A 115,343-nucleotide genomic window follows, 5' to 3' on the forward strand; every position below is an offset into this window, starting at 1 on the left:
CGCCACGCCCTCGTTCTCCACGCCCCAGCCACCGTCGCGGGTCCAGAAGGCCAGATTGGGCGCGGTGATCGTGCCACCATCGAGCAGCACGGGGAAGCCAAGCACGCCGACCAATCCACCCCAGGTGCGCTTGCCGATCAGCGGCCCCATTTGGTTTTTGCGGAACATCCACGGCAGCAGGTCGCCGCCCGAGCCGGCCGTTTCGTCGATCAGCATCGCGCGCGGTCCCTGGATCGAAGCCGATGGGGTCTTCATGTCCGCGCCGTAGCGCATGGTCCACCAGGCGATTTCCTTCTTCTGCAAAATCTCCAGGTAGTAGTCGGCCACGCTGCCACCGCCATTGAAGCGTTCATCGATGATGACGGCGTCCTTGTCGGCCTGCGGGAAGAAGTAGCGCTTGAAATAGGTATGCCCCAAAGCCGCGGTGTTCGGCACGTACACATAGGCCACCTTGCCGCCGGTGGCCGCGTTGACCTTGCGGATATTTCCCTCGATCCAGTCGCGGTTGCGCAGCGCGTCCTCGGTCGGCACCGGCACCACGGTGATGGTGCGCGACTTGCTGCCGTCCGCATTCGGGCCGACGGTGATGTCGATCGCCTTGTTGGCGGTGTTTTCGAAGGCGCTGTACAGATTGGTCGGCGCCACCAACTGACGGCCATCGACCGCCAGCAGATATTCGCCGGCCTTGACGTTCAAGCCAGGTTCCGTGAGCGGTGCGCGCAGCGCCGGATTCCAGTTCAAGCCGCCGTAGACTTTCTTGAAGCGGTAACGGCCATCGCTGATCTCGTAGTCCGCGCCCAGCAATCCGCCCGGCACCGCTTTGCTGTCGGTGAAGAAGTCACCGCCACCGCCGCGATGATGGCCCACACCCAGCTCGCTGCACAGCCACTGGATCAGGCGGTTCAGATCGGCGCGCGACGACAGCTCCGGCAGGAATTGTGCGTACTTCTCGCGCATCTTGTTCCAGTTCGCGCCGTGCATGCCCGGATCGTAGAAGAAGTCGCGGTTGATGCGCCACGCTTCGTTGAAGATCTGCGCCCACTCGGCGCGCGGTTCGGCGCGCACTTCGATCGCCTCGACCTTGATCTTTCCTTCGCCCGGCGTCAGCGTCTTGGCGCTGGCGCTGCCCATGGCCCAGGCTTCCTTGAGGCGGTAGACGATCTTCTTGCCATCGGAAGACACCTCGAATTCATCCGCCTCGGCCAGCAGCGTTTCGGCCTTGCGGTCCTTCAGGTCGAAGCGCTGGATGGCTTTCTTGCCGTCGTTCTCGCGCAGGAAGAATATCTGGCCGTCCTGCCCCGCCTCCAGATCCGATAGCGACGCCGCCGGTATCGGCAAATCGACGATGCGCGTTTCGATGCCGTCGAAATCGATCGCCATCGGCGCGACCGGCGCCACGGCGACTTTCGGATCGTCGCGCCCCGTCTTCGGATCGATCTTCGGCGTCTCCGGCTTGGCCGGTTCCTTTTTCTCCGACACCGGTGGCGTGGGAGGAGCGGCCAGGGCTGCCTTTTCCTCGTCGCTTTCCTTGATCAGCGGGGACGGCAGGTCGCGCCGCAACACCGCCATCCAGACGGTGCGCGTGACGCGGTTGTCCTCGTTCTGCTGCGAGAACCAGTTGTTGCTCGGCCCCGCGTTGGTGGAGGCGAAGAAGTAAAGGTACTTGCCGCTCTTGTCGAACACCGGATTGACCACGTCCGACAGACCGTCCGTCACCGGCCACGATTTTTCCTGCTCCAGCGAATAGATGTAGGCGCTACGCGTGTAGGTCATCGAATTGAGCGCGTACGCGATCCAGCGCGAGTCCGGCGCCCATGCCGCCCGCAAGGTCTTGTTCACGCCATACAGCGGCTCGGACGCGATCTTGCTGACCGCCCCGGAGGCGACATCCATCACATACAAGGTCCAGGAATTGTCGGTGTAGGCGATCTTCTTGCTGTCGGGTGACCACACCGGATTGTCGTAGAAGCCGGAACCGGTCAGCTTGAACTTGCGCGGTTCGCCCTTGCCGTCCTGCGCGCGGATATGCAGCGCGTACTCGCCCGATTCGTCGGAGAAGTAGGCGACCGAGCGGCCGTCCGGCGACCAGGCCGGCGAGCGCTCGTTGGCGGCGGTGGTCTGCGTCAGGTTGCGCACATCGCCCTTGTCGGCGGGGATGGTGACGATCTCGCCACGGAATTCATACGCCACCCGCGCGCCCGACGGCGACACCGAAAAATTGCGGATGTATTTGGCGCCGCTGACCCAGCGCGGGCGCGACATCCCCAGGTCGCTACTGACGCCGATGGCCAGCTTGCGCGCCTGGCCGGTGCCGAGATCCAGCGCGTGCAGATAGCCGGCCTGCTCGTAGACGATGCCGTTGCCCGAGGCGGAAGCGTTCAGCACCGGGAAGTCGGCATGCTTCGTGAGCGCGCGCACGGCCTTGGACTTGACGTCGTAGGCATACAGATTGAATTCGCCGTCGCGGTCCGAGCGGAAGTAGACGGTGTCGCCGATCCACATCGGATCGACATCGTTCGAGTGCGTGGCCGGCTGCGGTATCTTGACCGCCGTTTTATCGCCCCGGTTGAACAGCCACAGGATCGAGTTGGTACCGCCCCGATAGTGCTTCCACTGCAGGAAGGCCGGCGAGAACGGGTTGTAGACAATGCTCTTGCCATCGGGTGACCAGGCGGCGCGCGCGGCGTTCGGCACTTCCAGCTGCGTCTCCACGCCGCCGGTCACCGGCACCGTGAACAGTTTGCGATAGCGGTTGTTGAACGCCGCGCGCGGCGATGTGAACATCACCGATTTTCCATCGGGCGCGAAGCCCTGCACCACGTCGGCGCCCGGATGATACGTCAGCCGCTTCGGCACCCCGCCCTCGATCGGCAGCAGGTAGACGTCGGTGTTGCCGTCGACCTGCGCGCTGTAGGCGATCAATTTACCGTCCGGCGAAAACTGCGGGTTCGATTTTTCACCCGGGTCGGACGTCAGGCGGCGCGGCGCTCCGCCATCGGGATTCGCCAGCCACACATCGCCGGCATAGATAAAGGCCAGATGGGTGGCCGACAACGCCGGTTCGGTGAGCATGCGGGTATCGCTGGTGCTAGGCAGTGCCTGCGCGGTTTGGCCAATTGTAATGACCGCACCGGCGACAGCAATCGATAACAGGCGCTTCATGTGCATCAAGGTCTCCTTATTTCAACGCGGGGATCACCTGCGGTTGATATGGTTTGATAGGGCTGTCCTTCAACTTTTTATCCAGCAGTTCCAACGCCACTTCCAGCTGCCTGTCCTGCCCCATGAAGGTGGCGTGCGGCAGGTTGTCCACTTCCACGTCGGGCGTCACGCCCACGCCTTCGATCAGCCAATGGCCGTCGGCGGTATTGAACTGGCCGTTCTCGGCCACGCGCGCCATGCCGTTGTCACTCAAGCGGTTGCTGTCGCTCAGCCAGACGCCGGCGCCGGCGGTGCGCTTGCCGACCAGCGTCGCCAGTCCAAGCGCCTTGACGCCCGCCGCGAAGGTCTCGCCGTCCGAATAAGTCAGTTCATCGACCAGCACCACCAGATGCCCACGGAAGGTGTTCTGCATGTTGGGCGCCGGCTGCGCCCCCGGCGCCGCCCAGAAGGCCCAGGCCTTGCGCAGCAGCTTTTCGATGATCCAGCTGTCGATATTGCCGCCGTTGTTGCGGCGCACGTCAATGATCAAGCCTTCGCGGTTGACGTTGGCGTAGAAGTCGCGCGCGAACGAGGCGATGTCCCGCGGTCCCATGGCGCGCAGGTGCAGATAACCGATGCGTCCTTTCGACGCCGTCTCCACCTGGCGCGCGCGGCTCTGCTCCCAATCGCTGTAGCGCAAGCCGGCCTGCTTGGTCATATTCACCGGCATCACGATCACCGGACCGGCGCCGCCGGCCTTGCGTTTGATCTGCAGCAGCACCTGCCGGTCGGCCTGGTTCAGCAGCAGGTCGGCGATGTCGCGCGCCTCCAGCACCGATTTGCCGTTGACGGCGGTGATGATGTCGCCCTCCTTCACGTTGACGTCGGCCTGCGCCAGCGGTCCGCGCTCGGACGGCAGTTCCGGCTCGCTGCGGTAGATGTGGTCGACGCGGTAGCCTTCGGCGGTGCGCGCCAGCAGCGCGCCCAGGCCGGACGGCACGCCCTCCGGAGAGGAGCGGCGGATATCGCCTGGCGCGATCTGCGAATGCAGCGAACCGACTTCGCTGATCATCATGCCCAGGATGTCGTTAAGCTCCGCGCGGTCGGTCACGCGCTCGACCAGCGGCGTATATTTGTCGCGCACGGCCGTCCAGTTCACGCCGCGCATCTTGGCGTCGTACAGGAAGTCGCGGTGCATGCGCCAGGCATCGTTGAACATCTGCTTCCACTCCAGGCGCGGATTGGAGGTGAAGCTCCAGTCGTCGACCTTGACCTTGGCCTTGGAGGTGTCGGTCGGCGCCTTGGCGGCCGCTTCGACGATGATCATGTCGCCCGGGCCTCCGCTGAAGGTGCGGTAGTAGATGTGCTTTTTGTCCGCGGCCAGGTCGAATTCGCGCACGCCGGCGGCGAAGGTTTCCGGTTGCGGGCCGTTGGAGGCGATCGCCAGCGTTTTCAGGTTCGCCTTGCCGTCGCCGGACTCCACGTCCAGGAAGTACAGGCGCTTGTCGTCCATGTTCAGGCCACGGTAGTTACCTGGCGCTAGCGGCACTTCGTACAAACGGTCCTGCAGGCCGACAAAGACGATATCCGGCAGCGACTTGTCCGATTTTTTGACCGGCGGCGCGGTCTTGGCGACGGCTTTTTCGACCGCTTTCTCAGCCGCCTTCTCGGCGGCCTGCTCCACCGCCTTGTCGGCGGTGCCCTCGGCCACCTTCTCGCCCGGCTTGCCCAGTTCATCGTCCGGTTTGAACGGGAAGCGGTTGCCCGGCTGGAGCGCCAGCGCGTAGACGCCGGTGCGCTTGTCGAACACCGGTCCCATATTGCGGTCGCCCCACGGCGAACCGTTCGCCAGCTGGAAGTTGCGGGCCGAGAGGAAGTACAGCCATTTTCCGTCCGGCGAAAACACCGGCGAGCGCGAGGTGTAACGGTCGCTGGTGACGAAGGCCAGCTGCTTCGACGCCAGGTTGTACAAGCCGATTTGCTCGCGCTGCTCGGTGGTCGCGGAGCGCACCAGGGCCAGGTTCTTGCTGTCGCCCGACCACAGGATTTCGTCGTGCTTGTCAACGCCGGCCTTGCCCGCGTCGTCGATGACGATATTCGATTTGGTGGCCAGGTCCAGCAGCCAGAAACGGCCCTTCTTGTCCGTGTGGCCAAGCCAGCGGCCGTCCGGCGATGGATACAGCTGCCAGCGGTGGCTGATGCCGTCTCGCGTCAGTTGCTCGCCCGGGCCGGAACCGTCGGCGGCGAACTTCCAGATTTCGTTTTCGCCGCTGGTGTCGACAATCGCGTAGACCCACTTGTCGTCGGGGCTGAACACCGCCTCGCGCGCCCGAGCGCCTTCCGGCACCGCGATCTCGACGCGGCGCTGCGCACCGGTGCCGGCAAGGCTGACGCGCCCGCGCGCCGTCAGCACCAGCCGCTCGGACTTGGCCGACAGCTGCACATTGGTCAATTGATCCAGCGGTGAGCGGATCTGGCGCGCGCGCTGCTGATCGAAGTCCGACACCAGCCCTATCGACAGCTGGCGGTCTGCCGACGCGGCCAGATCGAACACGCGCAGGTCGGCGCCCAGTTGATAGACGACGCGGCCGTCGCCGAGCGCCGCGTTGCGCACATCCCAGTCGGTGTGTTTGGTGAGCTGGCGCGGGTCGCTGCCGTCGGGCGCCATCGACCACAGATTGTCGGAACCGCCACGGTCGCTGATGAAAACCACGCGTCCCTGCCACCACATCGGACGCTTGTTGTTGCCGCCATCGCCGGCCAGCAGCGGCCTGGCTTCGGCCCCCGCGCCAGCGTTCAAATCGTAGCGCCACAGCTGCGCGTGGGCGCCGCCGCGATAGTTCTTGACGTTGTCGTTGGTCAGGGACAGGCCGTAGCGCGTGAAGTACAGCGTCTTGCCGGCGTCGTCGAGCACCGCGTCGTTGGCGTCGGCGACGGCGAACACGCGGCGCTGCAAGGTCGATGGCTGCACGGCGGCGGCGATGCGGTGCGCCGACGGTCCCTTCGAATCCTGGGTGCTGACCAGCACCTCGCCCTGCGCCGTCCAGCCCAGCACCGTCACGGCGCCGTTCTCGAACGTCAGCCGCTTCGGCAAACCGCCGGCGACCGGCATCACGTAGGCTTCCTGCGCGCCCTCGTACGAGGCGGAGAAGGCGATCCATTTGCCGTCGTACGAGATGGCGGCATTGGTCTCGGCGGCGGGGTGCGTGGTCAGGCGCTGGGCCTGGCCGCCCTGGGCGCCGGTGCGCCACAAATCGCCTTCGGCGGTGAAGACGACGGCGTCGCCACGGATGGCGGGGAAACGGTAGTAGGATTCTGCGGCGGAGGCCGCCTGGCCGGCCAACAGGCCGGCTGACATCAGGATCAAAGCGAGAGGGTGAAAGCGTGGGCGTACACGGAAGCGGCGGCGGAGCGGTGACATGGACAGGCTTTGCAAGTTGTCGATAGGAACGACGATTCTGTCATACCTTGACCGCTTGACGCAAAGAAAAACTGCCCCGCCGCCGCCGCACTGTTACTCCGTTTTCAAGCTGACATTGTCCAGCATGAAAGAGCTGTCCTGATTGCCATCCGAGCTCGACGCGAAGCGCAACCGCACGGTCTGGCCACGAAACGCGCTCAGGTCGAAACTGTGCGTGACGAAGCCGGGCGCGGCGTCCAGATTGCTGAACGCCTTGACCAGCGCCAGCGGCTGGTTGAACAGGCCGCGCACCTCGACCCGGAAGTGGTCCTGCGCTTTGGCCGCGTTGCTGGTGGTGCTCACGCTCAGCGCGAACGACAGCTTGGCGGTTGCCGTATTCGCCGGGATCGTCAGCGCCTGGTAAATCGCCGCGCCCGACGATGATTCAAAGGTGCCGAACCACGCCATGTACTTGCCCGCATGGGCCGGATACTGGTTCCAGCTGTTGATCTTGTTCAGATGGCCAGCCCAGTCCAGTTCGCCGTCTTCGAAGCCGCCGTTGGCGATGCGCTCGTACAAGGTGCCGGGCGGATTGATGGTCAGGACCGCCGTCTGGCTGGTGGCCGTGGTCGGCAGGTTGGCGCTGTCGGTCACGCGCACGGTAATTTTGGCGCCGGCGTCGGCCGCCGTCGCGATGAAGCTGTAGCCAGGCCCCGTGACGTTGCGCACCCGCGCGCCGTTCTTGTACCAGGCGTAGAAGTACGGCGCCGTGCCGGCCTCCGCGTAGGCCGTGAAGTTGGCCGGCCGGCCCACCGTCACGCCGGTGCTGACCGGTTGGGTCAGCAAGGCCACCGGCGACTTGTAGCCAAGCTCGTCGATGTCGTAGCCGACGTTGATGGCGGCGTAGGCGCGCTGCACGGCGACCGCCTCGGCGCTGTGGTCGCCGTACAGCTGGCGCGCCACGTCAAGCACATGCTGGCGCGCGGCCGCGTAATTGGTGGCGGCGGCGAATTTGGTGGTGTTGGCGGTGAACCAGATGCGGTAGGCCTTGTCGTTGCCGATGCCGGTCATGGCCCTGGGTGTGCGCTTGAGGTAGGCGCTGTGGCCGTCCGCGCCGGCCTTGACATCCGAGCCCTGCGACAGGAAGTAGAACATGCGGTTATTGGCGCCGCTGCTGTAGTGCGGATCGAGCTTGCCGATGTCGAAACTCCAGGCGTCGCGGCTCTTGCCGTCCCTGGACGGCTTTTGCAGATAGCGCAGCGGCTGGCCCTGGAACCAGGCCTCCTTGGCCATCATCCAATCGTTGCCCGCCGGGACAGTCTTGCCGACGCCGCCGTTGCGCGCGTAGGCCTCGGCCATTTCGCCGTTGATGTCCGCGCCCGATTCGTTGAGGCCGCCCGCCTCGCCGTACATCGGCAGCTTGGAGGTGCGGGCCGTGACGCCGTGGCCCATTTCGTGGCCGAGCACATCGACCACGCCCAGGTTTTTGTAGTCGACGCCGTTGCTGTCGCCGACGCGGATGCAGCGGCAGCCGTCGTCGTAATAGGCGTTGGTGTGGGCTTGGCCATAGTGCACGGTGGCATAGGTGGCGGTATTGTTGCCATCGAGGCTGTGCCAGTTCATCACGTTTTTCATCGTGTCGTACGTGCTCATCAGCCCGAACATGGCGTTGACGGCGGCGGTCTGGCCGTTGGCGCCGGTGGTGCTGGCGCCGCCGACGTATTGCAGGCCGTCGCCCCACTGGTTGTCGGCGTCGGTGTAGAGCGGTCCGGTCGTAATGTAGTCGTTGTCGGCGTTGGTGATCGCCAGCCCGCCGAACTTGCCGCCGACGCCACGGCTGGTGTCCTTCATCTGGTACAGGGCGCCGCTCTTTGTCGTGTTGAGCTTGACGATGCCGTTGTACTGGCTGTGGCCGGTGCCGGCGACGTCGGTGCGGGCGTTGTGGCGATCGATCAGATGGCCGTCCTCGGCACTGATGATGTGGTCCCAGAACTGCATATCGTTGCGGATCAGCATGCGCGTCCTGACGACATAGGCCAGGCGGTAATCGGCGACCACGTCATCGACGTCGAGCGCGTTCAGTTGCGCCAGCTGCTTGCCCTCGCCGGTGCGGGTACGGGTTCTTGCCATCAATGGATAGACGACCAGCTCGGCGGTGGTGTCCTCCAGCGGCCGGGCGCCGCGCTCGATACCGGCAAGCACCAGATTGATCGCGTCCTGCGCGCTCAACGGCGGACGCTCCGGCAGCGCATCGGCGCCCTCTTCGGCGGCTGCCGCCAACGCGGTGCGCCGGTCGCTCAGCGTTTCACCGATGACGGCGCCGTCGTCGGCCACCGTCACCACGGATTCCGATTGCCAGATGCGCACGCCGCGATAGGTATGGTGCAGGCGGGCGACGCGCGTGCCGGCCACGCCGGGGTGGATGTTGTCGAGCGCCAGCGCAAACGGCGCCGGCTGGCCATGGGCGGCCGTCAGTTGCTCGATCAGCGACGGCGCCGCGTCGCGGGCGGCGGCCATCAGCGGGCCGGCCATGGCGGTATCGGCAGCCGGGGCGGCGGTGGCGGCGCCCAGCGACAGCGCGGCGGAAAGCAAGGTCAGGTATCGCATGTCATGCCCCCTTGCCGGCATCGCGGCGGCGGCGCACCAGCGCCAGCATGGCCAGCCCGGCGCCGAACATCGCATAGGTCTCCGGTTCGGGCACTGCCGCAACTGCGACCTCGGCCACGCCGACCTTGGCCGCGCCAACGCTAAAGAACGCCGCGTTGTAGTTGGCATAGCCGTTTTCCAGCTCGCCGACGACGAAACGCGCGCGGATGCCGGTGAAGGTGATCGCGGTGTCGGCCGGAAGGTAAGGTCCGCCGAACAAGGCGCCGAGGTGGGCCGTGCCGCCGCTCTGGTTGAAGCCGTGCAGCGTCGCAAGCGATGCGCCGGCCACGCCCGACAACGACATCTGCAGGCCTCCGACCGAGAAGTTGCTGGTGTTGAGCGGATCGCTGGCGTCCTGGTAGAGGCCGAGGTTGAACAGCTGGTAGCCGTTGGCGCTGGCCATGCTCACCGCCTGGCCGGGCAGGAAGGAATAGTCGAGTTCCACGGTGTCGCCCTGGTGGATCGTCAGCGGCGCGAATTCGTCGCTGGAATAACGCAGTTGCGTGGGGGTGGCGGTGTCGGCCAGGCCGAGATCGAAGGTGTGTTGGATGAAGACGGTGCCGGCCAAAGCGGGCAGACACAAAAAACCGGCAGCGAGTGCCGGCAGGAGAAACTTGAACATGACGATCCCTGGTTTTGATGTTTTATTGATAATATGAAGTATTTAAAGTATCAGTTAAAAGCGGGAAAGTGTCAAATTGTATTTTCATTTTTATATCAATCGAGTGATTGGCAGCGGACGAAAAAAAACCCGCCGGCGCGGAGCGGGCGGGTTTTTCTATGCTGCGGTCTGGCGGACTTAGTCCACTTCCACAGTCTCCGGCGGCGTGGTCGGCGCGGCGTCTGGCGGTTCCGGGAACTCCAGCTTGACGACATCCTTCTCGTCCAGATCGACGGTCACGCGCCCACCGGTCACCAGACGGCCGAACAACAGCTCGTCGGCCAGCGCCTTGCGGATCATGTCCTGGATCAGGCGCGACATCGGCCGCGCGCCCATCAACGGATCGAAACCCTTCTTCGCGAGGAACTTGCGCAGTTTCTCGGTGAAGATGGCCTCGACCTTCTTCTCGTGCAGCTGCTCTTCCAGCTGCATCAGGAACTTGTCGACCACGCGCAGGATGATTTCCTCGTCCAGCGCGCGGAAGCTGATGGTCGCGTCGATACGGTTGCGGAACTCCGGCGTGAACATGCGCTTGATGTCGGCCATCTCGTCGCCTGCCTGCTTGGAATTCGTAAAGCCGATCGACGACTTCTGCAAGCTCTCGGCGCCCGCGTTGGTGGTCATGATGATGATCACGTTGCGGAAGTCGGCCTTGCGTCCGTTGTTGTCGGTCAAGGTGCCATGGTCCATCACCTGCAGCAGGATGTTGAAAATGTCCGGATGGGCTTTTTCAATCTCGTCCAGCAGCAGCACCGCGTGCGGCTTCTTGGTGATGGCTTCGGTCAGCAAACCGCCCTGGTCGAAACCGACGTAACCCGGCGGCGCGCCGATCAGGCGCGACACGGCGTGACGCTCCATGTACTCGGACATGTCGAAACGAATCAGCTCGATGCCCAGGATGAAGGCCAGCTGTTTCGCCACCTCGGTCTTGCCGACGCCGGTAGGACCGGAGAACAGGAAGGAGCCGATCGGTTTGTCGGTCTTGCCCAGACCGGCACGCGCCATCTTGATCGCCGACGCCAGCGCTTCGATCGCAGGATCCTGGCCGAACACCACGTTGCGCAAATCGCGGTCGATGGTCTGCAGCTTGCTGCGGTCGTCCTGGTTGACGGTCTGCGGCGGGATACGGGCGATCTTGGCGATGATGTCCTCGATCTCGGTCTTGCCGATGGTTTTCTTTTGCTTCGACTTCGGCAGGATGCGCTGCGCAGCACCGGCCTCGTCGATGACGTCGATCGCCTTGTCGGGCAGATGGCGGTCGTTGATGAAGCGCGCGGCCAGTTCGGCGGCGGTCGACAGCGCCGACGACGAATACTTGACGCCATGGTGCTCTTCGAAGCGCGACTTCAGGCCGCGCAGGATCTGCACGGTCTGCTCGACGGTCGGCTCGTTGACGTCCACTTTCTGGAAGCGGCGGGAGAGCGCGTGGTCCTTCTCGAACACGCCACGGAATTCCGTGTAGGTGGTCGCGCCGATGCACTTGAGCTGGCCGTTGGCCAGCGCAGGCTTCAGCAGGTTCGACGCGTCCAAGGTGCCGCCCGAGGCGGAACCGGCGCCGATGATCGTATGGATCTCGTCGATGAACAAGATGCCGTTCGGGTTGTCCTTCAATTGTTTGAGGACGGCCTTGAGGCGCTGTTCGAAGTCACCGCGATACTTGGTGCCGGCCAGCAGCGCGCCCATGTCGAGCGAATACACGACGGCATTTTGCAGGATCTCCGGCACATCGCTCTGCGTGATGCGGTAGGCCAGGCCTTCGGCGATGGCGGTCTTGCCGACGCCGGCCTCACCGACCAGCAGCGGATTGTTCTTGCGGCGACGGCACAGGATCTGGATCACGCGGTCGACCTCGTCCTCGCGGCCGATCAGCGGATCGATCTTTCCTTCGGCGGCGGACTTGTTCAGATTCTGCGTGAACTGGTCCAGCGGGCTTTCCTTGGTCTGGCCTTCGCCGCCCGGAGCGCCCTCTTCCACGCCTTCGGATGCCTTGGCGGCATCGGTCTGCTGGTCCTTGCGCACGCCGTGCGAAATGAAGTTGACCACGTCCAGACGGGTCACGCCCTGCTGGTGCAGGTAGTAGACCGCGTGCGAGTCCTTCTCGCCGAAGATCGCCACCAGCACGTTCGCGCCGGTCACTTCCTTCTTGCCATTGGACGCCGACTGCACGTGCATGATGGCGCGCTGGATGACGCGTTGGAAACCGAGCGTCGGCTGGGTATCGACCTCACCGGTGCCAGGCACGGTCGGCGTGTTATCGCCGATGAAATTGGTCAGGGTTTTGCGCAGATCTTCAATGTTGACGGCGCATGCGCGCAACACTTCGGCAGCCGAAGGGTTGTCCAGCAAGGCCAGCAGCAAGTGCTCCACCGTGATGAATTCGTGCCGGGCCTGTCGCGCTTCGACAAACGCCATGTGCAAACTTACTTCTAATTCCTGCGCAATCATACTTCCTCCATCACGCACTGCAGGGGATGACCTGCCTTGCGCGCATGCGTTAAAACGAACTCCACTTTGGTACAGGCTATATCTTTAGAGAACACGCCGCACACTCCTTTGCCGTAGCGATGAACACTGAGCATTATTTGCGTGGCTGTTTCACGGTCTTTGTTGAAATACTCCTGGATGATAGCGACTACAAATTCCATCGGTGTGTAGTCATCGTTGAGCAACGCCACCTGGTACAAAGGTGGCGGCTTCAGCGCTTGCCGCTCCAAAAGGGTTTCGGTGTCATGCTTGGTTGCCATACGCTTATATTCTAATGCTTTCGGGGTTGATGCAATGTGCATTTCACTATACACATCCAATTGTTTTCCATCTTACGCGTTTTCTTAACATGGCGCAGATGGCGACCCATTTGTTAAAATCAAGAGTTGCTTTTTCGCTAAGCAGATCAAAAGTAGCAAAATGCATACAAATCTGCTTGACTTTAAAAATTGGTCCGCTAACAATGCGTTATCGGCTTCGTGCAGAAATGTACATGTTGATAAGAAGTGAGGCGTGAGGAGGGGGCAAGAAGCTTCTTGCTTTTATGGCTCGTGTGATCCGTTTTAATTTTGAAAGTTCTTTTTATGGCAACAGGTACAGTTAAGTGGTTCAATGATTCCAAAGGTTTTGGCTTCATCACTCCAGATGACGGCGGCGAGGATTTGTTCGCTCACTTCTCCGCAATCAACATGAACGGTTTCAAGACCCTCAAAGAAGGTCAAAAAGTTCAATTCGAAGTCACGCAAGGCCCTAAAGGCAAGCAAGCTTCCAACATCCAAGCTGCCTAAGTTACACGGCACCAGATGTGAAAAACCCCGTCTGCGGGGTTTTTTTTCGTCCACCGGTCGGCTCGGGCCCTGGATAGCCAAACGAAAGTGTTGTAGAAGTCCGACGTTCCCCTCTCCCCTATGACTCGTCTAATAACGCTGGCGATGGCCGCCCTGGTGGTGCTGTCGATCCCGATGCCGGGCTTTGGTGCGCTGACTGAAATACAACGCACTCTGCAGCAAGAACAGCTCACCGGCGCCGTCTGGGTCACCGTCACGCCGGACGACGGCGCGGTCACCGGCGCTGCCGGCCTGGCCAACGCCGGCAGCGGCGCCGCGATGCGCGCCGACCACCGCGTGCAGGTCGGCTCGGTCGCCAAAGTGGCGGTGGCGGCCGGCGTGCTGCGCCTGATCACCGAGGGCAAGCTCTCGCTCGACACGCCGGTCGCCACCTTGCTGCCGGCATTGTCGTTCACCAACCGATGGGAGGCCACCGACCCGATCCGCGTGCGGCATTTGCTCGCGCACACGGCGGGGCTGGAAAACTTCCGGCTGTGGCACGTCTTCAGCCTGACGGCGCGGGCCGATACGCCGCTCGGCGCCGCCTTCGCCAACGGGCCGTCCGGGCAGTCCGATCCCGCGCTGCTGACCGTGCAAGCGCGGCCGGGCAGCCGCTTCGCCTATTCCAACATTGGCTACGCGCTGCTCGGCATGGTCATCGAAGCGGTCAGCGGCCAGCGCTACGACCGCTACCTGGATGCGCACCTGCTGCAACCGTTGGGCATGCGGGACAGCACCTTCGGCTTCGTCACGCAAACCGGACCGGAGGCGGACCCGCGTCTGGCGATGGGCCACTTCGAGCGCGGCGTCACGCATCCGGCCGAACGCAACTATCTGCCCTCCGCCGACCGGCTCACCACCACCGCCGCCGACATGGCGCGCTTCGCCGCCTTCCTGATGGGCGACGGCGGCATAGACGGCCGTCCCTTCATCGATCCGAGGTTGATGGCGCAGCTGGGCACGCCGAGCGGCACCGAAGCCGTGCGGGCGGGCCTGACGACAGGCCATGGCCACGCGCTGGCCGGGCGAGACCGCCACGGCCAACTGGGCTACTGCCATCCCGGCGCCACGGTCGGCTTCAACGCCATGCTGTGCGTGTACCCGGCGCAGCGCAAGGCGTTCTTCGTTGCCATGAATACGGACAGCGAAACGGCGGACTACGACCGCTTCAACAAATTGCTGATCGAGAAGCTGCACCTCCAGCCCGCCGCGCCTGTGGTCAAAACCGGCACACCAGCGGCCGACATCGCGGACTGGCTGGGGATTTATGTGCCGGCGATGCACAGGATCAGCAACCTGGCATGGACCGACATCGTGCTCAACTTCATGCGGGTGAGCCGGGAGGATGGCGTCGTGCGGTTGGAACCGTTCCAGGGCAAGCCGGCGCTGCTGACGCCGACCGGCGGCCACTTGTTCACGCAGTCCGGCCGCCTGGACAATACGCACGTGATGCTGATCGGCGACGACGGCCAGCGCATCGTCAGCGACGGCATGCGCAATTACGCCAAAGCCGACATGGTGCTGTTGACAGGCCTGTGGCTGAGCCTGGGGATTGGGCTGCTGGGGCTGGCCTACATTGTGACTATCGGTTGCTGGCGGCTGCTGCGCAAGCGGCTGCGGACGCGCGATCCGTTGTCCGCGCCGTTGATGGGCGTATTCGCGCTGGCGCTGCCGGCGCCGCTTTTTTATACGCAATCGTTCATGCGGATGGGGGAATTGACGCTGGCCAGCGGCATGCTGGCGGTGGTGACGGCGACGCTGCCGCTGACATTGGTGGCGGGCCTGGCGATGCAGTGGCGCGATGGGCGGCGCCATGTAGGCGATACGCTGGCGCTGATCGCAAGCCTGCAGTGCATGCTGGTGCTGGCGGCATGGGGCATGCTGCCCTTCATGCTGTGGAAGTAGCTCTCGGCCACAGCATTCAACCCACATCTAAACCACGTAGGGCGGATTAGCGAAGCGTAATCCGCCATGCATGAGCCGCCGACGGAGCACGGCGTCTCCGTGGCAACTCACACGGCGCAGACTTAGTCCTGCATCTGCTCGATCATCACCTCGCCGAAGCCGGAGCACGATACCTGCGTCGCGCCTTCCATCAGGCGGGCGAAGTCGTACGTGACCTTCTTCGAGTCGATGGCTTTTTCCATCGACTTGATGATCAGATCGGCCGCTTCGGTCCAGCCCATGTGACGCAGCATCATCTCCGCCGACAGAATGAGCGAACCCGGATTCACATAATCCTTGCCGGCATACTTAGGCGCCGTGCCGTGCGTCGCCTCGAACATCGCCACCGAATCCGACAGGTTGGCGCCCGGCGCGATGCCGATGCCGCCCACCTGGGCCGCCAGCGCGTCGGAAATATAGTCGCCGTTCAGGTTCAACGTGGCGATGACGCTGTACTCCGCCGGACGCAGCAAGATCTGCTGCAGGAAGGCGTCGGCGATCGAATCCTTGATCGTGATGTCGCGGCCGGTCTTCGGATTCTTGACCTTGCACCATGGGCCGCCGTCGATCAGCTCCGCGCCGAATTCCTTCAGCGCCAGCTCGTAGGCCCAGTCACGGAAGCCACCCTCGGTGTACTTCATGATGTTGCCCTTGTGGACGATGGTCACCGACGGCTTGTCGTTGTCGATGGCGTACTGGATCGCCTTGCGCACCAGGCGCTGCGTGCCTTCGATCGACACCGGCTTGATGCCCAGGCCCGAGGTTTCCGGGAAGCGGATCTTGGTCACGCCCATTTCCTTGACCAGGAAGTCCAGCAATTTCTTGGCGCCTTCCGAACCCTGCTGGTATTCGATGCCGGCGTAGATGTCTTCCGAGTTCTCGCGGAAGATGACCATATTGGTTTTTTCAGGCTCTTTGACCGGCGACGGCACGCCGGTGAAGTAGCGCACCGGACGCAGGCAGACGTACAGGTCCAGCTGCTGGCGCAGCGCCACGTTGAGCGAACGAATGCCGCCGCCGACCGGCGTCGTCAGCGGACCCTTGATCGAGACCACGTAATCCTTCACCGCGGCCAAGGTCTCCTCCGGCAGCCACACGTCGGGGCCGTACACGGTGGTCGACTTTTCGCCGGCGAAAATTTCCATCCAGTTGATCTTGCGCTTGCCGCCGTAGGATTTGGCCACCGCCGCGTCCACCACCTTGAGCATGACCGGGGTGATATCCAAGCCGGTGCCGTCGCCTTCGATGTAGGGAACGATCGGGTTATCTGGTACATTCAGGGAAAAATCGGCGTTGACGGTGATTTTTTGGCCGTCGGCAGGTACTTTGATATGTTGGTACATCATGTTCTCCGAAATGGACGCTCGGCAAGCGGCATACAATACTGCTACCGGGGCAAGGATTCTTTGTTTTATTGCCAAGTTAGTACAAATACCTAGGTCTTCTATAAGACATAAGACAGGCGTTTTGCATTATGCACCAGTATTTTAGTGGGCGCTACGATTTTACGACACCGGCCTTGAAGCCTACACCAAATCCATCATCACACAAGCATGCCCCTCATTCTATTTAACAAACCTTTCCAAGTGCTGTGCCAGTTTTCGCCGCAGGACGACAAGGCCACGCTGGCCGACTATTTGAAGATCCCCAACATCTACCCGGCCGGCCGCCTCGACGCCGACAGCGAAGGCTTGATGCTGCTCACCGACGACGGCAAGCTGCAGCACCAGATCGCCCATCCGGATCACAAGGAAGCCAAGGTATACCTGGTGCAGGTCGAAGGCGTGGCCGACGCCGACAGCCTGGCCAAATTGCAGGCGCCAATCGATTTGGGCGATTTCGTCACCAAGCCATGCAAGGCGGTGCGGATCGCCGAGCCGGAGTGGCTGTGGCCGCGCAATCCGCCGATCCGCGAACGCGCGGGTCAGCCGACCAGCTGGCTGGCGATTACTCTGCAGGAGGGGAAGAACCGCCAGGTCAGGCGCATGACGGCGGCGGTCGGCTTGCCGACCTTGCGGCTGGTGCGCAGCGCCATCGGCGCGATCTCGCTGGCGAGCCATCCGCTGATGCCGGGCGAATCGATGCCGGTGCAGCCCTCCGAGCTGGTGAAGGCTGGGTGAACCGAACGGCGGGAAATGATGCAAAAGTGCTATGATGGGAAGGCGGAAGGTTGTGCCTTCCACAAACATAGTCAATAGGTAATTAAATGAACAACCACTCCCCCCTGGCGACAGGGCAAAACCAGGGCAATCTGCCCTGGCTGGACGGCTTGCGCGGGCTCGCGTCCATCTGGGTTCTGCTTTCCCACATCCAAATTCTTACCGGCCTGCGCGACATCCCGATCCTGTCATGGGGCGAACTCGCCGTCGATCTGTTCATGCTGCTATCCGGTTTTTTGATGGCGCATAACTATATCGCCCGCAAGCAAACCGAACCCTGGGAATCGACGCGTACCATCGGACAATTCTGGGTGCGCCGCTTCTTCCGCATCGCGCCGCTGTACTACGTCGTACTGGTGGTGGCGCTGGTGGCCGGTCCGCAGATGGGCCATTTCCGCGAGGCGATCGCGCAGGTGTGGCCGTCGACGGCCACCGCGCCGGAACGCTATCTGGACCAAAGCCTGACCAACATCGTCATGCACGTGAGTTTCCTGTTCGGGTTCTCGCCGACCTATGCGTTCCGCACCGCCTTGCCGGACTGGTCGATCGGACTGGAAATGCAGTTCTACCTGTTCTTCCCGTTCATCATGATCCTGATGGCGCGCCTGTCGCCGATCGTCGCCAGCGGCCTGCTGATCGGCATTTGCCTCGCCATCCGCCTGTTCTTCCGCGATTACTTCCACTCCTTCCCGATGCCGGCCTTCCTCGCCATCAAGTTCTACGTGTTCCTGATCGGCATGTGGATCGCCCAGGCGCGCGCCGAACGCACCATGCATATGGGCTTGCTGGCCGGGGTCGGCCTGGCGCTGATGTGGCTCTACCTCGAACGCAACCAGGTTGCCGTGGCCCGCTTGGTCCTGGTCGTCGGCATGTTCTACCTGATGAATAACGGCACCCTCCCCGGCAGCAAGGCACTGGCCGGCGCCACCATCGGCCTGCGCAGGCTGCTGTCCAATCGCGTCGCGATGTTCCTCGGCGAGACATCGTACAGCGTCTACCTTGTACATTTGCTGATCGTGCTGCCGGTGGGCGGCCTGCTGGCGCGCCAGGCGGCTTATGTGGCACTGCCAAGCGTGGTGCGCTTCGGCATCGTCATCGCGATCGCCCTGCCGATCAGCTATACGATCGGATGGCTGCTGTTCAATTCGGTGGAAAAGAAGGGCATACAAATGGGGAAACAAGTACTGCTGCGGTTCAAGCCGAAGCTGGCCGCCTGAGTCTTCAGCGCTTCCCCCGCATCCGCCGGCAGGGCCCGGCGGATGTCATAGCATCCCCACCTGCCACCAACCCAGCCAACTTCCCGCGCCACAAGCGAAAAAACCCGCGCCGACCGAAGTCAGCGCGGGTTCTTGCTTGTACTCCCGCTGAGGGGAATTAAGCGGACAGTGCCTTCAGGGCAGCTGCCAGACGGCTCTTATGACGAGCTGCCTTGTTTTTGTGGATGATCTTCTTGTCGGCGATGCTGTCGATTTTCGACACGGACGATTGGAAGATTGCGGTCGCAGCAGCTTTGTCGCCGCCCTGGATTGCCTTGCGAACTGCTTTGATAGCGGTGCGCAGGGTCGAACGCTGGGACGAGTTGTGTGCGTTTTGCTTGACTGCTTGACGAGCACGTTTGCGCGCTTGTGCGGTATTTGCCATGGAATTTCCTAAATCAGGGTAAAGGTGCGTTTGCAAACATTATTGTTTGTCAAACAGGTGCGTTCAGTAGCGTCTGCCGAACCATGTGAGTCAAACTACTGCCTGCCAAACATTAGTGTCTGCGTAACAGAATTCTGTACAGCCTGCGATTATAGCGATCTTTTTCGACGGGAGCAACTATAATCATGCCCCATGAACTTGCTAAAAACTCTAGCCGCCCTCAGCAGCATGACCATGCTGTCCCGTATCACCGGATTGTTGCGTGAAATCCTCATCGCCCGGGCCTTCGGCGCCGGCGGCATGACCGATGCGTACAACGTCGCCTTCCGCATCCCCAACCTGTTGCGCCGGCTGTTCGCCGAGGGCGCGTTCTCGCAAGCGTTCGTGCCCATTTTATCCGAGTACAAGAACAAGCAGACCGAGCAAGCCACCCGGAACCTGGCGGACCACGTCGGCACCACGCTGGTCTGGTCCACCGTCGTCATCAGCGGGCTGGGCATCATCGGCGCCCCACTGCTGTTGATGCTGGTCGCCGGCGGCCTGCAGCCGGACGATTTCGACGCCGCCGTGTGGATGACGCGCCTGATGTTCCCCTACATCGCCTTCATGTCGTTCGTGGCGCTGGCCGGCGGCATATTAAATACCTGGAGCCAGTTCAAGATCCCCGCCTTCACGCCGGTGCTGCTCAACATCGCGTCCATCCTGGCGTCGCTGTTCCTGCAGCAGCATCTGGAGCGGCCCATCTACGCGATGGCGATCGCGGTCTTCGTCGGCGGCCTGCTGCAGGTCGCGATCCAGGTCCCGGCGCTGCTGAAGATCCGCATGCTGCCGCGCATCTCGCTCAATCCGCTGTCGGGACTGCGCGACGAGGGCGTGCGCCGCGTGCTCAAGAAAATGGGGCCGGCGGTGTTCGCCGTCGCCGCCGCGCAAATCAGCCTGCTGATCAATACCGCCATCGCCTCCAATCTGGCCGAGGGCAGCATTTCCTTCCTGACCTACGCCGACCGCCTGATGGAGTTCCCGACCGCCATGCTGGGCGTGGCCCTGGGCACCATTTTGCTGCCCAGCCTGTCCAAAGCGAACGTCGGCGGCGACACGGAGGAATACTCATCGCTGCTCGATTGGGGCTTGCGGCTGACCTTTTTGCTGGCGATGCCGGCCGCCGTGGGCTTGGCCACCTTGGCTGTGCCGCTGATTTCCACCCTGTTCCAAAACGGCGCCTTCACGGCGGCGGCGGCGCATGCGTCGGCCGAGCCGCTGATCGCCTACAGCGTCGGCCTGCTCGGCATCATCCTGGTCAAGATTTTGGCGCCCGCCTTCTTCGCGCGGCAGGACATCCGCACGCCGGTACGTATCGCGGTCGGCGTGCTGGTCGCCACCCAGCTGATGAACATGATTTTTGTCCCGCAGCTGGCGGTGGCGGGTCTGGCGCTGTCGATCAGCCTGGGCGCCTGCCTGAACGCGGGCTTGCTGTTTAGCGGCCTGCGCCGGCGCGGCATCTACACGCCCAAGCCGGGCTGGCTGCTGTTCTTCACCAAGTTGGTGATCGCCTGCGCGCTGATGGGCGCGACGGCGTGGTATAGCGCGGCGCAGGTCGATTGGACAGGAATGGCGCATCAGACGCTGTTGCGCATTGGGGCGCTGGTCGCCGTCATCGGGGTGTCCGCGCTGGTGTATTTCGGCGCGCTGATGGTGATGGGGTTCCGGTTCCGGGATTTCAAACGCACGGCGCGTTAGTCGGAGCTGCGGACGGAGCATGCATGGCGGATTACGCTTCGCTAATCCGCCCTACGTGTCATGACGGTTTATTTTGGTCCTGCGGCTCCGGCTGCGTGGGCTGGGGCTGCGGCTCGGGTTCTGGCTCAGGTTCCGGGGCTGGTTTTTCCTCTTGCGGCGGTGGCGCAGGTTCGGGCTCGGGTTGAGGTGTTTGCGCCGGGGGAGCAGGTGGCGCCGGCGGTATCGGGGTAACCGGGCTACCCGGCAAAGGCGTGCCGGGTTTTACTTCCACCGCGCCGGGTTGCCGGCCCTGTCCCGGTACCGGTAAGGTGCCGCCGGTCGCCGCGAAGCGCCACTCCGAGATCTTCTGCTTGCCGGCCAGCCCCTGGAAGCGCTGCGGGAAATTGCCTATCTTGACCGGCTTCGCGTCCGACAAACTGTACACCGCCAGCACGCCGACCTTGTCGCCCAGGTAGGTGATGCCCCATTCCGCCCTGCCCGTCATCGGGTCGACGAACACTTTGCGCAAATGGCGCCGCACGGTCGGAAAACGCGGATCCTTGAGCAGCTCCTTCAACGACGGCGGCTGCGGCGGAAAGCCGGCCGGGGTGGCGTTGGCATAGCTTTGCAGCGCGTCGCTGAAGGCGGCGCCGATATCGAGCAACTCCTGCTCCGCCCTGCTCCGCTGCAGCACCGATCCAAGTTTCAGCGCCGATGCCGACACCAGCCCGATGATCGCCACCAGGATGATCAGGCTCAGATAGGTGAAGCCGCCGTTGCGGCGCTTGCGCGGCCGCCGCATCACCAGTCGGCGTAAGGCTTGCCGCGACGGTCGTTGCCGGGGGCGCCGCTCTTGATGTTATAAACGCCGCCCTTGGCGCCGTCTTCCGGCGGGATGATGACCCACGTCGTTTCGCTGTCGGTGACCGGATCGACCGGCAGCGCGCGCAGGTATTTTTTCTCGACCAGCTGCTCCAGCGAGTCCGGATAGCGGCCGGTGTCGCCGTAGTACTGGTCGATCACGTTGCGCACATTGCGCAGGTTATCGGCCAACACCACCTCCTTCGATTTGTCGATGCTGGGGAAGTAGCGCGGCACCGCGAGCGTCAGCATCAAGGCGACGATGCCCAGCACGACCAGCAACTCGATCAGCGTAAAACCTTTGGTCTTCATGGTCACCATTTATTATACGGAACGCCATTCAGGCCGCTCTTCTCGCTCGTGCTGAAAACATCGTAGACATCCTCGCCCTCCCTCGGCTGGTCGGCTTCGCTGGCGTAACTGCGCTTGCCCCACGATTGCGACTCGCTCACCGAGGTGTCGGGATTGAACGGATCGCGCGGCACGCGGCGCAGAAAGTAGATCTTCGCCTGCTTCGGGTTTTGCAGGTCCGGCACGCCTTCGACCAGCACCTCCAGCGTCTTCGGATAGCCGGTCGAGGCCAGCGACTTGGTGATGCGTCCCTGGTCGTAGGCCAGCTTGTAGGCGTCGATGCCCTGGCGGATCTGATGCAGCGCCTCGCGCAGATCCTGCTCCTGGCGGCGCTGCACCACCACCTGCGCTGTCGGTATCACCAATACGCTGAGCAGGCCGAGGATGGTCAATGTCACCAGCAACTCGATCAGCGTAAAACCGCGCGCGCGCATCATGCCCACCCTGGCGTCACTGCTGCGGCGACGGCGAAATCTCGACCGCCGGCTGCACCGGTTGCGGCTGCACCCCTTGCGTCGCCGGCAGCGGCGCCGGCTGGCCGGTCGATAGCGGCATGGCTTGCACCGGCGGCGGCAGGATGGCCTGCGTGCTCGCGCCCTGTGCTTCGGCCGGCGCCGGTGCCGGCACGCTGGCGGGATTGTTCGGCGCCTGGGGCGCCGCTGGCGCCGACAATGCGCCCGGAGGCGCCGGCAACTGCACCGGAGTGCGCACGGTCAGGTCCGGACGGCGGCGGAAGCTCGCTTCCGTCCCGGCGGAGAATTCGGAGGCGCTGGCCTCCGGACGCTGCACATTGCGAATCAGGCGCGGCGTGATCGACAGCACGATCTCGGTCTTCTGGTTGTCGTCACGCTTGCTGCCGAACAGACGTCCGACGATCGGCAAATCGCCGGCGCCGGGCAGCTTGCTGGCGGTGCCGCGCTCCTCGTTGTTGATCAGGCCCGCCAGCACCTGGTTCTCGCCATCCTTCAGTTGCAGCATGGTGCTGGCCTGGCGTGTGCCGAGCTGGTACGCGGTGCCGCCGTTGCGGGTGGTGATGGTGTTGGTCAGGTTGCTTACCTCCAGCTGCACGCGGATCGCCACCTCGTTGTTCAGATAGATGGTCGGTTCGACGTTGAGCGTCAGGCCGACATCGACATAGGTGACATTATCGCTGGCGAAGCCGCCGATGCCCGACGATACCGTCGCCGTGATCACCGGCAGCTTGTCGCCGATGACGATCTTGGCCTTCTCCTTGTTGCGCACGCGGATGCGCGGATTGGCCAGCAGGTTGGAATCAGTGTCGGTCTTGTTGGCGTTGATGGCGGCGGAAATGCCGGTGACGCCGATGGTGTCCGAGTTCAAACCGCGCAAATCGCGGATGGTGAGGCCGGCGCCGCCGGCGGTCGACAGCGGCGTCAATCCCACGCTGGTCGGCCACTCGACGCCCAGATTCATCAGGGTGCCGCGCTTGACCTCCAGGATCTCCACCTCCAGCATCACCTCCGCCTCCGGCGCGTCCTGCACCGCGATCAGGCGTTCGGCCAGGCGGATCGCCTCCGGGTTGTCGCGCACGATCAGCAGATTAAGTTTTTCATCGACCACCACGTCGCGCGACTTGAGGATGGTCTTGAGGGTGTTGGCCACCAGCTTCGCCTCGGCGTTGGCCAGGAAGAAGGTCTTTACCGTCATTTCCTGGTATTCCTTCAGCTTCGCCGCCACGTTCGGATAGATCAGGATCGTGTTGGCGTCCATGACCTGCTGCTCCAGCTGATTGGTCAGCAGCAGGAAGTAGATCGCCGATTCGACGGTGCTGTTCTTCAGCATGACGGTGGTGCGCTGGTCGGTCTTGACGTCCTTGTCGAACACGAAGTTCAGCCCGGAGCGGCGCGCGATCACCTCGAACACCTGCTTGAGCGGGGCGTCGCGGAACTCGATCGTGATCGGCTGCTTGTACGACTTCGACAGGCCCGACTCCACCACCGGCTGCGCGCTTTTCTCGGTCACCTCGCGCAGCAGCAGCCGCGCCTTCTCGTTCGACGGCGTCTCGGTCAGCAGCGCGTTCAGGCGCAGCTTGGCCAGGTCGTATTCCTTCTTGTTCACGTGCTCGATGGCGGCGGCCAGCAGTTTGTCCTGGCGACCGTCGCGCTCTATCGCGCGCAGGCCGCTGCGGGCGCGTTCGTTCATCTGGTCCAGGCCCAGAACGCGGCGGAAGCCCTGCTCCGCCAGATCGGGACGGCCTTCCGACAGCTGTCGCTCGGACTGCTCGAGCAGGCGCTGCGCGGCGCGGTCGCGCGCCATCAGGTAGGCGCTGCGATACTCGGCGTTGCCCGGTTCGGCCCTGACGGCCTCCTGGTACTTGAGCAGGCCTGCTTCCACCTGGTCCTTGGCGACCAGCTGGTTGGCTTCGCGGAAGGCCATTTGCCCGGCGCAGCCGCTCACGCCGACGGCGATCGCCAGCATGGCGGGCAGCGCGGCGCGGCGGCGCCATGTATTCAGATGACTAGCCATCAGTCGAATGCTCCAATATTAATCTGTTGTACCTGATTCAAAGGCAGATAGGTCACGGTCATCAGCGGCGGCGCGATGCGGTCGACGCGGTAGGCGCCCTCGATCACGGTTTTGTTGCGCACCACATAGGTCTTGTCTCCGCGCGCCAGGTAAACTTCCCACTGGCCGTCGGCGACGGCTTTGCCGAAGTAATTGAAAGGAACCGGGGGCGCCGTCGGCGGTGGTGGCGGCGCGTTCGATTGCGACTGCGGCGGCGGCGGCGGCGGCGGCGGATTCCAGTTCTGACCCAGGAACACTCCCTCGCCGGCGCCGAAGCTGGCGTCGGCCGAGCCGCCCACCAGCGTGGCGCGCGGCACCAGCCGCAGGATCATCGCGTCCGCCGCCGCCTTACCGTCCTTGTCGGAGCGATCGACGGGCGCCGCGGCCACCGCGCCCGGCGCCTTGGCGGGGCGCGCGACCGGCTCGGCGATGTCCGACGACGGCGTGTTGTCGCCGAAGATCACCAGCGCGGCGGCGCCGGCCAGCGCCACCCCCATCGCGATGTGATAAGGCTTCATGGCTCGCCGTCCTTGAGGTACAAGGTGAAGCGCAGGCGCGCCTCCACCGTCGCATCGGCGATGGTGTCGCGGCGGAAGCCGATTTCGTCGAGCGAGGCAAACGGCATCTCGCGCAAACCCTGCATGGCGAACTGCCAGATGGCCTGGTACGGTCCCTTGACCGGCAGGATGATCTGGTAGGTGCTGACGCGGCTGGCCTTGTCGTAGGCCGACTTGTACTCGCCCTGGCTCAGTACCAGATTGGATTTCGCGGCCAGGTCGAACAACACCTTGACCTGCTGTTCCGCGTAGCGCTTCTCACCCAGCACCTGATAGAAGTCGGCCAGGTTCTGGTTGGCCGATGGCGGCGGCGGCGCGGTCACCAGCGAGGACGGCGCCGGCAACGGCCGCGCCATCACCCGCGCCTGCGCCGCGCGCTGCGGCAACAGCCACGCCCACGCCGCCACGCCGGCCACGCACAAGGCGATGGCCACGCAGGCCGGCGCGCCGAGGCGCAGCAACATCAGGCGCGCGCGCAGCGCCAGCGCCCGCGCGTTCACGGCGTTCATGGTGCTCACCGGGTTATCCATGTGGCCTCCAACTGGAAGCGCAAGGGCCGCAACGGGTCCTGGTCGTTGATCTCGTGGCGCGTCAGCACCACGCCACTGAAGGTTTCCTGCTGTTTGAGTTCCGCCACGTAGTCCACCATATCGTCGCTGGTCTTGGTCTCGGCGGTGATCTTGAGCACCTGCTTGCGCGGGTCCGGCTCCATCGCCACCAGCGCCACGTTGCGCGGCGTGGCGGCGGCCACGGCGTCCTGCAGTTCGCGCCATGGCAGGTTTAATTGCATGATGGCGCCGTTGACGAAGGCCGCCTGCCCTTCCGGTATCACCACCCGCGCCACCTCCACCGGCCGCGCCGACATGGCGGCCGCGCGTTGCTGGATATGGCGCAGCTGCTGTTCACGCTCGCGCTTTTGCTCGACCAGCTTCCAGCCGCCCAAGGCCGCGCCCGCGCACAGCAGCAGTCCGGCGGCGCCCAGCGCCAGCAGCGCCGGATGCGTGTGGAACAGGGTGCGGCGCAGGCTGCGCGGCGCGAAGTCGATGTGCATCGCGTTTTTGGTCATGCCAGGCTCCCGCCGCGCGCCAGCAGCGCCGCCATCGACAGCCCGGCGCCGCCGGCCTGCTGCGCCTGATCGAGCGCCTCGCACGGAATCTGCGCGGCAGTGCCGGTGGAGCGCGTCCACGCGGCGGCGCTGGCCGCGCTGGCCGATGCTGCGCCGCACAGCTGCAGCAGTTCCGGCGGCGGCATATCGAGCAGCAGCGCTTCGCGCTTCAAGGTCTGCGTCAGCCATGCCGGATCGGCGCCGGGCGGCACCGGCAGCGCGCGGATCGCCCGCATCGCTTGCCCGCCTTTGCCCTTCCCGGCACTGGCGTCGATCGCCGCCAGCGTCAGCAGATTGTCGTGCAGCAGGCCAAACCAGGCGCCCTGCTTCATGCCGCGCCGCCAACGGTTCCAGGCGCTGACAAAATGCGGTTCGACGCCGACGATGGACAGTTTGAATTCCCGCGCCACCAGCTCCAGCACGGCCAGCAGCGCGCGCGGCATGGCGGCGGCGAAGAACGGCTCGGTCGCGTTCCAGTCGGCCGATATCTTCCAGGCCGACGGCGCCTCGCCGTACAGCGACTGGAAGCGCAGGCCGGCCGCCGCCTCCATGTCGTCCAGGCGGGTGGCGCCGGGCGGCGGTGTGACGCGCCATATGCGCGTCAATTCGTCGGCCAGCACGATGCTGGCGAGCCAGCCGCCCACATCCTGTTCGCCCAGCAGCGCGCGCAAGGCGTTGGCGATGGCGTCGAACGGATGCGCGGCCGACGGCGCGAACGCGTGTTCCGCCAGCACGGTGAAGGGCTCTCCGCGCCAGCGGCTCACGCGCACCAGGCTGACCGCGTGGCCTGCCACGCCGATGCGCAGCGATTGTCCGATGGCTCTACGCATGCAAGGTCACCCGTTTGATTTCGGCCAAAGTGGTGCCGCCACGCTTGACCAGTTCCAGCGCGGCCTGGCGCAGGCTGCGCGTGCCGTTGTCGTAGGCCGCCTGTTTGATCTGGCGGATCGGCCGCTTGTCGACGATCAGCTCGCGGATCTCGTCGTTCAAGGTCAGTATCTCGGCGATCGAGCGGCGCCCCTTGTAACCGGTGCCACGGCAGTCGCCGCAGCCCGGCCCCTGCATGAAGCGGTAATCATGGACATCGACGCGGCGCAGGCCGACGCTGGCCAGTTCATGGTCGTCCGGCGTGTATTCCACCGCGCAGTGCGGACAGTTGATGCGCACCAGGCGCTGCGCCCAGATGCCGTTCAACGCCGACACGAAGGCGTACGGATCGATGCCCATGTGGGTAAAGCGGCCGAACACGTCGAACACGTTATTGGCGTGCACGGTGGTGAGCACCAGGTGGCCCGTCAGCGCCGACTGCACGGCGATTTCCGCCGTCTCGCGGTCGCGGATCTCGCCCACCATGATCTTGTCCGGATCGTGGCGCAGGATCGAGCGCAGGCCCTTGGCGAAGGTCAGGCCCTTCTTTTCGTTGACGGGAATTTGCAGGATGCCTGGCAGCTGGTATTCGACCGGGTCCTCGATGGTGATGATCTTTTCGCGGCCGTTGTGGATCTCGGTCAGCGCCGCGTACAAGGTGGTGGTCTTGCCCGAGCCGGTCGGCCCGGTCACCAGCAGCATGCCGTAGGCCTCCTGCGCCAGCACCCGCAGGGTCGCCAGCGACGGCGCGTCGAAGCCCAGCGCCTCCAAGGTCAGCGAGCCGTAGGCCTCGATCATGGCGCGCTTGTCGAGGATACGGATGACGGCGTCCTCGCCGTGGATGCTCGGCATGATGGACACGCGCAGGTCGATCTCGCGGCCGTTGGCCTCGACCCGGAAGCTGCCGTCCTGCGGCACGCGGCGCTCGGCGATATCGAGTTCGGCCAGCACCTTCAGGCGCGAGATGATTTGTTCGGCCACCTCGATGCCGTTGACGGCAGTGGCGTGATCGAGCACGCCGTCGACCCGGTACTTGACGGCCAGGCCGCCGGAGGTGCTCTCCAGGTGGATGTCGGAGGCGCCGGCCTTCAAGGCGTCGTACAAGGTGGAGTTGACCAGGCGGACCGCCGGACTGGCCGCCTCCGACACCGACGCGAACGACAGCACGGCGGCGGTCTTGCCGTCGCGCCGGCCCTCGCTGGCGCCGGGCAGCAGCGAGTCGGTGGCGCGCGCCGATTCCTCCTGCTTGGACAAATAGGCCTGGATGTCGGCCTGCAGCGCCAGGCGCACCGGCAGCGGCGCGTGCGGCGTGGCGCGCGCCTGCGTGCCGAGCCAGGTTTGCAGATCGAGGTCGAACGGATCGGCGATGACGCCGACCACCACGCCGTCGAAGCCGCGCAGCAGCACGCAGTGGCGCGCCATCGCCTGCGACAGCGGCAGCAGGTCGAAGGCCGGCACGAAGGCCAGCATGTCGACCGTCTCGAGCACCGTCATGCCGAACGGCTGCGCCAGCGCTTGCACCACCAGGCGCGGCTCCATGCCGCTGAGCGCTTCGAGCTCCTCGACCAAGGTGCGTTTCGACTGCTGGCGCAGATGGCGGGCGCGCGCCACCAGCGCCGTGTCCAGCGCCGGCAAGGCGGAAGCGGCGACGCCGGCATCAACGGGATTGGCCTGGGCCGTCATGACATGTCTCCGGCCAGATCAAAGATCGGCATGTAAAGCAGCACCACGATGGCGCCGACGATCAGGCCGATGGCGGCCATCAGCAGCGGTTCGAAGGTGCGGGTGAAACGGTCGATCCAGCGGGTGATCTCGCCGTCGTAGAAGGCCGCCGACTGCGTCAGCATCGGCCCCATGTCGCCGGTCCGCTCGCCCACGCGCAGCATGCGCAGCGAGATCGGCGTGGTCAGCTGGTTGGCCTCGAAGGCGGTCGACAGCGGCAAGCCGGCCTCGATGGCCGCGCGCGCCGCCTGCAGGTTCTGGCGGATGCCGGCCGAGACCATGCCCTGCACCGTCTCGATGGCGTGCACGATGGTGATGCCGCCCTCGCTGAGCATGCCCAAGGTCAGGTACAGCCGCGACAATTCATAGATGCGCACGCGCTCGCCGATGCCCGGCAGCCGGCTCAGCAAGCGGACGATGCCGCCGCTGCCCATCAGGTGGCGCACCGTCAGCACCAGCGCCGCCAGCGCCGCCGCGATGCCGCCCAACATCAGCGTGGTGTGCTGGCTGGCGAACTGGCCCCAGTTGAGCATCTGCTGCGACAGCCACGGCAGGTCGCGCCCGGCGCCCTGGTAGACCTCGGCGAAGCGCGGCACCACGTAGCCGATCAAAAACAGGCTGACGCCGCCGCCGACCAGCAGCAGGATGCAAGGGTAGATGGCGGCCGACACCAGCTTGCCGCGCACCAGGTCGATGCGCTGCTGGTAATCGATGAAGCGCGACAGCGAGCGCGGCAGGTCGGAGGTGCCCTCGGCCGCCTTGACGATGCCGATGTAGAGCGGCGGGAACAGTTCCGGCTGCTCGGCCAGCACGGCCGAGAAGCGCTGGCCCTCGCGCAGGCCGGCCAGCAGCCGCTCGAGCACGCCGCGCGTGGCCGGATTGGCCTCTTTTTCCAACAGCGCCTCGAGCCCCTCGACGATGCCCAACCCGGCCGTCAGCAGCGCCAGCAACTCCTGGCTGAACAATACCAGCGAGAGCGCCGGCCGCCTGCCGGCGCGGCCCTTGCCGGTCAGGCCGCCGCGCGCCGGCGCGATGGCGCTGACGAACAGGCCGCGCGCCTCGACCTGGCGGCGCGCGTCGGCCTCATCGCGGCCATCGATGAGCAGATGGGCGATGACCATATCGGCCGACAAGGTGCGGACATCGAACTGCATGACGAATGCGGCTTTCGTTGACGGTGGGGAGAGGTCGGCGGTGGGCGCGGCGCGTGGGGTGGACCCGAACGCTTACTGCGCGCCGATGTCGGCGTCCTCGCCGGCGCCGCCGGGCTGGCCGTCGCGTCCCAGCGAGATGATCTCGAACTCGGCCTTGGCGCCGGGCGCCTTGTATTGGTAAGGGTGGCCCCACGGATCGGGCGGCACGCCCTTTTTCAGGTACGGGCCGTTCCATTTGGCGCCCGCCGTGGCCGGCGCCACCACCAGCGCGCCCAGCCCCTCCTCGGTGGTCGGGTAGCGGCCGACGTCGAGGCGGTAGGTGTCGAGCGATTTCTCGAACGCGTCGATCTGCGCCTTGGCGATGGTCACCTCGGACTTGCCCAGCTGGGCGAAATATTTGGGGCCGACATAGGCCGCCAACAGACCGATGATGACGATCACCACCAGCAGTTCCAACAACGTGAAGCCGCCGGCCTTGCGGGCCGCCGTCCAACCGCGATTCTTCGCCACTTCCATCCGACCAACTCCTTAATTAACCCGAGATGTTCCGCTGCTTGCCGGAGCTGCGCGGCGGTGCCCGCCGCAGGGGCAAGACTACCATGCGGTTTGCCAGCTAGACAATCTTTTCTTCAGCCCGCCAGCCCCGCGCGCGCGGCCGGCCGCGCCAACAGCCGCGCGCGCCACAATGTTGTAAATAAATCACAGCGGGCGGGTGCCTTGCAAACCGCATGCCTGCATGCTCCGCCGGGGTTTTCGGCGATCGAACCGCCGTCGCACGAAACAATATTATTAATTCTCCCACATCTTTATTGTTACGCTTGCTAAGCTATTTGCCATCCCTGTCGTGCGGCGGCCGTCTCCGCGCCGGCCGGGGAGCCCATCGCCATCGTGGCCTCACTTACCAAAGGTTGATTCATGAATCGTAGCTCGCTCCTCCCCGCCGCGCCACACGCGGCACCGCGCACCCGGCCGACACAATTGGCCCGCGCCGTCTTGCTCGCCGGCCTGACCCTGGCCGCCCTGTCCCCGGCCCGCGCCGACACCACGCTCACCTTCGGCAACCAGGCCTCTGGCGAGCTGACCGTGCAACGGGCGTTCACCATCGACGGTTTGCAGATCGCCGGCTACAGCTTCGACCCGGACGCCCAACCGAGCGACGTGGTCGGCGCCATCGTCGACGGCACCGATTCGGTGGCCGCCTGCGGCGCCCTGCAATGCCCGGCCAGCGACGGCAGCTACCTGACCGGCCTCAACGACGGCATCATCGAGATCACCAGCACCACGCCGGGCCAACTGCTGAGCCTCAATTCCTTCGACGCCAGCTTCCTCGGCTCGAGCAGCTTCAGCTATCCGGCCACGGCCGGCCTGCTGGTGGTGCGCGGCTTCATCGCCGGCGGCGGCTTCGACCAGATCACCTACGCGCTGGGCGGCCCCGGCGCCAGCGGCTTCCAGTTCGGCGTGTACAACACCGCCGCCGACTTCGGCATGTCCAAGTACCTGGGCTTCGACTTCTTCGGCGCCGTGTGCGACGACAGCGGCAGCTGCTACGCCGGCACCACCGGCCGCGGCCAGTTCGCCATCGACAACATCAGTTTCGGCACCAGCGCGGTCACCCCCGTGCCCGAACCGCAGACCTGGCTGATGCTCGGCGCCGGCCTGCTGGCCGTCGGCACCGCCGCCCGCCGCCGCGCCGCCGCCCGCAGCACCAGCGCCGCCTGAGTCCCCACTCCATTCCGAAAGAACCATCGATGAAACTACGTCCCATTTCCGCCGCCATCGCGCTGCTGCTGACGGCGCTTGTGGCGCCGGCCCACGCCGACGACACGCGCCGTCCCTACATCGTGCAACTGGCCGACCAGCCGGTGTCGTCCTACACCGGCGGCATCGCCGGCCTGGCCGCCACCAAGCCGGTCGCCGGCTCCAAGCTCAACCTCACCACGGCCGCCGCCCAGGCCTACAGCGCCTACCTGGCGCAAAAGCAGCAAAGCGTCAAGGCGCTGGTGGCCAACGCGCCGCTGGTGTATGACTACAAAGTCGTGCTCAACGGCTTCTCGGCCATGCTGACCGACGACGAGGTGCGCGCGCTGCAAGCGAACGGCAACGTCGCCGCCGTCACCGCCGACGTCGCGCGCGAGCCGCTGACCAACTACACCCCCGCCTTCCTCGGCCTGGACGGCGCGGCCGGCCTGTGGAGCCAGCTCGGCGGCAAGGCCAACGCCGGCGAGGACATCGTCATCGGCATCATCGACACCGGCATCTGGCCGGAAAACCCGTCCTACGCCGACCGTGTCGACGCCAACGGCAAGCCGACCTTCGCCAACAGCGGCACCCTGGTCTACGACGCGCCGGCCAACTGGCAGGGCGGCTGCCAGGACGGCGAAGGCTTCACCGTGGCCGCCTGCAACAACAAGCTGATCGGCGCGCGCTACTTCAAGGACGGCTTCGACAGCACCGGCCGGGAACTGCACTGGACCGAGTTCGTCTCGCCGCGCGACTCGCTCGGCGGGGCCACCGGCCACGGCGGCCACGGCACCCACACCTCGACCACGGCCGGCGGCAACAACGGCGTGGCCGCCAACCTGGGCGGCGCGGGCGTCGGCGACGTCTCGGGCATGGCCCCGCGCGCGCGCATCGCCTCCTACAAGGTATGCTGGACCTTCGTCGCCCCGACCGAGGCCACGGGCAGCAAGAACAGCTGCTGGGGCCAGGACTCGGTGGCGGCGATCGAACGGGCCGTGATCGACGGCGTGAACGTGCTCAACTTCTCGATCGGCGGCGGCGAGACGCTGGCCGATCCGGTCGACCAGGCCTTCCTGCACGCGGTCAACGCCGGCGTGTTCGTCGCCGCCTCGGCCGGCAACAGCGGCCCGGGCAACCAGGTCGCCCACATCAGCCCGTGGCTGGCCACCGTCGCCGCCTCGAGCCACGACCGGGTGTTCGGCGCCACCGCCACCTTGGGCAACGGCGCCCAGTACAAGGGTTACTCGCTCAACGCCACCGCGCTGCCGTCCTCGCCGCTGGTGCGCGGCGAGGATGCGCGCGTGGCCGGCGTGGCCGTCACCGCCGGCCGCCTGTGCTACAGCACCGGCTGGAACGGCGGCGCGCCGGCGCTCGACCCGGCCAAGGTGGCCGGCAAGGTCGTCACCTGCGACCGCGGCACCAACGACCGCCTCGACAAGAGCCTGGCCGTCAAGGAAGCCGGCGGCGTGGGCATGATCCTGGTCGACAACGGCGGCGGCCTGGTGGCCGATCCGCACGTGGTGCCGACGGTGCACATCAGCGCCGCCGACGGCGCGCTGGTCAAGACCTACGCCACCACCGCCGGCGCCACCGCCGCGATCAGCCGCTTCACCATCGGCGCCAGCACCACGCCGGCGCCGGTGATCACCGGCTTCTCCTCGCGCGGACCGAACCGCTACGACGCCAACGTGCTCAAGCCGGACCTGACGGCGCCGGGCGCGAACGTGCTGGCCGGCGTCACGCCGGACCTGACAGCGGCCCAACGCGCCAACCTGGTCAGCGGCACCCTGTCGCCGGTGCCGCTGGCCTGGGCGCTGTACGACGGCACCTCGATGTCGTCGCCGCACGTGGCCGGCATCGCCGCGCTGCTCAAGCAACTGCACCCGACCTGGTCGCCGGCCGCCATCAAGTCGGCCATGATGACCACCGCCACCCCGACCTTCACCGACAACCTGCCGAGCCCGCAAACCGGCACCTTGCCGTGGGCCCAGGGCGCCGGCCACGTCAACCCGGTCGGCAGCGTGCGCCGTCCGGCCGACGGCAAAGCCTACAACCCGGGCGGCGCCGCCGATCCGGGCCTGGTGTTCGACCTCGGCGCGCTCGACTACAAAAAATACCAGTGCGGCGCGGGCATCAGCGCGCAATGCGCGTCGGGCAACATCGCCGGCTACAACCTGAACCTGCCGTCGATCACCGTCGGCAACACGCTCGGCTCGACCGACGTGCTGCGCACGGTGACCAACGTTGGCGCCGGCACGGCGCCCTACACCGCCAGCGCCACCTTGCCGGGCTACAGCGTGACGGTCTCGCCGGCCTCGCTGACCCTGGCGCCGAACGCCAGCGCCAGCTTCACGGTCAAGCTGACCCGCACCACGGCGCCGGCCAACGTCTGGCAGTTCGGCGAGCTGGTGCTCACCGACGGCAGCCACATCGTGCGCATGCCGGTCAGCGCCCGCGAAGGCAAGCAGGTCGTGGCGAAGGATCTGGCCAAGAGCACGCGCACCACCAGCACCACCTTGCTGAGCGTGAACACCGGCTTCACCGGACGCCTCGGCGTGGCCGCCGGCGGCCTCAAGGAAATCAGCCGCACCGCGCAAACGGTGCGCGCCTTCGTCGGCGCGCCGCCGGCGGACCTGGAGGCTTCGGCCGCCGCCTGCCGCGCCAACGTGGTCGGCACCGTCGTCACGCCGCTGAGCGTGCCGGCGGACGCGGTGGTGCTGTCGGTCGAACTGTTCGACCGCGACACCTCCTCGGGTAACGGCAACGACGATCTGGACCTGGTATTGCTGGCGCCGGACGGCAGCATCGCCGCCTCCAGCCTGAACGGCGGCTCCAACGAGTCGGTCATGCTCAACAGCCCGGCCGCCGGCGCCTACCGCGCCTGCGTGGTCGGCTACGCGCCGGCCGACAAGGTGGCCACCGACTACACGCTGTCGTCGGCGGTGGTCGGTCGCGCCGATGTCGGCGGCAACCTGCGCCTGACCACGCCGGGCAAGGTGTACGCCGGCAGCGCCGCCACCGTCACGGCCAGCTGGAGCGGCCTGGCGACGGGCAAGCGCTACCTGGGTGGGGCGCAGTTCCTCAACCCGGCCGGCGCGGTGGCCGCCACCACGGCCTTGCTGGTCGAGACCAACGATCCGCTGCCGCTGGTGCTGTCGGGCCCGCGTCCGAAGTCGGCCATCACGAAGTAAGCGTTCGTCGCTGGTAGCCGGCCGCGGCGAACGCCGCGGCCGATCAGGCGCCGCCCCTTCACGGGGGCGGCGCCTTGTCGTTTGCGCGGCGATTTTTGGGGGTGGATACGCTACCGTAAAACTGGCCGGCGGCCTGCACCTTCTTTGTGCATCCTCAACAATGTTGCGAATTGTTCACACGCAAGCACAACCCCGGTTCAGCGCCGCCTCCAGCGGAAACCGAATTTATCGCTGCGAAAAAGCTAGTTACCCGAATTTTCATTTATAAACTTTTTGCCAATTTATTGTCGGGGTTGCTACTATTATTGACATCTCCCGCGCAGACGGGAGCACACGCTTGTCCCGGCGCGTCAAGGGGCATCAACGCCATCGTTCACTTCACTCACAAAAGGGTAGATACATGAAACGCAGCTCGTTCCCCACCGATGCGCCACGCGCCGCGTCGAGCCTCCGACTGACACAATTGGTCCGTGCAACCATCCTCGCCGGCCTGACCATGGCCGTCCTGCCGTCGGCCCATGCCGACGTCACCATCGACTTCAACGGTCTGGCGCCGATCGGCCTGACCCACAAGGACGCCATCGTCAGCCAGGGCTTCAACATCGGCGCCTACTCCAACGACCCCGACGCGCAGACCGGCGACGCGGTCGGCGCCATCATCGACGGCACCGACTCGGTGGACTCGTGCGGTTTCCTGCAGTGCCCGGCCAGCGACAGCACCTACGCGACCTTCATCAACGACGGCTACCTCGAACTGACCAGCACCACCCCGGGCGCGGCCTTCGGCCTGAAATCGTTCGACGCGTCCTTCCTCGGCTCGAACGCCTACGACTACCCGGCAACGCCGGGCTTCCTGCGCGTGCAGGGCTTCCGCGCCGACAACAGCACGGTGTACGAAGACTACTCGTTCTACGCCCCCGGCAGCGAAGGCTTCGAGTTCGGCAGCTACAACTCGTCGTCGCTGTTCAACAACGGCAACTTCACCAGCTTGTACTTCTTCGCCTTCGTGTGCGACGCCAACGGCAACTGCTCGGCGTTCAGCACCGGCCTGGGCCAATTCGCCATCGACAACATCACCATCGCCTCGTCGGTGGCCGCGCCCGTTCCCGAGCCGTCGACGTGGCTGATGATGGGCGCCGGCCTGCTCGGCGTGGTCGGCGCCGCGCGCCGCCGCAAGCAAGCCCAAGCACACGTCCAAGCCGTTTGAGCCATCCATCGAGGAATAACACAATGAAACTACGCCCTGTTTCCGCAGCGGTCCTGCTGCTGTTGTCCGGCCTGAGCCTGGCCGCGCACGCCGACGACACGCGCCGTCCATACATCGTGCAACTGGCCGACAAGCCGCTGTCGTCCTACACCGGCGGCGTCGCCGGCATCGCCGCCACCAAGCCGGCCGCCGGCGCGCGGCTCGACCTCAACACCAGCGCCGCCCAGGCCTACAGCGGCTACCTGATCCAGAAGCAGCAGTCGGTCAAGGCGGCCGTGGCCGCCGCGCCGATGCTGTACGACTACAAGGTGGTGCTCAACGGCTTCTCGGCCATGCTCACCGACGACGAGGTGCGCGCGCTCAAGGCCAACACGGCCGTGGCCAACATCACCGCCGACACCCCGCGCCAGATGCTGACCAACTACACGCCCACCTTCCTCGGCCTGGACGGCCCGAACGGCCTGTGGAGCCAGCTCGGCGGCAAGGAGGGCGCCGGCGAAGGCGTCGTCGTCGGCATCATCGACGGCGGCATCTGGCCCGAGAGCCTGTCCTATGCCGACCGGATCGACGCCAACGGCAAACCGACCTGGGACAACAGCGGCACGCTGGCCTATACGCCGCTGGCCGGCTGGCAGGGCGGCTGCGACACCGGCGAAGGCTTCACCGTGGCCTACTGCAACAACAAGCTGATCGGCGCGCGCTACTTCATCGACGGCTTCAAGGCCACCGGGCGCCAGCTGCACTGGACCGAGTTCGTCTCGCCGCGCGATTCGATCGGCGGCACCGTCGGCCATGGCGGCCACGGCACCCACACCTCGACCACGGCGGCCGGCAATAACGGCGTGACGGCCACCCTGGGCGACAACATCGCCATGGGCCAGACCTCGGGCATCGCCCCGCGCGCGCGCATCGCCTCCTATAAGATTTGCTGGAGCTACAACGACGCGAGCGACCCGACCGGCGGCAAGAACAGCTGCTGGGGCTCGGACGCGGTGGCCGCCGTCGAACAAGCCGTCACCGACGGCGTCGACGTGCTCAACTACTCGATCAGCGGCGGCACCGTCATCAACGACGCGGTCGAACAAGCGTTCCTGCACGCGACCAACGCCGGCGTGTTCGTGGCCGCCTCGGCCGGCAACGACGGCCCCGCCAACGAGGTCAACCACGTGAGCCCGTGGCTGGCCACGATCGCCGCCGCCGTCAACAACCGCGTGTTCCAGGGCACCGTCACCCTGGGCAACAGCGCCAGCTACAAGGGCGTCTCGCTCAACAACAAGGCCCTGCCCAACACCCCGCTGATCCGCTCCGAGGACGCGGTGCTGGCCGGCGCCAGCGCCGCCGAGGCGCGCCTGTGCTACAGCGTCGGCGGCAACGGCGGCCCCACGCTCGACCCGGCCAAGGTGGCCGGCAAGGTCGTCACCTGCGTGCGCGGCACCAACGCCCGCGTCGACAAGAGCCTGGCCGTCAAGCAGGCCGGCGGCGTCGGCATGATCATGGTCGACAACGGTTCCGGCCTGGTGGCCGAGATCCATTCGGTGCCGACGGTGCACGTAACCAAGGCCGACGGCGACGCCATCAAGGCGTACGCGGCGGCGCAGAATCCGGTCGCCGCGCTGAGCGTGTTCAGCAACGTGATCGTGCCGAACGCGCCGGTCTCGGCCGGCTTCTCCTCGCGCGGCCCGAACCGCTACGACGGCAACGTGCTCAAGCCGGACGTCACCGCCCCCGGCGTCGACATCCTGGCCGGCGTCACGCCCGCGCTGACCGCCGCCCAGCGCACCAACGTCATCAACGGCACCCTGACGCCGCCGCCGGCCTGGGCGCTGTACCAGGGCACGTCGATGTCGTCGCCGCACGTGGCCGGCGTGGCCGCGCTGCTCAAGCAGCTGCACCCGGCCTGGTCGCCGGCGGCGATCAAGTCGGCGCTGATGACCAGCGCCACGCCGACCTTCGCCGACGCCCTGACCGGGCTGCAGCAAGGCGTGCTGCCGTGGGCCCAGGGCGCCGGCCACATCAATCCGTACGGCACCGTGCCGCATCCGGCCGACGGCCGCGCCTACAACGCCAAGGGCGCCAGCGACCCGGGCCTGGTGTACGACCTGGGCGCGCGCGACTACAAGCGCTACCAGTGCGGCGCCGGCTTTAGCAGCGAGTGCACCGAGGGCTCGATCACCGGCTACAACCTGAACCTGCCGTCGATCACCGTCAACAACGCGCTCGGCACGGTCGAGGTCACCCGCACCGTCACCAACGTCGGCACCAGCGCCGCCACCTATAGCGGCAGCGCCAGCCTGCCCGGCTTCGACGCCGTCCTGGCGCCGACCACGCTGACCCTGGCGCCCAACGCCAGCGCCAGCTACACGGTCAAGCTGACCCGCACCAACGCCGCGTTCAACGAATGGCAATACGGTAACGTCACCTGGACCGACGCCAACCACGTGGTGCGCGTGCCGTTGACGGCGCGCAGCGGCCGGGCCGTCTCGTCGCCGGCATTGACGACCAGCACGCGCCCTTCGAGCACGGTGCTGTTGAGCGTGCTGACCGGCTTCAACGGCCGCATGGGCACGGCCGTCGGCGGCCTCAAGGAAGTCACCCGGGGCGCCACGCAAACCGTGCCGGCCATCCTGGAGCCGCTCGACACGGCCGCCGACGTGGCCGCCGCGTGCGTGGCCAACACGGTCGGCGTGCGCGCCATTCCGGTGACCATCCCGGCCAACACGGTGGCCGCCGCGTTCGAACTGTTCGACCGCGACACCTCGTCCAATGGCGGTGACGACCTCGACTTGGTGGTGCTCAATCCGGACGGCAGCGTGGCCGGCGGCAGCCTGCGCGGCGGCTCGACCGAATGGGTGCGCCTGAACAGCCCGGCGCCGGGCAACTACCGCGTCTGCGTGGTCGGCTACGCGCCGGCCGACGGCGTCTCGACCGACTTCAACCTGTCGTCGGCCGTGGTCACCCGCAGCGACACCGCCGGCGCGCTGAAGGCGGCCGCGCCGAGCCGGGTCTACGCCGGCAACGTGGCCACCGTCACGGCCAGCTGGACCGGCCTGCCGACCGGCAAGCGCTACTACGGCGGGGTGCAATACCTCGACCTGAACGGCGCCGTCGCCTCGTCGACCACCCTGCTGGTGGAGACCAACAATCCGGTGCCGCAGGCGGAGGGCGCGGCCAAGGTCAGCCGCAGGATCAGCGCGCGCTGATCCTGACGTAAGCCATCGACGCCGCACCCCGACGGGTGCGGCGTTTTTCGTTTACCGAGGGGAGAATCAAGGGAGAAAGCCGGGCCGTGTCCGAATGTCAGACTGACCCCGGCGGAATCAGGTGCGCTGGTAGACGTCCTCGAAGCGGACGATGTCGTCCTCGCCCAGGTAGCTGCCGGACTGCACCTCGATCAGGTGCAGCGGCAATTTGCCAGGGTTTTCCAGACGGTGGTTCATGCCGATCGGAATATAGGTCGACTGGTTTTCCGACAGCAAGGTGACGCTGTCGCCGCACGTCACGCGTGCCGTGCCGCTGACCACGATCCAGTGTTCGGCGCGATGGTGGTGCATCTGCAGCGACAGCTTGCCGCCCGGATTGACCGTGATGCGCTTGACCTGGAAACGCTCGCCGATGTCGATGCCCTCGTAGCAACCCCACGGACGGTACACCTTGGTGTGGTGCAAATGCTCGGTGCGCTCGGTCGTCTTCAAATGCTCGACCACCTGCTTGACCCGCTGCACCTGGTCCTTGTGCGCCACCAGCACCGCGTCGGCGGTCTCGACCACCACCAGGTCGCTGACGCCGACCAGCGCCACGATGCGGCTCTCGGCGCGCACCAGCGAATTGTTCACGCCGTCCAGATAAACGTCGCCGCGCGTGGCGTTGCCGGCCGCGTCATGCGGCAGCACGTCGCGCAAGGCCGACCACGAACCGACGTCGCTCCAGCCGATGTCGGCCGGCACCACCACCGCGTGCTGCGTGCGCTCCATGACGGCGTAGTCGATCGAATCGGACGGGCTGGCCGCAAAGGCGGCTTCGTCCAGGCGGCAGAAGTCCATGTCGCGGTAGGCTTTTTGCACCGCCGTCGCGGCGGCGGCGGCGATGGCCGGCGCGAATTCGGCCAGCTCGCTCAAATAACGCTCGGCGCGGAACAGGAACATGCCGCTGTTCCAATAATAGGCGCCGTCGTCGAGGAAGGACTGGGCCTTGGCCTGGTCCGGCTTTTCGACGAAGCGGTCGACTTTATACGCCGCGCCGACGGCCGCGCCGCGGTGGATATAGCCGTAACCGGTTTCCGGCGCGGTCGGCACCACGCCGAAGGTGGCCAGCGCGCCCTCGCCCGCCAACTGGGCGGCGCTGGCGATGGCGGCGTGGAAGGCGGCGCGGTCGGTGATCACGTGGTCGGCCGGCAGCACCAGCATCAGCGCCTCCGGATCGATGGCGCGCAGGTACTCGGCGGCGGCGGCCACCGCCGGCGCCGTGTTGCGCCCGGCCGATTCGAGCATGATGCCCAGCGGCGTGACGCCGATCTCGCGCAACTGCTCGGCCACCATGAAGCGGTGCTCGTTACCGCAGACGATCAGCGGCGCCTGCAACTCGGCCCCGCCCTTGAGGCGCAGCACGGTTTCCTGCAGCATCGTGCGGTCCGATACCAAGGGCAACAATTGCTTTGGCAACACGGCGCGCGACAGCGGCCACAAACGGGTGCCGGCGCCGCCGGACAGGATCACTGGGTAGAGTTTCATACGACTTCTTCCTTTTATTGGGTAATTGGGCGGGCTGGCACCCTGGCGGCCCATCCGGCATGATATCGCACCGCACAAAAAACGTGCAAGCGACGCCGGGCTGTTGCCATTTTTTATTGCCCGACAAACCATAAAAGTGTTCAGTGCGCCAACCGTAACGTACTGAAATATTCTAAAATGCGTGTTTGGCGTGCGCGCCGCGCGCCCTTCCGGGCCACGGCGACCGACGACACAACTTTATTGCAACGCACAAAAGCAATCCGGCGGTCGCCGTCTCCGCGCGCTCCCGCCCTCACTGAAGGAACCCTATGACGTTTTTGCTGGCAACGCTGTTATCCCTGATGCTGGCCGTGGTGCTGATCCCGGTGCTGCTGCTGCTGCTGCAAACGCTGCTGGCGGCCGCGCCGCTGGGCGCGCCACCGGCCGCCGCCGGCCGCCGCCCGCGCGTGGCGATCCTGGTCCCCGCCCATAACGAGGAAGCCGGCGTTGGTGCAACAATTGCCAGCCTGCAACCCCAACTGGTGGAAGGCGACCGCATCCTGGTGGTGGCCGACAATTGCAGCGACGACACCGCCGGCGCCGTGCGCCGTGCCGGCGCCGAGGCGCGCGAGCGCTTCGACACCGAACGCCGCGGCAAGGGCTACGCGCTCGACTTCGGCGTGCGCTGCCTGGAGGCCGACGCCCCCGAGGTGGTCATCATCGTCGACGCCGACTGCATCGCCGCGCCCGGCGCCATCGACCGCCTGGCGCGCGAGGCGCTCGCCAGCGGCCGCCCGGTGCAGGCGCTGTATCTGATGGAGATGCCCGCCGGCGGCGGCCTGATGAAGAAAATCGGCCAGTTCGCCTGGGTCGTCAAGAACCTGGTGCGCCCGCTCGGCTACCACCGCCTCGGCCTGCCGTGCCAGTTGATGGGCACCGGCATGGCCTTCACCTGGCCGATGATCAGCCAGGCGGCGCTGGCCAGCGGCCACATCGTCGAAGACATGAAACTGGGCATGGACCTGGCGCTGGCCGGCAAGGCTCCGCTGTTCAGCCCGCACGCGCTGGTCACCAGCAGCTTCGCCGCCAGCGCCGAGGGCGCCGACAGCCAGCGCACCCGCTGGGAGCACGGGCACATGAGCATGATCGCCTCCGAGGCGCTGCCGCTGCTGTTGCGCGGCCTGCTGCGCGGACGCATCATGGTGGTGGCCTTGGCGCTGGACATGTGCGTGCCGCCGCTGGCGCTGCTGGCGCTGATCGCCATGGCGCTCAGCGCGGTGGCGCTGGTGTTCAGCCTGTTCACCGGCGCCGGCCTGCCGCTGCTGCTGGCCTTGCTGACGATGGCCGGCTTCGGCGCGGCCGTGCTGCTGGCCTGGGCGCGCCACGGACGGGGCATCCTCAGCGCCGGCGATCTGCTGATGGCGGTGTTTTACATCTTCAAGAAGATTCCGCTGTATTGCCGCTTTTTTATTAACCGTCAGGTCGAATGGGTGAGGTCTAAACGTGATAGCGAATGAAACAATGGTGGCCGCGCCGGCCCCGCGTACCGACTTCCAGCGCGACGTCTATTGTGTGCTGGGCCTGCCGTTCGACGCCCTGACCTTGGAGCAGGCGCGCGACCAGCTGCTGGCCGACGCCCGCGCCGGACGGCGTAACTTCTTCTCGACGCCCAATCTGAACTTCCTCGTCACCAGCCTGCGCGACACCGCCTTCCGCGACTCGGTGCTGCGCTCGGACCTGTCGTTCGCCGACGGCATGCCGATCATCTGGATGGCGCGCGCGCTGGACATCCCGCTGCGCCACCGCGTGGCCGGCTCGACCGTGTTCGAGTTGCTGCGGGCGCAGCGCGAACAACCGCTGAAGGTGTATTTCTTCGGCGGTCCGGACGGCGTGGCGCGCCGCGCCGGCGACGTGCTCAACGCGGACGGCGGCGCGCTGCGCTGCGTCGGCGCCCACGCGCCCGGCTTCGGCAGCATCGAGGACATGAGTTCGCCCGCGCTGATGGCGCAGATCAACGCCACCGAGCCGGATTTCGTGCTGGTGGCGCTGGGCGCCAAGCGCGGCCAGGCCTGGATCGAACGCAACCTCGGCGCGCTCGACGCGCCGCTGATCAGCCACCTGGGCGCGGTGATCAACTTCGTCGCCGGCACCATCGTGCAGGCGCCGTCGCGGGTCAGCGGACTGGGACTGGAATGGTTGTGGCGCATCAAGGAAGAGCCGGCGCTGTGGCGGCGCTACTGGCAGGACGGTCTCGCCCTGCTGGGATTGCTGGTCAAGCGGGTGCTGCCGGGTGTGCTGGCCGCGCGCCGGGCACGGGCCGCGCGCGACCGCCAGCCGGCGCCGTCGGTCGATGTGCGCACCGAGAACGGCGTGCGCCGTTTGACCCTGGGCGGGGCCTGGCATGCGGGCAATCTGGCGCCGCTGCGGCTGGCGCTGACGGCGGCCACGGCCACGCGCGCGGATATCGTCCTGGATTTGACGGCCGTTAGCGCGCTCGACAGCGCGACCGTGGCGCTGTTGATGCTGCTGTATGGCCACCAGTCGAAGATCGGCCGGGGGTATGAACCGGTCGGGGCCAACAAGGCCTTGCAGCGCGCGCTGACCTTGCATTGCGCGGAGTATTTGTTGACGCCGTTGCCGGTGACGGCGGCTGTGGCACGGGCCTGAATCCAAACCACACAAACACGTAGGGCGGATTAGCGAAGCGTAATCGGCCATGCATGCGTCGCGTTGACGCATGCATGGCCGATTACGGCGTTCCGCCTAATCCGCCCTACGTGTCACCGCTGGAACGCAAACGCCGCAGGCCATCGAGGCCTGCGGCGCATCCCACCTTACACCTTGCGGCGGCGCGCCATCCCGCCCAGCAACGCCAAGCCGGCGCCCATCATCAACCACGTCTGCGCTTCCGGCACGGCGCTCACCGCGCTGACGCTGGTGCCGATCGTGTTGTTGAGCATGGTCGGCACCACGGTGCCGGCCGGCGTCCAGTTCAGCAACACCAGCGAGCCGCTCGGATCGTTCGTGCCCAGCAGCGCGTCCTGCGCCTGGTTGTACAAGGCCACCGAGAAAGCCGAGCCGAAACCGGCGCCCGGGTCGGCCGCGCCACTGAAGGTGATATTGAAACCGATCTTGCCGCCGAAGTCGACCTCGTGGAACAGGCCGTTCAAGCCGCCCGCGTCGTTGTTACCAAAGGTGTAGCCGCCGGCCAGCGAACCGCTGGCGTTGCCGGTCAGCTGCGCCGTGCTCGAATCGCCGAAGCCGGTGAAACCACTCAACGACACCTGCGCCCACGGGCTCGACGGATCGCCCGGATTGAATTGCATGTCGATCCAGCCAGAGGGCGAGAACGACGACGTGTCGAGTTCGACGTGGAAGGTCGAGGCGGCCGACGCCAGGCTGGCGCAGGCGCCCAGGGCCAGGGCCAACAGCGCGCGGCGCAGGGATGCTACGGGGAATTTGACGATCATGTTATGTTTTCCTTAGAAATTGCCGCTGTAAATTTTGGCCGTGTAGCTGATGCCGGCCGCGCCGGTCTTGGTAAAACTCAGCGGGACGGTGATGGTGGCGCCTGGCGCCAGCGAGCCGACGTTGGCGGTGATGTACGGCGCGCCATTGTGGCTGCCGCTGGCGTTGAGCACGGTCACGCCGGCCGCCAGGCCGCCCAGCTCGATCTGCAGCGGACCGCTGATCGGGCTGGTACCCGTGTTGGTGACGGCGTAGTTGCCGCTCCAGCGGCCGGTCAGGCGCGTGAACACCAGGCCCGAGCCGACGCCGCGCACGCCGGCGGTGACGTCGAGCGCCGGCGCCGGCAGGTTCAGGCTGACGACCACCGGGTCGTGGTCGGAGGCGCGGTACGGCGCTGCCGTGTACTTGTCCTGCGGCTTGCCGTCGAGGTTGTAGTCGACGACGGTCGGCTCGTCGGCATTGTTGTGCCACTCGGCCGCGTCGACCACCGAGGCGTTGAGCGCGGCGCTGGCCAGCGCGTGGTCCAGGTAGCCTGCTTCGCCGTTGAAGACGTAGGAATACGGCATCGCGCCGGCGCCGCGGATGTAGCGCTCGAGCTGGTTGACATAGCCCTTGTTGATGATGGCCTGCACCGGATCCTCGTGGCCGTAGGCGTTGAAGTCGCCGATCAGCAGCACCTTGGCGTCGCCGGCGGCGGCCACCACCTGCGGCACGAACACGTCCACCAGGCGCTGGGCCTGCTGCACGCGGGTCGCGTTCCAGCAGCTCTGGCCGTCGCCCTTGTCGCCGTCGACGTTCGACGGCGCCGGGCAGCTGCCCTTGGACTTCAGGTGGTTGACCACCAGCGAGAACTTGCCGCCGTTGGCCGCCTTGAAGGTTTGCGCCATCGGCGGACGGTTGTTGATGGCATCGGCGTCCGACAGCGCGTTGCCCACAAGGGTCAGGGTGGCCGGCTTGTAGATCATCGCCACGCGGATGGCGTCGGTGCCGGTGGCCGGCGGTTGCGGCACGACCGCGTAGGTCTTCAGGCCGGTGCCCGGCGAGATCGCCTCGTTGAGCGCGTCGACCAGTTTGGCGACCGAGTAATCGCCGCTGTTCTGGATCTCCATCAGGCCGTAGACGTCGGCGTCGAGCGCCTTGAGCTCGCCGACGATCTTGACGCTTTGACGGTTGAACTCGGCGATATTGTCGGCGCCACGGCAGTTCGAGCGCGCCGGCGCGCCGCCGCCGATCACGCAACCCTGGCCGGTGGCGCCGGTGATGTCGGCGCCGTTGGTGAAGGTGGTGAAGTAGTTCAGCACGTTGGCGCTGGCGACCTTGACGTTGCCGGCGGCCAGCACGGGCGCGGCCGGACGCGGATTGTCCTGCGAGAACACCGGCGCGACCGTCGGCTGCAGCTTGAAGCCCGCCCCGCCGCCGCCCTTGGCGCCGAAGTCGATCACGCCGGTCAGGTTGTCGACCGTGTCGCCGGCGCGCAGCGAGCCGTCCGCGCCCAGGTAGGGGATCACGCTCGGCGTGGTGAAGATGCCGTCGTCGAGGATGATCTGGTTGCGCGCGTTGGCGGCCGCCAGCGCGATCGCCTCCGGCGTGCCGGCGCGGTATTTATTGGTCGCCGTCTCCAGCCGGCCGGCGGCCAGCGTCACTTCGCCGCGGTCGCCCAGGTATTGCAGCTGGTTGACCGTCAGCGGCGACGTGAAGCGCACCAGCATGCCTTCGAGCTGGCCCAGGTTCGGGTGCGGCAAGGCGATATTGGTCGGCGTGACGGCGATGCCGCCGGCCAGCTTGACGATGGCGGTGACGGCGGTCAGTTCGGTGTAGACGCGGCCGCCTGCCACCGGCGCGTAGTCGGTGACGGTGCCACTGATGCGCACGCGGTCGCCGATCTGCACGGTGCCGGTGTTGGCGGCGGTGGTGAAGACGAACAGGCCGTCGGAGGTCGACGGATCGCCGTCGCCGTTCTCGTCCTGGATGAAGAAGCTGGTGCCGACCTTGGCGGTGACGACGCCCTCGGTGGTCTGGACGGTGCCGGCGTACGGGCTGGTGTCGCCGCTGCCCTGGATTTGCGGAATCGTGTGGGTCAGGGTGGCCGGCGCGGCGACCGTGACGTTGATATTGCAGATGGCCTGCTGGGCCTGGTCGTTGCCGAAGGTGACGACCACCGGATAGCTGCCGGCCTGCACGCTGGCAGCCACATTCAGGCTGGCGCTGGCGGTGCCGCCGGCGGTGCCGGCCGCCAGGAAGTTGACCAGGCTGATGCCGGGCACGGCGCCGGCCGTGATGGCGGCGCTGTTGACGATGCCGTCGGCGTCGGTGGCGCTCAGCTCGGCGCTGCCGTCGATGCCGAAGGCCGGCGCCAGATTGGCCGGGCAGCTGGCGACGATGGGCGGCGCCTGCGGCACGCCGCACGGACGCAAGGCGGTGGCGCTGTTGCGCGGGGTCGGCGCGCCGGTGGCGAAGTCGCTGGCGTTGTTGTCGGTGTCGGTGCAGCCGCCGGCGGCGCGCAGCGCAGCGGTGGTGTTGCTCAGGCCGGGGCCGTTGGCGCCCTCGAAGAAGCCGGCGTTATAGCCAAGCAGGTCCATCAGCGAGGCGCTAGCCGGCGCGGCGCCGCTCAGCGCGGTGCTGTTGTTGACCAGCGCGACCTTGCCGGCGCTGCCGCCCATCGCCAGCGAACCCAGGGTATCCGGGGTCGGCAGGCTCTCGGAGCCGCCGCTGCCGGCCGATTGCTGCAGCAGGAAATACTGGCCCGGCTGCAGGGTGACATTGCCGGTTACCTTGCTGACCGCCCAGCTGCTGCCGCCGGCGCTGGCGTACTGCACGCTCCAGCCGGTGATGTCGACCGCCGCATCGCCACGGTTGAACAATTCAATGAAATCGTTTTTGAACGTAGCGCCGGAATTGCCCCCGCCCCCATAGACCTGGCTGATGACGACCGGCGAGGCGGCCAGCGCGGGCGCCGACAAGACCGCCGACAGGGCGGCGGCGATCAGGGTGCGGCGGCCCGGGGTGGCCATGGCGCGGGGGACGGACGGAATGCGGAGAGTTTTCATGAACGATCCAGTGGAATTGTTATTAAATATAGCAATTTACATATTATGACACTGTCATGACGGCGTCATGACAAGATGTGATCGAGATGCGTCATCCGTTGCCGGATCGTCAGTCAGGCCAGCGCGAGTCAACCGCAAGGTCGATGGCGGGGTCAGCGCGGGGTCAACGTGAATACGGCGCCGCCAACGGATCGCCGATGAACACGCCCTGCGCCGGCCAGGCCACACTTTTCCAATAGGCCTCGATGGCGCTATCGCCGCTCAGGTAGCGCTTGAGCAGCACCGTCGGATGGGGGAATTTCTGCACGTGGTTGCACGGTTCGGAGACGGTGCCGTAGCTGGCCGTGGCGCCGGCCTCGAGCCAGCGCAGGCTGCTCATCTGGCCCTCCCCCAGCAGGTCGCCGCCGGTCGACGTCAAATGGTCGGCCAGCGCGCCCGGCAGGAAACGCAGCGTGTCCAGTTTGTCGACTTTGACCATGCCGGTCTGGTAGAACATGATGTCCTGCGCATCCTCGAGGGCGTCGGCGTTGAGCCGCTTGATCGTCAGATCGTGCGAGGCCACCTTGCCGGCCGGCGGGAACAGTCGCGCGCGCACGCTGCGCAGGCTGTCGGAAGTGGTCAGGTAATAGGCGCTGGCGGCCGGGAAACGGAAATAGCGGGTCCCGCCACGGGCGATGAGCTCCTTGGCCAGCGGTACCGAGCCGGTCGGCATCAGCATGCTGATCTTCATTGCCGCCATGGCCGGCGAGACCTGGTCGGCGGCGAACCAGCCGCTGGGCTTGCCCGGACCGCAAGGGGCCGAACACTGGGCGGCGTCGTAGCCTAGGGTCAGCGCCGAGGTGATGGAATTGCAGCCGACCGCGTACGGCGCGGTCCACACCATGAGCACGGCGCGGATGTCGGGGCCGAGCCGCTCGAGGATTTGCTGGCGCAGCGGGGCGAATTGCTCCGGCGTGAGCTGGCGCGGCGACTTGGGGATGCGCACGTGGACGATATTTTTTTCGGGAATGCCGCGGGCGTCGCGGTAGAGCGCGCCGATGGCGACGCTGTTGGGTTCGTCGTCATTGACGACCAGCGCCAGTTGGGACGGCGCCAGCGCGGCGGCGGCCGGCCCGGCCAGGGTCAGGCCCAAGGCGTTGATGGCGGCCCCGAGGGCGGTTTTCTGCTTTGTGTACCAGGGCGTGGCGCGCACCTTCCCTCCTCCGCTTGCGCCGGTCGGTGTGACCGGACTTGCATCATTATAGAGGCGGAAAGGTGGCCGTAAAAATAAAAAAAGCCCCGGGGCGTAGCCGGGGCTTTTTGATGCCGCGCGCGCCGTTGGGCGCGGCCGCGGCGTACGCGTGCTTAATTAAGCAGCGTTTTTAGCTTTGCGACGACGAGCCATGAAGCCCAGCAGGCCCAGGCCGCCCAGCATCATTGCGTAGGTTTCGGCTTCTGGAACGGCGGTCACGGTCACGTCACCGCTGTAGGTAGCGCCGGTCATGGCGGTACCGAACAGGTTCAGGGTGAACGACGACGCTGGGCTCGAGCTGAAGAAAGCGTAACGGCCTTTGCCAGCCGAGGTCAGTTCGCCAGGAACGCCGTTCAGGTTCGACTGTGCCGACCAGCTCAGGTTCTGACCGCTGATGCTGACGTCAATCATGTAGTAACCAGCAGCCAGGCCGGTGAAGGTGATGATGTCGCTGCCACCCGACAGGATGCCGTCGCCTGCAACGGACTTGCCGTTGAAGTGGTTCATGTCGCTGGTCGGCGGGGTCACGTAGATCTGTACGGACTGGTCTGCTGCCATGGCGTTGAACGAAGCGGCGGCCAGCAGAGCGGCGAAGATGTGTTTCAGTTTCATCAGAAAATCCTTAAGGAGGTTATAGGCCGCCGGAGCCGGCCACTTGTTTGTTCACTAGTAACTAGACAACATCATAGCATAAAGAAAGCAATTAAGTTGCTCTTTTTTTATTTTACATATTCTTATTGAAAGCCTTTTTCATAGCGTGAAATAAATGTTGCGACGCGGTATTTTTACTTACCGCAATGCGGAAACTCCATCGCTCAGTCAGCCTTGCCAAAGAAGCTTATCAGCAATAAGTTCTTCAAAAACAAAGACTTGGACGTTGCTTGCAAATTGGCGAACAATTGCCACCGGGTAATTCAAAAAACACAACAGCATGTTATCGGTTGACGAACATTGTGGGCTAACAGCCACGCGGCGACACAATTTTGTTGGGTAAACCGCAATATGGATGCGCCGGCAAAGCAGCAGGGATGGAACCGGCCGGACGAAAAAAAACCCGCGTCGGACGACGCGGGTGGTGCGGGTTCCGTGGGACCCCGGCGGCGCGCTGCGGGATCAGACGCGCTGGTAGACATCCTCGAAGCGGACGATGTCGTCCTCGCCCAGGTAGCTGCCGGACTGCACCTCAATCAGCTCCAGCGGCAGTTTGCCCGGGTTTTCCAGACGGTGGTTCATGCCGATCGGAATATAGGTCGACTGGTTTTCCGACAGCAAGGTGACGCTGTCGCCGCACGTCACGCGTGCCGTGCCGCTGACCACGATCCAGTGTTCGGCGCGATGGTGGTGCATCTGCAGCGACAGCTTGCCGCCCGGATTGACCGTGATGCGCTTGACCTGGAAACGCTCGCCGATGTCGATGCCCTCGTAGCAACCCCACGGACGGTACACCTTGGTGTGGTGCAAATGCTCGGTGCGCTCGGTCGTCTTCAAATGCTCGACCACCTGCTTGACCCGCTGCACCTGGTCCTTGTGCGCCACCAGCACCGCGTCGGCGGTCTCGACCACCACCAGGTCGCTGACGCCGACCAGCGCCACGATGCGGCTCTCGGCACGCACCAGCGAATTGTTCACGCCGTCCAGATAAACGTCGCCGCGCGTGGCGTTGCCGGCCGCGTCATGCGGCAGCACGTCGCGCAAGGCCGACCACGAACCGACGTCGCTCCAGCCGATGTCGGCCGGCACCACCACCGCGTGCTGCGTGCGCTCCATGACGGCGTAGTCGATCGAATCGGACGGGCTGGCCGCAAAGGCGGCTTCGTCCAGGCGGCAGAAGTCCATGTCGCGGTAGGCTTTTTGCACCGCCGTCGCGGCGGCGGCGGCGATGGCCGGCGCGAATTCGGCCAGCTCGCTCAAATAACGCTCGGCGCGGAACAGGAACATGCCGCTGTTCCAATAATAGGCCCCGTCGTCGAGGAAGGACTGGGCCTTGGCCTGGTCCGGCTTTTCGACGAAGCGGTCGACTTTATACGCGGCGCCGACGGCCGCGCCGCGATGGATGTAGCCGTAGCCGGTCTCCGGCGCGGTCGGCACCACGCCGAAGGTGGCCAGCGCGCCCTCGCCCGCCAACTGGGCGGCGCTGGCGATGGCGGCGTGGAAGGCGGCGCGGTCGGTGATCACGTGGTCGGCCGGCAGCACCAGCATCAGCGCCTCCGGATCGATGGCGCGCAGGTACTCGGCGGCGGCGGCCACCGCCGGCGCCGTGTTGCGCCCGGCCGATTCGAGCATGATGCCCAGCGGCGTGACGCCGATCTCGCGCAACTGCTCGGCCACCATGAAGCGGTGCTCGTTACCGCAGACGATCAGCGGCGCCTGCAACTCGGCCCCGCCCTTGAGGCGCAGCACGGTTTCCTGCAACATCGTGCGGTCCGATACCAAGGGCAACAATTGCTTTGGCAACACGGCGCGCGACAGCGGCCACAAACGGGTGCCGGCGCCGCCGGACAGGATTACTGGGTAAATTTTCATGCAACATCCTCTTGTTTTTCGGCATCGGCCGGGTTGCGCCGCTTGTTGCGGCGGTCGCGGGCGTTGGTCCACTCGCCGTCGCCGTATTCGGACACGTGCCGCATCTCGCCGGCGCGGTCGACACTGTAATCCTTGAAGACGATCATTTCATCAAGCTTTACGTTATGTAACACCCGGGTATATTCGAACAGCACGCTGCGCACGATGTTGGCGCCGGCGCAGATATGGCTGCCATGGCCGATCCAGGTCGGGCCGATGATGGTGCTGCCCGCTTCGATCTTGCAACCGGAGCCGATGTAGACGGGTCCCTCGATGGTGGTGCCTTCCCAGTCGATGCTGGTGTTGAGGCCGACCCAGATGCCGTCGGCCAGCTGGATGCCCGGCACGTCCATGTGGGCGACCTCGCCCATCATCACGCTCTGCGACACTTCCCAGTAGTCCTTGACGCTGCCGATGTCGATCCAGCTGAAGGTGCGGTTCTGCGAGAAGAACGGCACACCTTTTTCCACCAGCAGCGGGAACAGCTGGGAACCGATGTCGAACACCTCGCCGGCCGGGATCAGGTCGAGGATCTCCGGTTCGAAGATATAGATGCCGGTGCTGACGAAGTTCGACAGGGCCTCCTCCTGCTTCGGCTTTTCCTGGAACTGCTTGATGCGCCCTTCCTTGTCGCTGACCACCACGCCGTAGCTCTCGACCTTGTCCCACGGCACTTCGCGGCAGATCACGCTGGCCTTGGCGCCCTTGCGGCGGTGTTCGAACAGCGCCGACTTCAAGTCCAGGTTGATGACGGCGTCGCCGCACAGCACGATGGTGGTGTCGTCGAAGAAGCCGCCGAACTCCTGGATCTTCTTCATGCCGCCAGCCGAGCCCAGCGCCTCCGGGACGACCTCTCCCTTGTCATTGGTGTACCCTTCGAACGAGTAGCCGATCTGCACGCCGTACTGGTCGCCTTCGCCGAAGTACTCTTCGATCTTCTCGTGCAGATAGCTGACATTGACCATGATTTCGTTGACGCCGTATTTGGCCAGGTGTTCGATCAGGTAAGCCATGACCGGTTTGCCGAGCACCGGTATCATCGGTTTCGGTAAATCGAAGGTCAGCGGGCGCACCCGGGTCCCCTTGCCTGCAGCCAAGATCATCGCCTTCATATATGGTCCTCTATAAAATAGGTAAAAAAAATGCCCGCCGGCGGGGGCCGGGGCGCCAACAATGTGGCGCCGCGCGGCCCGCACGCGGGGTTGGCCCGGGCGGCAGGAAGGATCATGACATAGCAACAACATTTTTACCAGTGAAAAATGCTGCATGTGCACATAAATCGTCCGGCCGGCCCGTCTCTTGCGTTTCGCTACCGAAATATAGCAGACCGGCGGCCGCGCGCCCGCTCCGCTGGCGGACCGTGCGCGGCGCCGGGTTTGCGCTGGCGCAAACCCGGCGCGCTTAATACCTAAAGCATATCAAGGAGCAATCTTGGGATATTCATTTAATTCTCTTTTAATACTAACCATATTTAATCCTTGATCAGTGACTTTAATAATCGGCAACGACCAGGAATTATTATATTGATTATATTAACTTTAAAAAATAGCCGGTGTAATTTGCGCAAGAAACGCCATGACAGCCGCAGCGGCCATGCGTCGGACGCCCAAGCATTGAACAGAATGAAATAAAAAATGACAATCATTGCGCCACGCGCCGCGGAGTATTTGCGCGGATACGTCAGATTCAACCGTCAAACCCAAAAGAATTCCATACGGCAAGAAATCTGTGTATAATATTTTTCAGGGATGCGGTTAATGCCCTCCACATTCATCCAATCAGGAGTTAATCATGTTCTTCGGGAAATCAACTGGCTCGTCCGGCCAACATCTTGTCAAACTGGTCGGCTGGTCGATGCTCAGCGCCAGCGCCCTCAGCTTCAACGCGGGCGCCCAGACCACCACGGCCCCGGTGGCCGGCGGTTTCGAGAGCTACCAAAAGCCATTCGCGGCCACCTCGCTGTGGAACTCGCGCCCGGTCAATCCGGTGCTCGGCACGTATGAGATTCCGAAGTCGAGCTACTACCCGACCGTGCAGGGCGGCGCCTGGTCGACCGGGCTGTTCCTGGCCAAGACCACCGACGGCCCGATGACCGTGACCGGCCTGAACGGCGCGGCCGGCGTCAACGACCCGGACACCCTGCTGTCGCGCCCGGTGACCCTGCCGCGCTGGCCTGCCGGCACGCTGCCAGCCACCGGCAGCGACGGCCACGCCGACATCTATGATCCGGTCACCGGCATCATCCACTCGTTCTGGCAGCTCAAGAACGTCAACGGCAAATGGCAGGCCGCGCTGTACGCCTGGTCGCCGTCCAAAGGCACCGGCTGGGGCGACCCGGCGCACTTCTACCACGGCTCGCGCGCCACCGGCGTGCCCGCCACCGCCGGCCTGATCCGCGCGCACGAAATCAAGGACGGCCAGGCCACCTACAAGCACGCGCTGGCCATGTCGCTGACCTATAACGCGCTGTCGGCCAAGACGCCGTATATTTACCCGGCCACCTCGGCCGACCGCGACGCGGTCCAGACCAATACGGGCCAGATCCCGCAGGGCGCGTTGATGATGCTGCCGGCGAGCTACGACACCTCGAAGATCACCAATCTGGATCTGCGCAAAGTGGCCGAGACGCTCAAGAGCTACGGCGCTTATGTGGTCGACCGCAACATCGGCACCCCGTTCGCGATCTATGTCGAAAACGGCGCGGCCTTCAACCTGCACGGCACCGGCTGGAACAACGCCGTGGCGGCCGAATTGGACCGTATCCGCGCCAACCTGCGCCAGGTGGTGTCGGCGCCGAACTGGGTGGACGGCAACGGCAAGGCCGTCAGCGGCAGCGTCCCGGCCAGCATCAACGCGCTGTCGATGCGCGGTCCATGGACCCGCAGCTGGGGCACCACCACGCCGACCTTCGATTCCTGGGCCCAAGCCCTGGTGTTCCCGACCTCGACCACGAGGACCATCGTGAGCAACGGCAACTCTAGCGGCCTGAGCAAGGTTACCTGGGGCAAGCCAGCGGCCGGCAGCACGCAGAAATTCAGCGTCATCGCCACCGGCGGCGCCCGCCTCAAGATCCAGGTCTATTCCGGCAGCACGATGAAGTTCCAGTCGGGCGACCTGGCCAACGGCGAATCGGCACGCTTCGTCTGGCCGGACAACGCCTGGATCATCCTGTCGGCCATGGGCGGCGTCGGCGGCCCGTCGACGGTCCGCGCCGACCTGGTTGCCGTCCCGGCCGAAGCCACGACGGTCGCCATCAAGAAATAAGGCGCTCCGCCTGCCGCCCGCGCACGCGGGCCCGGCGCATGCCCGACGCTTCCCGCGTCGGCCATGCGCCTTTTCTTTTGCGGTGCACCAAAAAAACGGCCGCCCCGGCGACAATGGATTAAAATACATCTTTTTAATCGCGGCGCCCAGGCGGCGCCCGCCTGGCAAGGAAAGCACCGACCCCATGAGCTATGACCCGGACTGGGCGGCAGACCTGCAACGCTACGCGATGCGGCGGCCGTTCTTAAAAGAACAATCGATCTGGGCCGTCTGGCTGTACCGGCGCGGCCGCCGGCTCGACCGCCGCCCCGCCGGCGCGCTGCGCAAGCTGTCGCTGGCGCTGTACTGGCTGATGTTCCGCGTCATCGAGACGGCCACCGGCGTGAGCCTGCCCAAGAGCGCGCGCATCGGCCCCGGCCTGCGGATCTGGCACTTCGGCAACATCTTCCTGCACGCCGACACCGTCATCGGCGCCAATTGCACCCTGCGCCAGGGCGTGACGATCGGCAACCGCCACCCGGACGGGCCGGTGCCCGTCATCGGCGACAACGTCGAGTTCGGCGCGTACGCGCAGGTGCTCGGCGGCGTGCGCATCGGCGACAACGCCCGCATCGGCGCGATGGCGGTGGTGCTGTGCGACGTGCCCGACGGCTGCACCGCCGTCGGTGCCCCGGCCCGCGTGATCGCCACCCCGGCGTCATCGCCGGCAGCGGCGGCGACGGCCGCGCGCGACGCCGCGTGAGCGCCCCCCTCTTTTCCCGTTTCACTGATAAAAAGGAAGTAACGATGAAAGTTCTGGTCACCGGCGGCGCCGGCTATATAGGCTCCCACACCTGCGTCGAGTTGCTCGCCGCCGGCCACGAGGTCGTCATCGTCGACGACCTGTCCAACAGCGAGGCCGGCGTGGTCGAACGCGTCGCCAAGCTGGGCGGGCGCCCTGTCGATTTCGTCGAGGCCGACATCCGCGACCGCGCCGCCATGGCGGCCGTGTTCGGCGCCCACCGTTTCGACGCCGTCATCCACTTCGCCGGCCTGAAGGCGGTCGGCGAATCGGTGGCCCAGCCGCTGCGCTACTACGACGTCAACGTCTACGGCAGCATCGTGCTGCTGCAGACGATGGCCGAGTTCGGCGTCAAGCGCCTCCTGTTCAGTTCCTCGGCCACCGTCTACGGCGACCCGGACACGGTGCCGATCACCGAGGACTCGCCGCTGCGCACCACCAATCCGTACGGCGGCTCCAAGCTGATGATCGAAAACATCCTGCGCGACCACGCCCACGCCGCGCCCGACTGGGGCATCGCGCTGCTGCGCTACTTCAATCCGGTGGGCGCCCATGAAAGCGGCCTGATCGGCGAAAACCCGCGCGGCATCCCCAACAACCTGCTGCCGTTCATCGCCCAGGTGGCCGAGGGCCGGCGCGAGCGCCTGGCCGTGTTCGGCGACGACTATCCGACCCCCGACGGCACCGGCATGCGCGACTACATCCACGTGGTCGACCTGGCGCTGGGCCACGTGCGCGCGCTGGAGAAACTGGCGGCCGCGCCGGGCGTGCTGACCTACAACCTCGGCACCGGCGCCGCCAGCAGCGTGCTCGACATGGTGCGCGCGTTCGAAAAAGCCTGCGGCAAGCCGATTCCGTACACCATCAACGCGCGCCGTCCGGGCGACATCGCCGTGTGCTACGCGGCCACCGAACTGGCCGAGCGCGAACTGGGCTGGAAGGCCGAGCGCAACGTCGACCAGATGTGCGCCGACGCCTGGCGCTGGCAGAGCAATTTCCTGAGCTGACCTCCGGGCGCCCGGCGCCCATGCCTAACGACAACGGCGGCCCGAGGGCCGCCGTTTTGTCGTTCTAAGCCGGCGAAACCGGCGGCCGCTCAGGCGCCGTTGGCGCGCTGGATCAGCGCGGCCAGCTTGGCCGCCTCGGTGTCGATCGAGTGGCGCGCCAGCGCCCGCACGTGGGCGCGCTCGCCCATGGCGGCGATCTCTTCGAGCGGCGTGGCCAGCGCCCGTTCCAGCGCGGCGGCCAGGTGGTCGACGTCGCCGGCCGGGATCAGCCAGCCGTCGACGCCGTCGCGCACCAGCTCCGGAATGCCGGCCACATAGGTCGTCAGCACCGGACGGCGCAAGGCCATCGCTTCCATCACCACCACCGGCAAGCCTTCGGCAAAGCTGGGCAGGGCCAGCGCGCGCGCGGCCAGGATCTCCTCGCGCACCTGCTCGCTGCTGATCCAGCCGGTGATGCGCACGGCCGCCTGCAATTGATGACGCGCGATCAGGGTTTCGATCTCGGCGCGCATCTCGCCGTCGCCGGCCAGCACCAGTTCGACGACAATGCCGCGCGCGGCCAGCTGGGCCACCGCGCGCACCAGCAGCAACTGCCCCTTTTGCTCGCACAGGCGGCCGACGCACACCAGCCGCGGCGCGGCCGGCGGCGGCACGGCCGGGCCGGCGTGGAACACCGGCTCCAGGCCGCAGTGGACGATCTCGACCTTGGGCCAGTCGGTGAACGGAATCCAGCGGAACAGCTGGCTGCGGCCGAAGCTGCTGATGGCCACGACAAAGGCCGAGCGGGCGATTTTTTCCTTGATGTGCAGGAACTCGGGCTTGTCGAACTCCTCCGGGCCGTGCACGGTGAAACTGTAGGCCGGCCCGCCCAGCGCGCGCGCCAGCATGGCCACCTCGGCCGGATTGGTGCCGAAGTGCGCGTGCAGGTGGCGCGCGCCCGAGGCGCGCAGCCAGCCGAGCATGCGGCAGGCCACGGCCAGGTAGATCAGGTGCAGCGGCAGCGGGCGGTCGGCGCGGCGCGCCATGCGCAGCGCCAGCCCCAGCGCGCCGAAGAAGCGGCCCGGGCTTTTAAACATCACGCCCAGCGTGGCCAGCGCCACGCCGGCGACGCCGTCGCGCAGCAGGTAGCTGGTCTTGTCGCGCTCGCGCAGGTCCTCGGCGTCGACCAGCGGATCGGCCCAGCCGCGCAGCGCGATGCGCTGCACCTCGAAACCCTGGCGCTCCAGCGCGAGGATCTCGCGGCGGATGAAGCTGTGGCTGACCTTGGGATACTGATTGATGAGATACGCTATTTTCATGTAGATGGGCTAGTGTGCGCGGCGAAGCGCTTTAGGGCTGGGAAAGAGTGACGTCGTCGGCCTTGGCGGCGGCCTTGGCGCGCCCGGCGCCGAGGCGCGCGGCCCAGCGGCGGCCGGCCGTCATGAACCATTGCTCGTAATAGCGTGTCGACAACCACGCCAGCGCGAACAGCACCAGCAGCAGCAGCGGGCGCTTGGCGTACTTGACCACGACCTCGCCCTCGCCGAGCCAGGTGTGCGCGAGCATCGGATGGATCACGTACAAGGCGTAGGAGATGCCGGCGACGAACACCAGGAAGCGCCCGTGCAGCGCCCGGCCCAGCACCGCGTCCGGGCGCACCAGCGTGGCGCCGACCAGCAGCGCGGCCAGGTAGGGGCGCAGGTAGTTGAGCCACTGGCCTTGCGGCATGCACGACCAGGTCAGCAACACCAGCAGCGGCAGTTGCGGCACGCGCGCCATCCAGCGGCGGGCGTTCGCGCCCAGCTTGCCGTGGTAGGCCAGCGCCAGGATGCAGCCGGCCAGGATTTCATCGATGCGGTAGTAGCTGACCGACGAGGCCATGACGATCTCCCACACGCGCAGCGCCGTGAAGCCCAGCGCCAGCAGCGGCAACAGCAGCAGGCCGCGCGCGCGCAGCAGCCACACCAGCAGCGCCACGCCGACATAGAACTGCATCTCCATGCACAGGCTCCACAGGTGCTCGGTCATCGGCAGCAGCAGGTTGAAGCGGCCGTCGCCCGGCGGCATGTTGGCGTAGAACAGGAAGTGGCCCAGCCAGACGGCCAGCGGCGCGCCCGTCGCCAGCAGCGCGACCAGCATGTACACCCAGGCCAGCGGCAGCACCCGGCAAAAGCGCTTGACCAGGAAGCCGGCCACGTTCTGGTCCTTGAGCAGGAACGAGGTGATCAGAAAGCCCGACAGGTTGAAGAACACCACCATGCCGAGGATGCCGACGCTGTAGTTGAACATGTAGTGGTGCGGCCCCAGCGGCAGCAGGTGGGCGGCCAGCACCAGCAGGATGCTGATGCCGCGCCAGCCGTCGAGCACGGCCAGGTGGGGCGGATGCGCCGGCGGCGCGGCCGCCGGCGTGGTCGGGGAAGCGGACATGACGGCCACTCAGTACAACGGCCGCAGCGGCGCGGCGCCGTGGTGGGTGGACGGGCCGGCGGCCGGCGCGGCGGCCGGCGCGATGCGGTACAGCGCGCAGCCGGCGCCGATGGCGAACCACAGGTACCAGTTGTACGACAGGTAATAGAACATATTGTCGCTGAACGCGCACACCATCAGGTTGATCAGCACGACCACCAAGGTGTAGCTGGCCAGCTTGTCGACCTTGCGCACCTGCGCGAGCTGATGGAGCAGCGAGTAGCACATCCAGGCGAACGCCATCAGGCCGATCACCCCCAGCTCGAACAGCAGCTGCACGTACACGCTGTGCGCGCCCCAGTTTATCTTGCCGGCCAGCGGGAAGAAGACGATCGAGTACTTCATGAACGATTGCAGGCCGTTGCCGATGATGAAGCTGATCGGCGTCATCCAGGCGATCGCCGACTCCCACAGGTAGACGCGCCAGGCGAACGAGTTCAGGTTGGAGTACAGCGTCACCTGGTTGCCCTGCCCCAGGTCGGCGAGGCGGTCGCCCACGCCGGGAACCAGCAGCGCCAGCGCGCCCAGGCCGCCCATGTAGAGCAGGTAGCGGCGCTCGAAGATGAGCGCGTACAGGCCGAAGGCGAGCGCGGTGGCGGTCCAGGCGCTGCGCGTCTTGGTCAGCATCAGCAGGGCCAGCAGCACGAACATGTAGACCACCATGCCCACGCGCACCCGCGTGCGCGTCTTGGCCGGCAGCGTCTTGAACAGGTAGAACGCGACGGCGATGATCACCGTCGTGTAGAACGCCATCACGTTGGGATGGTTGAAGGTGCCGCGCAGGCGGAACTCGCCGCCCACGCGCAGGCCCATCGAGGCCAGCACGAACAAGCTGTAGAGCACGGGAATGAGCGACGACCACAGCATCAGCTTCATGCAGAAACGGAAGTCCTGCGGGGTGCGCACGCAATAGTAGCCGCCGACGAAAACGGCGAAGTACGACACCTCGGACAGGAACAGGCGCGCGGCCTCGCCCTTCTCCGGCGCGGTGAACAAGCCGAGCATGGTCACCAGCAGGAACGGCACCCAGGCCATGTAGCCGCGGCGCGGCACCAGGGTCGGTTTCTCGAACACCAGCAGCATGGCCAGCAGGATCACCGTGGCGTTGATGACGCCGCCGACGCCGATCGCGTAGCCGCCGACCGAGAAGCGGGTCAGCTCGAGCACGTTGTCGCCGCTGGCGCGGAACAGGATGATCATCAGCAAGGTGAGCTTGCGGTCGTAGATGATGAACAAGCCTAACAGTATGGCCGCCGGCAACGCCACCAGCTTGCCCAGGCTGCCTCCCATGAGGTCGACCAGGATCGGGGTGGCCGCGCCCAGCAGCCCTGCCACGCACAGCAGCACAAAGCCCAGCAGATAGACCGGACGGAACGGGTTTTTGACGATGTCGGCTGCTTTGAACGAGCTCAAAGCGGGCCATTTGTGCAAGACTGCCATAGTGTACCTATTGAAAGAAGGGGCGGCGCCGGCCGATTCGCGGGCGCCACCGTAGCGCCGATGCGCTGGTCAAGCCGGTTGCGCCGCCACGCGCATCTTGCGCTTGCCGGGGAAGCGGCGGATCAGCCAGGCGCGCACGGCGTTCCATTCGCCCGTCTCCGGCGTGTTGGCGGCGCGGAAGCGGTGGAAGCGCCACAGCAGGCTGGCCTCGCCCCGCGTGGCGATGGCCTTGCGGTACAACAGTTCGCGGCGCAGCTCGGCCGAATCGCCCAGGCCGCGCGTGACGATGTCGGCCATGCGCGCGTATTCGGCGTCGAAATTGCCCTTGCCGTCGACGTCGAGCAGGATGCCGCCGTGGTTGCAGAACGGCGCCGGATCGAACCACGGCAGCTGGTGCATGGCGCAGAACGAGCGCACCAGCGTGCGCGAGATGTCGATCGACACGGCCATCTGGTCCATGAAGCGGGTGGCGCTGACGTTGTTGCCGTGCCAGCGGTACTTGATCAGCTTTTGCGGCACGTTGGCGCACTTGCCGAGGATGGCGAGCTGGCCGAACAGGAAATAATCCTCGGCCAGCGCCGGCACTTCGATGCGCTGCGCCTCGGGCAGCACGCCCAGGAAGTCGACGCCGTAGCGGATGCCCATGCTGCGCACCGCGTCGAAGCGCAGCATCGACGTCGGGTGCGCGATCGGATTGCGGAACAGGCTGGCGGCGGCCACGCGGGCGCTGCCGATCGGCATGCTCATCTCGCCGATGGGCAGGCCGGCGCCGTCGATGACGTCGGCCTGGCCGCCGATGGCCACCACGTCGGGCATGGCGGCGAACGCGGCCAGCACCACTTCCAGGCGGTCGGGGTAGCAAATGTCGTCGGCGTCGTGGCGCATGACGAATTCGCAGTCGGCGATGGCCAGACCGCAATTGAGCAGGCCCGACAGGCCGTGCGCCTCGGGGAAGCTGTGGACCTCGACGCGCGGATCGCGCGCGTGGTATTCCAGCGCCATTTCGCGGCTGCCGTCGGTCGAACCGTGGTCGAGCACCAGCAGGCGCCAGTCCTGCACGGTTTGCGCCAGCACGCTGTCGATGGACTCCGCCAGGAAGTCCTTGCCGTTTTTCACCGGCAGCAAAATATCAATCTTGGCCACTGTTTTACCCCTGATTAGTTAATTCGTGTTCGGTCCGCAGTGCGTCCGCGCGGCGCGCCGCCAGCGCGTCGATCCGGTCCAGCACCGGGCCCGAGTCGGCGCCGAACTTGCGCGCGAACAGCACCTCGCGTTTGTCGTTGGGGCAGTTGTTTTGCTCGGCGTCGCGGATCACCGGCCCCTCGAACTGCGGCAGATAACTGGCGTCGATGGTCTCCGGGCTCTGCTTGCCCGGCCCCGGCACCCAATGGGTGTAGGTCAGGCTGTGGCTGATGCGGTCGCGGAAGCGCGAATTCCACAGCACCACCTGGAAGAAGAACTCGTCGGAGCAATCGACGAAGCGGCAAAAGCGGAACAGCGCCGGGTGGCGGTCGTGGTAGTCGAGCACGTAACGCACCGCCTCGGCGCTCAGGGCCCACCACTGCGAGCCGGTCACGGCCTCGCCGCCGTTCAGCACTTTTTTATAGTCGCGCAGCGGCAGATTGCGGTTCATCCAGTGCTGCAGCGGCCAGCGGAAGCGCGCCAGCGGCTTGCCCTTGCGGATCCAGTAGTGCGTGATGCGTTCCAGCGTCTTGCCGTACTGCAGGTTGGGCAGCGCGTATGCCTCGATGAACTCGGTGCCGCGGTGACGTTCGAGGAAATCCTCGATATAGGACACCGGCTGCAGCGGATAGCAGGCCCCGCTCAGCAGCACGAAGTACTCGGCGTCCGGGCGCGCCGCGGCGGCCCCGCGCATCAGTTCCAGGGTCGCCTTGACCAGCGACACGTCGCCCCAGCCGCAACGCACCCGCCGGTCGATGAACGTCACCGACGGCGAAGCGAGCGCGGCGAACGGCGCGATGTCGGCGTTGGCGTCGATGTGCACATGGAACGAGGCGCCCGGCGCCGACAGGCGCGCGATCAGCCGGCCCAGATGGGCCGGATTGTTGTGCGCCAGGATCAAGTACGCGAGTCGCACGCCTACACCTTGACCAGCCGCACCAGGTCGCTACCGCCGGTCCATTCGTTGATGTAGGTCGAGTTCTTGCCGTAGCTGTTGTCGATCACCGTGTTCTTCTTGTCCATCAGGCACGACAGGATGTGGCCGTGCAGGCGGTCGGTGACGATGTGGTCGTGGCGCGAGAACAGCGCCACCGCCTTCGACGAGAAGCGCTGCGCCACCGGCACCCAGTACCACGGTCCCAGCAGCTTGCTGGCGGTTTCCCAGCGGCGCGCCTTGAAGCGGCCCTCGAGGCGCCAGGCGAAGTCGATCAGGCGCTTTTCGCCGCCGACCACTTCGACCCAGTCGGTGCGGGTGTCGAACGTCAAGTCCTTGAGCGACTCCGGCACGGCCGGCTTTTCGACGTCGACGCGCTCGATGCGCAGCACGCCGCGGCCGTTGCCGGTGCTGGCGATCGGGTACAGCTGGTGCGCCATGTCCGGCACCAGGTAGACGTGGTCGGAAAACTGGTGGGCGATGCCCTGCGAGACCTTGTCGCGGATGAAAATATGGACGTCGTTGTGCTTACGGAACACGGCCGCCGAGCGGTCGCGCTTTTCATCGGTCGAGAAAAATATCGTTTGCGGCAGCATCACGATGCGGTTGTTCGGGAAGCGCGTGATGATCTCTTCGCGCAGGTCGTTGATGTTGGCGTACAGGTCGCCGAAGTTGCCGCCGCCGTGGAACACCAGGATGTCGCCCGGCTTGACCCACTCCGGCTGGAAGGCCGAGGCGGTCGAGGTGGTTTTCGGGGACAGGTTTTTTTTCTTGAAAAAGGCCAGCGTGCCCTGCATGATCAACAGATCGCCGATGTTGTCGTGCATCGGGATGTCGATATAGTGAAACTCTTTGCCTTTGAGCAGGTCGTAAATGACGTCGTGGGTTTTCTGCAAATCCAACATCATCGAACGGTGGTCTTTCATGTTTAACTCCGAATGCTTGCGATTAATTATTTAGCGCGCGTGACCAGCTTGCGCACCAGTTGGAGATCTTCCTTGGTCGGCAGGAAATCGGGCATCGGCTCCTTGAGCTTGGTGACGCTCAGTACGATCGTCATCACCAGGCGCAGGCAGGCGCCGCACAGCATCAGCAACGCCAGGTAGACATAGGTGTTCTCGTGCGGCAGGAACGGGATGGCGATGAGCACCGGCACGATCGAGATGAACTGGCGCGCCAGCACCAGGCCCGGCTGGCCGGCGGCGTTGAAGCGCTGCGCCAGGGTCCAGCTGGCGCCGCCGATGACGCATTCGAACAGCAAGATGGCGAACGGCACCGTCATGTCGGCGAAGGCCTTGCCGTACACCAGGGTCAGCGCCCACGGCGCCAGCGCCGCGCCCACGGCGGCCATCGCCATGAGCGGCATGAACGTAACGCGGAAGGCGTTGCGCACGGCCTGGCTCAGCTGCTGCTCGTCGCGCCCGGCGAAGCGCGAGAACAGCGCCACCGAGATCGATTCCTGCACCGCGCCGATCAGGCGCGAGGTGGTGAAGGCCAGCGCGTAATAGCCGTATTCCTTGATGGTGCCGCGGTTGAGCAGGAACAGCTTGTCGAAATTGAGCAGGAAGATGCCCAGCAAGCCGATGCCCTGCTGGTGCAGGCCGTAGCGCACCACGAACCACGGACGCACCGGTTCGCGCACCTCGTCCTTGAGTTGCCAGATGCGGTGCTGGCGGGCCCACCACAGGCCGGCGCCGGTGATGGCCACGAGCACCAGCAACTGCATCACCAGGATTTGTTCGAACGTGACGACCTTGAACCACAGCAGCAACGGCAGCATCAGCACCAGGTTGCCGAACACCTGGGCGAAGCGCAGCACGTTGAAGAAGTGCAGGTTCGAGTGCAGCTGGGTCAGCGAGAACAGATAGGTCTGGGTGGCCATGAAGGCGGCGAAGGACAGGATCAGCCACCAGACCTGGTGCAGCTCGGCCGCGTGGCTCAGCTGCAGGCCGGCCGCCGACAGCCCGACCGCCAGCGCGCTGACGCCCAGCAACGAAAAAATGAACAGGCGCAGGTAGGGGAAACGCCGCGCCGCGCCGAAGTGGTAGACATAGCTGCTGCCCATGCCGCACTGGGCCACGGTGGCGGCCAGGGTGCAGATCAAGAGCGCCGCCGACAGCAGCCCGCGTCCCTCGGGACCGAGCAGGCGGGCGTTGATCACGGACGAAATGAAGCCCACCACGGTCATGCCCATGGTGGTCATCAGGGTCTTGCCAAAGGCGCGCGACAGGCCGGACACGGGGGCGTTGGCCGCCATCATGGCGCGGCCTGCGGCGGGGCGGCCACCAGCGCGTGGCCGCGCTTGTCGTTGGCCGCCACCAGCTGGCGCAGGAAGTCCTGCTGCACGGCGTACGCGGCCTTCGTTTCGCTCTGGTCGCGCACCAGGGTCGAGGCGCGCACCAGGATGCCGTCGGCGACCTTGCCGGCCAGGCCGTCGCGGAAGATTTTCATGCGCATGTCGAAGCCGCCCTGCGGGTAGGCGTCGCTGATGCGGGTCCAGTAGGTGACCGCCTCGAGCCGGTTCTGGCTGGACGCGATCATGTGCTTGCCCGGCAAGGTGCCGGTCGGCGTCACCGCCAATTGCGCCGGGCTCAGCGCGATGACCTTGTAGCCCTGGGCCGGATAGCAGATCTCGGGCAGGTGCAGCTTGACGTCCTGCCGCTGTTCCCTGGCGTAGGCCAGGGCCAGCATGACTTGCACGCCGTCGCGGTTGACATAGGTGCGCATCAGCACGTCGTCGTACGGTTGCTCCTGGTTGCGCCCGCCGTCCTCGGCGGTCGACAGTTCGGCCTGGGCGCTGGCGTTGGGCAGCTCGGTCCAGTCGCCGAAGCGGGTCGGCACGCTGGTCGCCAAGGTGGTGCCGCCGGCCACCGACTCCAGGGTCGGCGTGAGCGCGTGCGCCAGGCCGACCGTGCCGACCATGGCCACCAGCATCGCCAGCGCCGGACGCAGCGCCACGTGGGTCAGCTTGCTCCAGGCGCCGGCGGCCACGGCCGGCAGTTGCAGGCCGGCCTGTTCGTCGTCGTCGCGCTTGGTGCGGTTGCGCACCAGCCAGCTCAGCGCGCTGTCGACGCCGATGATCAACAGCAGCGCCGACAGGAACAGCACCAGGCCGGAGAAGCCGTGCAGGAAACCCTGGCCGGCGGCGTCGCCGAGGTGGTAGGTGATCAGGGACAGGAACATGATGCGCAAGGTGTTGGCGGCGAACGAGATCGGCACGATCAGGATCGCCAGCACGACGTTGCGCACCACCGACGGGTGGCGCACCAAATTCATGTACAGCAGGCCCAGCGCCTCGAGCGTGAACAGCGAGTTCAGGCCGGCGCAGGCGTCGGCCACCAGCAGCTGGTACTGGCCGATGGTGAGGATCACGCCGCTGCGGGCGATCGGATAGCCGAACCAGTACAGCAGGTGTTCGGTGGCGTACGAGACGCCGATTTTCATCGGCAGGGTCAGCACGTCGACGATCGAGGCCGGCAGCGGGATCATGAACAGCATGAAGAAGAAGGCGAACCACATGCGCGACCAGGTGCGCACGCCGTAAAAGGCGATCAGCACGCCGCTGAGCACGGGGATCAGCGAACCGACCTCGAGCAACAAGACGCCCTGCGAGCGGCCCAGCACGTACGACAGCAGGCCCAGCACGAGCGCGGCGGCGCCGGCCAGCGGCGCCGGCCGGCGCTCGAAGCGCTGCTGCGACAGCAGCTGGCGCATGCGGAAATACAGGAAGCCGAAGGCGACGGTCATGACGATCGGGCCGTGGGCGTTGCGGTCCGAGCTCCAGGCGCCGTGGAACAGGTCCCAGAACGTCGGCAGGTAGATCACGCCCAGCCCGACCAGCAGGAGGATCGACGGCGCCAGCGCCGCGCGCGGCGAGCTGACAGGTTGGCTGAGCATGGTGTCCATCGCGGTCTGAGGGTTACGGTTAGAGTACGGTTAGAAATTATTGAGCACGGTGCCGACGACGTGCACGCGCGCCTCGCCCAGCGCGCCGATCAGGTCGTGCACGTGGTTGACGTGGGAAGCGTCCTGGCGGGTGACCACCAGCGCGGCGCCGGCGCGGCCCGACACCATCTGCGCGTCCGAGCATTCGCTGCCGGCCGGGGTGTCGATCAGGATCACGTCGAACTGCGGCGCCAGTTCGCGCAGCAGCTTGCCCAGCGCCGGACGGCCCAGCAGCTCGGACGGGTTCGGCGGCGGCGCGCCGGCCGTCAGCACCGACAGGTCCAGCAGCGCCGGCACCCGTTGCACCGCCTCGACGCCGTTGCGGTCCGACAGCACCGACGACAGGCCGACCCGGTTCTCCAGGCCGAACAGCGCGTGCTGGCTCGGATGGCGCATGTCGGCATCGATCAGCAAGGTGCGTTGGCCCTGCTGCGAGAACACCACGGCCAGGTTGGCGGCCAGGAAGCTGCGTCCGTCGCCGCGCTCGGCGCCGGTGATGGCCAGCGCGCGGCGCTCGTCGCCGGTCTCGAACCAGCGCCACATCAGCTGGTTGCGCAGCGCCCGCAGCGATTCGACGCGGGCGGTGAACGGCTCATAGGCGGCCACCACGGTCTCGCTGATGGCGCTCTCGCCGCGCAGCAGGTAGGGGTAGTCGTACTGGCGCGACAGCGCGAACTCGATGTCGGCCGTGCTGAGCACGCCCAAGGCCAGCGCGGCGTCGCCGAAGCGCACGTTGTGCTCGACTTGGTGGCGCATCACCTTCTCGGCGTCGGCCACCGACAGGCGCCCCTGTTTGATCAGGATGGCGCCGATCGAGCGGTCCGGCACGGACGCCGTTGACGGCTTCTCGCGCAACTCCGGCGCCGGGTAGGATGGGACGGTATTCGAATTCATGTGGATGCTCCGTGTAAGTCGGTGTGCCCGGTGGCGGGTCGGGTCATTGCTGCAGCTGCGCCATCGGCGCGGCCGGACGGTTGCGCAGCACGCGTTTGGACACGCGCGGCGTGGCGATCACGCCCAGCACCGGCAGGCCGAAGGCGTCGGCCATGTGGGACGCCGAGCGCACCCGCTGGTCGAGCAGCTCGAGCAGCAGCACGGCGCCGCCGCCGAGGATGGTGCCGATCACCAGGGACAGGGCGATGTTGAGCAGCAGGCGCGGCGAGGCTGGCGCGGTCGGCACGTTGGCGGTCGACAGCACGGCGATGTCGGACTGCTTGGACTGGCCCTCGAGGTTGGTGGCGTTGTAGCGCTGCATGGCCGACTCGTACGAGCGGCGGGCGTTGTCGGCTTCGTTGCTGAGCACGACGAACTCGTCGCGCGCGCCGTTCATCTCCAGCACGCGCGCCTTCTGCGCGGTCAGCGCGGCGCGCAGTTCGGCCTCGCGCTGCTTGTAGATGGTGCTGGTGCCGGCCACGCCGCTCGAGGCGATGCGGATCTGGTCGTTCAGGCTCGAGCGCAGTTTGTCGACCTCGGACTTGGCCGACATGTACTGCGGGTGGTTCGGCGCGAGGCGCTGGGCGGTGTCGGCCAGCTTGGCCTCGGCCAGCGCCAGGCTCGACTTCAGTCCCTGGATCAGGCTGTTGTTGAGCACGTCGGGCGAGCCCTCGGCGCCGCCGCTGGCCTGGCGCGAGCGCGATTGCGCCTCCATCGACTGGTTCTGGGCCTGCACCAGTTGGCTCGACAGTTCGTTCAGGCGCGCCATCTCGACGTCGACGCGGGTGTCGGCGTTGTAGATGTTGTTGTCCTTCTGGTACTTCGACAGGCGGCTCTGGGCCACTTCGTACTGCTCGCGCAGCAGCTTGATCTGGGTGTTGATGAAGCCGGAGGCCTGCTGCGCCGGGTCGGTCTTCAGTTGCACGCTGAACTGCATGTAGGCGTCGGCGAAGGCGTTGGCGACGGCGGCGACGAACTTCGGATCGGCGCCCTGGAAGTTAATCGTCAGCACGCTCGAGTCGCGCGACGGCTCGATCTCGACCTTGGCCAGCAACAGGTTGGCCAGCCATTCCTTGATGGTGATGTCGGCGCTGCCCTTGGTGGCGTCGGCGAACTGCTGCTGCACGGCCGGGCTCTCGGCCAGGCGCAGGTTGTCGACCACCTTGAGCGCGACGCTCTTGCTGCGGATGATGTCGGCCTGGGTGATGACGTAGCCGGCCATCATCTGCACGGGCAGGCTCATGCCGGTGACCGGATCGACGCCCTTGGTGTTGAGCACCAGCGCGGTGCTGGCCTTGTAGACCTTGGGCAGCATCAGGCTGATGACGACGGTGGCGGCGACCGTCACCGCCAGGATCATCAATACGATCTTGTAGCGGGCGCGCAGCGCCAGGAGCAAATGGGTGAAATTCATGGTTGTCTTCTCAAAATGGTCGATCGATCGCAAACGCGCCGGAGGCCGGCCTGGCGGCCGGCGCTATCAGAACAGGCTCTCGCGCACGTACAGCACGTCGTCGTTCTGCACCAGATCGTCGTACTTGGCTTCGAGGATCTGCAGCTTGCCTTCGGCGTCGCGGCGCTTGATGCGCAGGCCGCGCTCGGTGCCGCGCGGGGTCAGGCCGCCGCCGGCGGCGAGCGCCTGCAGCACCGTCATCGAGCGTTCGATGCGCAGCATGCCAGGACGCTGCACTTCGCCGTAGATGTAGAAGCGCGGCGCGCGCTCGACGTAGACGACGTCGTTGCCGCTCAGTTCGAGGTCCGTCTTCATGTTGCTCGTGCGCACCAGTTCGGCGACGTCGATGACGTCCTTGGTGGTGGTGCCGTTGCGCGTACGCAGCACGGTGACGGTGTCGCCGCCGTCGACGCTGACGCCGCCGGCCAGCGCCAGCACGTCGAGCACGCTACGGCTGCCGTCCAGCGGATAGCGGCCCGGGCGGCCCACCTGGCCCAGCACCGACACCTGCTGGCTTTGCAGCAAGGTGACGATCATGTTCACCTGCGGGTTCTTGACGAAGCCGCCCGACACCAGCAGCTGGGCGATCTTCTTTTCGGCCGCCGCCGTCGGCAGGCCGGCCACGGCCACCTGGCCCACCAGCGGGAAGGTGATGAAGCCCGACGAGCTCACGCGCGTCTCGGTGGTCAGGTCGGGGTTGTTGTAGACCGAGATCTTGACCACGTCGCCGGTGCCGAGCAGCAGCTCGGCCGCGCCGGCCGTGCCCAGGGTCAGCGCCAGCAGCGACGCCATCATCCAAAATACGATTCGTTTCATAATATGTTCTCCGTGTGGTGCGGTGTGGATGGGCGGCCCCGGAGGGCCGCCGCGTTATTTCAGTCCGGCCACGCCGCGGGCGTGGGCGTCTTCCTGCCCGGCCGGTGCGGCGGCGGCCGGCGCGGCCGGGGCTGCGCCCGGCGTGCCCGGCGCGGCCGGCTGGTCGGCCTTGTTGACGTACTCGATCTTGGTGGCCGCGCGCAGGCGCGCCAGTTCGGCCGCGGCGGCCTCCTTGCCGCGGGTGTTCATCAGGTACTGCTCGATCTGCGGCGTCGACGCGGCCAGCTCGACCGGCGTGTCGCGCACGTCGGTGATGGTGACGACGGTGCTGCGCTCGCCCTCGCGGATGATGAACAGCTGGCCTTTGGGCAGCGACAGCAGCTTGTCGCCCAGCGCCGGCGCCAGGTCGGCGTAGCTGCGCGAGATCTGGTTGCGGGCGTACTTGACGTTGTTGCGGTCGAGCAAGGCGGCCACGTCCTCGAGCGACTTGGCCGCGTCGATGTCCTTCTTGAGCGCGTCGGTCAGGTCGGCCGTCGGCAGCACCAGCTGGCGCATGTCGATCGTCTTACGCTGGGAGAACAGCGCCGGATGCTTGTCGAAGTAGTCCTTGACCTCTTCCTTGGTCGGCTTGGCCGGCGTGCCGACCTTCTTCTGCAGGTAGGCCTGGGCCAGGATCAGCGACTTGGCGCGCTCGATCGCCTGCACCACCTTGGGATCGCGGTCGGTCTTGTCCTTCATGGCCTCGTTGATGAGCAGCTGGCGGTCGACCAGCGACGCCAGGATCTGCGGACGGGCCTGCTGTTGCTGGGCGCCCGGCACGCCGGAGCGCGCCAGTTCCTCGTTCAGCTGCAGCGCGGTGATTTCCTCGCTGCCGACCTGGACCAGGGCCTGGCCGGACTTGGTGTCGCTTTTGCCGCAGGCGGCCAAACCGGCCACCAGCAACAGCGCCAACGCGCCGCCGCCGACCCGGCGCAGACCGTGGCGTCGCGCGACGCCGTCAAATTTTGTATGGTTCAAGATAGTCTTCCTCAGTCACTTGTGGCGGCGGTCAAGGGCTGCGACCGGCGTGGGGGGCAAAGTATGCGTTCCGCTCAAACGATTGTCAATATTATAAAGGCTATGCATTAAATGCAACCTCCAACCCGGATTCTCGCACAAATATCGCAATGCAGCATTTCAATTCGGCGTCCTCCGCGATAAGCCGTGGTCAATGGGCGTTTTCCCGCTTGGCCACCACTAGCACGGTGCGCACGATGATCCATAAATCGAGCCACAGCGACCAGTTGCGCAGATAGTCCAGATCGTACTCGATGCGCGCCTCCATCTTGTCGAGCGTCTCGGTCTCGCCGCGCAGGCCGTTGACCTGGGCCCAGCCGGTGATGCCCGGCTTGACCTTGTGGCGCAACATATAGCCCTTGATCAGCTTGCGGTACTGCTCGTTGTGCGCGACCGCGTGCGGGCGCGGCCCGACGATGCTCATGCGTCCCTGCAGCACGTTGAAGAACTGCGGCAACTCGTCGAGCGAGCTGCGGCGCAGGAAGCCGCCCACCCGGGTGATGCGGCTGTCGCCCTTCTTGGCCTGCACCACCTTGTCGCCGTTCTCGGTCACCGTCATCGAGCGGAACTTGTAGACGATGATCTCCTCCCCGTTGAGGCCGTAACGGCGCTGCGGGAAGATGACCGGTCCGGGCGAGGACAGCTTGACGGCCACGGCGATCACCAGCATCACCGGGATCAGCATGATCTGGATCGCCAGCGCCAGCACGATGTCGCTGCAGCGCTTGATGATGCTGTTGACGCCGGTGAACGGCGACTCGCGGATGCCGATCACCGGCATGCCGCCGACGCTGCCGAAGCGCGCCTGCATCAGGTCGAACACATAGATGTCGGGCAGGAAGTAGACCGAGGCGGTGGTGTCCTCGAGCTCGTCGAGCAGCTGGCGGATGCGCGGCTGGGCCGAGATCGGCTGGCTGATGAAGATCATCTTGATCTGGTGCTGGCGCACATAGGCGGCGATGTCGGACATCTTGCCCAGCATCGGGTGGGCCACGCCGTCGACCCGGCGCTCCGGGCCGCGGTCGTCGAAGTAGCCGTGCACATTCATGAGCAGGTTGGGCAGGCGGCCGATGGTGGCGGCGAACTTGACGCTGACGTCGTTGGCGCCGACGATCACCACCGAACTCAGCTGCCCGCGGCGCGGGTCGGCGCCCAGCCGGTGCGCCGCCAGGTGGGCCAGCAGCATGGCCACCGGCGTGGCCACCATCCACACCAGCACCACGGTGCGGTCGTAGTGCGGCACCATGCCGCTGGCGTAGCCGATCAAGGTCAGCAGCACCACCGTCAACAGCCAGCCCAGCACCAGGTCGCGCGCGGCGGCCCAGCGTCCGCCGGTGTGCCAGCTACGGTAGGGGTCGATGTATTTATAGACCGACGAGGCGACGAAGAAGGCGATGATGGTCAGCACCAGCGAATAGCCGGTGAAACTGGCGCCCAGCACGACCGTGCACAGATACAACATCCCCATGATAATCAGGGGATCGACCACACGTTCGAAAAAGGTAATCAGGGGACTTTCGTTGACCGTCATGACCTTAGAACTCTACGCTGGCGTTGAAAGAGATGCCTTTGGCGCGGAAGCTCGACGTGCGCGCCGCCGCGCTGCCGTCGCGGCGGGTGGCGAAGCCGTTCAGGCTCAGCGCCACCTGGCGCGCCACCTGGTAGGTCCCGCCGACCGAGGCGGTGCGCGACTCGTCGCTCAGGCCGGTCAAGTTGGTTACCCCGCTGAGCGGCTCGAAATCGCGCTTCTCGTTTTTCAACTGGCCGTTGAAGCTCAGCTTGGACGTCGGCGTCCACTTGAAGCCGACGCTCTGGCCGGTGCTCAGCGCGCTGTTGACGACGGTGCCCTCGGCGGCGCCGAACTCGCGCCACAGCATGGCGTTGAACTGGGTTTGCGCCAGCACCGCCCAGTTGACGATCAGGCGGCCGTTGACGCCGCTGTCGTCGCGCACGGACTCGGTGTCGTGGCGCCGTTTCACCCAGCCGCCCAGGAAGATGACCTGCGTCACGCCGCTGGCGAGCCAGGTGACGTTGACCTTGATCTCGTCCTGCTTGTAGCCGTTGTCGATGACGGCACCGGTGATCGGGTTGGTGCCCAGGTTGTCGTAGTCGCCCTTGAGCTGGCGCGCCACCAGGCCGAACGTGCTGCCGCTGCTGGCGATATAGTCGAAGCCCGCCTCGGTGGCCTTCTCGGTGCGGTTGTTATAGGCTTGCGACGCCGTGTCGAAGCCGAAGCGCTCGCTGGTGTAGCCGGCGTGGACCTGCCACGACGGATGGAACAGCCAGTTGCCGTCGACATAGCGCCGGTTGTCGGTGCGCAGGTTGCGCTGGCTGCTGCTGTTGTTGAAGTCGGCGAACGAGGCCAGCGACTCGCTGTACTTGATACCGGCGTGGCCGCTGAACTGATTGCCCACGCGCCACAGCCATTCGGCGGCGGCGTCCTTGCCGGTATAGTCGAGCGCGGTGTTCTTGTTGAACGCGACCTTGCTCGCGCTGGCCGACGCCGTGACCACCTGGCGCCCGATCGGGCGCTCCGCCCGGAAGCCGGCCACCAGGGTGGTGTAGGTGTCGGAGCCGCCCGCGTCTTTGTCGCGGGTATTGTCGGCGCGCAGCAAATTGTCGTCGTAGGAGTAGCCCGCCGAGACATAGGGTTGGATGGTGTCGCTGATCTGGGCGCGCGCCGCAGGGGCGAACAGGCCGCTGATAATCAGGGGCAACGCGATGAGTTTCCCGGCGCCGGGTGCGCGCCTTACGCCCACAGTGCCGTCCGCGTCGACAGGGAAAACAACCAGGATGTTCTTGTATGCGATCTCAACATTTTTGCTCTTAGTCCTAGAGAGTGTACGCCTGGGCGGCGTACCGTGGGTTACCCTGTAAAGCAGCCTCGTCCGGCACGCCGGAAGCCCGGCCGTGACGGCGACCCCGAATCATATCACCGTGACAACAAGACTTCCACACATTACATTTTCGACAGCGGCCGTGGGGAGCCGACGCCGTAAAATTATATTTGAAGCAACCCCGGGTGTCTATACCGCACCGCAACATTTTTTCATCCCGGGGGAGCTTATCGCTGGCGCGCCTCGATCTCTTCCCACTTTTCCAGCGCCGCCAGCAGTTCGGCCTCGATCTGCTCGACGCGGGCGTTGACCCGTTTGGCCTCGGCGGCGTTTTTCTTGTAGAAATCCGGGTCCGACAGCTGCAGCGCCAGCGCGCTTTGCTCGTCCTCGAGCGCGGCGATCAGCTTGGGCAGCTCGTCGAGCTCGCGCTGTTCCTTGAAGCTGAGCTTTTTGGCCTTGGCGGCCGGGGCGGCCATCGTCGAGACCGGCTCGGCCGCCTTGACGGCGGCGGCCGGCTTGGCCTTGGGCGCGGCAGCGACCGTGTCGCGCACCCGCTCCCAGTCGCTGTAGCCGCCGACGAACTCGCGCCACTGGCCCTGCCCCTCGGCGACGATGACCTGGGTGACGACGTTGTCGAGGAAGGTGCGGTCGTGGCTGACCAGGAACACGGTGCCGGTGTATTCCTCGAGCAACTCCTCGAGCAGCTCCAAGGTGTCGATGTCCAGGTCGTTGGTCGGTTCGTCGAGCACCAGGCAGTTGGCCGGCTTGGCGAACAGGCGCGCCAGCAGCAGGCGGTTGCGCTCGCCGCCGGAGAGCGACTTGACGGGCGAGCGCGAGCGCTCCGGGGAGAACAGGAAGTCGTTCAGGTAGCTCATCGAGTGCTTGCGCTGGCCGTTGACCTCGACCCAGTCGCTGCCCGGCGAGATGGTGTCGATCAGGCTGGCCTCCTCGTTGAGCTGGGTGCGCATCTGGTCGAAGTACGCCACCTGCAGCTTGGTGCCCAGGCGGGCGCTGCCGTTGTCCGGCGCCAATTCGCCCAGGATCATCTTGAGCAGGGTGGTCTTGCCGGCGCCGTTGGCGCCGATCAGGCCGACCTTGTCGCCGCGCAGGATGGTGCCGGTGAAGTTGTCGACGATGACACGGTCGCCGAAGCGCTTGCTGACGTTTTCCAGCTCGGCGACGATCTTGCCCGAGCGTTCGCCCGAGCCGACCTCCAGCTTGACCTGGCCCTGCTGCTCGCGGCGCGCCGAGCGCTGCAGGCGCAGCGCCTCGAGGCGGCGCACGCGGCCCTCGTCACGCACGCGGCGCGCCTTGACGCCCTTGCGTATCCACACCTCCTCCTGCGCCAGGAACTTGTCGAACTTGGCGTTTTCCACCTCCTCGTTCTCCAGCTGCTCGGCCTTGCGGGTTTGGTAGGTGGTGAAGTTGCCCGGGTAGGACAGCAGGCGGCCCCGGTCGAGTTCGATGATGCGGGTGGCGACGTTGTCCAGGAAGGAGCGGTCGTGGGTGATGAACAGCACGCTGCCCTTGAAGTCGCGCAGCAGGCCCTCGAGCCACAGGATGGAGCTGAAATCGAGGTGATTGGTCGGTTCGTCGAGCAGCAGCACATCCGGCGCCGACACCAGCGCGCGCGCCAGCGCCACGCGCTTTTGCATGCCGCCCGAGAGCGTCTTCATCAGCATGTCGCCGGTCAGGTTCAGCTTGTCGAGCACGGTTTCGACCTTGTTCGACAGGTTCCACGCGTCGCCGGCGTCGAGCTTGACCTGGATGTCGTGCATGCGCTCCATGACGGCGTCGTCGTTGCCCTGGCCGAACTGGCCGGTCAGTGCGTCGTACTCCTTGAGCAGCGCCGGCAGCTCGCCCATGCCGGCGGCCACGGCGTCGTGCACCGTCATCTCCGGATCGAACGCCGGTTCCTGCTCGACATAGGCGATCTGGATGTTTTGTTGCATCACCAGCAAGCCGTCGTCGAGCTTGAAGCGGCCCGAGATCACCTTCAGCAGCGACGACTTGCCGGTGCCGTTGCGGCCGATCAGGCCGACGCGCTCGCCGGCCTCCAAAGAAAATTCCGCGTGGTCGAGCAGCGCGACGTGTCCGAACGCGAGTTGCGCCGAAGAAAGAGAGATGACAGCCATAGTGAGTAGAGTGTGTTGGCGACGCGCCGCGTAAGGGCAAGTCGTCGTTGGGATGGAAGAAACGTGCATTGTACCGACAGTGGCGCTCCAGGTGCCAGAATCCTTCGTCGCCGACGCCAAAGCCCGCCCCGCCGCCGCGCCGCTTGGGCTATAATGCGCTCGCCCGTAGCGTCCTCCCCGTAGCACAATGGATAGTGCACATGCCTCCTAAGCGTGGGATACTGGTTCGATTCCAGTCGGGGGGACCACCGGCTCCCCTACCCTCGTCCCATGCCCTCGTCCCGCGCCCCTTCCCGCACCCTTTCCCCTGCCCGGCGCCCTCGCCCGAACCGCCGTCCTTGCGCCAACCAGATGTTCTTACGCAACAATTTTTTCGATATGGAATCGACAACGCCCATGCGGCGCTGCGACATTTTTTACCTATGAAAATTCCCCCGGCGCACCCCGCATAGCCGCCCGGCACTGTAAATTTTGCGTAAAAGAAATTCACAAACCCGATTTGATGCCCTATAATAAGTTTCATAAAAGCACAAATTGCTCACGGTCAGTTACAGCCTTCATATAAATTCGAGGACTGTACATGAGATTTAGCCCTACCCGACTGCGCGCCCTGCTCGCGTCAACCTGCATCATCGGCGCAGCGATGTCGTCGTTCCCGTTCACGGCCCAGGCCCAAAACACCTATGATTCCCCCACCGGATGGGGCAATTACAATCGGATGTTCTCGGTGGATTCACCTTGGAACACCCGTCCGCTCAAACCCAAGCTCGGCACGTTCGAGCTGCGCAAGCCCGTCTTCAATCCCGGCTGGATTCCGGCCGTCGGCGGCGGCGACTACTCGCTGACGGTCTTCAAGGCCACGGCCAACGACAAGCCCGTGACCGTGCACAACGTGCCCGATCCGGACTCGGCCAAAACCCGCAACATCGTGCTGCCGCATTGGCCGGCCGGGGTGACGGCCGCCAGCGGCAGCGACGGCCACGCCGACATCGTCGACACGCAAACCGGCATCGTCCACTCGTTCTTCCAGCTCAAGTATGTGGGCGGAAAATGGACCGCCACCATGTACTCGTGGTCGCGCCTGGACGGCAGGGGCTGGGGCGACGCCGTCCACTGGAGCCAGGGGGCGCGGGCGTCGGGCGTGCCGGCGTCGGGCGGCTTGATCCGCAAGCACGAGATCGACGATGGCGCCGAACTCTACCGGCACGTGCTGGCCATGGCGCTGCCGAGCCAGTCGCTGGCGAACGGCATCGGTCAGCCGACCTACGTGTATCCGGCCACGACGGCCGACACCACGGCCTATTCCAACACCGGGGCGATCCCGCTGGGGACACGCATCATGCTGCCGGCCTGGTTCGACCACACCACGATCACCAACCCGGCGCTGCGCAAGATCGCCAACACCCTCAAGATCTACGGCGCCTTCGTGGTCGACCGCACCTACGACACGGCCTACAGCATCTATGTGGAGAACGGCGCCAAGTTCACGCTCATGCCCAACGGCTGGGACACCCGGGTGGTGGCCGACCTGGAGCGCATGCGTTCGGCGTTGCGCCCGGTGGTGTGGTCCGAAACCTGGGTGAACGGCGCCGGCAAGCCGCTCGCGAACGTTGAAAAACCGGGCGTGTTATCGATGCGCGGCGACTGGCAGGTGCAGGGCGGCGGCGTCGGACCGGGCAGCTTCGATACCTGGCAACAGGCGTTGACCTTCCCCTACACCGAGAAGAAGCTGAGCCAGATCAACTACAGCACCGGGGCCAGCCACGTCAGCTGGGCCAAGCTCAAGACCGGCGAGATGATGCGCTTCACGTCGGTGGCCAGCGGCGGCGCCACGATCCGCTTGCAAGTACGTGTGGGCAATGCGCTGTACTTCGACAGCAGCTACCTGGGCGACGGATCGTCGGCGACCTTCGCCTGGCCGAATTCGTCGCTGGGCAAGATCTCGGTGGTCTTGCTGGCCGACAGCGGTGTCTACACCGCGTCCAAGGTGCGCGGCGTGCTCACCAACAACTAAGGTGTATCGGCGGCGCGGACCTGAGCGCGCCGCCCGCCCGCCGCCGCGGCGGTGGGCAAATCCGAGCGCCAGCGCGCGCACGGCCGCTCGACGAAGACATGCACCAGATACGCGAAGAGCAAGCTGCAGCCGAACGCGGCCAGCGCGACCACCACTTGTTGCTGGAACAACGAGGCGCCGACTTTGAGAAAGAAAAAGTGGCTCAGATAAAAGGTGTAGGACAGCTTGCCCATCACTACCACCGGCCGCCAGTTCAGCGGCGCGAACACCGGCCACGCCGGATGGCGCACCGCCAGCCAGAAAATCGGCAGGAAGGCCAACCCTTGCAGCGTGTAGCGCAGCGTTTCGCGGAAGCCGGCGTCGCGCGCCAGCAGGCAAAATATCAATAACGACACCGCCGCGCCCAGCGCCGCCACCTTGACGCCGGCGCCCAGGCGCGCGCCGGCGTTGTCGAGCGCGGGGTTGCAGCACACCCCCATCACGCAACCGAACAGGATGCTGTCGATCCGCGTGTCGCTGGCCAGGTAGGTGCGCTCGACCGGTGCGTGCAAGCCGTACACCAGCACGCAGCGCCACAGCAGCACGGCCAACGCCAGCGCCAACAGTATCCTGGCCACGTGCGCGTAACGCCAGCGGCGCAGGCAGACCATCAGCAACAGCGGAAACAACAGATAAAAGTGCTCCTCGACCGCCAGCGACCAGAAGATGCCGGTGCCGTAGACGAGTCCCGGCAACCCCGAGGCGATCATATAGTAGTTGGTGACCTGCAAACTTTGCGCCAGCACACCGGGCCAGGTGGCCGTGTGGGGCACCACGCCCAGCAAGCCCAGGCCCAGGATCAGCAGCAGCACCAGATACATCGGCGGCAAAATCCGGTAGGCCCGGCGCAGGTAGAACAACTTGAAGTCGATGCCGCCGGTGGCGGCATATTCCCGCCGCAGCAAGGTCGTGATCAGATAGCCGCTGAGGAAGAAAAACGCCGTCACGCCCAGGCCGCCGGGCACCACGTCACCCCAGCCGGCATGCCCGAAAAAGACCAGGATGGCGGCGGCGGCGCGTATGCCGTCGAGCGATGCCAGATGAAATTTATCGGACGGCTGCATAAAGCCTTTCAACGGAATCTCACTGCCCTGCCGGCCACGGCGGCCAGGCGCCGGAAATCAATATTCTACACGGCATACATTTCTGATCAAATTCCGTTCCACACAACAATATCTGTTGCATCCAAAATATTTTTCTACTTACATCGCCTAGCTGCCGAACCACGCCATCAAAATATGCGGTATCATCGCCCGATAAATGCCAATAAAATAACAGGCATTAAAAAATAATAAACTATTTTCGGGTCCAAAACCATGAGCAAATCCAGCATCCAGACCGATATCGGCGGGCTGCGGGCGCTCAGTGTCGTCATGGTGGTTCTCTACCATTTCAACCTGCGCATCCTCAGCGGCGGCTTCATCGGCGTCGATATCTTCTTCGTCATCTCCGGCTACCTGATGACCAAAATCATCCATGGTGGCATGCTGGATGGTAATTTCCAATACGGACACTTCCTGCTCAAGCGGGCGCTGCGGATCTTCCCCGCGCTGTTCGTCATGGTGCTGGCGTTGCTGCTGGCCGGCGCCCTGCTGCTGCCGCCGCCGGACCTGGCCAGCCTCGCCCGCCAATGCCTGCGCGCCATTCCGTTCATCTCCAACACCTACTACGCGGGCCAGCAAGGTTACTTCTCGGACGGCCTCGACGACCGCTGGCTGTTGCACACCTGGTCATTGTCGGTGGAATGGCAGTTTTATATGCTGTACCCGGCGATCATCTGGCTGGGCCTGAAGTTGAGCAAGCTGGCCGGCGCCGGGCGCTCGGCCGTCGCGTTCCAGGCCTTCCTGTGGGCCGCGTTCGCCGGCTCGCTGGCGCTGTGCGTGACGGTCGACAGCCAGGACGCATTCTTCTCGGTCGCCACCCGCTCCTGGCAGATGATCGCCGGCGGCCTGGTGTTCCTGGCCCGCGACGCGCGCTGGCTGCGCCCGCTGCAAGGCGCCGCGCTCAGCTATGCCGGCCTGGCTGTCATCGGTCTCGCCGCCGTGGTGGTGCACATGCTGCACCTGGAAATGCGCTGGCCCGGCTACTACGCCATCATGCCGGTGGTCGGCGCCTGCATGCTGCTGGCGGCCCGCTACGAAGGCAACCTGCTGCTCAACAACCCGTTGATGCAACGGCTGGGCGCATGGTCGTATTCCATCTACCTGTGGCACTGGCCGGTGGTGATCGCCATGACCATCACCGGCATGCTGAACGACACCCCCAAGATGGCCAAGCTGATCGGCATCCCGCTGTCGATCGCGCTGGGCTACCTGTCGTTCCGCTACATCGAACCGGCGCGCCGGCTGCGCGCCAGCGTCCCGGCGCGCGGCGCGCTCACGCTTGGCGCGGCCGGCGGCGCGCTGTGCGCCCTGTCGGCTGCCGTACTGTTCACCGGCGGCCTGGCCATGCGCACCAGCGAACCGGCCCTGTTCGCGGCGATCGCCGCCACCAGCGAGGCCGTCACCTACGAGCCCGGCTGCGAAAACAGCGGCGCCGACAAAAGCCGCTTCTGCCATATGAACGAGAACCGGGCCGGCGGCAAGATCCTGGTGATCGGCGACTCCCACGCCGGCCACCTCTATCCGTGGTTCAAGCAGCACAGCAAGCGCGACACGACCTTCTACGTCAAGTCCGGCTGTCCGATGATTCCCGGCTTCGAACGCCTGGGCAAGGACAACCATTGCCGCGAATTCACCGACGAAGCCTACCGCCTGGCCGCCTCCGGCGCCTACCAGACCGTCATCCTGTCGCAGAACTGGACCTTCTTCTCGCCCGCCGCCACCGGCATCTGCAGCGACGAGAACGGCCGCTGCGTGACGCCCCGGGACTCGGGCAATCCGGCCCTGCCGGTGCAGCGCATGCGCGCCACCCTGCAGGGCCTGCTCGACCGTCACATCACCGTGGTGGTGGTCGACGCCACGCCGCACTTCGGCTTCAACGTCCCCAAGCGAATTTCGCGCACCAAGTACTGGAGCGAGGCGATCGCCGAGCGCGCGCGCTCGCACGATTTCCTCACCAACAACGCCGACTACGACCGCCTGTTCGCCGAGCTGGGCGCGCAGTCCAATTTCCGGCTGGTGTCGCTGCGCCGCCAGCTCTGCGAGGGTGTCGACTGCATGATCTTCGACAAGCAGCACCAGATGCCGGTCTTCATGGACATGGGCCACCTGAACCCGGCGTGGATCGCGGCCAACGGCCAGCAGTTCGCGGCCTATGCCGGCGCGCCGCCAATTACAACCGCCATCGCCGGCGCGGCCGGAGCGCCCTGACGCGGGGCGCGCGCCGTCAGGGCACGATGGCCGTGACCTCGATCTCGACCCGGGCGCGCTCCTCGACCAACCCCGCCACCTGTACCGCCGTCATCGCCGGGTAATGCGCGCCGATGACGGCGCGGTACGCCGCCCCCACCTCCTTGTAGGCGGCCACGTACTCCTTGCGGTCGATCACGTACCACGTCATGCGCACGATGTGCTCGGGCCGCGCGTCCGCTTCGGCCAGCACCGCGACGATGTTTTCCAGCGCCTGGCGCACCTGCCCGGCGAAATCGTCGGTATGGAACACGCCCTGCCCGTCCCACCCGATCATGCCGCTGACGCACACCGTGCGCCCGCTGGCGGCCACGCCGTTCGAATAGCCGCGCGGCTTGGCCCACTGCGGCGGTTGAAGTATCTCCATCATGCGTCCTTGTCGGCCTGCTCGCGCAGCAGCTCGCGCGCGATGATCAATTGTTGCACCTCGGTGGCGCCCTCGTAGATGCGCAGCGCCCGGATCTCCCGGTACAGCCGCTCGACCGGCTGCTCGCTGACCACGCCCAGGCCGCCGAACATCTGCAGCGCGGCGTCGATCACCTGCTGCGCCGTCTCGGTCGCGGTCATCTTGGCCATCGCCGCCTCTTTGGTGACCTTTCTTCCCTGGTCGCGCTGCCACGCGGCGCGGTAGGTCAGCAAGGCGGCGGCGTCGACGCCGGTCGCCATCTGCGCCAGCTTGGCCTGCGTCAGCTGGAAGTCCGACAGCATCTGGCCGAACATCGGCCGCCGCGTGGCGTGGTCCAGCGCCTCGTCCAGCGCGCGCCTTGCGAAGCCCAGCGCGGCGGCGGCGACCGAGGTGCGGAACACGTCGAGCGTGGCCATCGCCACCTTGAAGCCCTGCCCCGCCTCGCCGATGCGGTTGGCGGCCGGAATGCGGCAACCGTTGAACACCAGACGCGCCAGCGGATGCGGCGCGATCACCTGGATGCGCTCGGCGATGTCGAACCCCGGCGTGCCGGCGTCGACGATGAAGGCGCTGATGCCGCGCGCGCCGGGCTGCTCGCCGGTGCGGGCGAACACCACGTAGAAGTCGGCGATGCCGCCGTTGGAGATCCAGGTTTTTTCGCCGTCGAGCACATAGTGGCCACCGTCATCGTCCAGTGACGCCGCGCACTGCATGGCGGCGACGTCGGAGCCAGCCTGCGGCTCGGACAGCGCGAAGGCGGCGATGGCCTCGCCGCGCGCGACGCGCGGCAGGTAGGCCGCGCGCTGCGCGGCGTCGCCGTGCAGGCTGATGGCGCCTGCGCCCAGCCCCTGCATGGCGAAGGCGAAATCGGCCAGGCCGTTGTGGCGCGCCAGGGTCTCGCGGATCAGGCAGATGGCGCGGGTGTCGATGACGTCGGCCTCGCCGCCGTGCGCCGTGCCGGCGACCGCGTGCCGCAGCCAGCCGCCCTCGCCCAGCTGGCGCACCAGCAGGCGGCAGGCGCCATCGACGTCCGCATCATGATGCCGGGCGACGTGGCGCGCGGCCCACTCGTCCAGCCGCCGCTCCAGCGCCGCGTGGCGCTCTTCGAAAAACGGCCACTCCAGGTATGTTTTGTCGCTCATGCTTTTAATCGCCTTCGAATTCGGGTCTTTGCTTCGCCACGAAGGCGTGGTAGGCGCGGTGGAAGTCGTTGGTCGCCATGCAGATGGCCTGCGCCTGCGCCTCCGCCTCGATGGCCTGGTCGACGCCCATGTTCCACTCCTGCTGCAGCATGGTCTTGGTCATGCCGTGCGCGAAGGTCGGGCCGTCGGCCAGCCCTTGCGCGAAGGCGCGGGCGGCGTCCGCCAACCCCTCCGGCGCCCGCAGGCTGTTGAAAAATCCCCAGCGCTCCGCCTCCGCGCCGGACATCGAACGCCCGGTGTACAGCAGTTCGGCGGCGCGGCCCTGGCCAATCACGCGCGGCAGCAGCGCGCAGGCGCCCATGTCGCAGCCGGCCAGGCCCACGCGGGTGAACAGGAAGGCGGTCTTGCTGCGTTCCGTGCCGATGCGGATGTCCGACGCCAGCGCCAACATCGCGCCGGCGCCGGCGCAGATGCCGTCGATCGCCGCCACGATGGGCTGCGGGCACGCCAGCATGGCCTTCACCAGGTCGCCGGTCGTGCGGGTGAAGGCCAGCAGGCCTGGCATATCAAGTTTGGTCAGCGGGCCGATGATGTCGTGCACGTCGCCGCCGGAGCAGAAGTTGTCGCCGGCGCCGGTGATCACCACGGCCTTGATATCGTCGGCACGCGCCAGCGCGCGGAACAGGTCGCGCAGTTCGGCGTAGGAGTCGAAGGTCAGCGGGTTTTTGCGGTCCGGGCGGTTCAAGGTCAAGGTGGCCACGCCGCCGCCGGCCTCGAAAAGAAAATGGTTGGCTTGGTAGCCGGCCAACGTGGCGCGGTTGCCCGGCAGTTGGTGGGCTTGGCCTTGAAGATATCGCATGGTTGGTTCCTATTTTTCGTCGGCGTTGCGGTCGGCGGAACGATCGGCAGAATACAGATGCTGCTTCATCTGCGACAGCAGGTCGATCAGCTGGCCCTTGTCGGCGCCGGACATGTCCTGCAGCAGTTCGGCGATCCAGCCCTCGTGCACCACGGCCATCTCGGTGAAGGCGCGGCGCCCGGCCGCCGTCAGCTTGACGCTGTAGGCGCGGCCGTCCTTGGGATCGGGCACGCGCACCACCAGTTTTTCCTGCTCCAGCTGGTCGGTGATGCCGGTGATGTTACCGCCGGTGACCATCATCCGCTTCGACAGCTCGCCCATGCGCAGGCCGTCCGGATAGCGCTCCAGCTGCGCCATCAAGTCGAAGCGCGGCAGGGTGATGCCGAAGGTCGCGCGCAGCCGGGTACGGATTTCGTTTTCGATCTTGACGGTGCACGACAGCATCCGCAGCCACAGTTTGAGCGACTGGTGGTGGTCCTGCGTCAGGCGGCTGGCCAGGTCCAGCACCGGCTCCCCGTGCGCCGTCTGGTCGTCGTCCGGTTTTTCTCGATGGTTGTCTGATAGGGGCATAGCGTCCTTGTACGTCACATGACTTCACCGCCGGCGACGGCGATGGACTGTCCATTCATGGCGGCCGATTCGGCCAGGCATAGCCAGGCCACCGCGTTGGCCACCTCCTCGCTTTGCACCAGCCGCTTTTGCGGATTGCCGGCGGCCAGTTCGGCGCGGGCCTCGTCTTCGCTCCGCCCGGTCTTGGCGACGATGTTGGCGACGGCGTCGCGCACGATATCGGTCTCAGTATAGCCGGGGCAGACGGCGTTGACGGTCACGCCCTTGGTCGCCACCTCCAGCGCCAGCGCGCGGGTCAGGCCGACCACGCCGTGTTTGGCGGCCGTATAGGCAACGGTATAGCGGTAGCCGGTCAGGCCGGCGGTCGACGCCACGTTGACGATGCGGCCCCACTTCGCCTCCAGCATCGCGGGCAGCGCCGCCTGGGTGCAGTGGAAGGTGCCGGTCAGGTTCACGTCCAGCATGCGTTGCCACAGCGCCGCGTCGGTTTTGCCGAACGGCGCGGCGGCCGCCTGGCCGGCGTTGTTGACCAGGATATCGATGCGGCCGAAACGTTCGGCGGCGGCGGCGAAACCGGCGCGCACCGAGTCCTCGTCGGCGACGTCGAGCACCTGCGTGGCGATGTCGGCGCCCGGCGGCGACACGGCGCGCATCGAAGCCTGCGCGGCGGCCAGCGCCCCGGCGTCGCGGCCGGCCAGCGTCACGCGCGCGCCGCGCGACAGCAAGGCCTGCGCACAAGCGGCGCCGATGCCGCGCGAGCCGCCGGTGACCAGCGCGTGTTTGCCCGCCAAAGGCAGCGCGGCCTGTGATGTCAATCCGTCGTTCATTCATCCGTCCCGCGTGGTTCAACCTTGTTCGCCGAGGCCAATTGGCGCTCGCGCTCCATATTGCGCTCCATCTGCTGCTTGGCCGGCACATACTGTTTGGGCCAACCGACCGCCGTATAACCCAGCTTCGCCGCCTCGCACAGCGTCCACGCCGGGTTGGCCAGGTGCGGCCGTCCCACCGCGCACAAATCGGCGCGTCCGGCCGCGATGATGCCGTTGGCGTGATCCGCCTCGAAAATCGAACCCACGGCGATCGCGCCGATGCCGGCCTCGTTGCGTATCCGGTCCGCGAACGGCGTCTGGAACATGCGCCCGTACACCGGTTTTTCCAGCTTGCTCACCTGCCCCGACGAACAATCGATCATATCGGCGCCGGCCGCCTTGAACAAGCGCGCGATGCGCACCGCGTCGTCCGGCGTGATGCCGCCGTCGACCCAGTCGTGGGCCGAAATACGCACGCTCATCGGCTTGTGGCGCGGCCACGCGGCGCGCATGGCCGCGAATACCCGTAACGGATAACGGCAGCGGTTTTCCAGGCTGCCCCCATACTCGTCGCCACGCTCGTTGGTCAGCGGCGAGATGAACGACGACAGCAGATAGCCGTGCGCGCAGTGCAGCTCCACCCAGTCGAAGCCCGCTTCGTCCGCCGCCCGCGTGGCGCGCACGAAATCGCCTTCGATGCGGTCCATGTCGGCCAGGGTCATCGCCCGCGCGGTCTGCGAGACGCCGGCCAGGTACTGCTGCGGCGAGGCCGAGACCAGCGGCCAGTTGCCGGTCTCCAGCGGCCGGTCGATGCCGTCCCACATGGCGCGGGTCGAGCCCTTGGCGCCGGCGTGGCCCAGCTGCACGGCGATGTGCGCGTCGCTGTTTCGATGGACGAAATCGACGATGCGCCGCCAGGCTTGGGTATGCTCCGGAGCGTACAGCCCCGGACAGGCCGGCGTGATGCGGGCGTCGGCCGATACGCAGGTCATCTCGGCGAACACCATCGCCGCCCCGCCCATCGCCCGCGCGCCGAGGTGCGCCAGGTGATAGTCGCCGACGACGCCGTCGACCGCGCTGTACTGCGCCATCGGCGACACCACGATGCGGTTCTTCAGCACCAGGTTGCGCACCTTGAACGGTGTGAACATCGGCGGCACGTGGATCGCGGCGGGGCCGGCCGGCGCCGGCAAACCCGCCTGTTCGAAGGCGCGGGCCGCGAACCAATCCTCGTAACCGGACACATATGCCGCGTCGCGCAGGCGCAGGTTTTCGTGCGACAGCCGCTGGCTGCGCGTCAGCATCGAGTAGGCGAATTGCGGCGCCTCCATCGCCGAGTAGCGCTCGACGTTCTCGAACCATTCCATCGAGTTGCGCGCCGCGCTTTGCAGCTTGGTCACCTCGACCGCGCGCGCCTCCTGGTAGGCCGCCAGCGCAGCCTCCGCATCGTCCTCACGACCAAAGCAGCGCGCCAGCTCGATCGCGTCCTCCAGCGCCAGCTTGGTGCCGGAACCGATCGAGTAATGCGCCGAGTGGGCGGCGTCGCCCATCAACACCACCGGCACCCTTTTGCCGGCGGCCTCGTTCCAGTGCACCCACCGGTCGCAGACGATGCGCGGGAACTTGATCCACATGTTCGCCCCTTGCAGGTGGGGCGAATTCGACATCAGTTCATGGCCGTCCAGCTGCTCGGCGAACAGCTGCTCGCAATAGGCGATCGCCCTGGCCTGGCTCATGTCCTCCAGCCCCGCCGCGCGCCACACCGACTCCGGCGTCTCGATGATGAAGGTCGACGTCTCGCCGTCGTACTGGTAGATGTGCGCCTGGAACCAGCCGTGCGCCGTCTGCTTGAAGGCGAAGGTGAAGGCGTCGAACTTCTTGCGCGTGCCCAGCCAGACAAAGCGGCACTGGCGCGCCTCGATCTGCGGCTGATAGCTGTCCGCGTAGCGCGTGCGTATGCGGCTGTTCAGGCCATCGGAGGCGATCACCAGATCGGCGCCATGGCGCGCGGCCAGTTCCTGGTCGTCGCGCACCTCGGTTTCGAACACCAGCGACACGCCCAGCTCCTCGCAGCGCTTCTGCAAAATGTTCAGCAGGTGCTTGCGGCCGATGCCGCAAAAACCGTGGCCGCCCGACGTCACCTTGCTCCCTTTGAAGAAGACGTCGATATCGTCCCAGTGGTTGAACGACCGCAGGATCTCGCGCGCGGTCGGCTCGTCGGCGTTCATCAGGTTGCCCAAGGTCTGGTCGGAAAACACCACGCCCCAGCCGAAGGTGTCGTAGGGCCGGTTGCGCTCCACCACGGTGATCTGGTGGGAGGGATTGTGCTTCTTCATCAGCAGGCTGAAATACAGGCCGGCGGGGCCGCCGCCTATGCAAAGGATATTCATGGGTTTTCCGTACGCAGTTTAAAGCGCTGCAGCTTGCCCGTCTCGGTGCGCGGCAGCGCCTTGAGGAAACGGATCGAACGTGGATATTTGTAAGGGGCGATCTGCTGCTTGACGAATTCCTGCAGCTGCGCCGCCAGTTCCGGCGACGGCGCGGCGTCCGGCTTGAGCACCACGTGCGCTTCGACGATCTGCCCGCGCTCCTCGTCGGCCCTGCCGATCACGCCGCATTCGGCGACGGCGGGATGGCGCAGCAAGGCGTCCTCCACTTCCGGGCCGGCGATGTTATAGCCGGCCGAGATGATCATGTCGTCGGTGCGCGAGCGGTAGTAGAAATAGCCGTCGGCGTCCATCTCGTAGGCGTCGCCGGTCAGGTTCCAGCCGTTCAGCACATAGTCGCGCTGGCGCGGGTCGGCCAGGTAGCGGCAGCCGGTCGGGCCTTTCACCGCCAGCCGCCCGATCACGCCAGGGCCGACGGGATTGCCCTCCTGATCGAGGATGCAGGCCTGGTAGCCGGGCACCGGCTTGCCGGTGGCGCCGGCGCGTACCTGTTCCCCCGCCGCCGAGATGAAGATGTGCAGCAGTTCGGTCGCGCCTATGCCGTCTATCATTTCCAGCCCGGTGGCGCGGCGCCAGGCGTCCCGCGTGGCCGTCGGCAGCGCCTCGCCGGCCGACACGGTCGCGCGCAGGCTGGCCAGATCGTGGGCGCCGGCCATCTGCGCCATCTGCCGGTAGAATGTCGGCGCCGTGAAGCACACGGTCGCGCGGTATTTTGCTATCGCCTTGAGCAGCGTTTCCGGCGTCAGCTTCTCCAGCAGCACCGCCGCCGCGCCCACCCGCAGCGGGAACAGCAGCAGGCCGCCAAGGCCGAACGTGAAGGCCAGCGGCGGCGTGCCGATGAACACATCTTCGCGCCGCGAGCGCAGCACCGAACGCGGGAAGCAGTCGCAGATCGCCATGACGTCGCGGTGAAAATGCATCGTGCCCTTGGGGATGCCGGTGGTGCCGGACGTGAAGCTGATCAGGCACACATCGTCGGCCGCCGTGTCGACCGCCTCGAAGCTGGCCGGCTGCGCGGCCATCAACGCTTCCAGCGAACCGTCCTCGCCGCCGAACCACAAGGTTTTGTCGCGCACCGATTGCGGCAATGGCGGATCGACCGCCTCCAGCTCGGCGCGCAGCGCTTCGGCGCACAGCACCGCGTCGATCTCGGACTTGCCGGCGATGGCGGCCAGCTCCCGTGCGCGCAGCAGGGGCATGGTCGGCACGGCGATGCAGCCGCACTTCATCACCGCCAGTATGCAGGCGGCCATCATGGGATTGTTGGCGCCGCGCAGCAGCACGCGGTTGCCGGCCTCGAGTCCCATCGGTCCGCGCAGCACGTGGGCGATGCGGTCGACCCGCTCGCGCAAGCCGGCGTAGGTCCAGGTTCCGTGCTCGCAGAGGATCGCGGTCCGGTCATCCGCATCGGCGGCGCCGTCCAGCAGCTCCCGCACGCAATTGAGGCGCGGCGGGTATTGCAACTCGGGCAGGTCGAAGCGCAGCTCGGGCCACAGGTCCGGCGGCGGCAAATGATCGCGCGCGAAATGATCCGTGTGCGCGCTGGCTGACGCGCCGGCTGGCCCGGCGCCGGCGGAACTGTCGGTAGGTTGGTTCATGGTCGCCCTGAAGTGGCAATGTCAGAGATACTTTAAACCTAAACTATCTCGACATCAAGCCCAATATGCGCAACAAACCCAAAGCGAAATCAATACGCGGGTCAGGCGGAGGTGCTCTTGCGGACCAATTCGGCCTGCTGATCGACCGTGCGGATCACATCCGTCAGCACCGCCTGAATCGCCTCGTTGGACAAGCGGCCGGGCGCAAAGCCCTTCAGCGCTGCGGCGGCGCCGTCAAGGCCCAGGGTCACGCAGCCGGCGTGCAGCCGGTCGATGCGCGCTTGCGCCTCCTGCTGCCCGCCCCTGGCCAGCAACGCATCGAGATCGCCGCCGGCGGCGCTGAGCTGGTTGTGGAAGCCGTTCAGATAGACCAGCAGGCGTTCGGCGTTGATGCCGAGCCGGCGGAGCGTCGCCGCCGGGTCCTCGGCCGCGTGTCCAGAACCGCAGGCCGCCTGGTCGAGGAAGCCGGCCAGGTGAACGCGCACCTGCTCCGCCTGGAACGGCTTGACGATGTAGCCGGCGGCGCCGGCCAGGGTGGCTTCCTGCAAGGTGTCCTTGTCGGAGGCCGACGTCACCAGCACAAACGGCATGCCGGCCAGCTCGGCGTGGCCTTTGACGTGCTGCAGCAACTCCATGCCCGACATATTCGGCATGCGCAGGTCGCAAAAACAGATAGCAGGCCGCAAGCCGCCCTGCAACTGCCGCCAGGCGTCGGCGCCATCCTCCGCTTCGACGATGTCGAACTTGCCGCAGCTGTCGATCAAATGCATCAACACCATGCGCGAGACGACATCGTCGTCAACTACCAGAACTTTCATGTAACTCCCTGCGCATTTGATCCTACATTATAAACAGGGCATGAATCCCGGTGTCGCCAGCTTAAGCAAGCGTCGCAAAACGGGCGGCGGATGCGGCGCGGCGACTTACAGCGTGCTAGTCGCCCCGGCCTGTTCCAGCAATCCGCGCAGCTTCGGCATGGCTTCGACGATCCGCTGCCAGTCGCCGTGGTCGGCGCACAGTTCCAGTTCGCCGCACAGCGCCTGCAGCTCCTGCTCCTCCAGATAGCCCGCGCTGCCCTTCATGCCGTGCAGCAGGCGGCTGGCGGTCTCGCCGTCGCCGCCCGCCAAGGCCTGCTCCAGCTCCACCAGGCGCAGCGGCGCGTCCTGGTTGAAGGCGTTGCGCAGGCGCGCTTTCAGATCGCCGCCGGCGCCGCTGTGCTGCGCCAGCCTGGCCGGCTCCGAGGCGGCCGGCTCGACGCCGAACATCGCGTCCAGTTCCGACGTGCCGGTGGCGGGATGGCGGCGCGGCTCCATGCGCGGCAGCGCCACGCCGCGCTGCAGCTGGCGCTCGATCGCGCGGCTCAACTGGAAGTGCAGCTTGTCCTCGTCGATAGGCTTGGTGAGGAAATCGTCCATGCCGGCGGCGAGGTAGCGGCTGCGGTCCTCCTCGCTGGCGTTGGCGGTCAGCGCGATGATCATCAACTCCTGGTCGCGCACCGGCGCCGCCTCGGTGCCGCCGGAGCGGATCAGGCGCGTGGCGCTGGCGCCGTCCATCTCCGGCATGCGGCCGTCCATCAGGATCAAATCGTAGCGGGTCAGCGCACAGGCCTTGACGGCCAGCGCGCCGTTGGCGGCGATATCCACCTTGTGGCCCAGGTCCTCGAGCATCATGCGGATGATGATCTGGTTGGTGGGAAAATCCTCGGCGCACAGCACCTTGAGCTGGTGGCTGTGCGGCTCGCGCGGCACATGCGGCACCAGCGGCGGCGGCACGCCGTTCGCCAGCGGCAGCTCGAACGAGAACACGCTGCCCCGGCCCGGCGTGCTGACGGCGCTGATGCTGCCGCCCATCAGCTCCACCAACTGGCGGCAGATCGCCAGACCCAGGCCGGTGCCGCCGTAGCGGCGGGTGGTGGAGGCGTCGGCTTGCTCGAACTGCTGGAACAGGCGCGGAATGGCGTCGGCCTCGATGCCGATGCCGGTGTCGGCGACGGTGAAACGGATGCGGTTGACCGCGCCCTCGTACCCTGCCGGCGCAGGCCCGTCGCCGCGCGGGCGCATGTTCGCGCGGGCCTCGCCCGGAGCGCGCTCTACGCGCATCGTGACCGATCCGTGCTGGGTGAACTTGAAGGCGTTGCCGACCAGGTTGACCAGCACCTGGCGCAGCCGGGTCGGGTCGCCGACGACGAACTGCGGCAGGCCGTCGCCGAACTCCAGGCTGAAGCCGACGCTGTGCGCGGCGGCCTGCTCCTCGAACAGGCCCACCACGTTCTGCACCGCCGACGACAGCGAGAAGTCGATGTTCTCGATGGTCAGCTTGCCCGCCTCGATCTTGGAGAAGTCCAGCAGGTCGTTGATGATCGACAGCAGCGACTGCGCGTTGGCCTGCCCGCGCAGTATCTGCTCGCGCGTGCCGTCCTGCAGCCGGCCGTCGCGCAGCGCGAAGTTCAGCATGCCGATCACGCCGGCCAGCGGGGTGCGCATCTCGTGGCTCATATTGGCCAGGAACTCGGACTTCTGCCGGGTCGCGTCCTCCGCCTTCTGCTTGGCCAGGCGCAGGCGCTCGTCGTTGTCCTGCAAGGCGCGGTTGGCCAGCGCCAGCTCCTCGGTGTGCAGGCGCACCTGCTTCTCCTGCAGCAGCAGCTGGTCCTGCGTCTGGCGCAGCGTTTGCAGCGCCTCCTCCAACTGCTGGTAGGCGCGGGCGTTTTCCAGCCCGGCCACCGCGTGCGAGGCCAAGGTCTGCAGCATGTCCATGTGCACCCGCTGATAGCTGTTCTTTTGCGTGCTCTGCACGCAAATCAGACCGACCACCCTGTCGCCGGCGAGCAGCGGCGCGTACAAGGTCGATTGCGCGGGCGCCAGCTGCACGCCATCCTCGCGCACGCACAGCATCACCGACTCCAGACCGGAATCGTCCATGTAATCGTGGTACTCGGCCCGCATGTCGTTGATGAAGATCGGCTTGCCGTGGGTGACGCACCACACCGCCAGCTGGTTGGGCTCATCGAGCCGCCGCTGGTAAGGCATGGTGCGCACGCCCCCCTCGATCGCGAACGGGAAATCGATCACGCCGGCGTCCTCGCGCACGAAACCGATGCCGAAGATCTGGGCGCTCATCAGATGGTGCACGTGGCGGTACAAGGTCAGCATCGACGTTTCCACGTCCAGGGTGGCGCTCAACTCCCGTCCCAGCTCGCTCAGCACCGAGATGTTGCGGTGCGCCTGCTCGACGTTTTCCTTCTGCCGCTCGACTTCCTTTTTCTGCCGCTCGGTGTCGACGCGGCGCTGCTCGGCCTCGGCGCGCTGGGCCTCGGCCTCGAGCCGGCGCAGTTCCAGCTCCTGCTTCTGCTGCTGCAGCAGCAGGTTCTTATGCTCGACTTCCGCCGTGCGCGAGCCGACCAGCTGCTCGAGCCGCTGCTGCTGGCGGCGCAGGCTGCGCACGCGCGCGTGGTAGGCGGCGTAGGCGGCGCTCAGCAACAGCACCGCGATCACGCTGCGGAACCACCAGGTCTTCCAGAACGGCGGCAGGATGGTGATCTCCAGGGTGGCCGCGTTGTCGTTCCAGATGCCGTCCTTGTTGGCGGCCTTGACGCGGAACGTGTAGGTGCCCGGGTCCAGGTTGGTGTAGGTGGCGAAGCGCTTGGTGGCGTCGGTGACCACCCAGTCCTCGTCGAAGCCCTGCAACTGGTAGGCGAAGCGGTTGCGCTGGGGCGCGGCGTAGTGCAGCGCCGCGAACTCCAGCGAGAAGACGGAATCGTTCTCGCTCAGCGTCAGCGCGCTGGTATGCTCGATGGCCGCCCTCAGCACCTTCGGATGCTCGCCCTGCCCGGCCCTGACCGACTTGTTAAAGATCTGGAAGTCGGTGATCGCCACCGTCGGCGCCACGCTGTTTTCGCGCACGTCCCCGGGCGAAAAAGCGGTGATGCCGTTAAAGCCGCCGAAGTACAGCGTGCCGTCCGGCGTGCGCAGCGCGGAGCCGTCGAAGTAGGCGCCCTCGATGGTGCCGTCGGCGCCGCTGTAATTGCGCACCAGGCCCGAATCGATGTTCAACCGGGACAAGCCGCTGTTGGTGCTCAGCCAAAGGTTGCCGGCGTTGTCGGGCAGGATGGAGGCGATGGCGTCATCGGCGATGCCGTCCTTGCGCAGGTAGCGCCGGAAGCGGATGGCGCCATCGGGGGCCACGTCCATCCGGTTCAGGCCCGCCGCCGTGCCGACCCAGACGGTGCCGCGCGCGTCCTCGTACAGGCAGTGCACCTCGTCGTGACTGAGGCTGAACGGATCGGCGGGGTCGCGGCGGAAGTGGCGGAAGCGCCCTGTCTTGCGGTCCAGCAGATCGAGGCCGTTGAAGGTGCCGACCCACAGCTGGCCGCGGCGGTCCTCCAGGATCGGCCGCACCACGTTGTCGGCCAGGCTGGCGCCGTCGGCCGGGTTGTGGCGGTAGGTGCGCACGTCCAGGGTGCGCGGATCGAGCCGGTGCAGGCCGCCCCGGCTGGCGACCCACAGCATGCCGCTGCGGTCGGCGACGATGTTGCGCACGGTGTCGCTGCCGACGTCGGCGCTCATGAACGACACGGCCCGCATCGCGCCGGTGACGGGATTGAGGTAGTTGACGCCGGCCCGTCCGCCGATCCACAGGTTGCCGTTTTTCTCGCGCAGCAGCGCGGTCACCTGGTCGTCGCTCAGGCTATTGGGATCCCTCGGATCGTGGCGCCACACCCGGCTCTCGCCGGTGACCGGGTCGTACAGGTTCAAGCCGCCGCCGCTGCCCAGCCACAGCTTCGATCCGCCCTCGGCGACGATGGCGCGCACCTTGTTGTCGGACACGGAGTTGAGCATGTCGGACTGGCGCACGATGCGCGCGAAACCGCCGCTGCCCATGTCGACGCGGCTGACGCCATCGTTCCAGGTGCCGACCCAGAAGGTGCCGACCCGGTCGCGGAACATGGCCGATATCTGGTTGTCCGCCACGCTGTGGCCATCGCTGAACTGGTGGCGGTACTGCGTCAGCCGGTTCTCCGCCGGCAGCCAGCGGAACAGGCCATCGGCCTGGGTGCCGACCCACATCTGGTTTTCGACGTCCTCGTACAGGGTGGTCACGCTCACCCCGGGGTTGATGCCCTCGCGCGCGCCAAGGCGGCGGCGCTGCGGCTCGACGCCCAGCAGGCGCCATTGTTCCAGTCCGCCCATGGTGCCGATCCACAGCGTCTGCGCGCTGTCGACCTGCAGCGACAGCACGGCGTTGAAGCGGCTGTCGCCGCCGGCGTCCATCGTGTAGTGGCGGAAGTGCGCCGCGCCCGGCGCCAGCATATCGAGGCCGGTGGCGGTGGCCACCCACAGGCGCCCGGCGGCGTCGCGCGCCAGCGCGCTGACCTGGTCGTTGGCCAGGCTGCCCGGATCGGCCGCGTCGTGGTGCCAGCTGGTGAAGCGCTTGGTGGAGGGGTTAAAATGGTGCAGGCCGTCCGCGCTGCCTACCCACAGGCCGCCCAGGCCATCGTCGACGATGGCGCGCACGTGGCGGTTGCCGTTGCCGCGCTGCCCCGGCTCCTGCGGCGCGAAGTGGGTGAACTGGCGCGTGGCCGGATCGTACAGATCCAGGCCGCCGTCGGTGCCGACCCACATCCGGCCGGTGCCGTCGACGTGCAGCACCCGCACCCAGTTGTCGACCAGGCTATTGGGGTCGGAGACGGCGCTCTTGTAGGTGACGGTGCGGTAGCCGTCGAAGCGCGTCAGGCCGGCCTGGGTGCCGAGCCAGATGAAGCCCTGCGTGTCCTGGGCGATGGCCAGCACCGATTCCTGCGCCAGCCCGTTCTCGACGCCGAGCTGCTCGAAGCGCAAGGTGCGCGGCGGCGCGGCGGCCCATGCGGCGGCCACGCCGAGTCCCCACAGCAGCAGCAGCGGCACCAGCAAGTGTTCAAACAAGCGTCGAAATTGGCGTCTAAAACACGGCAAAACGGTCCCGCAGTCGGTAGTCAGGATTGAAATTCAAGATCAAAGTCAGGATTCGAAGAAGGCCAGCACGTCCTCTTTGCGCGCCTGGGTGTCGCGCTGACCGAGGCGGATCAACTCGCAAGTATAAGTCGATTCGAACAATAAATACGAGGCCAATGCGGCGCCGCGCGTTTCGGTCGCGCCGATGCCGGACAACATGGTGCGTATCGGCGCCGGCAAGCTGGCGATGTGGCGGCTGGCGATGTCGTCGAGCCGTTCGGAAGGCGCGATCACCAGCAGCTTGACCGGCTTGAGGGGGGTTTGCTCGAGCAGCTCGGGCGGCAGCATCGACAAGGTCTTGTTGACGCGCTCGAGGCGCTCGATATCGACCGCCAGCGAATCGAGGAAGATCGACGACATCGCGTGGCCGGCGATCTGCGCCAGGCTGGGATAGCGCGCCGCGCTTTTTTCGGCGGCGCTGCGGGCCGGCTCGGTCAGGCGCCCCGCCCCCACCACCAGCACCTTGCTGGCGCCGAGGTGGATCGCCGGCGAGATCGGCGCGAGCTGGCGCATCGAGCCGTCGCCGCAGTACTCGCGGTGGCCGCCCATGTACAGCGGCGTGGCCGGGAAGATGAACGGGATCGCCGACGACGCCAGCAGGTGCTCGACGCCGATCTGGTCCTGCAGCGCCACGCGCTGCATGCGGATCCACGGCGCGATGTCGGCGGCGGTCTGGTAAAAGGTCAGGTGGTTGCCGGCGGTGTAGGACGAGGCGGTGACGGCCAGCGCGTGCAGCAGGCCCTCGGACAGCGCCGCGTCCAGGCGCGGCAGGTCGAGCATGCGGTGCAGCAGGCCGACCAGCGGCGTGTTGTCGAGCAGCGACGCCGGCGGCGCGGCGCGCCATTTGCGCAGCAGCCAGCCGAACGACAGCAGCGACAGCCAGCGCGCGCCGGAGCGGATCACGCCCAGCGAATCGGCGCGGTAGACCTGTTCGACCGCGATATGCTGCCAGACGTCGAGCAGCTTTTGCACGCCCTCGCCGAAGTTGTCGGCGCGGCAGGCCAGCGCGGTGGCGTTGATGGCGCCGGCCGAGGTGCCGCAAATGATGTCGAAAGGATTACGCGCCGGAGGCCAGCCCGCTTCCCATAGTATCTCCGAGATCGCCTGGAGAACGCCGACCTGGTAGGCCGCGCGGGCGCCGCCCCCGGTCAGGATCAGCCCTGTTTTCTTTTGAATTCCCATACGCCAAGGTTATCAGGCCCGGCGGGATTTGGGGAGTATACTCGCGCGGCCGTGGCCGTCGATGTCACGGCCGCACGGCGGCGCCGACGCGCGCGGGCGCCGGTTCGAACACCGCCGCTCCGCTGCTGAAGCCCAACAGCCGTTCCTGGCGCAGCCGGTAGGCCAGGTAGAACAGCGCCAGCGGCCCGGCCACGCCGGCCAGCATGCCCGCCGCCAGGTGCAGCGGCACGTTGCTCACACCCAGCTTCGTCAGCAGCATGCGCGCGCCGGCCGTGGCGAACACGTGCGCCAGAAAGATGGGCATCGATGCCAGCCCCAGCAACTCGAACACGCGCCGCAGGCCCGGCGCCGCCTGCAGGTTGCCAATTTGCAACACCAGCAGGATGCCGAGGAAGGCCGCGCAGACCGCGCTCGGCGCCCGGTAGCCGCCCATGCGGCTGGCCACGTAGACGGCGATACCGAGCCCGAGCACGGTTGCCGCGATGCTGGCGGCGCCGGAGAGGCGCACCACGATGGATTTCATATGCGGCGCCAGGTAAATGCCGGCCACATAGAAGATCAGCATGCTGAATGGATTGGCGAGCACCGGCAACGCCGTGACCAGGTAGATGCCGGCCGGGTAGGCCGCCACCGCGAACAGGGCCAGCCGCAGCGGGTCGGTGCTGAAGAACCGCGCCAGCAGGTGGCAGACGAAGATCGCGGAGAGGAACCAGTACTGGAACACCGGTGCCCAGAGGATCGACAGCAGCGCCTCCATCGTCACCGGATTGTTGGCGCCGCCGACGGCCAGCTGCATGCCGCCCTGCAGGAACGTCCACAGGAAATACGGGTAGACGATGGTCGGTATCTTGCTGCTGATGAAATTGTCGCGGGACATGCCGCGCGCCGCGTTGATTCCTGCCAGCAAGAAAAACAAGGGCATGTGGAAGGTGTAGACGACATAGTCCGAGAACACCAGCGGACTGTCGGCAGGTACCAGCCCGGCCGCCACCAAGCCGCGCAGCACGTGGCCGTACACGACCAGCAGAATGCCGATCCCGCGCGCCGCGTCCCATAATTGTTCTCTCATATGCCTCCCGCGCCGCTAGGCAGTCTTTCGGTAATCGACGATGGTACCATAAAACAACATTGTTGTGCTAATGTTACTGTCCCAACACGATGCCCTCGCGACGCGGATCGGCGCCGCCGAACCATTGCACCTTGCCGTCGACGACGCGGCGCTGGATGCCCTGCAGGCCGGAGTTCTGGTCCCCCTCGCGCACCTGGTGGCCGCGCGCCTTGAGTTCCTCGATCACCGCCGGCGCCACGCGCCCGGCCTCGATTTCGGTCGGGCCGTTGCGGCTGCCCATGTTCGGCAGGCTGATGGCCTGCTGCACGTCGAGCTGCCAGTCCAGGGTCCCGACCAGCACCTTGGCCACGTAATTGATGATGGCCGAACCGCCCGGCGAACCGGTGGCCAGCACCAGCCGGTGCGTGCCCTTGTCGAACACCAAGGTGGGCGACATCGCGCTGCGCGGGCGTTTGCCGGCCTGCACCCGGTTGGCGATCGGACCGTCGGCGTCCTGAGAATCGAACGAAAAGTCGGTCAACTGGTTGTTCAGCATGAAACCGTCGACCATCTGGCGCGCGCCGAAGGCGTCTTCCACCGAGGTGGTCATCGACAGGCCACCGCCAAAGGCGTCGACCGCCACGAAATGCGACGTCGAGGGCTTGTCGATGGCGGTGTCGGTGCCCCACGCCACCTGCATGGTGGCCGGCGTGCCGTAGCTGGCGCGCCCCATCGAGCGCTCGCCGATCAGCGAGGCGCGCTGCGCCAGGTAGGCCTTGTCCAGCATCGCGCTGACGCCTTTGCCCGGCAACGGCACGAAATCGGTGTCGGCCACGTAGCGGTTGCGGTCCGCGTAGGCCAGCCGGCCCGCCTCCGAGAACAGGTGGATGCCTTCGGCGGTGGGCATGCCGTTGACCGGTTTGTACGGGCTGATGTCCTTGACCTCCAGGATGCCCAGCATCTGGGCGATGGCGATGCCGCCGGACGACGGCGGCGGCGCGCCGCACACGGTCCAAGCCTTGTAGTCGCTGCAGATCGGCGCGCGCTCCCGGGCCTGGTAGCCGGCGATATCGGCGGCGGTCAGCTTGCCCGGATTGGTCGGATGCGAGGCCACCTTGGCGGCGATGTCGCGCGCGATGCGGCCCTTGTAGAAGGCGTCCGCGCCGCCGGCGGCGATCTCGCGCAGGGTGCGCGCCAGTTCCGGGTTTTTCAGGAGGTAGCCGACGGGGCGCGGCTTGCCGTCGTCGTCGAAGAAGTATTTTTTGGCGACGGGATCGCGGGCCAGGTAACGGTCGTAGGAAATCAGCGCGTTCAGGCGCGGGCTGACGGCGAAGCCCTCCTCGGACAGTTTGATTGCCGGCGCGAACAGCGTTTTCCACGGCAGCTTGCCATGCTGCTTGTGCGCCAGCTCCAGCATGCGCAGCACGCCGGGCGCGCCCACCGAACGGCCGCCGATCACGCCGAGCTCGCGCGAGACGGCCTTGCCGTCGGCGTCCTGGAACAGGTGCTCGTCGGCCGACGCGGGCGCCGTTTCGCGGCCGTCGTACGACTGCACCCGTTTGCCGTCCGAGTAAAGCATGAAGGAGCCGCCGCCGATGCCGGACGATTGCGGCTCGACCAGGGTCAAAACCAGCTGGGTGGCGACGGCGGCGTCGATCGCCGCGCCGCCCTGCTTCAGCATCTGGTAGCCGGCCTGCGTGGCCAGCGGATTGGCCGCTGCGACCATGAATTTTTGCGAGGACTTGCCGGCCTTTTCGGCATAGCCGGTGGCGATTTCCGGTGCCGCGTCCGGAGTCGCGCGTTGCGCATGGACCGGCGCATGCAGAACGGCCAGCAACGGCATGGCCAGTGCGGCGCTGCGCGCCAGTGTCTTCAAACGAATCATGGGCTCTCCAAATAGAGGGCGCGCTGTCGGGGAAGGCCTCCCTTAGGCGCGCCCGATCACTCTGGCATCCTACACGAAATCGTTTAAAGCGTTTTACTTGGCTTGCATGCGGATAGCGCCGTCCAGGCGGATGGTCTCGCCGTTCAACATCGTATTCTCGATGATGGCCTTGGCGAGATGGGCGTATTCATGCGGCTTGCCCAGGCGTGGCGGGAACGGCACCATGGCGCCGAGCGCGTCGCGCACCTCGGCGGGCATGCCCATCAACATCGGCGTCTCGAAGATGCCCGGCGCGATGGCCATCACGCGGATGCCGCTGCGGGCCAGGTCGCGCGCCATCGGCAAGGTCAGGCCGGCGACGGCGGCCTTGGACGACGCGTAGGCGGCCTGCCCCATCTGGCCGTCGAAGGCCGCCACCGAGGCGGTATTGATGATGACGCCGCGCTCGCCGGTATCGATGGCGGCGTTCTTGCCCATCGCCTCGGCCGCCAGGCGCGCCATGTTGAAGGTGCCGACCAGGTTGATATTGATGGTGCGCTGGAACAGTTCGAGCGGATGGGCGCCTTCCTTGCCGACGGTCTTGGCGGCCGGCGCGATGCCGGCGCAGTTGACCAGGCCGCGCAGCGTGCCCAGCGCCACGGCCGCCGCGACCGCGCGCACGGCGTCGGCCTCGGCGGTCACGTCGGTTTGAATGAACACGCCGTTCAACTCGGCGGCCAGCGCCTGGCCGGCCTCGGCCTGCACATCGGCCAGCACGACCTTGCCGCCGGCCTCGACGATCATACGCGCCGTCGCCGCGCCCAACCCGGACGCCCCGCCGGTGATGAGAAATACATTGTCCTGAATCTGCATAAGTCTCCCTGTTCTCAATGACGTTTACGTAAACGTCAATCACAACCAATTGTAGCGGAAAACCCCAGCGGGGTCAGGTCCGACATTCGGACACGAACTAAACCACATCACTGTTGTGCTGGTGTCCGAATGTCGGACCTGAGGTGTTCCGGGTTTCGCGGACAGTTAATGAAGCACACGAAACTGCGCTTCAAAGGATGCAGGCGTTTGATAGCCCAAGGTCTGATGCAAGCGCATCCGATTGTAGTACACCTCGATGTAATCGCGAACCACGCCCAGGGCCTCGGCTCTCGTTGAAAAGAGTTGCCTATGCATGGTTTCGTTTTTCAGGTTTGAAAAGAAGCTTTCCGCCACGGCATTGTCCCAACAATTGCCTTTGCGACTCATGCTCGGCAGCGCCCCGTGTTTGGCTAGCAGGTTGCGGTAGTCGGCGCAGCCGTACACGGAGCCTTGGTCGCTGTGGAAGATGATCCCGGGCGCAGGTCGCCGGTGTTCCATCGCCATGGACAACGCCGCCATCGGTAACGTGGCCGCCTGCCTGGTGTCCGTCGACCAGCCCACCACCCGGCGTGCGAACAAGTCCAGTACCACGGCCAGATGCAAGAATCCCTCTTTAGTGCGCAGCACTGTCATATCGCCGACCCACACCTGGTTCGGAGCGCCGACCTGAAAGGCGCGCTTGACCAAGTCCGGCGCTGGTGGCAGCACCCGTTCTTTCGCCTTGCTGGCGCGAAAACGCTTGGCGCGGGTAGTTTGTATGCCCTCCAGCTTTCTCAGCCTGGCCACGCGGTGTTTTCCACAACAGATGCCTGCGCTATTGAGCAGGCGCCACGTTTTCAATATCCCGGGTGCCGAGCGGTGGCGCATATGGATCTTGACGATCTCTTGGCGCATGGCCAGATCTTCCCGGCTTCGCAGGCTCGGCGGTGCCGTCTTGAAGGCGTAGTAGCCGCTGCGGCCCACGTCGAGCGCCAGACACAGCGCTTTGACTGAAAACTCGCTTCGATGCTCGTCGATGACGGCGTACTTCACTTCTTGAGGCGAGTTAAGTACGCATCTAACTTTTTTAGGATGGCCAGCTCCTGTTCGGCCTTGGCCAGTTGGCGACGCAGTTGCTCGACCTCGCTCAATTCACTGACCGCAGGACGACCTGGCGAGCGCAATTGGCCGCCAGATGGCTGCTCTTCGAGCTGCTTGGCCCATTTGTAGAGCTGATTACGACGCAAACCAAGCTCCAACGCCAAGGCCGTCGCGCTCTGCTTGTCATCATGTAGCCGGGAGATCGCAGCGCGCTTGAATTCATCCGTAAACACGGCCCGCTGCTTCGGCACCGGCTCCGCCGATGTCGGAATGATCTCTCGTTTGGAAGGTGACTGTTTCTTTTCCATGAATATCCTCTCAGGACGTATTGTCCTCTATTTGGATGTCCATGAAACCCGGGCTATCTCAACCTGACCCCGGGGTTGGGCGCGTTAGCGCTCAGGCCGTGTAGCAATGGAGGACCTGACCCTGGAGTGTTACCGGAGCATCAGCACTGCAGCCAGGCGCCGTTTCGTTGGCACATCTTGCCGGCCGGTGTGATCGTGGTGGTGCCCGGGCCGGCGTTGTGGCGCACGCCGCTGGCGTCGTAACAGCCGCCGGCCGTGCAGCCGATCGCGGGAATCGGCGTTCCCGGCGGTTGCATCAGCGTTTCGATCGGGGTGGAGGGCTGCGGCTTGAGCATGGCGACTTGCGGTGCGAGCTTGTTGCGGGGCATCGGCTGTATCGTCAACGGCACCGGTCTGCGGGGCATCGGCTCGGCTGCGGGCGCGGTCCGGCACGGCTCCACAGCGAGCCCTTTGCCGTCCGCGCTGAGCTTGCACACGGGCAGCTTGGCGTAGGCATCCTCACTTGCCGCCGCCTTCGCCGCCGCCTCCCCAGGCGCGGGCTGGCCCCAGGCATTGGAGCAAAGTAAGGATCCAAGCAAGAACGCCGCCGTCAGCGCGGCTGGTTTCAGAGATTTCATTTCATCACCTTCCAAAGTGACCGCCTGTCTATATTATTAGCAGGCGGCGCGCCGCACGGAAGGCTTTGAAACAATTCGTAACCTCTGGCACCCTCTTACCTGGCCGGCGCCGGTGCCGGCTCGGATGCCGGCGGCGGTGGCGGCGGCATGCCCGGCGCCACCGGCGCGCCTTCCGTCAAAGGCGAGGCCGAACGCGGCGGCGGCGGCACTTCGGCCGGCAACGTCCGCGCCGGGGCGTGCGCGGCCATCACCGGGACGCTCACCGCCAGCCAGCCCGAGGCCGGCAACAACGGCACCAGCAGCAGCGCGACGATGTTGATGATCTTGATCAGCGGATTGACGGCCGGACCGGCCGTGTCCTTGTACGGGTCGCCGACCGTGTCGCCGGTGACCGCCGCCTTGTGCGCCTCCGAACCCTTGCCGCCGAAGTGGCCGTCCTCGATGTATTTCTTGGCGTTGTCCCAGGCGCCGCCGCCCGTCGTCATCGAGATGGCGACGAACAGGCCGGTGACGATGGTGCCCATCAGCATGCCGCCCAGGGCTGCCGATCCCAGCAGCATGCCGACGACCACCGGCACCACCACCGGCAGCAGCGACGGCACGATCATTTCCTTGATGGCCGAGGCGGTCAGCATGTCGACCGCCTTGTCGTACTCCGGCTTGCCGGTGCCGTCCATGATGCCCTTGATGTCGCGGAACTGGCGGCGCACCTCCACCACCACGGCGCCGGCCGCGCGCCCCACCGCTTCCATCGCCATCGCGGCGAACAGGTAGGGGATAAGGCCGCCGATGATCAGGCCGACGATGACCATCGGATTGGACAGGTCGAAGGTGATGCTCTTGCCCGCCGATTCGAGCGCGTGCGTGTAGTCGGCAAACAGCACCAGCGCGGCCAGCCCGGCCGAACCGATGGCGTAGCCCTTGGTGACGGCCTTGGTGGTGTTGCCCACGGCGTCGAGCGGGTCGGTGATGGCGCGCACCGATTCCGGCATGCCGGCCATTTCGGCGATGCCGCCGGCGTTGTCGGTGATCGGGCCGTAGGCGTCGAGCGCGACGACGATGCCGGCCATCGACAGCATCGAGGTGGCGGCGATGGCCACGCCGTACAGCTGCCCCAGCTGGTACGACACCAGGATCGCCGCGCACACGGCCAGCACCGGCCACGCGGTCGACTTCATCGACACGCCCAGCCCGGCGATGATGTTGGTGCCGTGCCCGGTGGTGGAAGCCTCGGCGATATGTTTGACGGGATAGAAATCGGTGCCGGTGTAGTACTCGGTGATGTAGACCATCAGCCCGGTGAGCACGATGCCGACCACGGTGCAGCCGAGCATGCGCATGCGCATCGCCTCGTCCGGCCAGACCTGCCACGTGACGACCGCGAAGCCGATCAGCGACAGCCCGGCGGCCCACCACAGGCCGGTGTACAGCGCCGACATGATCTTCTTGCCCGGCTTGGCCTTGACCATCGAGCAGCCGATGATGGAGGCGATGATGGAGACCGCCCCCAGCAGCAGCGGATAGACGACGGCCGTGCTCGACGTGGTCATCAACAGCGCGCCCAGCAGCATGGTGGCGATCAAGGTGACGACGTAGGTTTCAAACAGATCGGCGGCCATGCCGGCGCAATCGCCGACGTTGTCGCCGACGTTGTCCGCGATCACGGCCGGGTTGCGCGGGTCGTCCTCGGGGATGCCCGCCTCGACCTTGCCGACCAGGTCGGCGCCGACGTCGGCGCCCTTGGTGAAGATGCCGCCGCCGAGCCGCGCGAAGATCGAGATCAGCGAGGCGCCGAACGCCAGCCCGATCAACGGCTCGATGACCTTGTGCAAGTTAGGCCCGAGATCGGGCGGCAGGCCGGCGATCAGGTACATATAAAACAGCACCACGCCCAGCAGCCCGAGCCCGACCACCAGCATGCCGGTGATGGCGCCGCCCTTGAAGGCGACGTCGAGCGCTTCGTTCATGCCCTTGGTGGCGGCCTGCGCGGTGCGCACGTTGGCGCGCACCGAGACGTTCATGCCGATGAAGCCGCACGCGCCAGAGAGCACCGCGCCGATCAGGAAGCCGATGGCGGTGTTGATATCGAGTAGTACGCCGATGAGGATGAGCAGCACCAAGCCGACGATGCCGATGGTGCGGTACTGGCGCGCCAGGTAGGCGGCGGCGCCTTGCTGAATCGCCAGTGAAATTTCCTGCATGCGCGGGTTGCCCGCGTCCTGGCGCAAAATCCAACTACGTGACCATAAACCGTAAACCACGGCGATAACGCCGCAACCGACTGCTAACCAAAGACTGGCTGCCATAGATGTCCCCTTATTTTTATTGAACGAGCCTACAAACCACACTTCAGTAGCTGTCCGGTGGGACAGCCGACTAACCTGCGAACTGCAAAACGTCAAATCGGGAGGGCATCCAGCTTGGGCCGGCCTGGTGAACACAAGGGCGTAAAAAAAGCGGACGCTCGGTCCGCTCTACTTTACCGCTTATTCGGCGAGCGCGGCAAACGCGCTGTCACGAATTTGTTCCACCGGACCGACCCCGGCGATGCGGCGGTATTTCGGCGCGCCAGGCTCGCCCGATTGTGCCCAGGTATTGTAGTAACCCAGCAGCACTTCGGTTTGATTATGGTAAACGTCCAGACGTTTTTTGACGGTTTCCGCCTTGTCGTCGTCGCGCTGCACCAGGTCTTCGCCGGTGACGTCGTCCTTGTTGTCCACCTTCGGCGGATTAAACTTGACGTGGTAGACGCGGCCCGAACCCGGGTGCACGCGGCGGCCGTCCATGCGCTCGATGATCGACTCGTCCGGCACATCGATTTCCAGCACGTAGTCGACGGCCACGCCGTTGTCCTTCATCGAGTCGGCTTGCGCGACCGTGCGCGGGAAGCCGTCGAACAGGTAGCCGTTGGCGCAATCGGGCTGCTGCAAACGCTCTTGCACCAGGCCGATGATGATGTCGTCGGAGACCAGACCACCCGCATCCATCACTTTTTTGGCGGCTACGCCCAACTCCGTCCCGGCCTTGATCGCGGCGCGCAACATGTCGCCGGTCGAGATCTGGGGGATGTTGTATTTTTCTTTGATGAAATTAGCCTGGGTGCCCTTGCCTGCACCTGGTGCTCCTAAAAGAATAAGACGCATGAAAAATTCCTAAAACAGATTTTGGATGTGGTTAGTGTGTGTGTGGAAACAGTAGAAATACTGCAAGTCCGACTATGTTGGTACGAAACTTACCACAAAACTTCGTCTAAACGCCAATTTGTGACGGCTTGCGCCGTTGTTCACTGGCAAAACAGGAGCATACAGAGATATTCCGTATGAATATCGCACCTGCTGCCTGTTTATGATTGATTTATGCCGGTAAGCTGATCTATATCAATACAACAGCCGGACACGTTCCAGATCTTCCGGCGTGTCGACGCCGGCGGCCGGCGCCGAGTCGGTGACATGGACGGCGATCGGATAGCCGTGCCACAGCACGCGCAGCTGCTCCAGCGCTTCGATCGATTCCAGCGGCGAGACGTCCAGCGCCGGATAGGCTTGCAGGAAATCGTTGCGGTAGGCGTACAGTCCGATGTGACGGAGCGGTACGTAGCCGGCTGGCAGTGCATCTTTGGACTGCGCAAAGGCGTCGCGGTTCCACGGTATGGTCGCGCGGGAGAAATAAAGGGCCCGGCCGGCCTTGTCCAACACCACCTTGACCACGTTCGGGTTGAAGGCGTCGGCGGCGTCGTGCAGCGGATGGGCGCAGGTCGACATCGGCACGTCGGCGCCGATGCGGGCGGCGGCCGCTTGCAGCAGGGCCGGGTCGATCAGCGGCTCGTCGCCCTGCAGGTTAACGACGACGGCGTCGGCCGGCAGATTCAGGGTGCGCGCCACTTCGGCGATGCGGTCGGTGCCGGACGGATGGTCGGCACGGGTCATGCACACTTCCACGCCATGCAGTTCGCAGGCGGCGCGGATGTCTTCGTGGTCGGTGGCGACGATGATGCGCGCCGCGCCCGCAAGGGCGGCGCGCTCGGCCACGCGGACCACCATCGGCTTGCCGCCGAGGTCGGCCAGCGGCTTGTTCGGCAAGCGGGTCGACGCCAGCCGCGCCGGGATGATGACGATGAACGGAGACACCGGGTTGGAGACGGACTGCACCGCTCAATCCACCTTATCTTGCAACGTACGGGCCTCATCGGCCCACATGATCGGGATGCCGTCGCGGATCGGAAACGCCAGGCGGTCGCCCTTGCAGATCATTTCCTGGGCTTTCTTATCGTACTCAAGGGGGCCTTTGCAGACCGGGCATACCAGGATATCAAGCAATCTAGCGTCCACGACATTTCTCCACGATTTGGTCGGCCAGCGCCGCATCGATGCGCGCCGTTACCGGGACGACCCATAGTCGCGGGTCGTCACTGAGTTCTTCAATTTGCGCACATTTTACTGCATCCTTCTCGGTCATCAAGATGATATCGGCCTCCAGCCGCGCGAACGGGCGGTCGGTGTAGTCGTGATGATCGGGCAAAGGCAGCTCGGCGATCGACAGGCCGGCGGCCTTGAGCATGCCGAAGAAGCGCGACGGATTGCCGATGCCGGCGGCGGCGGCCAACCGCAGGCCGGGTTGGTTCAGGGTGGACAGCTCGCGGCGCTGCGAACGGTCGCGCAGTTGTTCAGCGTGGCGCCCCTCCAGAATCATCTGTATTGGCTCGCTTGAACCCGCACCGCCAACCGGGGTCGTACCCGTTGGGTACGCCCCCTGGCTTGCGGGTTGGGCACCGACGGCGCGTATCAGCTCGTCCGTCAGCAGCGGCGCGTTGATGACGGTGAAATCGCGCCGGCGCGAGACCGGCTCGCGCAACGGCCCGGCCGGCAGCAGCCAGCCATTGCCGGCGCCACGGCCGTCGAACAGGATGATCTCGATATCGCGTTGCAACGCGTAATGCTGCAAGCCGTCGTCGGTCAGCACGATATCGACGTCGGGATGGGCCGCCAGCAGCGCGCGGCCGGTGGCGGCGCGGTCGCGCCCGACCATGACCGGGCAGCCGGTGCGCTGCTTGATCAGCAGCGGCTCGTCGCCGACCTCGGCCGGCGTCGACAAGGCGCCGACCTCGCGCGCGCCGTCGCTGCCGTGCCCGCTGCCGTGGCCGCGCGAGATGACACCCGGGCGCATGCCGGCCGCCTGCAAGGCTTGCACCAGCCAGATCGTCAGCGGCGTCTTGCCGGTGCCGCCGATATAGATATTGCCGACCACCACCACCGGCACCGGCAGCCGCGACGACTTGAGCAGGCCGGCCCGGTACAGTCCCGCGCGCAAGCCGCTGACCGCGCGGAACAGCAAGGACAGCGGCCACAACGCGCAGGCGAGCGGGCCGCGCCGTAGCCAGTTGCTCGTCAGCGTGGTTTCAAGCGCGGACGACTTGGCAGGGGAAGAGGCGGAAGGCGCGGACACTTATTTGGCGGCACTGGTCTGCGCGGCGAAGGTCAGCTTGTCGTAGCCGGCGATGCGGGCCGCCTCCATCACGTTGATCACCATCTGGTGCATCGCGAACTGGTCGGCGTTGACGATCACCACCGGCGACCTGCCCGGCTGGCCGCCCTTGTCGGCCACCGTCTTCATCGACTGCGCCAGGCCGGCCACGTCGCGGAACGACACCGGCTCGTCGTTGATCGTGTAGTTGCCCTTGGCGTCGACGGTCACGTTCAGCTCGAACGGCTTCTCTTCCTGCTTCTGCGCGTCGGCGGTCGGCAAGGTGATCTGCAGCTCGGTGAATTTGCTGTAGGTGGTCGAGACCATCAGGAAAATCAAAATCACCAGCAACACGTCGATGAACGGGATCAGGTTGATCTCGGGGTCCTCGCGGTGCCGGCCTTTGCGGAAATTCATGCGGAGGTCCTTACTTGCGCTTGCTGTGCACGATATCGACAAACTTCACCGCCTGCTGCTCCATGTCGATGACGAAACTGTCCACCAGCGCGCGGAAGTGACGGTAGAACACCAGGGTCGGCATGGCGATGGCCAGGCCGAAGCCGGTGTTATACAGCGCCACGGAAATGCCGTGCGCCAGTTGCGCCGGGTTGGAGCCGGTGGCGTTTTGCGAACCGAAGATCTCGATCATGCCGACCACCGTGCCGAACAGTCCCATCAACGGCGCCAGGGTCGCGATGGTACCCAAGGTGGTGAGGAAGCGTTCCAGGGTGTGGGCCACACCGCTGCCGGCCTCTTCGATGGATTCCTTCATCACTTCGCGCGGCGCGTCGACGTTGCGCAGCGCGGCCGACAACACCACGCCCAACGGGGAACTTTTTTCCAGCTTGTCGATGACGCCGGTGTTGACGTTGCCGCCGCGATAAACCTGAACCACCTCGTCCAACAGCTTCTTCGGCAGGATTTTGCTACGGCGCAGGTACAGCAAGCGTTCGATGATCAGGGCCGTCGCAACGATCGATGCAATCAACAACAACCAGATAGGCCAACCTGCGGCTTGGAAAATAGCGAGCAAAACGAACTCCTGTATAGATAAACCCGAAGGCGCAATGTATCTTGTTGGACGACACTCGGCAAGTAGCGAATGGCCGGACAGCAGCGGCCCGCCCGAAGCGACCGTGGAGTTCTGCACATTTTCTGTGGACAACGATGTGCGCAAGGCCTCCCAACACCGCTCAAGCCGTTGATTTAAAAGGGAATTAAATCAAAGATTAAAAACGTCGCAGGCAGTGATGCTCGGGCTTGTTTTTTGCCCAGCAAAAGTTGTGCCCACTTATGCCCACATTCTGTTGATAAGATTGTGCGCAAGCCACGCGATGCCTTCCGATGTCCTTGATTTTAATCAGTAATGTTATCCTGCGTAAAAATCCGGCATATGGCGACTCGGTGGAAGATAGTAGCCAAAATACTTAGCATCAAGGCAACGTGAATCGGACCAAAGCGCCAAGCGAGCACTTCTGCACACTTTGTGTGGATAAGATTGTTAGCAATACCCGCCACGCCCCATCAAGTCATTGATTTTAAAAGATAATTAACCCATGCGTAAAAATGACGCACGCAAAACAGCCTTTGGTCCCTGTGTTTGGCGATTGGTATGGTCCGCAACTTCTGCACATTAAATGTGGATAAGATTGTGCGCAACGGCTCCCACATTGTGAAAGATCGTTGATTTATAAGGGAATTTTTGCCATGAGTAAAAATATGGCAGAGCGGCATTTCGATAGAGTTTTGAGAGGCAAACGGGAGTTTTCCACCGCACCGGTCGCCAACGCTAGCGATAATGCCGGCCTATCGCGGCGAACGATGCACTTCTGCACATTTTGTGTGGATAAGATTGTTAGCAATGCCGCGCACTGATGCCCATGTCATTGATTTGTAACGGATAAATTGCCATGCCCAAAAACGATGCATATCGTTTCCTCGCCAGGGGCAGTCGCGGCACGCCGGCGACACGAATCCGGGCCGACATCGCGGCGCACGGTGGGCTCGATAATAACGCCGGAGTTCTGCACAAGTTCTGTGGATAAAATTGTGCGCAATACCATGTTTGATGCCCTAACCCTTTGATTTTGCTCAGCATACTTTCCGTGCGCAAATTTTAGGCATACAAAATCAGCAAGAAGAAAACAACTATCGGTCACAAAAGTTTCACACAGCATTTGTGGATAACTTTGTGCGTAACTACCCTGGCGAAAGGCAAAGTGCTTGATCCATAAGGCTTTTTCGCCTCTGCACGCAAATACGGCAGAAAAGTTTAACCTTTAAAATCAAATACCTACCTATAATACCTCCTGCTTTTTGTGGCATATGACCGCTGTGTGACCAAACGCACATTGTGTGGATAGTTTATTTTTTTGAAATCTATGATGTTCGACGACCGCTCCGACTCCGCTCCCGCCGCAGCCCCCGTGATGACCGTGACCGCGCTCAACCAAGCGGTCGCGCGGCTGCTCGAGCGCTCCTTCCCGCTGGCCTGGATCGGCGGCGAAGTGTCCAACTTCACCCGCGCCAGTTCCGGCCACTGGTACTTCACGCTCAAGGACAACGCCGCCCAGGTGCGGGCGGTGATGTTCCGCGGCCGCGCGCAATACGCCGACTTCATTCCGCGCGAAGGCGACAAGGTCGAGGTGCGGGCGCTGGTCACCCTGTACGGCGCCCGCGGCGACTACCAGATCAACGTCGAGGCGATACGCCGCGCCGGCGTCGGCTCGCTGTTCGAGGCGTTCCAGCGGCTCAAGGAAAAGCTGGACGCGGCGGGCCTGTTCCACGCCGACCGCAAACGCGCCCTGCCGATGTTCCCGCGCGCGATCGGCATCGTCACCAGCCCGCAGGCGGCGGCTCTGCGCGACGTGCTGACGGCGCTCAAGCGGCGCGCGCCGCATGTGCGCATCGTGCTGTATCCGACACCCGTGCAGGGACAGCTGGCGGCCGAGAAGATCGCCAACGCGATCGACACGGCCTCGCTGCGCAACGAATGCGATGTGCTGATCGTCTGCCGCGGCGGCGGCAGCATCGAGGACCTGTGGTCGTTCAACGACGAGGATGTGGCCTACGCCGTCGCCAATTGCCGCATGCCGGTGATCTCCGGCGTCGGTCACGAGACGGACTTCACGATCTGCGATTTCGCCGCCGACTTGCGTGCGGCCACGCCGACGGCGGCGGCCGAATTGGCGGCCACGCCGCGCGCCGACTGGCTGGCGTCGCTGCGCGCCGACGCCACGGACTTGCGACGCGCCATGCGCCGCAGCGTGAGCGAGGCCACGCAAACGCTGGACAACCACACGCGCCGCCTGCTCAATCCGGGCGCGCAGATCAAGCAGCAGCGTTTGAAGCTGTTGGCGCTGTCGACGGCGATGATGCACGCGAACCGCATGCCGCTGTCGCAGTCGCGTTATCAGCTCGATCGTTTAAGTGGCAGGATGGCGGCGCACAAGCCGGACGTGCGGGCGGCGCGGTCGGCGCTGGCGGGATTGCGCCATCGCGCCGAGATCAGCGTGGCAACGCAGCTGGGCCGGCGCCGCCATGCGTTGGCGGCGCTGTCGTCGCAACTGGAGTTGTTGAATCCCCAGCGCACCCTGGAGCGCGGCTACGCCATCGTCACCGACGACAAGGGCGCCATCGTGCGGGCACCGGCGCAACTGCGGCCGCGCAGCAACCTGACGTTGCGGCTGGCCGAAGGCAGCGCGCAAGTGGGCGTCGACTCGGTGCAGCCGGCGTTGGATTAACCCCCGGCAAGGGCGGGGTCGTACGGGGACGCCGAGTCCCATTGGGGTACGACCCCTATGACGCGACCGCCGCCGGCCACGGTCGGGTCGGTGGGTTTCAGCCGGCCGACAGCATCGCCGACATCCCGATCAAGGTCGGATATTCTTCGGTGATGACGAAGGTCGGGATGTGCGACAGATAATCGGAAAACCGCCCCTTCTGCTCGAAGCGCGCGCGGAATCCGGAATGCTCGAAGAACTCGCTCATCCGGGGCACGATGCGCCCGCCGATGTAAATGCCGCCCTTGGCGCCCAGGGTCAGCGCCACATTGCCCGCCACCGTCCCGAGCATCTCGCAGAACGCCTCCAGCGTCTCCTCGCACACCGGGCATAAGCGATGCAAGCCCTGCTCCATGATCTCGGTCGTGCCCAGGTTGCGCGGCTCCACGCGCGCCCGTTCGCACAGCGCGCGGTACACCAGCCCCAGGCCGATGCCCGACACCAGCCGCTCGCTCGACACATGCTCGTGATAGCGGCGCGCATAGCGCAGGATGTCGATCTCGCGCTCGTTCATCGGCGCGAAGGTGCTGTGCCCTCCCTCGCTGTCGATGGCGATCCAGCGGCCATCGACGCCGGACGGCACCAGTCCGGACACGCCCAGTCCCGCGTCCGCGCCCACCAGGCCGATGGTCGCGCCGGCGCGCGCCACGCCTCCGCCGATCTGGCGCTTGTGGTCCGCCGCCAGGTATGGCAAGGCGCTGGCCAGCGCGGTGAAGTCGTTCACCACCACCAGCGATTTCAAACTGAATTGCGAGCACACCGCCTCGATCGAGAACGACCAGTGGTGGTTGGTCATCGTGACCCAGTCGCCGTCGATCGGATTGGCGATGGCGATGCCGGCGAAGCGCGCCTGGTAGCCGCCCGCCGCCACCGTGGCCGGCTGCGACAGGTAGGCCACCAGCGCCGCGCCCAAAGTGGGATAGGTGGCGCAGTCGGTGACCCAGATGGCGTCGATTTGGTTGGGCGCCGTCTCCAGGCCGAAGCTGGCGCTGGTGCCGCCGATGTCTGCCAGCAGGCGCGGGCCGTTCGCCAGATGCGAAAAGGATGCGCGATCCATGTCTCTTCCTTTTTTATTGTTGGTGCGGTTCGTTATGCTAATTATACGGCAGCACCTTTATGAAATCGTTTTCAAAACCGGTTTGATTAGATACCCGGCGCTGGGGAAAGTCAATGCGCGGCCGGCACTGGCCGAAAGGATAGCGAATATGGTAATCTTTGGTGAAAAGCTTTTCATAACAATTAAATAACAGGACTTCCCCTTGGCAGCTACCCCCTCCCCCTCCGGCCCGTCGACGCTGATGGATGTTGCACGCCAGGCGGGAGTGTCGCCCAGTACGGTTTCCCGCATCCTCAATGGCACCGCCAAGGTCTCGGACGACAAGCGCGAGGCCGTGCTGGCCGCCATCGCGAAGATGAACTTCGCCCCCAACCAGATGGCGCAGGGCCTGAAAAAAGGCCGCTCGCTGACCATCGGCATCGTGGTACAGGACATCTCCTCCCCTTTCTTTGATGAAACCCTGCGCGGCGTCGACGACGGCCTCAAGGGCACCGGCTACGCCTCCGTCATCGTCAGCGGCCACTGGAACGCCGACGAGGAGGCCGAGCGCATCCGCCTGCTGCTGGCGCGCAAGGTCGACGGCATCATCCTGCTGTCGGGGCGCATCTCGGACGAGACCGTGCTCGGCTTCTCCACCCAGCGGCCGATCGTCTCGACCGGGCGCGAACTGAAGACCCGCACCGCGCTGGGCTTCAAGATCAATAACGAATACGGCGCCTATCTTGCCGTGCGCCATCTTATCGAATTGGGCCACCGCCGCATCGCCTTCATCTCCGGCCCGGCCAACAACATGGACGCCGACGAGCGCCTGTCCGGCTACAAGCGCGCGCTGGAGGAGTCCGGCATCGAGGCCGACCCGCACCTGATCGTCGAGGGCAATTACCACGAAGCGAGCGGCATGATGGCGATGAACCGGCTGTTCGATACGCACCAGCAATTCACGGCCGTGTTCGCCGCCAACGACCTGAGCGCTTATGGCGCGCGGCTGGCCTTGTACCGCAAGGGCATCCGCGTGCCGGACGACATCTCGCTGGTCGGCTTCGATGATTTGCCGGGCTCGTCCTACACCACGCCGCCGCTGACGACGATCCGCCAGCCGCTGTACGACATCGGCCGCATCGCCACCCACGCGCTGCTGCGCGTGATCAACGGCGAGGACGCCCAGGGCGAGATTCCCCCACTGGAACTGATCGTGCGCGAAACCACCCGCCGGGTGCGCTGAGTATCCACACGGAAAGCGGGCCTTTTGAGCATGGAAGGCGCATCCGCTTTACAATGATGAACGTTTCGCCATAATTCACCCTCGGTTTTAATACCCCAAACAAAGGAATAACAATGGAACATACCCTGCCAGCACTGCCATATGCCATCGACGCCCTGGCGCCGCACATCTCGCAAGAAACCCTGGAATACCACTACGGTAAGCACCACCAGACGTATGTCACCAACCTGAACAACCTGATCAAAGGCACCGAGTTCGAGAACCTGTCGCTCGAAGATATCATCAAGAAATCGTCCGGCGGCGTGTTCAACAACTCCGCCCAGGTGTGGAACCACACCTTCTACTGGAACAGCCTGACGCCAAACGGCAAAGGCGCACCGGACGGCGCGCTGGCCGACGCGATCAACGCCAAGTGGGGTTCGTTCGACAAGTTCAAGGAAGAGTTCACCAAGTCGGCCGTCGGCAACTTCGGTTCGAGCTGGACCTGGCTGGTGAAAAAGGCCGACGGTTCGCTGGACATCGTCAACACCTCGAACGCCGCCACCCCGCTGACCACCGATGCCAAAGCGCTCATCACCTGCGATCTGTGGGAGCACGCTTACTACATCGACTACCGCAACGTGCGTCCTAAGTATCTGGAAACCTTCTTCAAGCTGGCCAACTGGGACTTCGCGGCGGCCAACTTCGCCTGAATGACCTTGCGCGGCTAAAATAGCGCGCAATCACGTAGGGCGGATTAGGCGGAACGCCGTAATCGGCCATGCATGCGTCAACGCGACGCAAACATGGCCGATTACGCTGCGCTAATCCGCCCTACGCGTCTCCTCGCGACGCATCTATCGTGCGCGGCCTATAATCTTCGGAGACACCACTCTGGAGATTGCCTTGACCTACCTCGCCTCACCCCATCGCTACGAAGAAATGCAGTACCGCACCTGCGGCCGCAGCGGCTTGAAGCTGCCGGCGATGTCGCTCGGCCTGTGGCACAACTTCGGCGACACCAACAACCTCGCCTCGCAGCGCGACATGCTGCGCACCGCCTTCGACCTGGGCATCACCCACTTCGACCTGGCCAACAACTACGGCCCGCCGTACGGCTCCGCCGAATCGAATTTCGGCCACCTGTTCAAGTCCGACTTCCAGCCCTACCGCGATGAACTGATCATCTCCACCAAGGCCGGCTGGGACATGTGGCCCGGCCCCTACGGCCAGGGCGGCGGCTCGCGCAAGTACGTGCTGGCCAGCCTCGATCAAAGCCTGAAGCGCATGGGCCTCGACTACGTCGACATCTTCTACTCGCACCGCTTCGATCCGGCCACGCCGCTGGAGGAAACCATGGGCGCGCTGGCGCACGCGGTCCAGCAGGGCAAGGCCTTATACGTGGGAGTGTCGTCCTACTCGGCCGAGAAAACCGCCGAAGCCGCGCGTCTGCTGCACGAGTGGAAGGTGCCGTGCCTGATCCACCAACCGTCCTACAACATGCTGAACCGCTGGATCGAGGAAGACCTGCTCGACACCCTGGGCAAACAGGGCATCGGCTGCATCACCTTCACCGCGCTGGCGCAGGGCATCCTGAGCGACAAATATTTGAACGGGATCCCGGCCGACGCGCGCATCAACCGCCCTGGCGGCGGTTCGCTGATGGCGTCGCACCTGAGCGAGGAAAACCTAGCCCGCGTGCGCGCCCTCAACGAGATAGCCAAGGCGCGCGGACAAACGCTGGCGCAGATGGCGCTGGCCTGGGTACTGCGCGACGCGCGCATCACGTCGACCTTGATCGGCGCCAGCAGCAGCGCGCAGATCCGCGAGAACGTCGCCGCGCTGAAGAACCTGACCTTCAGCGCCGACGAACTGGCCGCGATCGACCAGCAAGCCAAGGAAGGCGACATCAATCTGTGGGCGGTATCGTCCGTCCACAAATAAGTACTTATTGGCGGGAAGCCGGCTGCCCGTTGAGGCGCGACTTCTCGCCACGCTCCAACGTTTGATCCGGCGGCAGGTCGTCATCCGGCACGCTGCCGTCGTCCTCCAACGGCACCACGTCGTGGAAGTCGCCGTCCACCATCGCATCGGCGCCCGGGATGGTTTCGACATGATCGAAACCGATGTCGGCGCCCGCCTCCACCCTGTCGATCGCGACATCGCCCCGCTCGCCGGTGCCTTCGGCGTCGGTGTCGCTGTCGAGCGCGAGGTCCGGATTGCCGGCCACGTCGCTGCCGCTGTCGGAGTTATCGCTTGGGCCGAGCGAACGTGTGCCGTGGCCGCGCCCCAGCACGCGATCGTTACCTGCCGGGATGTTATCGGGGTCGAGTGTACTGTCAGACATGATCTGCTCCTTCCAATGAAAACCCGATTGGACCACTGCGGCGGCGGCCGGTCCGTGCGCCCACTCGCATATAAGGGAGACCCGCAGAGGACAGCGCTATCGCCCCGATAGGAATCTTTTACTTTACAAATGTACTATTCAGAGATATAGTTAATCCATAC

87 protein-coding genes and 1 tRNA gene (1 of these 88 cut by a window edge) are annotated in these 115,343 nt (G+C 65.6%); 21 read left to right on the forward strand and 67 right to left on the reverse strand.

Going from position 1 to position 115,343, the window contains the following annotated elements; all coding sequences use genetic code 11:
* The 6 genes from NHH88_25305 to clpS all read right to left on the reverse strand — a co-directional run.
* On the reverse strand, positions 1-3,162 hold the 5' portion of the coding sequence (locus NHH88_25305) for a PDZ domain-containing protein (protein USX12951.1). It extends 150 nt beyond the left edge of the window; 3,162 of the gene's 3,312 nt are visible here — the first part of the coding sequence; its start codon is at positions 3,160-3,162; its stop codon lies off the left edge, out of view.
* Between the two features lie 16 nt (positions 3,163-3,178).
* A complete protein-coding gene (locus NHH88_25310) occupies positions 3,179-6,499 on the reverse strand; it encodes a S41 family peptidase (protein USX12952.1) in 3,321 nt (1,106 codons plus the stop codon).
* A 156-nt stretch (positions 6,500-6,655) separates the two neighbouring features.
* A complete protein-coding gene (locus NHH88_25315) occupies positions 6,656-9,148 on the reverse strand; it encodes a M4 family metallopeptidase (GenBank protein ID USX12953.1) in 2,493 nt (830 codons plus the stop codon).
* A gap of 1 nt (position 9,149) precedes the next feature.
* Positions 9,150-9,809, reverse strand: a complete 660-nt coding sequence (locus NHH88_25320; GenBank protein ID USX12954.1) for a PEP-CTERM sorting domain-containing protein — start codon at positions 9,807-9,809, stop codon at positions 9,150-9,152.
* 177 nt (positions 9,810-9,986) lie between these two features.
* On the reverse strand, positions 9,987-12,293 hold the full coding sequence (clpA, locus tag NHH88_25325; protein USX12955.1) for an ATP-dependent Clp protease ATP-binding subunit ClpA: 2,307 nt from the start codon (positions 12,291-12,293) through the stop codon (positions 9,987-9,989).
* Entirely contained in the window at positions 12,290-12,592 is a 303-nt protein-coding gene (gene clpS, locus NHH88_25330) for an ATP-dependent Clp protease adapter ClpS (protein USX12956.1), read from the reverse strand. Before clpS ends, clpA begins: the two co-directional genes overlap by 4 nt.
* Before the next feature lie 324 nt (positions 12,593-12,916).
* Here clpS and NHH88_25335 point away from each other — a divergent pair, with 324 nt between their 5' ends.
* Positions 12,917-13,120 (forward strand): cold-shock protein, encoded by a 204-nt coding sequence (locus NHH88_25335; GenBank protein USX12957.1) that lies wholly within the window; start codon positions 12,917-12,919, stop codon positions 13,118-13,120.
* A 120-nt stretch (positions 13,121-13,240) separates the two neighbouring features.
* Positions 13,241-15,064: a beta-lactamase family protein gene (locus NHH88_25340; protein ID USX12958.1), complete on the forward strand. Its 1,824-nt coding sequence runs from the start codon at positions 13,241-13,243 to the stop codon at positions 15,062-15,064.
* Positions 15,065-15,186: 122 nt separating this feature from the next.
* Here the strand turns inward: NHH88_25340 and icd are convergent, their stop codons facing one another.
* Positions 15,187-16,446 (reverse strand): NADP-dependent isocitrate dehydrogenase, encoded by a 1,260-nt coding sequence (gene icd / locus NHH88_25345; GenBank protein ID USX17432.1) that lies wholly within the window; start codon positions 16,444-16,446, stop codon positions 15,187-15,189.
* A 210-nt stretch (positions 16,447-16,656) separates the two neighbouring features.
* Between icd and NHH88_25350 the strand changes: the two genes are divergently transcribed.
* Positions 16,657-17,223: a pseudouridine synthase gene (locus tag NHH88_25350; protein ID USX12959.1), complete on the forward strand. Its 567-nt coding sequence runs from the start codon at positions 16,657-16,659 to the stop codon at positions 17,221-17,223.
* 86 nt (positions 17,224-17,309) lie between these two features.
* On the forward strand, positions 17,310-18,479 hold the full coding sequence (locus NHH88_25355; protein USX12960.1) for an acyltransferase: 1,170 nt from the start codon (positions 17,310-17,312) through the stop codon (positions 18,477-18,479).
* Positions 18,480-18,636: 157 nt separating this feature from the next.
* On the opposite strand, the gene rpsT is transcribed toward NHH88_25355, so the two are convergent.
* Positions 18,637-18,903, reverse strand: coding sequence for a 30S ribosomal protein S20 (gene rpsT, locus NHH88_25360; protein USX12961.1), 267 nt, complete (start codon positions 18,901-18,903; stop codon positions 18,637-18,639).
* A 192-nt stretch (positions 18,904-19,095) separates the two neighbouring features.
* Between rpsT and murJ the strand changes: the two genes are divergently transcribed.
* Positions 19,096-20,640: a murein biosynthesis integral membrane protein MurJ gene (gene murJ / locus NHH88_25365; GenBank protein ID USX12962.1), complete on the forward strand. Its 1,545-nt coding sequence runs from the start codon at positions 19,096-19,098 to the stop codon at positions 20,638-20,640.
* Positions 20,641-20,698: 58 nt separating this feature from the next.
* On the opposite strand, the gene NHH88_25370 is transcribed toward murJ, so the two are convergent.
* From NHH88_25370 to gspG, 11 genes are all read right to left on the reverse strand, one after another.
* Entirely contained in the window at positions 20,699-21,421 is a 723-nt protein-coding gene (locus tag NHH88_25370) for a type II secretion system GspH family protein (GenBank protein ID USX12963.1), read from the reverse strand.
* Positions 21,421-21,801, reverse strand: a complete 381-nt coding sequence (locus tag NHH88_25375) for a type II secretion system GspH family protein (GenBank protein ID USX12964.1) — start codon at positions 21,799-21,801, stop codon at positions 21,421-21,423. The genes NHH88_25370 and NHH88_25375 overlap by 1 nt, the downstream gene beginning before the upstream one ends.
* On the reverse strand, positions 21,795-22,265 hold the full coding sequence (locus NHH88_25380) for a type II secretion system GspH family protein (protein ID USX17433.1): 471 nt from the start codon (positions 22,263-22,265) through the stop codon (positions 21,795-21,797). The genes NHH88_25375 and NHH88_25380 overlap by 7 nt, the downstream gene beginning before the upstream one ends.
* 16 nt (positions 22,266-22,281) lie before the next feature.
* Positions 22,282-24,318 (reverse strand): general secretion pathway protein GspD, encoded by a 2,037-nt coding sequence (locus NHH88_25385; protein ID USX12965.1) that lies wholly within the window; start codon positions 24,316-24,318, stop codon positions 22,282-22,284.
* A complete protein-coding gene (locus NHH88_25390) occupies positions 24,318-24,875 on the reverse strand; it encodes a hypothetical protein (protein USX12966.1) in 558 nt (185 codons plus the stop codon). Before NHH88_25390 ends, NHH88_25385 begins: the two co-directional genes overlap by 1 nt.
* The gene (locus NHH88_25395) at positions 24,872-25,444 is read right to left on the reverse strand and encodes a hypothetical protein (GenBank protein USX12967.1); all 573 of its coding nucleotides are present in this window, start codon (positions 25,442-25,444) and stop codon (positions 24,872-24,874) included. Before NHH88_25395 ends, NHH88_25390 begins: the two co-directional genes overlap by 4 nt.
* Complete coding sequence (locus tag NHH88_25400) at positions 25,429-25,980, reverse strand: hypothetical protein (protein ID USX12968.1); 552 nt, start codon at positions 25,978-25,980, stop codon at positions 25,429-25,431. The genes NHH88_25395 and NHH88_25400 overlap by 16 nt, the downstream gene beginning before the upstream one ends.
* The gene (locus tag NHH88_25405) at positions 25,977-26,849 is read right to left on the reverse strand and encodes a hypothetical protein (GenBank protein ID USX12969.1); all 873 of its coding nucleotides are present in this window, start codon (positions 26,847-26,849) and stop codon (positions 25,977-25,979) included. The genes NHH88_25400 and NHH88_25405 overlap by 4 nt, the downstream gene beginning before the upstream one ends.
* Entirely contained in the window at positions 26,842-28,569 is a 1,728-nt protein-coding gene (locus NHH88_25410; protein USX12970.1) for a GspE/PulE family protein, read from the reverse strand. Before NHH88_25410 ends, NHH88_25405 begins: the two co-directional genes overlap by 8 nt.
* The gene (locus NHH88_25415) at positions 28,566-29,762 is read right to left on the reverse strand and encodes a type II secretion system F family protein (protein USX12971.1); all 1,197 of its coding nucleotides are present in this window, start codon (positions 29,760-29,762) and stop codon (positions 28,566-28,568) included. Before NHH88_25415 ends, NHH88_25410 begins: the two co-directional genes overlap by 4 nt.
* Positions 29,763-29,834: 72 nt before the next feature.
* Complete coding sequence (gene gspG / locus NHH88_25420) at positions 29,835-30,278, reverse strand: type II secretion system major pseudopilin GspG (GenBank protein USX12972.1); 444 nt, start codon at positions 30,276-30,278, stop codon at positions 29,835-29,837.
* A 399-nt stretch (positions 30,279-30,677) separates the two neighbouring features.
* Here gspG and NHH88_25425 point away from each other — a divergent pair, with 399 nt between their 5' ends.
* From NHH88_25425 to NHH88_25440, 4 genes are all read left to right on the forward strand, one after another.
* Positions 30,678-31,481: an NF038120 family PEP-CTERM protein gene (locus NHH88_25425; GenBank protein ID USX12973.1), complete on the forward strand. Its 804-nt coding sequence runs from the start codon at positions 30,678-30,680 to the stop codon at positions 31,479-31,481.
* 29 nt (positions 31,482-31,510) lie between these two features.
* Positions 31,511-34,693, forward strand: a complete 3,183-nt coding sequence (locus NHH88_25430) for a S8 family serine peptidase (protein ID USX12974.1) — start codon at positions 31,511-31,513, stop codon at positions 34,691-34,693.
* A gap of 400 nt (positions 34,694-35,093) precedes the next feature.
* The gene (locus NHH88_25435; protein USX12975.1) at positions 35,094-35,900 is read left to right on the forward strand and encodes an NF038120 family PEP-CTERM protein; all 807 of its coding nucleotides are present in this window, start codon (positions 35,094-35,096) and stop codon (positions 35,898-35,900) included.
* Between the two features lie 23 nt (positions 35,901-35,923).
* Entirely contained in the window at positions 35,924-39,100 is a 3,177-nt protein-coding gene (locus NHH88_25440; protein USX12976.1) for a S8 family serine peptidase, read from the forward strand.
* A 117-nt stretch (positions 39,101-39,217) separates the two neighbouring features.
* Here the strand turns inward: NHH88_25440 and NHH88_25445 are convergent, their stop codons facing one another.
* Positions 39,218-40,627, reverse strand: coding sequence for a mannose-1-phosphate guanylyltransferase/mannose-6-phosphate isomerase (locus NHH88_25445; GenBank protein USX12977.1), 1,410 nt, complete (start codon positions 40,625-40,627; stop codon positions 39,218-39,220).
* A gap of 308 nt (positions 40,628-40,935) precedes the next feature.
* Here NHH88_25445 and NHH88_25450 point away from each other — a divergent pair, with 308 nt between their 5' ends.
* Positions 40,936-42,123, forward strand: a complete 1,188-nt coding sequence (locus tag NHH88_25450) for a glycosyltransferase family 2 protein (protein USX12978.1) — start codon at positions 40,936-40,938, stop codon at positions 42,121-42,123.
* Positions 42,110-43,273, forward strand: a complete 1,164-nt coding sequence (locus NHH88_25455) for a WecB/TagA/CpsF family glycosyltransferase (GenBank protein ID USX12979.1) — start codon at positions 42,110-42,112, stop codon at positions 43,271-43,273. The genes NHH88_25450 and NHH88_25455 overlap by 14 nt, the downstream gene beginning before the upstream one ends.
* A 167-nt stretch (positions 43,274-43,440) precedes the next feature.
* Here NHH88_25455 and NHH88_25460 read toward each other — a convergent pair whose 3' ends face one another.
* The 6 genes from NHH88_25460 to NHH88_25485 form a co-directional block, all read right to left on the reverse strand.
* Entirely contained in the window at positions 43,441-44,076 is a 636-nt protein-coding gene (locus tag NHH88_25460) for an NF038129 family PEP-CTERM protein (GenBank protein USX12980.1), read from the reverse strand.
* A gap of 12 nt (positions 44,077-44,088) precedes the next feature.
* The gene (locus tag NHH88_25465; protein USX12981.1) at positions 44,089-47,121 is read right to left on the reverse strand and encodes an ExeM/NucH family extracellular endonuclease; all 3,033 of its coding nucleotides are present in this window, start codon (positions 47,119-47,121) and stop codon (positions 44,089-44,091) included.
* 163 nt (positions 47,122-47,284) lie between these two features.
* Positions 47,285-48,313, reverse strand: a complete 1,029-nt coding sequence (locus NHH88_25470) for a TIGR03790 family protein (GenBank protein ID USX12982.1) — start codon at positions 48,311-48,313, stop codon at positions 47,285-47,287.
* A 156-nt stretch (positions 48,314-48,469) separates the two neighbouring features.
* Entirely contained in the window at positions 48,470-48,964 is a 495-nt protein-coding gene (locus NHH88_25475; GenBank protein ID USX12983.1) for an FxDxF family PEP-CTERM protein, read from the reverse strand.
* Positions 48,965-49,465: 501 nt separating this feature from the next.
* A complete protein-coding gene (locus NHH88_25480) occupies positions 49,466-50,875 on the reverse strand; it encodes a mannose-1-phosphate guanylyltransferase/mannose-6-phosphate isomerase (protein ID USX12984.1) in 1,410 nt (469 codons plus the stop codon).
* A complete protein-coding gene (locus NHH88_25485) occupies positions 50,872-52,026 on the reverse strand; it encodes an NDP-sugar synthase (GenBank protein ID USX12985.1) in 1,155 nt (384 codons plus the stop codon). The genes NHH88_25480 and NHH88_25485 overlap by 4 nt, the downstream gene beginning before the upstream one ends.
* A 679-nt stretch (positions 52,027-52,705) precedes the next feature.
* Between NHH88_25485 and NHH88_25490 the strand changes: the two genes are divergently transcribed.
* From NHH88_25490 to galE, 3 genes are all read left to right on the forward strand, one after another.
* A complete protein-coding gene (locus tag NHH88_25490; GenBank protein ID USX12986.1) occupies positions 52,706-54,178 on the forward strand; it encodes an Atrophin-1 multi-domain protein in 1,473 nt (490 codons plus the stop codon).
* Between the two features lie 184 nt (positions 54,179-54,362).
* On the forward strand, positions 54,363-54,920 hold the full coding sequence (locus tag NHH88_25495; protein ID USX12987.1) for a serine acetyltransferase: 558 nt from the start codon (positions 54,363-54,365) through the stop codon (positions 54,918-54,920).
* Between the two features lie 44 nt (positions 54,921-54,964).
* A complete protein-coding gene (galE, locus tag NHH88_25500; GenBank protein ID USX12988.1) occupies positions 54,965-55,966 on the forward strand; it encodes a UDP-glucose 4-epimerase GalE in 1,002 nt (333 codons plus the stop codon).
* A gap of 89 nt (positions 55,967-56,055) precedes the next feature.
* Here the strand turns inward: galE and NHH88_25505 are convergent, their stop codons facing one another.
* The 15 genes from NHH88_25505 to NHH88_25575 all read right to left on the reverse strand — a co-directional run bounded on the left by NHH88_25505 (position 56,056) and on the right by NHH88_25575 (position 75,142).
* A complete protein-coding gene (locus tag NHH88_25505) occupies positions 56,056-57,264 on the reverse strand; it encodes a glycosyltransferase family 4 protein (protein ID USX12989.1) in 1,209 nt (402 codons plus the stop codon).
* Positions 57,265-57,295: 31 nt separating this feature from the next.
* Positions 57,296-58,372 (reverse strand): acyltransferase, encoded by a 1,077-nt coding sequence (locus tag NHH88_25510; protein USX12990.1) that lies wholly within the window; start codon positions 58,370-58,372, stop codon positions 57,296-57,298.
* 9 nt (positions 58,373-58,381) lie between these two features.
* A complete protein-coding gene (locus NHH88_25515) occupies positions 58,382-59,851 on the reverse strand; it encodes an O-antigen ligase family protein (GenBank protein ID USX12991.1) in 1,470 nt (489 codons plus the stop codon).
* Between the two features lie 69 nt (positions 59,852-59,920).
* Positions 59,921-60,994, reverse strand: a complete 1,074-nt coding sequence (locus tag NHH88_25520) for a glycosyltransferase (protein ID USX12992.1) — start codon at positions 60,992-60,994, stop codon at positions 59,921-59,923.
* Between the two features lie 4 nt (positions 60,995-60,998).
* Complete coding sequence (locus NHH88_25525) at positions 60,999-61,949, reverse strand: beta-1,6-N-acetylglucosaminyltransferase (GenBank protein ID USX12993.1); 951 nt, start codon at positions 61,947-61,949, stop codon at positions 60,999-61,001.
* Positions 61,950-61,951: 2 nt separating this feature from the next.
* Positions 61,952-62,893, reverse strand: a complete 942-nt coding sequence (locus NHH88_25530) for a polysaccharide pyruvyl transferase family protein (protein ID USX12994.1) — start codon at positions 62,891-62,893, stop codon at positions 61,952-61,954.
* Between the two features lie 26 nt (positions 62,894-62,919).
* Positions 62,920-64,227 carry an oligosaccharide flippase family protein gene (locus NHH88_25535; protein USX12995.1) on the reverse strand — a complete coding sequence of 436 codons (1,308 nt, stop codon included), beginning with the start codon at positions 64,225-64,227 and terminating at the stop codon, positions 62,920-62,922.
* Positions 64,224-65,873: an exosortase B gene (gene xrtB, locus NHH88_25540; protein ID USX12996.1), complete on the reverse strand. Its 1,650-nt coding sequence runs from the start codon at positions 65,871-65,873 to the stop codon at positions 64,224-64,226. Before xrtB ends, NHH88_25535 begins: the two co-directional genes overlap by 4 nt.
* 30 nt (positions 65,874-65,903) lie before the next feature.
* Positions 65,904-66,806, reverse strand: coding sequence for a chain length determinant protein tyrosine kinase EpsG (gene epsG / locus NHH88_25545; GenBank protein ID USX12997.1), 903 nt, complete (start codon positions 66,804-66,806; stop codon positions 65,904-65,906).
* Positions 66,807-66,849: 43 nt separating this feature from the next.
* Positions 66,850-68,259 carry a chain length determinant protein EpsF gene (epsF, locus tag NHH88_25550; GenBank protein ID USX12998.1) on the reverse strand — a complete coding sequence of 470 codons (1,410 nt, stop codon included), beginning with the start codon at positions 68,257-68,259 and terminating at the stop codon, positions 66,850-66,852.
* Positions 68,260-68,325: 66 nt separating this feature from the next.
* Entirely contained in the window at positions 68,326-69,114 is a 789-nt protein-coding gene (gene epsE / locus NHH88_25555) for a polysaccharide export protein EpsE (protein ID USX12999.1), read from the reverse strand.
* A gap of 54 nt (positions 69,115-69,168) precedes the next feature.
* Complete coding sequence (locus NHH88_25560; GenBank protein ID USX13000.1) at positions 69,169-70,131, reverse strand: EpsD family peptidyl-prolyl cis-trans isomerase; 963 nt, start codon at positions 70,129-70,131, stop codon at positions 69,169-69,171.
* 190 nt (positions 70,132-70,321) lie between these two features.
* Positions 70,322-71,701, reverse strand: a complete 1,380-nt coding sequence (locus NHH88_25565; protein USX13001.1) for an undecaprenyl-phosphate glucose phosphotransferase — start codon at positions 71,699-71,701, stop codon at positions 70,322-70,324.
* A gap of 4 nt (positions 71,702-71,705) precedes the next feature.
* On the reverse strand, positions 71,706-72,887 hold the full coding sequence (locus NHH88_25570; protein USX13002.1) for an outer membrane beta-barrel protein: 1,182 nt from the start codon (positions 72,885-72,887) through the stop codon (positions 71,706-71,708).
* 347 nt (positions 72,888-73,234) lie between these two features.
* A complete protein-coding gene (locus tag NHH88_25575) occupies positions 73,235-75,142 on the reverse strand; it encodes an ATP-binding cassette domain-containing protein (GenBank protein ID USX13003.1) in 1,908 nt (635 codons plus the stop codon).
* Positions 75,143-75,315: 173 nt separating this feature from the next.
* On the opposite strand from NHH88_25575, the gene NHH88_25580 reads away from it, so the two are divergent.
* A tRNA-Arg gene (locus NHH88_25580) sits at positions 75,316-75,390 on the forward strand.
* 332 nt (positions 75,391-75,722) lie between these two features.
* Positions 75,723-77,156, forward strand: a complete 1,434-nt coding sequence (locus NHH88_25585; protein ID USX13004.1) for an Atrophin-1 multi-domain protein — start codon at positions 75,723-75,725, stop codon at positions 77,154-77,156.
* On the opposite strand, the gene NHH88_25590 is transcribed toward NHH88_25585, so the two are convergent.
* On the reverse strand, positions 77,153-78,259 hold the full coding sequence (locus tag NHH88_25590) for an acyltransferase (protein USX13005.1): 1,107 nt from the start codon (positions 78,257-78,259) through the stop codon (positions 77,153-77,155). The genes NHH88_25585 and NHH88_25590 overlap by 4 nt on opposite strands.
* A gap of 252 nt (positions 78,260-78,511) precedes the next feature.
* On the opposite strand from NHH88_25590, the gene NHH88_25595 reads away from it, so the two are divergent.
* Positions 78,512-80,506 carry an acyltransferase gene (locus NHH88_25595; protein ID USX13006.1) on the forward strand — a complete coding sequence of 665 codons (1,995 nt, stop codon included), beginning with the start codon at positions 78,512-78,514 and terminating at the stop codon, positions 80,504-80,506.
* 16 nt (positions 80,507-80,522) lie between these two features.
* Here NHH88_25595 and NHH88_25600 read toward each other — a convergent pair whose 3' ends face one another.
* The 23 genes from NHH88_25600 to NHH88_25710 form a co-directional block, all read right to left on the reverse strand.
* Positions 80,523-80,912 (reverse strand): RidA family protein, encoded by a 390-nt coding sequence (locus tag NHH88_25600; protein ID USX13007.1) that lies wholly within the window; start codon positions 80,910-80,912, stop codon positions 80,523-80,525.
* Complete coding sequence (locus NHH88_25605) at positions 80,912-82,093, reverse strand: acyl-CoA dehydrogenase family protein (protein ID USX13008.1); 1,182 nt, start codon at positions 82,091-82,093, stop codon at positions 80,912-80,914. Before NHH88_25605 ends, NHH88_25600 begins: the two co-directional genes overlap by 1 nt.
* A 4-nt stretch (positions 82,094-82,097) precedes the next feature.
* On the reverse strand, positions 82,098-82,952 hold the full coding sequence (locus tag NHH88_25610; GenBank protein USX13009.1) for an enoyl-CoA hydratase family protein: 855 nt from the start codon (positions 82,950-82,952) through the stop codon (positions 82,098-82,100).
* A 9-nt stretch (positions 82,953-82,961) separates the two neighbouring features.
* A complete protein-coding gene (locus tag NHH88_25615) occupies positions 82,962-83,522 on the reverse strand; it encodes a MarR family transcriptional regulator (protein USX13010.1) in 561 nt (186 codons plus the stop codon).
* Positions 83,523-83,536: 14 nt separating this feature from the next.
* The gene (locus tag NHH88_25620) at positions 83,537-84,349 is read right to left on the reverse strand and encodes an SDR family oxidoreductase (protein USX13011.1); all 813 of its coding nucleotides are present in this window, start codon (positions 84,347-84,349) and stop codon (positions 83,537-83,539) included.
* Positions 84,346-86,721 carry a bifunctional salicylyl-CoA 5-hydroxylase/oxidoreductase gene (locus tag NHH88_25625; protein USX13012.1) on the reverse strand — a complete coding sequence of 792 codons (2,376 nt, stop codon included), beginning with the start codon at positions 86,719-86,721 and terminating at the stop codon, positions 84,346-84,348. Before NHH88_25625 ends, NHH88_25620 begins: the two co-directional genes overlap by 4 nt.
* Positions 86,718-88,376, reverse strand: coding sequence for an AMP-binding protein (locus NHH88_25630; GenBank protein USX13013.1), 1,659 nt, complete (start codon positions 88,374-88,376; stop codon positions 86,718-86,720). The genes NHH88_25625 and NHH88_25630 overlap by 4 nt, the downstream gene beginning before the upstream one ends.
* Before the next feature lie 101 nt (positions 88,377-88,477).
* Entirely contained in the window at positions 88,478-89,194 is a 717-nt protein-coding gene (locus NHH88_25635) for a response regulator (protein USX13014.1), read from the reverse strand.
* A 105-nt stretch (positions 89,195-89,299) separates the two neighbouring features.
* Positions 89,300-94,294, reverse strand: coding sequence for an ATP-binding protein (locus tag NHH88_25640; protein USX13015.1), 4,995 nt, complete (start codon positions 94,292-94,294; stop codon positions 89,300-89,302).
* 75 nt (positions 94,295-94,369) lie between these two features.
* Positions 94,370-95,545 carry a patatin-like phospholipase family protein gene (locus tag NHH88_25645; protein ID USX13016.1) on the reverse strand — a complete coding sequence of 392 codons (1,176 nt, stop codon included), beginning with the start codon at positions 95,543-95,545 and terminating at the stop codon, positions 94,370-94,372.
* A gap of 64 nt (positions 95,546-95,609) precedes the next feature.
* The gene (locus tag NHH88_25650; GenBank protein ID USX13017.1) at positions 95,610-96,614 is read right to left on the reverse strand and encodes an acyltransferase; all 1,005 of its coding nucleotides are present in this window, start codon (positions 96,612-96,614) and stop codon (positions 95,610-95,612) included.
* Between the two features lie 73 nt (positions 96,615-96,687).
* Positions 96,688-98,478: a gamma-glutamyltransferase gene (gene ggt / locus NHH88_25655; GenBank protein USX13018.1), complete on the reverse strand. Its 1,791-nt coding sequence runs from the start codon at positions 98,476-98,478 to the stop codon at positions 96,688-96,690.
* Positions 98,479-98,571: 93 nt separating this feature from the next.
* Positions 98,572-99,330, reverse strand: a complete 759-nt coding sequence (locus tag NHH88_25660) for an SDR family NAD(P)-dependent oxidoreductase (GenBank protein USX13019.1) — start codon at positions 99,328-99,330, stop codon at positions 98,572-98,574.
* 165 nt (positions 99,331-99,495) lie between these two features.
* Positions 99,496-100,362 (reverse strand): IS3 family transposase, encoded by an 867-nt coding sequence (locus NHH88_25665; protein ID USX13020.1) that lies wholly within the window; start codon positions 100,360-100,362, stop codon positions 99,496-99,498.
* Complete coding sequence (locus tag NHH88_25670; GenBank protein ID USX13021.1) at positions 100,359-100,718, reverse strand: transposase; 360 nt, start codon at positions 100,716-100,718, stop codon at positions 100,359-100,361. The genes NHH88_25665 and NHH88_25670 overlap by 4 nt, the downstream gene beginning before the upstream one ends.
* 140 nt (positions 100,719-100,858) lie before the next feature.
* Entirely contained in the window at positions 100,859-101,335 is a 477-nt protein-coding gene (locus NHH88_25675) for a hypothetical protein (GenBank protein ID USX13022.1), read from the reverse strand.
* A 95-nt stretch (positions 101,336-101,430) separates the two neighbouring features.
* Positions 101,431-103,641 (reverse strand): sodium-translocating pyrophosphatase, encoded by a 2,211-nt coding sequence (locus NHH88_25680; GenBank protein USX13023.1) that lies wholly within the window; start codon positions 103,639-103,641, stop codon positions 101,431-101,433.
* 180 nt (positions 103,642-103,821) lie between these two features.
* On the reverse strand, positions 103,822-104,478 hold the full coding sequence (adk, locus tag NHH88_25685; protein USX13024.1) for an adenylate kinase: 657 nt from the start codon (positions 104,476-104,478) through the stop codon (positions 103,822-103,824).
* Positions 104,479-104,712: 234 nt separating this feature from the next.
* Positions 104,713-105,483 carry a 3-deoxy-manno-octulosonate cytidylyltransferase gene (gene kdsB / locus NHH88_25690; GenBank protein USX13025.1) on the reverse strand — a complete coding sequence of 257 codons (771 nt, stop codon included), beginning with the start codon at positions 105,481-105,483 and terminating at the stop codon, positions 104,713-104,715.
* Positions 105,484-105,486: 3 nt separating this feature from the next.
* Positions 105,487-105,663: a Trm112 family protein gene (locus NHH88_25695; GenBank protein ID USX13026.1), complete on the reverse strand. Its 177-nt coding sequence runs from the start codon at positions 105,661-105,663 to the stop codon at positions 105,487-105,489.
* Complete coding sequence (gene lpxK, locus NHH88_25700; GenBank protein USX13027.1) at positions 105,653-106,777, reverse strand: tetraacyldisaccharide 4'-kinase; 1,125 nt, start codon at positions 106,775-106,777, stop codon at positions 105,653-105,655. The genes NHH88_25695 and lpxK overlap by 11 nt, the downstream gene beginning before the upstream one ends.
* On the reverse strand, positions 106,778-107,212 hold the full coding sequence (locus tag NHH88_25705; GenBank protein USX13028.1) for a biopolymer transporter ExbD: 435 nt from the start codon (positions 107,210-107,212) through the stop codon (positions 106,778-106,780). It abuts the gene before it with no gap.
* Positions 107,213-107,222: 10 nt separating this feature from the next.
* Positions 107,223-107,828, reverse strand: a complete 606-nt coding sequence (locus NHH88_25710) for a MotA/TolQ/ExbB proton channel family protein (GenBank protein ID USX13029.1) — start codon at positions 107,826-107,828, stop codon at positions 107,223-107,225.
* Positions 107,829-109,176: 1,348 nt separating this feature from the next.
* Between NHH88_25710 and xseA the strand changes: the two genes are divergently transcribed.
* On the forward strand, positions 109,177-110,538 hold the full coding sequence (xseA, locus tag NHH88_25715; GenBank protein USX17434.1) for an exodeoxyribonuclease VII large subunit: 1,362 nt from the start codon (positions 109,177-109,179) through the stop codon (positions 110,536-110,538).
* Positions 110,539-110,635: 97 nt separating this feature from the next.
* Here the strand turns inward: xseA and NHH88_25720 are convergent, their stop codons facing one another.
* Positions 110,636-111,634 (reverse strand): glucokinase, encoded by a 999-nt coding sequence (locus NHH88_25720; protein ID USX13030.1) that lies wholly within the window; start codon positions 111,632-111,634, stop codon positions 110,636-110,638.
* Between the two features lie 241 nt (positions 111,635-111,875).
* On the opposite strand from NHH88_25720, the gene NHH88_25725 reads away from it, so the two are divergent.
* The 3 genes from NHH88_25725 to mgrA all read left to right on the forward strand — a co-directional run bounded on the left by NHH88_25725 (position 111,876) and on the right by mgrA (position 114,779).
* Entirely contained in the window at positions 111,876-112,856 is a 981-nt protein-coding gene (locus NHH88_25725; protein ID USX17435.1) for a substrate-binding domain-containing protein, read from the forward strand.
* Positions 112,857-112,969: 113 nt separating this feature from the next.
* A complete protein-coding gene (sodB, locus tag NHH88_25730; protein ID USX13031.1) occupies positions 112,970-113,548 on the forward strand; it encodes a superoxide dismutase [Fe] in 579 nt (192 codons plus the stop codon).
* Between the two features lie 193 nt (positions 113,549-113,741).
* A complete protein-coding gene (gene mgrA / locus NHH88_25735; GenBank protein USX13032.1) occupies positions 113,742-114,779 on the forward strand; it encodes an L-glyceraldehyde 3-phosphate reductase in 1,038 nt (345 codons plus the stop codon).
* A 4-nt stretch (positions 114,780-114,783) separates the two neighbouring features.
* Here the strand turns inward: mgrA and NHH88_25740 are convergent, their stop codons facing one another.
* Positions 114,784-115,182, reverse strand: coding sequence for a hypothetical protein (locus tag NHH88_25740; protein USX13033.1), 399 nt, complete (start codon positions 115,180-115,182; stop codon positions 114,784-114,786).
* Positions 115,183-115,343 lie beyond the last annotated feature (161 nt).

This window comes from Oxalobacteraceae bacterium OTU3CAMAD1 (assembly GCA_024123915.1).
GTDB lineage: Bacteria > Pseudomonadota > Gammaproteobacteria > Burkholderiales > Burkholderiaceae_D > Rugamonas.

What these genes read in the sequence shown, in the direction of transcription:
- NHH88_25310 (USX12952.1), bottom strand. Translation starts at nt 6,499, where the DNA reads ATGTCAGCCGGCCTGTTGGCCGGCCAGGCGGCCTCCGCCGCAGAATCC.
- NHH88_25315 (USX12953.1), bottom strand. Translation starts at nt 9,148, where the DNA reads ATGCGATACCTGACCTTGCTTTCCGCCGCGCTGTCGCTGGGCGCCGCC.
- NHH88_25320 (USX12954.1), bottom strand. Translation starts at nt 9,809, where the DNA reads ATGTTCAAGTTTCTCCTGCCGGCACTCGCTGCCGGTTTTTTGTGTCTG.
- clpA (USX12955.1), bottom strand. Translation starts at nt 12,293, where the DNA reads ATGATTGCGCAGGAATTAGAAGTAAGTTTGCACATGGCGTTTGTCGAA.
- clpS (USX12956.1), bottom strand. Translation starts at nt 12,592, where the DNA reads ATGGCAACCAAGCATGACACCGAAACCCTTTTGGAGCGGCAAGCGCTG.
- NHH88_25335 (USX12957.1), top strand. Translation starts at nt 12,917, where the DNA reads ATGGCAACAGGTACAGTTAAGTGGTTCAATGATTCCAAAGGTTTTGGC.
- NHH88_25340 (USX12958.1), top strand. Translation starts at nt 13,241, where the DNA reads ATGACTCGTCTAATAACGCTGGCGATGGCCGCCCTGGTGGTGCTGTCG.
- icd (USX17432.1), bottom strand. Translation starts at nt 16,446, where the DNA reads ATGTACCAACATATCAAAGTACCTGCCGACGGCCAAAAAATCACCGTC.
- NHH88_25350 (USX12959.1), top strand. Translation starts at nt 16,657, where the DNA reads ATGCCCCTCATTCTATTTAACAAACCTTTCCAAGTGCTGTGCCAGTTT.
- NHH88_25355 (USX12960.1), top strand. Translation starts at nt 17,310, where the DNA reads ATGAACAACCACTCCCCCCTGGCGACAGGGCAAAACCAGGGCAATCTG.
- rpsT (USX12961.1), bottom strand. Translation starts at nt 18,903, where the DNA reads ATGGCAAATACCGCACAAGCGCGCAAACGTGCTCGTCAAGCAGTCAAG.
- murJ (USX12962.1), top strand. Translation starts at nt 19,096, where the DNA reads ATGAACTTGCTAAAAACTCTAGCCGCCCTCAGCAGCATGACCATGCTG.
- NHH88_25370 (USX12963.1), bottom strand. Translation starts at nt 21,421, where the DNA reads ATGCGGCGGCCGCGCAAGCGCCGCAACGGCGGCTTCACCTATCTGAGC.
- NHH88_25375 (USX12964.1), bottom strand. Translation starts at nt 21,801, where the DNA reads ATGGTGACCATGAAGACCAAAGGTTTTACGCTGATCGAGTTGCTGGTC.
- NHH88_25380 (USX17433.1), bottom strand. Translation starts at nt 22,265, where the DNA reads ATGCGCGCGCGCGGTTTTACGCTGATCGAGTTGCTGGTGACATTGACC.
- NHH88_25385 (USX12965.1), bottom strand. Translation starts at nt 24,318, where the DNA reads ATGGCTAGTCATCTGAATACATGGCGCCGCCGCGCCGCGCTGCCCGCC.
- NHH88_25390 (USX12966.1), bottom strand. Translation starts at nt 24,875, where the DNA reads ATGAAGCCTTATCACATCGCGATGGGGGTGGCGCTGGCCGGCGCCGCC.
- NHH88_25395 (USX12967.1), bottom strand. Translation starts at nt 25,444, where the DNA reads ATGGATAACCCGGTGAGCACCATGAACGCCGTGAACGCGCGGGCGCTG.
- NHH88_25400 (USX12968.1), bottom strand. Translation starts at nt 25,980, where the DNA reads ATGACCAAAAACGCGATGCACATCGACTTCGCGCCGCGCAGCCTGCGC.
- NHH88_25405 (USX12969.1), bottom strand. Translation starts at nt 26,849, where the DNA reads ATGCGTAGAGCCATCGGACAATCGCTGCGCATCGGCGTGGCAGGCCAC.
- NHH88_25410 (USX12970.1), bottom strand. Translation starts at nt 28,569, where the DNA reads ATGACGGCCCAGGCCAATCCCGTTGATGCCGGCGTCGCCGCTTCCGCC.
- NHH88_25415 (USX12971.1), bottom strand. Translation starts at nt 29,762, where the DNA reads ATGCAGTTCGATGTCCGCACCTTGTCGGCCGATATGGTCATCGCCCAT.
- gspG (USX12972.1), bottom strand. Translation starts at nt 30,278, where the DNA reads ATGGAAGTGGCGAAGAATCGCGGTTGGACGGCGGCCCGCAAGGCCGGC.
- NHH88_25425 (USX12973.1), top strand. Translation starts at nt 30,678, where the DNA reads ATGAATCGTAGCTCGCTCCTCCCCGCCGCGCCACACGCGGCACCGCGC.
- NHH88_25430 (USX12974.1), top strand. Translation starts at nt 31,511, where the DNA reads ATGAAACTACGTCCCATTTCCGCCGCCATCGCGCTGCTGCTGACGGCG.
- NHH88_25435 (USX12975.1), top strand. Translation starts at nt 35,094, where the DNA reads ATGAAACGCAGCTCGTTCCCCACCGATGCGCCACGCGCCGCGTCGAGC.
- NHH88_25440 (USX12976.1), top strand. Translation starts at nt 35,924, where the DNA reads ATGAAACTACGCCCTGTTTCCGCAGCGGTCCTGCTGCTGTTGTCCGGC.
- NHH88_25445 (USX12977.1), bottom strand. Translation starts at nt 40,627, where the DNA reads ATGAAACTCTACCCAGTGATCCTGTCCGGCGGCGCCGGCACCCGTTTG.
- NHH88_25450 (USX12978.1), top strand. Translation starts at nt 40,936, where the DNA reads ATGACGTTTTTGCTGGCAACGCTGTTATCCCTGATGCTGGCCGTGGTG.
- NHH88_25460 (USX12980.1), bottom strand. Translation starts at nt 44,076, where the DNA reads ATGATCGTCAAATTCCCCGTAGCATCCCTGCGCCGCGCGCTGTTGGCC.
- NHH88_25465 (USX12981.1), bottom strand. Translation starts at nt 47,121, where the DNA reads ATGAAAACTCTCCGCATTCCGTCCGTCCCCCGCGCCATGGCCACCCCG.
- NHH88_25475 (USX12983.1), bottom strand. Translation starts at nt 48,964, where the DNA reads ATGAAACTGAAACACATCTTCGCCGCTCTGCTGGCCGCCGCTTCGTTC.
- NHH88_25480 (USX12984.1), bottom strand. Translation starts at nt 50,875, where the DNA reads ATGAAAATTTACCCAGTAATCCTGTCCGGCGGCGCCGGCACCCGTTTG.
- NHH88_25485 (USX12985.1), bottom strand. Translation starts at nt 52,026, where the DNA reads ATGAAGGCGATGATCTTGGCTGCAGGCAAGGGGACCCGGGTGCGCCCG.
- NHH88_25490 (USX12986.1), top strand. Translation starts at nt 52,706, where the DNA reads ATGTTCTTCGGGAAATCAACTGGCTCGTCCGGCCAACATCTTGTCAAA.
- NHH88_25495 (USX12987.1), top strand. Translation starts at nt 54,363, where the DNA reads ATGAGCTATGACCCGGACTGGGCGGCAGACCTGCAACGCTACGCGATG.
- galE (USX12988.1), top strand. Translation starts at nt 54,965, where the DNA reads ATGAAAGTTCTGGTCACCGGCGGCGCCGGCTATATAGGCTCCCACACC.
- NHH88_25505 (USX12989.1), bottom strand. Translation starts at nt 57,264, where the DNA reads ATGAAAATAGCGTATCTCATCAATCAGTATCCCAAGGTCAGCCACAGC.
- NHH88_25510 (USX12990.1), bottom strand. Translation starts at nt 58,372, where the DNA reads ATGTCCGCTTCCCCGACCACGCCGGCGGCCGCGCCGCCGGCGCATCCG.
- NHH88_25515 (USX12991.1), bottom strand. Translation starts at nt 59,851, where the DNA reads ATGGCAGTCTTGCACAAATGGCCCGCTTTGAGCTCGTTCAAAGCAGCC.
- NHH88_25530 (USX12994.1), bottom strand. Translation starts at nt 62,893, where the DNA reads ATGAAAGACCACCGTTCGATGATGTTGGATTTGCAGAAAACCCACGAC.
- NHH88_25535 (USX12995.1), bottom strand. Translation starts at nt 64,227, where the DNA reads ATGATGGCGGCCAACGCCCCCGTGTCCGGCCTGTCGCGCGCCTTTGGC.
- xrtB (USX12996.1), bottom strand. Translation starts at nt 65,873, where the DNA reads ATGGACACCATGCTCAGCCAACCTGTCAGCTCGCCGCGCGCGGCGCTG.
- epsG (USX12997.1), bottom strand. Translation starts at nt 66,806, where the DNA reads ATGAATTCGAATACCGTCCCATCCTACCCGGCGCCGGAGTTGCGCGAG.
- epsF (USX12998.1), bottom strand. Translation starts at nt 68,259, where the DNA reads ATGAATTTCACCCATTTGCTCCTGGCGCTGCGCGCCCGCTACAAGATC.
- epsE (USX12999.1), bottom strand. Translation starts at nt 69,114, where the DNA reads ATGAAACGAATCGTATTTTGGATGATGGCGTCGCTGCTGGCGCTGACC.
- NHH88_25565 (USX13001.1), bottom strand. Translation starts at nt 71,701, where the DNA reads ATGACGGTCAACGAAAGTCCCCTGATTACCTTTTTCGAACGTGTGGTC.
- NHH88_25575 (USX13003.1), bottom strand. Translation starts at nt 75,142, where the DNA reads ATGGCTGTCATCTCTCTTTCTTCGGCGCAACTCGCGTTCGGACACGTC.
- NHH88_25585 (USX13004.1), top strand. Translation starts at nt 75,723, where the DNA reads ATGAGATTTAGCCCTACCCGACTGCGCGCCCTGCTCGCGTCAACCTGC.
- NHH88_25590 (USX13005.1), bottom strand. Translation starts at nt 78,259, where the DNA reads ATGCAGCCGTCCGATAAATTTCATCTGGCATCGCTCGACGGCATACGC.
- NHH88_25595 (USX13006.1), top strand. Translation starts at nt 78,512, where the DNA reads ATGAGCAAATCCAGCATCCAGACCGATATCGGCGGGCTGCGGGCGCTC.
- NHH88_25600 (USX13007.1), bottom strand. Translation starts at nt 80,912, where the DNA reads ATGGAGATACTTCAACCGCCGCAGTGGGCCAAGCCGCGCGGCTATTCG.
- NHH88_25605 (USX13008.1), bottom strand. Translation starts at nt 82,093, where the DNA reads ATGAGCGACAAAACATACCTGGAGTGGCCGTTTTTCGAAGAGCGCCAC.
- NHH88_25610 (USX13009.1), bottom strand. Translation starts at nt 82,952, where the DNA reads ATGCGATATCTTCAAGGCCAAGCCCACCAACTGCCGGGCAACCGCGCC.
- NHH88_25615 (USX13010.1), bottom strand. Translation starts at nt 83,522, where the DNA reads ATGCCCCTATCAGACAACCATCGAGAAAAACCGGACGACGACCAGACG.
- NHH88_25620 (USX13011.1), bottom strand. Translation starts at nt 84,349, where the DNA reads ATGAACGACGGATTGACATCACAGGCCGCGCTGCCTTTGGCGGGCAAA.
- NHH88_25625 (USX13012.1), bottom strand. Translation starts at nt 86,721, where the DNA reads ATGAATATCCTTTGCATAGGCGGCGGCCCCGCCGGCCTGTATTTCAGC.
- NHH88_25630 (USX13013.1), bottom strand. Translation starts at nt 88,376, where the DNA reads ATGAACCAACCTACCGACAGTTCCGCCGGCGCCGGGCCAGCCGGCGCG.
- NHH88_25635 (USX13014.1), bottom strand. Translation starts at nt 89,194, where the DNA reads ATGAAAGTTCTGGTAGTTGACGACGATGTCGTCTCGCGCATGGTGTTG.
- NHH88_25645 (USX13016.1), bottom strand. Translation starts at nt 95,545, where the DNA reads ATGGGAATTCAAAAGAAAACAGGGCTGATCCTGACCGGGGGCGGCGCC.
- NHH88_25650 (USX13017.1), bottom strand. Translation starts at nt 96,614, where the DNA reads ATGAGAGAACAATTATGGGACGCGGCGCGCGGGATCGGCATTCTGCTG.
- ggt (USX13018.1), bottom strand. Translation starts at nt 98,478, where the DNA reads ATGATTCGTTTGAAGACACTGGCGCGCAGCGCCGCACTGGCCATGCCG.
- NHH88_25660 (USX13019.1), bottom strand. Translation starts at nt 99,330, where the DNA reads ATGCAGATTCAGGACAATGTATTTCTCATCACCGGCGGGGCGTCCGGG.
- NHH88_25670 (USX13021.1), bottom strand. Translation starts at nt 100,718, where the DNA reads ATGGAAAAGAAACAGTCACCTTCCAAACGAGAGATCATTCCGACATCG.
- NHH88_25675 (USX13022.1), bottom strand. Translation starts at nt 101,335, where the DNA reads ATGAAATCTCTGAAACCAGCCGCGCTGACGGCGGCGTTCTTGCTTGGA.
- NHH88_25680 (USX13023.1), bottom strand. Translation starts at nt 103,641, where the DNA reads ATGGCAGCCAGTCTTTGGTTAGCAGTCGGTTGCGGCGTTATCGCCGTG.
- adk (USX13024.1), bottom strand. Translation starts at nt 104,478, where the DNA reads ATGCGTCTTATTCTTTTAGGAGCACCAGGTGCAGGCAAGGGCACCCAG.
- NHH88_25705 (USX13028.1), bottom strand. Translation starts at nt 107,212, where the DNA reads ATGAATTTCCGCAAAGGCCGGCACCGCGAGGACCCCGAGATCAACCTG.
- xseA (USX17434.1), top strand. Translation starts at nt 109,177, where the DNA reads ATGATGTTCGACGACCGCTCCGACTCCGCTCCCGCCGCAGCCCCCGTG.
- NHH88_25720 (USX13030.1), bottom strand. Translation starts at nt 111,634, where the DNA reads ATGGATCGCGCATCCTTTTCGCATCTGGCGAACGGCCCGCGCCTGCTG.
- NHH88_25725 (USX17435.1), top strand. Translation starts at nt 111,876, where the DNA reads ATGGATGTTGCACGCCAGGCGGGAGTGTCGCCCAGTACGGTTTCCCGC.
- sodB (USX13031.1), top strand. Translation starts at nt 112,970, where the DNA reads ATGGAACATACCCTGCCAGCACTGCCATATGCCATCGACGCCCTGGCG.
- NHH88_25740 (USX13033.1), bottom strand. Translation starts at nt 115,182, where the DNA reads ATGTCTGACAGTACACTCGACCCCGATAACATCCCGGCAGGTAACGAT.